The organism is Spiroplasma endosymbiont of Thecophora atra, assembly GCF_964019735.1.
Lineage (GTDB): Bacteria > Bacillota_I > Bacilli_A > Mycoplasmatales > VBWQ01 > Spiroplasma_E > Spiroplasma_E ixodetis_A.
In genome coordinates, this window is the sequence record NZ_OZ026464.1 from 1038088 (window position 1) to 1153430 (window position 115343).

The 115343-nt window shown below is 23.3% G+C and carries 134 protein-coding genes and 1 pseudogene (2 of these 135 only partly in view); 73 read left to right on the plus strand and 62 right to left on the minus strand.

Annotated elements, in window-relative coordinates:
- From AACL05_RS05850 to AACL05_RS05860, 3 genes are all read left to right on the plus strand, one after another.
- On the plus strand, window positions 1-537 hold the end of the coding sequence (locus AACL05_RS05850; protein WP_338960558.1) for a hypothetical protein. 1185 nt of this gene lie to the left of the window's left edge; the window shows 537 of its 1722 coding nt (coding positions 1186-1722); its start codon lies off the left edge, out of view; the stop codon is at window positions 535-537.
- 13 nt (window positions 538-550) lie between these two features.
- Window positions 551-1459: an ABC transporter ATP-binding protein gene (locus tag AACL05_RS05855; protein ID WP_338960561.1), complete on the plus strand. Its 909-nt coding sequence runs from the start codon at window positions 551-553 to the stop codon at window positions 1457-1459.
- A 128-nt stretch (window positions 1460-1587) separates the two neighbouring features.
- Window positions 1588-1791 (plus strand): hypothetical protein, encoded by a 204-nt coding sequence (locus AACL05_RS05860; RefSeq protein WP_338960562.1) that lies wholly within the window; start codon window positions 1588-1590, stop codon window positions 1789-1791.
- On the opposite strand, the gene AACL05_RS05865 is transcribed toward AACL05_RS05860, so the two are convergent.
- The 3 genes from AACL05_RS05865 to AACL05_RS05875 all read right to left on the minus strand — a co-directional run bounded on the left by AACL05_RS05865 (window position 1748) and on the right by AACL05_RS05875 (window position 5538).
- Entirely contained in the window at window positions 1748-3232 is a 1485-nt protein-coding gene (locus tag AACL05_RS05865) for an APC family permease (protein ID WP_338985863.1), read from the minus strand. The two genes, AACL05_RS05860 and AACL05_RS05865, sit on opposite strands and share 44 nt — an antisense overlap.
- Before the next feature lie 120 nt (window positions 3233-3352).
- Complete coding sequence (locus tag AACL05_RS05870) at window positions 3353-4114, minus strand: hypothetical protein (protein ID WP_338960568.1); 762 nt, start codon at window positions 4112-4114, stop codon at window positions 3353-3355.
- 2 nt (window positions 4115-4116) lie between these two features.
- Window positions 4117-5538 carry a hypothetical protein gene (locus AACL05_RS05875; protein ID WP_338985865.1) on the minus strand — a complete coding sequence of 474 codons (1422 nt, stop codon included), beginning with the start codon at window positions 5536-5538 and terminating at the stop codon, window positions 4117-4119.
- 334 nt (window positions 5539-5872) lie between these two features.
- Between AACL05_RS05875 and AACL05_RS05880 the strand changes: the two genes are divergently transcribed.
- The 14 genes from AACL05_RS05880 (at window position 5873) to AACL05_RS05945 (ending at window position 11963) form a co-directional block, all read left to right on the plus strand.
- The gene (locus AACL05_RS05880) at window positions 5873-6202 is read left to right on the plus strand and encodes an ATP-binding cassette domain-containing protein (protein WP_338960573.1); all 330 of its coding nucleotides are present in this window, start codon (window positions 5873-5875) and stop codon (window positions 6200-6202) included.
- Between the two features lie 626 nt (window positions 6203-6828).
- Window positions 6829-7107: a hypothetical protein gene (locus AACL05_RS05885; protein WP_338960574.1), complete on the plus strand. Its 279-nt coding sequence runs from the start codon at window positions 6829-6831 to the stop codon at window positions 7105-7107.
- Window positions 7108-7317: 210 nt separating this feature from the next.
- Window positions 7318-7488, plus strand: coding sequence for a hypothetical protein (locus tag AACL05_RS05890; RefSeq protein WP_338960576.1), 171 nt, complete (start codon window positions 7318-7320; stop codon window positions 7486-7488).
- Window positions 7481-7711, plus strand: coding sequence for a hypothetical protein (locus AACL05_RS05895; RefSeq protein ID WP_338960578.1), 231 nt, complete (start codon window positions 7481-7483; stop codon window positions 7709-7711). Before AACL05_RS05890 ends, AACL05_RS05895 begins: the two co-directional genes overlap by 8 nt.
- A 2-nt stretch (window positions 7712-7713) precedes the next feature.
- Window positions 7714-8187, plus strand: coding sequence for a hypothetical protein (locus AACL05_RS05900; protein WP_338960581.1), 474 nt, complete (start codon window positions 7714-7716; stop codon window positions 8185-8187).
- On the plus strand, window positions 8141-8434 hold the full coding sequence (locus AACL05_RS05905) for a hypothetical protein (protein ID WP_338960583.1): 294 nt from the start codon (window positions 8141-8143) through the stop codon (window positions 8432-8434). The genes AACL05_RS05900 and AACL05_RS05905 overlap by 47 nt, the downstream gene beginning before the upstream one ends.
- Before the next feature lie 3 nt (window positions 8435-8437).
- Window positions 8438-8599 (plus strand): hypothetical protein, encoded by a 162-nt coding sequence (locus tag AACL05_RS05910; RefSeq protein WP_338960586.1) that lies wholly within the window; start codon window positions 8438-8440, stop codon window positions 8597-8599.
- Entirely contained in the window at window positions 8599-8835 is a 237-nt protein-coding gene (locus tag AACL05_RS05915) for a hypothetical protein (RefSeq protein WP_338960588.1), read from the plus strand. Before AACL05_RS05910 ends, AACL05_RS05915 begins: the two co-directional genes overlap by 1 nt.
- Window positions 8836-8846: 11 nt before the next feature.
- On the plus strand, window positions 8847-9029 hold the full coding sequence (locus tag AACL05_RS05920; protein ID WP_338960591.1) for a hypothetical protein: 183 nt from the start codon (window positions 8847-8849) through the stop codon (window positions 9027-9029).
- Between the two features lie 119 nt (window positions 9030-9148).
- A complete protein-coding gene (locus tag AACL05_RS05925; RefSeq protein ID WP_338960594.1) occupies window positions 9149-9973 on the plus strand; it encodes a hypothetical protein in 825 nt (274 codons plus the stop codon).
- Between the two features lie 16 nt (window positions 9974-9989).
- Window positions 9990-10148: a hypothetical protein gene (locus AACL05_RS05930; protein WP_338960597.1), complete on the plus strand. Its 159-nt coding sequence runs from the start codon at window positions 9990-9992 to the stop codon at window positions 10146-10148.
- Between the two features lie 33 nt (window positions 10149-10181).
- A complete protein-coding gene (locus tag AACL05_RS05935; protein ID WP_338960599.1) occupies window positions 10182-10370 on the plus strand; it encodes a hypothetical protein in 189 nt (62 codons plus the stop codon).
- A gap of 15 nt (window positions 10371-10385) precedes the next feature.
- Window positions 10386-10760: a hypothetical protein gene (locus AACL05_RS05940; protein WP_338960602.1), complete on the plus strand. Its 375-nt coding sequence runs from the start codon at window positions 10386-10388 to the stop codon at window positions 10758-10760.
- An 18-nt stretch (window positions 10761-10778) separates the two neighbouring features.
- A complete protein-coding gene (locus AACL05_RS05945) occupies window positions 10779-11963 on the plus strand; it encodes a hypothetical protein (RefSeq protein WP_338985867.1) in 1185 nt (394 codons plus the stop codon).
- A 79-nt stretch (window positions 11964-12042) separates the two neighbouring features.
- Here AACL05_RS05945 and AACL05_RS05950 read toward each other — a convergent pair whose 3' ends face one another.
- Window positions 12043-12993 carry an IS30 family transposase gene (locus AACL05_RS05950; protein ID WP_338960236.1) on the minus strand — a complete coding sequence of 317 codons (951 nt, stop codon included), beginning with the start codon at window positions 12991-12993 and terminating at the stop codon, window positions 12043-12045.
- Window positions 12994-13033: 40 nt separating this feature from the next.
- On the opposite strand from AACL05_RS05950, the gene AACL05_RS05955 reads away from it, so the two are divergent.
- The 6 genes from AACL05_RS05955 to AACL05_RS05980 all read left to right on the plus strand — a co-directional run bounded on the left by AACL05_RS05955 (window position 13034) and on the right by AACL05_RS05980 (window position 20222).
- Window positions 13034-14779 (plus strand): hypothetical protein, encoded by a 1746-nt coding sequence (locus tag AACL05_RS05955; protein ID WP_338985868.1) that lies wholly within the window; start codon window positions 13034-13036, stop codon window positions 14777-14779.
- Between the two features lie 3 nt (window positions 14780-14782).
- The gene (locus tag AACL05_RS05960) at window positions 14783-16729 is read left to right on the plus strand and encodes a hypothetical protein (protein ID WP_338985869.1); all 1947 of its coding nucleotides are present in this window, start codon (window positions 14783-14785) and stop codon (window positions 16727-16729) included.
- 119 nt (window positions 16730-16848) lie between these two features.
- Window positions 16849-16971, plus strand: coding sequence for a hypothetical protein (locus AACL05_RS05965; protein WP_338960611.1), 123 nt, complete (start codon window positions 16849-16851; stop codon window positions 16969-16971).
- An 18-nt stretch (window positions 16972-16989) separates the two neighbouring features.
- The gene (locus tag AACL05_RS05970) at window positions 16990-18237 is read left to right on the plus strand and encodes a hypothetical protein (protein WP_338960612.1); all 1248 of its coding nucleotides are present in this window, start codon (window positions 16990-16992) and stop codon (window positions 18235-18237) included.
- The gene (locus AACL05_RS05975) at window positions 18182-18685 is read left to right on the plus strand and encodes a hypothetical protein (protein ID WP_338985871.1); all 504 of its coding nucleotides are present in this window, start codon (window positions 18182-18184) and stop codon (window positions 18683-18685) included. The genes AACL05_RS05970 and AACL05_RS05975 overlap by 56 nt, the downstream gene beginning before the upstream one ends.
- Window positions 18686-18857: 172 nt before the next feature.
- The gene (locus AACL05_RS05980; protein ID WP_338985873.1) at window positions 18858-20222 is read left to right on the plus strand and encodes a hypothetical protein; all 1365 of its coding nucleotides are present in this window, start codon (window positions 18858-18860) and stop codon (window positions 20220-20222) included.
- A gap of 121 nt (window positions 20223-20343) precedes the next feature.
- Here the strand turns inward: AACL05_RS05980 and AACL05_RS05985 are convergent, their stop codons facing one another.
- Entirely contained in the window at window positions 20344-20553 is a 210-nt protein-coding gene (locus AACL05_RS05985) for a hypothetical protein (RefSeq protein WP_338960617.1), read from the minus strand.
- On the opposite strand from AACL05_RS05985, the gene AACL05_RS05990 reads away from it, so the two are divergent.
- Entirely contained in the window at window positions 20552-20677 is a 126-nt protein-coding gene (locus AACL05_RS05990) for a hypothetical protein (RefSeq protein WP_338985875.1), read from the plus strand. The two genes, AACL05_RS05985 and AACL05_RS05990, sit on opposite strands and share 2 nt — an antisense overlap.
- Before the next feature lie 212 nt (window positions 20678-20889).
- Here AACL05_RS05990 and AACL05_RS05995 read toward each other — a convergent pair whose 3' ends face one another.
- The gene (locus AACL05_RS05995) at window positions 20890-22596 is read right to left on the minus strand and encodes a hypothetical protein (protein WP_338985877.1); all 1707 of its coding nucleotides are present in this window, start codon (window positions 22594-22596) and stop codon (window positions 20890-20892) included.
- 64 nt (window positions 22597-22660) lie between these two features.
- Between AACL05_RS05995 and AACL05_RS06000 the strand changes: the two genes are divergently transcribed.
- From AACL05_RS06000 to AACL05_RS06010, 3 genes are all read left to right on the plus strand, one after another.
- Window positions 22661-23143: a UPF0236 family transposase-like protein gene (locus AACL05_RS06000; RefSeq protein WP_338960625.1), complete on the plus strand. Its 483-nt coding sequence runs from the start codon at window positions 22661-22663 to the stop codon at window positions 23141-23143.
- Complete coding sequence (locus AACL05_RS06005) at window positions 23116-23820, plus strand: Mbov_0401 family ICE element transposase-like protein (RefSeq protein WP_338960627.1); 705 nt, start codon at window positions 23116-23118, stop codon at window positions 23818-23820. Before AACL05_RS06000 ends, AACL05_RS06005 begins: the two co-directional genes overlap by 28 nt.
- 328 nt (window positions 23821-24148) lie before the next feature.
- Window positions 24149-24568 (plus strand): hypothetical protein, encoded by a 420-nt coding sequence (locus AACL05_RS06010; RefSeq protein ID WP_338960629.1) that lies wholly within the window; start codon window positions 24149-24151, stop codon window positions 24566-24568.
- Window positions 24569-24720: 152 nt separating this feature from the next.
- On the opposite strand, the pseudogene AACL05_RS08745 reads toward AACL05_RS06010, so the two are convergent.
- Window positions 24721-25970: pseudogene (locus tag AACL05_RS08745) on the minus strand (ISNCY family transposase).
- Window positions 25971-26181: 211 nt separating this feature from the next.
- Between AACL05_RS08745 and AACL05_RS06025 the strand changes: the two are divergent.
- On the plus strand, window positions 26182-26568 hold the full coding sequence (locus tag AACL05_RS06025; protein ID WP_338960636.1) for an ATP-binding cassette domain-containing protein: 387 nt from the start codon (window positions 26182-26184) through the stop codon (window positions 26566-26568).
- Window positions 26569-26598: 30 nt separating this feature from the next.
- Window positions 26599-27570: an ABC transporter permease gene (locus AACL05_RS06030; RefSeq protein ID WP_338960639.1), complete on the plus strand. Its 972-nt coding sequence runs from the start codon at window positions 26599-26601 to the stop codon at window positions 27568-27570.
- A 53-nt stretch (window positions 27571-27623) separates the two neighbouring features.
- Here the strand turns inward: AACL05_RS06030 and AACL05_RS06035 are convergent, their stop codons facing one another.
- Window positions 27624-28673: a DUF3137 domain-containing protein gene (locus AACL05_RS06035; protein ID WP_338960641.1), complete on the minus strand. Its 1050-nt coding sequence runs from the start codon at window positions 28671-28673 to the stop codon at window positions 27624-27626.
- A gap of 132 nt (window positions 28674-28805) precedes the next feature.
- Here AACL05_RS06035 and AACL05_RS06040 point away from each other — a divergent pair, with 132 nt between their 5' ends.
- Window positions 28806-29084 (plus strand): SemiSWEET family sugar transporter, encoded by a 279-nt coding sequence (locus AACL05_RS06040; protein WP_338960644.1) that lies wholly within the window; start codon window positions 28806-28808, stop codon window positions 29082-29084.
- Window positions 29085-29090: 6 nt separating this feature from the next.
- On the opposite strand, the gene AACL05_RS06045 is transcribed toward AACL05_RS06040, so the two are convergent.
- From AACL05_RS06045 to parE, 15 genes are all read right to left on the minus strand, one after another.
- The gene (locus tag AACL05_RS06045; RefSeq protein WP_338960646.1) at window positions 29091-29870 is read right to left on the minus strand and encodes an alpha/beta hydrolase-fold protein; all 780 of its coding nucleotides are present in this window, start codon (window positions 29868-29870) and stop codon (window positions 29091-29093) included.
- Window positions 29871-29886: 16 nt separating this feature from the next.
- The gene (locus AACL05_RS06050) at window positions 29887-30630 is read right to left on the minus strand and encodes a hypothetical protein (RefSeq protein ID WP_252320766.1); all 744 of its coding nucleotides are present in this window, start codon (window positions 30628-30630) and stop codon (window positions 29887-29889) included.
- A gap of 206 nt (window positions 30631-30836) precedes the next feature.
- Window positions 30837-31907: a hypothetical protein gene (locus tag AACL05_RS06055; protein ID WP_338960649.1), complete on the minus strand. Its 1071-nt coding sequence runs from the start codon at window positions 31905-31907 to the stop codon at window positions 30837-30839.
- Between the two features lie 154 nt (window positions 31908-32061).
- Entirely contained in the window at window positions 32062-33060 is a 999-nt protein-coding gene (locus AACL05_RS06060; RefSeq protein WP_338960652.1) for a hypothetical protein, read from the minus strand.
- Between the two features lie 247 nt (window positions 33061-33307).
- Window positions 33308-33712, minus strand: coding sequence for a transcription antitermination factor NusB (gene nusB, locus AACL05_RS06065; RefSeq protein ID WP_338960654.1), 405 nt, complete (start codon window positions 33710-33712; stop codon window positions 33308-33310).
- Window positions 33678-34049 (minus strand): hypothetical protein, encoded by a 372-nt coding sequence (locus tag AACL05_RS06070; RefSeq protein ID WP_338960656.1) that lies wholly within the window; start codon window positions 34047-34049, stop codon window positions 33678-33680. The genes nusB and AACL05_RS06070 overlap by 35 nt, the downstream gene beginning before the upstream one ends.
- A gap of 14 nt (window positions 34050-34063) precedes the next feature.
- A complete protein-coding gene (gene efp / locus AACL05_RS06075; protein WP_174481165.1) occupies window positions 34064-34627 on the minus strand; it encodes an elongation factor P in 564 nt (187 codons plus the stop codon).
- 2 nt (window positions 34628-34629) lie between these two features.
- Window positions 34630-35706, minus strand: a complete 1077-nt coding sequence (locus AACL05_RS06080; RefSeq protein WP_338960658.1) for an aminopeptidase P family protein — start codon at window positions 35704-35706, stop codon at window positions 34630-34632.
- A gap of 83 nt (window positions 35707-35789) precedes the next feature.
- Window positions 35790-35939, minus strand: coding sequence for a 50S ribosomal protein L33 (gene rpmG / locus AACL05_RS06085; RefSeq protein WP_174481164.1), 150 nt, complete (start codon window positions 35937-35939; stop codon window positions 35790-35792).
- Between the two features lie 173 nt (window positions 35940-36112).
- Complete coding sequence (locus tag AACL05_RS06090) at window positions 36113-36493, minus strand: hypothetical protein (RefSeq protein ID WP_338960660.1); 381 nt, start codon at window positions 36491-36493, stop codon at window positions 36113-36115.
- A gap of 501 nt (window positions 36494-36994) precedes the next feature.
- Window positions 36995-37822, minus strand: coding sequence for a formate/nitrite transporter family protein (locus AACL05_RS06095; protein ID WP_338960663.1), 828 nt, complete (start codon window positions 37820-37822; stop codon window positions 36995-36997).
- A gap of 20 nt (window positions 37823-37842) precedes the next feature.
- Window positions 37843-38793: an L-lactate dehydrogenase gene (locus tag AACL05_RS06100; RefSeq protein ID WP_338960666.1), complete on the minus strand. Its 951-nt coding sequence runs from the start codon at window positions 38791-38793 to the stop codon at window positions 37843-37845.
- Window positions 38794-39039: 246 nt separating this feature from the next.
- Window positions 39040-40479 carry an NADP-dependent glyceraldehyde-3-phosphate dehydrogenase gene (locus AACL05_RS06105; RefSeq protein WP_338960667.1) on the minus strand — a complete coding sequence of 480 codons (1440 nt, stop codon included), beginning with the start codon at window positions 40477-40479 and terminating at the stop codon, window positions 39040-39042.
- Between the two features lie 158 nt (window positions 40480-40637).
- Window positions 40638-43151, minus strand: a complete 2514-nt coding sequence (gene parC / locus AACL05_RS06110; protein ID WP_338985878.1) for a DNA topoisomerase IV subunit A — start codon at window positions 43149-43151, stop codon at window positions 40638-40640.
- Between the two features lie 22 nt (window positions 43152-43173).
- Window positions 43174-45096, minus strand: a complete 1923-nt coding sequence (parE, locus tag AACL05_RS06115) for a DNA topoisomerase IV subunit B (RefSeq protein ID WP_338960672.1) — start codon at window positions 45094-45096, stop codon at window positions 43174-43176.
- A gap of 354 nt (window positions 45097-45450) precedes the next feature.
- Here parE and AACL05_RS06120 point away from each other — a divergent pair, with 354 nt between their 5' ends.
- Complete coding sequence (locus tag AACL05_RS06120; protein WP_338985880.1) at window positions 45451-47406, plus strand: ankyrin repeat domain-containing protein; 1956 nt, start codon at window positions 45451-45453, stop codon at window positions 47404-47406.
- A 113-nt stretch (window positions 47407-47519) separates the two neighbouring features.
- Here AACL05_RS06120 and uvrC read toward each other — a convergent pair whose 3' ends face one another.
- Both uvrC and AACL05_RS06130 read right to left on the minus strand, forming a co-directional pair.
- Entirely contained in the window at window positions 47520-49289 is a 1770-nt protein-coding gene (gene uvrC / locus AACL05_RS06125; RefSeq protein ID WP_338985881.1) for an excinuclease ABC subunit UvrC, read from the minus strand.
- 104 nt (window positions 49290-49393) lie between these two features.
- On the minus strand, window positions 49394-50518 hold the full coding sequence (locus tag AACL05_RS06130) for a hypothetical protein (protein WP_338985882.1): 1125 nt from the start codon (window positions 50516-50518) through the stop codon (window positions 49394-49396).
- Window positions 50519-50863: 345 nt separating this feature from the next.
- Here AACL05_RS06130 and AACL05_RS06135 point away from each other — a divergent pair, with 345 nt between their 5' ends.
- Window positions 50864-51394, plus strand: a complete 531-nt coding sequence (locus AACL05_RS06135) for a hypothetical protein (RefSeq protein ID WP_338985884.1) — start codon at window positions 50864-50866, stop codon at window positions 51392-51394.
- 312 nt (window positions 51395-51706) lie between these two features.
- Here the strand turns inward: AACL05_RS06135 and AACL05_RS06140 are convergent, their stop codons facing one another.
- Both AACL05_RS06140 and AACL05_RS06145 read right to left on the minus strand, forming a co-directional pair.
- A complete protein-coding gene (locus AACL05_RS06140; RefSeq protein ID WP_338960685.1) occupies window positions 51707-53476 on the minus strand; it encodes a ribonuclease J in 1770 nt (589 codons plus the stop codon).
- A 178-nt stretch (window positions 53477-53654) separates the two neighbouring features.
- Window positions 53655-55769, minus strand: coding sequence for a polyribonucleotide nucleotidyltransferase (locus AACL05_RS06145; protein WP_338960688.1), 2115 nt, complete (start codon window positions 55767-55769; stop codon window positions 53655-53657).
- A 106-nt stretch (window positions 55770-55875) separates the two neighbouring features.
- Here AACL05_RS06145 and AACL05_RS06150 point away from each other — a divergent pair, with 106 nt between their 5' ends.
- Window positions 55876-56211: a rhodanese-like domain-containing protein gene (locus AACL05_RS06150; RefSeq protein ID WP_338960691.1), complete on the plus strand. Its 336-nt coding sequence runs from the start codon at window positions 55876-55878 to the stop codon at window positions 56209-56211.
- A gap of 1 nt (window position 56212) precedes the next feature.
- Here the strand turns inward: AACL05_RS06150 and AACL05_RS06155 are convergent, their stop codons facing one another.
- From AACL05_RS06155 to AACL05_RS06165, 3 genes are read right to left on the minus strand one after another with little or no spacing between them, the layout of a single operon-like run.
- Complete coding sequence (locus AACL05_RS06155) at window positions 56213-56611, minus strand: hypothetical protein (RefSeq protein ID WP_281749171.1); 399 nt, start codon at window positions 56609-56611, stop codon at window positions 56213-56215.
- Between the two features lie 38 nt (window positions 56612-56649).
- The gene (locus AACL05_RS06160) at window positions 56650-57465 is read right to left on the minus strand and encodes an NAD(+)/NADH kinase (RefSeq protein ID WP_338960695.1); all 816 of its coding nucleotides are present in this window, start codon (window positions 57463-57465) and stop codon (window positions 56650-56652) included.
- Window positions 57466-57488: 23 nt separating this feature from the next.
- Window positions 57489-57884: a Spx/MgsR family RNA polymerase-binding regulatory protein gene (locus tag AACL05_RS06165; RefSeq protein ID WP_174481244.1), complete on the minus strand. Its 396-nt coding sequence runs from the start codon at window positions 57882-57884 to the stop codon at window positions 57489-57491.
- A 398-nt stretch (window positions 57885-58282) separates the two neighbouring features.
- Between AACL05_RS06165 and AACL05_RS06170 the strand changes: the two genes are divergently transcribed.
- From AACL05_RS06170 to AACL05_RS06255, 18 genes are all read left to right on the plus strand, one after another.
- Window positions 58283-58465 carry a hypothetical protein gene (locus AACL05_RS06170; protein WP_338960698.1) on the plus strand — a complete coding sequence of 61 codons (183 nt, stop codon included), beginning with the start codon at window positions 58283-58285 and terminating at the stop codon, window positions 58463-58465.
- Between the two features lie 758 nt (window positions 58466-59223).
- Complete coding sequence (locus AACL05_RS06175) at window positions 59224-59742, plus strand: hypothetical protein (protein WP_338960700.1); 519 nt, start codon at window positions 59224-59226, stop codon at window positions 59740-59742.
- The gene (locus AACL05_RS06180; protein ID WP_338960703.1) at window positions 59714-59884 is read left to right on the plus strand and encodes a hypothetical protein; all 171 of its coding nucleotides are present in this window, start codon (window positions 59714-59716) and stop codon (window positions 59882-59884) included. Before AACL05_RS06175 ends, AACL05_RS06180 begins: the two co-directional genes overlap by 29 nt.
- The gene (locus AACL05_RS06185) at window positions 59877-60080 is read left to right on the plus strand and encodes a hypothetical protein (protein WP_338960705.1); all 204 of its coding nucleotides are present in this window, start codon (window positions 59877-59879) and stop codon (window positions 60078-60080) included. Before AACL05_RS06180 ends, AACL05_RS06185 begins: the two co-directional genes overlap by 8 nt.
- A gap of 8 nt (window positions 60081-60088) precedes the next feature.
- Complete coding sequence (locus AACL05_RS06190) at window positions 60089-60280, plus strand: hypothetical protein (RefSeq protein WP_338960708.1); 192 nt, start codon at window positions 60089-60091, stop codon at window positions 60278-60280.
- Window positions 60281-60361: 81 nt separating this feature from the next.
- A complete protein-coding gene (locus tag AACL05_RS06195; protein WP_338960710.1) occupies window positions 60362-60565 on the plus strand; it encodes a hypothetical protein in 204 nt (67 codons plus the stop codon).
- Window positions 60555-60848 (plus strand): hypothetical protein, encoded by a 294-nt coding sequence (locus AACL05_RS06200; protein ID WP_338960712.1) that lies wholly within the window; start codon window positions 60555-60557, stop codon window positions 60846-60848. The genes AACL05_RS06195 and AACL05_RS06200 overlap by 11 nt, the downstream gene beginning before the upstream one ends.
- 3 nt (window positions 60849-60851) lie before the next feature.
- On the plus strand, window positions 60852-61013 hold the full coding sequence (locus tag AACL05_RS06205) for a hypothetical protein (protein WP_338960714.1): 162 nt from the start codon (window positions 60852-60854) through the stop codon (window positions 61011-61013).
- On the plus strand, window positions 61013-61366 hold the full coding sequence (locus tag AACL05_RS06210; RefSeq protein ID WP_338960716.1) for a hypothetical protein: 354 nt from the start codon (window positions 61013-61015) through the stop codon (window positions 61364-61366). Before AACL05_RS06205 ends, AACL05_RS06210 begins: the two co-directional genes overlap by 1 nt.
- A gap of 101 nt (window positions 61367-61467) precedes the next feature.
- Window positions 61468-61599, plus strand: coding sequence for a hypothetical protein (locus AACL05_RS06215; RefSeq protein ID WP_338960719.1), 132 nt, complete (start codon window positions 61468-61470; stop codon window positions 61597-61599).
- Window positions 61599-61835, plus strand: a complete 237-nt coding sequence (locus AACL05_RS06220; protein WP_338960722.1) for a hypothetical protein — start codon at window positions 61599-61601, stop codon at window positions 61833-61835. Before AACL05_RS06215 ends, AACL05_RS06220 begins: the two co-directional genes overlap by 1 nt.
- Window positions 61836-61940: 105 nt before the next feature.
- On the plus strand, window positions 61941-62702 hold the full coding sequence (locus AACL05_RS06225) for a hypothetical protein (protein WP_338960724.1): 762 nt from the start codon (window positions 61941-61943) through the stop codon (window positions 62700-62702).
- Window positions 62703-62718: 16 nt separating this feature from the next.
- Window positions 62719-62874 carry a hypothetical protein gene (locus AACL05_RS06230; RefSeq protein WP_338960727.1) on the plus strand — a complete coding sequence of 52 codons (156 nt, stop codon included), beginning with the start codon at window positions 62719-62721 and terminating at the stop codon, window positions 62872-62874.
- Window positions 62875-62910: 36 nt separating this feature from the next.
- Complete coding sequence (locus AACL05_RS06235) at window positions 62911-63099, plus strand: hypothetical protein (RefSeq protein ID WP_174481134.1); 189 nt, start codon at window positions 62911-62913, stop codon at window positions 63097-63099.
- A 1-nt stretch (window position 63100) separates the two neighbouring features.
- Window positions 63101-63286, plus strand: a complete 186-nt coding sequence (locus tag AACL05_RS06240; protein ID WP_338960729.1) for a hypothetical protein — start codon at window positions 63101-63103, stop codon at window positions 63284-63286.
- Window positions 63287-63303: 17 nt separating this feature from the next.
- Window positions 63304-63678, plus strand: a complete 375-nt coding sequence (locus AACL05_RS06245; RefSeq protein ID WP_338960732.1) for a hypothetical protein — start codon at window positions 63304-63306, stop codon at window positions 63676-63678.
- A gap of 18 nt (window positions 63679-63696) precedes the next feature.
- Window positions 63697-64878: a hypothetical protein gene (locus AACL05_RS06250; protein WP_338985886.1), complete on the plus strand. Its 1182-nt coding sequence runs from the start codon at window positions 63697-63699 to the stop codon at window positions 64876-64878.
- A gap of 15 nt (window positions 64879-64893) precedes the next feature.
- The gene (locus tag AACL05_RS06255) at window positions 64894-65688 is read left to right on the plus strand and encodes a hypothetical protein (protein ID WP_338985888.1); all 795 of its coding nucleotides are present in this window, start codon (window positions 64894-64896) and stop codon (window positions 65686-65688) included.
- A 12-nt stretch (window positions 65689-65700) separates the two neighbouring features.
- Here the strand turns inward: AACL05_RS06255 and AACL05_RS06260 are convergent, their stop codons facing one another.
- Entirely contained in the window at window positions 65701-66651 is a 951-nt protein-coding gene (locus AACL05_RS06260; RefSeq protein ID WP_338960236.1) for an IS30 family transposase, read from the minus strand.
- 480 nt (window positions 66652-67131) lie between these two features.
- Between AACL05_RS06260 and AACL05_RS06265 the strand changes: the two genes are divergently transcribed.
- The 4 genes from AACL05_RS06265 to AACL05_RS06280 all read left to right on the plus strand — a co-directional run bounded on the left by AACL05_RS06265 (window position 67132) and on the right by AACL05_RS06280 (window position 71282).
- Window positions 67132-67674, plus strand: a complete 543-nt coding sequence (locus tag AACL05_RS06265) for a hypothetical protein (protein ID WP_338985889.1) — start codon at window positions 67132-67134, stop codon at window positions 67672-67674.
- Window positions 67675-67677: 3 nt separating this feature from the next.
- Complete coding sequence (locus AACL05_RS06270) at window positions 67678-68154, plus strand: hypothetical protein (RefSeq protein WP_338985890.1); 477 nt, start codon at window positions 67678-67680, stop codon at window positions 68152-68154.
- 86 nt (window positions 68155-68240) lie between these two features.
- Window positions 68241-69191 carry an IS30 family transposase gene (locus AACL05_RS06275; protein WP_338960236.1) on the plus strand — a complete coding sequence of 317 codons (951 nt, stop codon included), beginning with the start codon at window positions 68241-68243 and terminating at the stop codon, window positions 69189-69191.
- A 57-nt stretch (window positions 69192-69248) separates the two neighbouring features.
- On the plus strand, window positions 69249-71282 hold the full coding sequence (locus AACL05_RS06280; RefSeq protein ID WP_338985891.1) for a hypothetical protein: 2034 nt from the start codon (window positions 69249-69251) through the stop codon (window positions 71280-71282).
- Window positions 71283-71286: 4 nt separating this feature from the next.
- Here the strand turns inward: AACL05_RS06280 and AACL05_RS06285 are convergent, their stop codons facing one another.
- Window positions 71287-71577 (minus strand): hypothetical protein, encoded by a 291-nt coding sequence (locus tag AACL05_RS06285; protein WP_338960750.1) that lies wholly within the window; start codon window positions 71575-71577, stop codon window positions 71287-71289.
- A 16-nt stretch (window positions 71578-71593) separates the two neighbouring features.
- Window positions 71594-71770 carry a hypothetical protein gene (locus tag AACL05_RS06290; RefSeq protein WP_338960753.1) on the minus strand — a complete coding sequence of 59 codons (177 nt, stop codon included), beginning with the start codon at window positions 71768-71770 and terminating at the stop codon, window positions 71594-71596.
- 299 nt (window positions 71771-72069) lie between these two features.
- On the opposite strand from AACL05_RS06290, the gene AACL05_RS06295 reads away from it, so the two are divergent.
- Both AACL05_RS06295 and AACL05_RS06300 read left to right on the plus strand, forming a co-directional pair.
- Complete coding sequence (locus AACL05_RS06295; protein ID WP_338985892.1) at window positions 72070-72819, plus strand: UPF0236 family transposase-like protein; 750 nt, start codon at window positions 72070-72072, stop codon at window positions 72817-72819.
- A gap of 146 nt (window positions 72820-72965) precedes the next feature.
- Window positions 72966-73187 (plus strand): hypothetical protein, encoded by a 222-nt coding sequence (locus AACL05_RS06300; RefSeq protein ID WP_338985894.1) that lies wholly within the window; start codon window positions 72966-72968, stop codon window positions 73185-73187.
- Window positions 73188-73918: 731 nt separating this feature from the next.
- Here the strand turns inward: AACL05_RS06300 and AACL05_RS06305 are convergent.
- Window positions 73919-74428 (minus strand): hypothetical protein, encoded by a 510-nt coding sequence (locus AACL05_RS06305; protein ID WP_338960755.1) that lies wholly within the window; start codon window positions 74426-74428, stop codon window positions 73919-73921.
- 190 nt (window positions 74429-74618) lie between these two features.
- Between AACL05_RS06305 and trpS the strand changes: the two genes are divergently transcribed.
- Window positions 74619-75644, plus strand: a complete 1026-nt coding sequence (gene trpS / locus AACL05_RS06310; RefSeq protein WP_338960758.1) for a tryptophan--tRNA ligase — start codon at window positions 74619-74621, stop codon at window positions 75642-75644.
- Window positions 75645-75656: 12 nt separating this feature from the next.
- Window positions 75657-76532, plus strand: coding sequence for a Cof-type HAD-IIB family hydrolase (locus AACL05_RS06315; protein WP_174481248.1), 876 nt, complete (start codon window positions 75657-75659; stop codon window positions 76530-76532).
- Between the two features lie 239 nt (window positions 76533-76771).
- Here the strand turns inward: AACL05_RS06315 and AACL05_RS06320 are convergent, their stop codons facing one another.
- The 3 genes from AACL05_RS06320 to AACL05_RS06330 form a co-directional block, all read right to left on the minus strand.
- On the minus strand, window positions 76772-77032 hold the full coding sequence (locus AACL05_RS06320; protein WP_338960761.1) for a hypothetical protein: 261 nt from the start codon (window positions 77030-77032) through the stop codon (window positions 76772-76774).
- A 92-nt stretch (window positions 77033-77124) separates the two neighbouring features.
- A complete protein-coding gene (locus tag AACL05_RS06325; protein ID WP_338960764.1) occupies window positions 77125-78195 on the minus strand; it encodes a hypothetical protein in 1071 nt (356 codons plus the stop codon).
- 75 nt (window positions 78196-78270) lie between these two features.
- Window positions 78271-79545: a hemolysin family protein gene (locus AACL05_RS06330; protein ID WP_252320658.1), complete on the minus strand. Its 1275-nt coding sequence runs from the start codon at window positions 79543-79545 to the stop codon at window positions 78271-78273.
- Window positions 79546-79680: 135 nt separating this feature from the next.
- Here AACL05_RS06330 and AACL05_RS06335 point away from each other — a divergent pair, with 135 nt between their 5' ends.
- Together AACL05_RS06335 and AACL05_RS06340 are read left to right on the plus strand one after the other, a co-directional pair.
- Window positions 79681-80328 carry a hypothetical protein gene (locus tag AACL05_RS06335; RefSeq protein ID WP_338960769.1) on the plus strand — a complete coding sequence of 216 codons (648 nt, stop codon included), beginning with the start codon at window positions 79681-79683 and terminating at the stop codon, window positions 80326-80328.
- Between the two features lie 241 nt (window positions 80329-80569).
- Window positions 80570-81259 (plus strand): hypothetical protein, encoded by a 690-nt coding sequence (locus tag AACL05_RS06340; RefSeq protein WP_338960772.1) that lies wholly within the window; start codon window positions 80570-80572, stop codon window positions 81257-81259.
- A 741-nt stretch (window positions 81260-82000) separates the two neighbouring features.
- Here the strand turns inward: AACL05_RS06340 and AACL05_RS06345 are convergent.
- The 3 genes from AACL05_RS06345 to AACL05_RS06355 are packed head-to-tail and all read right to left on the minus strand — an operon-like array spanning window position 82001 to window position 83129.
- Window positions 82001-82294, minus strand: a complete 294-nt coding sequence (locus AACL05_RS06345; protein ID WP_338960775.1) for a non-canonical purine NTP pyrophosphatase — start codon at window positions 82292-82294, stop codon at window positions 82001-82003.
- On the minus strand, window positions 82288-82596 hold the full coding sequence (locus AACL05_RS06350) for a non-canonical purine NTP pyrophosphatase (RefSeq protein WP_338960778.1): 309 nt from the start codon (window positions 82594-82596) through the stop codon (window positions 82288-82290). Before AACL05_RS06350 ends, AACL05_RS06345 begins: the two co-directional genes overlap by 7 nt.
- Window positions 82596-83129 carry a cob(I)yrinic acid a,c-diamide adenosyltransferase gene (locus tag AACL05_RS06355; RefSeq protein WP_338985895.1) on the minus strand — a complete coding sequence of 178 codons (534 nt, stop codon included), beginning with the start codon at window positions 83127-83129 and terminating at the stop codon, window positions 82596-82598. Before AACL05_RS06355 ends, AACL05_RS06350 begins: the two co-directional genes overlap by 1 nt.
- Before the next feature lie 83 nt (window positions 83130-83212).
- On the opposite strand from AACL05_RS06355, the gene AACL05_RS06360 reads away from it, so the two are divergent.
- Window positions 83213-84016 carry a phosphotransferase gene (locus AACL05_RS06360; protein ID WP_338960784.1) on the plus strand — a complete coding sequence of 268 codons (804 nt, stop codon included), beginning with the start codon at window positions 83213-83215 and terminating at the stop codon, window positions 84014-84016.
- A gap of 50 nt (window positions 84017-84066) precedes the next feature.
- On the opposite strand, the gene AACL05_RS06365 is transcribed toward AACL05_RS06360, so the two are convergent.
- The 4 genes from AACL05_RS06365 to topA all read right to left on the minus strand — a co-directional run bounded on the left by AACL05_RS06365 (window position 84067) and on the right by topA (window position 88278).
- The gene (locus AACL05_RS06365; protein WP_338960787.1) at window positions 84067-84369 is read right to left on the minus strand and encodes a hypothetical protein; all 303 of its coding nucleotides are present in this window, start codon (window positions 84367-84369) and stop codon (window positions 84067-84069) included.
- A gap of 137 nt (window positions 84370-84506) precedes the next feature.
- Window positions 84507-85439, minus strand: coding sequence for a riboflavin biosynthesis protein RibF (gene ribF / locus AACL05_RS06370; RefSeq protein ID WP_338985897.1), 933 nt, complete (start codon window positions 85437-85439; stop codon window positions 84507-84509).
- On the minus strand, window positions 85384-86307 hold the full coding sequence (gene truB / locus AACL05_RS06375; protein WP_252320746.1) for a tRNA pseudouridine(55) synthase TruB: 924 nt from the start codon (window positions 86305-86307) through the stop codon (window positions 85384-85386). Before truB ends, ribF begins: the two co-directional genes overlap by 56 nt.
- Before the next feature lie 9 nt (window positions 86308-86316).
- Complete coding sequence (gene topA, locus AACL05_RS06380) at window positions 86317-88278, minus strand: type I DNA topoisomerase (protein WP_338960793.1); 1962 nt, start codon at window positions 88276-88278, stop codon at window positions 86317-86319.
- 246 nt (window positions 88279-88524) lie between these two features.
- On the opposite strand from topA, the gene AACL05_RS06385 reads away from it, so the two are divergent.
- A complete protein-coding gene (locus AACL05_RS06385; protein WP_338960795.1) occupies window positions 88525-88953 on the plus strand; it encodes a hypothetical protein in 429 nt (142 codons plus the stop codon).
- 168 nt (window positions 88954-89121) lie between these two features.
- Here the strand turns inward: AACL05_RS06385 and AACL05_RS06390 are convergent, their stop codons facing one another.
- The 5 genes from AACL05_RS06390 to AACL05_RS06410 form a co-directional block, all read right to left on the minus strand.
- Window positions 89122-89646, minus strand: coding sequence for a hypothetical protein (locus AACL05_RS06390; protein WP_338960798.1), 525 nt, complete (start codon window positions 89644-89646; stop codon window positions 89122-89124).
- A gap of 27 nt (window positions 89647-89673) precedes the next feature.
- Window positions 89674-90084 carry a hypothetical protein gene (locus AACL05_RS06395; protein ID WP_338960801.1) on the minus strand — a complete coding sequence of 137 codons (411 nt, stop codon included), beginning with the start codon at window positions 90082-90084 and terminating at the stop codon, window positions 89674-89676.
- A 54-nt stretch (window positions 90085-90138) separates the two neighbouring features.
- Window positions 90139-91197 (minus strand): MSC_0882 family membrane protein, encoded by a 1059-nt coding sequence (locus tag AACL05_RS06400; protein WP_338973901.1) that lies wholly within the window; start codon window positions 91195-91197, stop codon window positions 90139-90141.
- 19 nt (window positions 91198-91216) lie between these two features.
- Window positions 91217-91543, minus strand: coding sequence for a hypothetical protein (locus AACL05_RS06405; RefSeq protein ID WP_252320774.1), 327 nt, complete (start codon window positions 91541-91543; stop codon window positions 91217-91219).
- A gap of 105 nt (window positions 91544-91648) precedes the next feature.
- Complete coding sequence (locus AACL05_RS06410; protein WP_338985899.1) at window positions 91649-92830, minus strand: prolipoprotein diacylglyceryl transferase; 1182 nt, start codon at window positions 92828-92830, stop codon at window positions 91649-91651.
- Between the two features lie 277 nt (window positions 92831-93107).
- On the opposite strand from AACL05_RS06410, the gene AACL05_RS06415 reads away from it, so the two are divergent.
- Window positions 93108-94076: a hypothetical protein gene (locus tag AACL05_RS06415; RefSeq protein ID WP_338960809.1), complete on the plus strand. Its 969-nt coding sequence runs from the start codon at window positions 93108-93110 to the stop codon at window positions 94074-94076.
- Window positions 94077-94256: 180 nt separating this feature from the next.
- Here the strand turns inward: AACL05_RS06415 and AACL05_RS06420 are convergent, their stop codons facing one another.
- On the minus strand, window positions 94257-94769 hold the full coding sequence (locus tag AACL05_RS06420) for a hypothetical protein (protein WP_338960812.1): 513 nt from the start codon (window positions 94767-94769) through the stop codon (window positions 94257-94259).
- 473 nt (window positions 94770-95242) lie between these two features.
- Here AACL05_RS06420 and AACL05_RS06425 point away from each other — a divergent pair, with 473 nt between their 5' ends.
- Both AACL05_RS06425 and AACL05_RS06430 read left to right on the plus strand, forming a co-directional pair.
- Window positions 95243-96193, plus strand: a complete 951-nt coding sequence (locus AACL05_RS06425; protein WP_338960236.1) for an IS30 family transposase — start codon at window positions 95243-95245, stop codon at window positions 96191-96193.
- Between the two features lie 221 nt (window positions 96194-96414).
- Window positions 96415-96585, plus strand: a complete 171-nt coding sequence (locus AACL05_RS06430) for a hypothetical protein (protein ID WP_338960816.1) — start codon at window positions 96415-96417, stop codon at window positions 96583-96585.
- 151 nt (window positions 96586-96736) lie between these two features.
- Here AACL05_RS06430 and lepA read toward each other — a convergent pair whose 3' ends face one another.
- Window positions 96737-98545, minus strand: coding sequence for a translation elongation factor 4 (lepA, locus tag AACL05_RS06435; protein ID WP_422397373.1), 1809 nt, complete (start codon window positions 98543-98545; stop codon window positions 96737-96739).
- Window positions 98546-98769: 224 nt separating this feature from the next.
- Here lepA and AACL05_RS06440 point away from each other — a divergent pair, with 224 nt between their 5' ends.
- From AACL05_RS06440 to AACL05_RS06460, 5 genes are all read left to right on the plus strand, one after another.
- Window positions 98770-99444 (plus strand): BspA family leucine-rich repeat surface protein, encoded by a 675-nt coding sequence (locus AACL05_RS06440; RefSeq protein ID WP_338985900.1) that lies wholly within the window; start codon window positions 98770-98772, stop codon window positions 99442-99444.
- A gap of 37 nt (window positions 99445-99481) precedes the next feature.
- A complete protein-coding gene (locus tag AACL05_RS06445) occupies window positions 99482-99817 on the plus strand; it encodes a hypothetical protein (RefSeq protein WP_338960825.1) in 336 nt (111 codons plus the stop codon).
- 312 nt (window positions 99818-100129) lie between these two features.
- On the plus strand, window positions 100130-100714 hold the full coding sequence (locus tag AACL05_RS06450) for an ETX/MTX2 family pore-forming toxin (protein ID WP_338985902.1): 585 nt from the start codon (window positions 100130-100132) through the stop codon (window positions 100712-100714).
- Window positions 100715-100965: 251 nt separating this feature from the next.
- The gene (locus AACL05_RS06455) at window positions 100966-101097 is read left to right on the plus strand and encodes a hypothetical protein (RefSeq protein WP_338985904.1); all 132 of its coding nucleotides are present in this window, start codon (window positions 100966-100968) and stop codon (window positions 101095-101097) included.
- Between the two features lie 253 nt (window positions 101098-101350).
- The gene (locus AACL05_RS06460; RefSeq protein WP_338960831.1) at window positions 101351-101818 is read left to right on the plus strand and encodes a hypothetical protein; all 468 of its coding nucleotides are present in this window, start codon (window positions 101351-101353) and stop codon (window positions 101816-101818) included.
- Between the two features lie 164 nt (window positions 101819-101982).
- Here AACL05_RS06460 and AACL05_RS06465 read toward each other — a convergent pair whose 3' ends face one another.
- The 6 genes from AACL05_RS06465 to AACL05_RS06490 all read right to left on the minus strand — a co-directional run bounded on the left by AACL05_RS06465 (window position 101983) and on the right by AACL05_RS06490 (window position 106608).
- A complete protein-coding gene (locus AACL05_RS06465) occupies window positions 101983-102210 on the minus strand; it encodes a hypothetical protein (protein ID WP_338985905.1) in 228 nt (75 codons plus the stop codon).
- A gap of 134 nt (window positions 102211-102344) precedes the next feature.
- On the minus strand, window positions 102345-102926 hold the full coding sequence (locus tag AACL05_RS06470) for a hypothetical protein (protein ID WP_338960836.1): 582 nt from the start codon (window positions 102924-102926) through the stop codon (window positions 102345-102347).
- Between the two features lie 45 nt (window positions 102927-102971).
- On the minus strand, window positions 102972-103919 hold the full coding sequence (gene fmt / locus AACL05_RS06475; protein WP_338960839.1) for a methionyl-tRNA formyltransferase: 948 nt from the start codon (window positions 103917-103919) through the stop codon (window positions 102972-102974).
- Window positions 103906-105660: a DUF2779 domain-containing protein gene (locus tag AACL05_RS06480; RefSeq protein WP_338960842.1), complete on the minus strand. Its 1755-nt coding sequence runs from the start codon at window positions 105658-105660 to the stop codon at window positions 103906-103908. The genes fmt and AACL05_RS06480 overlap by 14 nt, the downstream gene beginning before the upstream one ends.
- Before the next feature lie 36 nt (window positions 105661-105696).
- On the minus strand, window positions 105697-106305 hold the full coding sequence (locus AACL05_RS06485; RefSeq protein WP_281747823.1) for a hypothetical protein: 609 nt from the start codon (window positions 106303-106305) through the stop codon (window positions 105697-105699).
- Between the two features lie 21 nt (window positions 106306-106326).
- Complete coding sequence (locus AACL05_RS06490; protein ID WP_174480491.1) at window positions 106327-106608, minus strand: hypothetical protein; 282 nt, start codon at window positions 106606-106608, stop codon at window positions 106327-106329.
- A 212-nt stretch (window positions 106609-106820) separates the two neighbouring features.
- On the opposite strand from AACL05_RS06490, the gene rpsT reads away from it, so the two are divergent.
- Window positions 106821-107081, plus strand: a complete 261-nt coding sequence (gene rpsT, locus AACL05_RS06495) for a 30S ribosomal protein S20 (protein ID WP_338960848.1) — start codon at window positions 106821-106823, stop codon at window positions 107079-107081.
- A 106-nt stretch (window positions 107082-107187) separates the two neighbouring features.
- On the opposite strand, the gene AACL05_RS06500 is transcribed toward rpsT, so the two are convergent.
- Window positions 107188-108333 carry a threonine/serine dehydratase gene (locus AACL05_RS06500; protein WP_338960850.1) on the minus strand — a complete coding sequence of 382 codons (1146 nt, stop codon included), beginning with the start codon at window positions 108331-108333 and terminating at the stop codon, window positions 107188-107190.
- 339 nt (window positions 108334-108672) lie between these two features.
- On the opposite strand from AACL05_RS06500, the gene AACL05_RS06505 reads away from it, so the two are divergent.
- The gene (locus tag AACL05_RS06505) at window positions 108673-110274 is read left to right on the plus strand and encodes an ABC transporter ATP-binding protein/permease (protein WP_338985907.1); all 1602 of its coding nucleotides are present in this window, start codon (window positions 108673-108675) and stop codon (window positions 110272-110274) included.
- Between the two features lie 59 nt (window positions 110275-110333).
- Here AACL05_RS06505 and AACL05_RS06510 read toward each other — a convergent pair whose 3' ends face one another.
- The 4 genes from AACL05_RS06510 to AACL05_RS06525 all read right to left on the minus strand — a co-directional run.
- Window positions 110334-111785 (minus strand): hypothetical protein, encoded by a 1452-nt coding sequence (locus AACL05_RS06510; RefSeq protein WP_338960856.1) that lies wholly within the window; start codon window positions 111783-111785, stop codon window positions 110334-110336.
- A gap of 43 nt (window positions 111786-111828) precedes the next feature.
- Window positions 111829-112740, minus strand: a complete 912-nt coding sequence (gene holA / locus AACL05_RS06515) for a DNA polymerase III subunit delta (protein WP_281747832.1) — start codon at window positions 112738-112740, stop codon at window positions 111829-111831.
- A 215-nt stretch (window positions 112741-112955) separates the two neighbouring features.
- Entirely contained in the window at window positions 112956-113999 is a 1044-nt protein-coding gene (locus AACL05_RS06520) for an SGNH/GDSL hydrolase family protein (RefSeq protein WP_338960861.1), read from the minus strand.
- Between the two features lie 152 nt (window positions 114000-114151).
- A protein-coding gene (locus tag AACL05_RS06525) for a ComEC/Rec2 family competence protein (RefSeq protein ID WP_338985909.1) crosses the window boundary here: on the minus strand, window positions 114152-115343 show its 3' portion. The gene runs 809 nt beyond the window's last position; only the last 1192 of its 2001 coding nucleotides appear in the window; its start codon lies off the right edge, out of view — the gene reads right to left on this strand; the stop codon is at window positions 114152-114154.

Genomic DNA, 115343 nt, shown 5'->3' on the forward strand with positions numbered 1-115343 from the left:
GAAAAACCCGTTCCACTATCACCCAAGGAAATTAAAAATATTTTTATTGATACATATGCATATAAATTTGATTTTCGTAATGAATTTAATAAAATTTTTTATAATCCTGTTTATTTTTTAGTTAGAACAACCGAAGAATATATTTATAATCAAATTCATACTTATCGTCAGATTACTAATAATTCTGTTACTAATGATAAAAATTATAAAAATTACATTAGTATTGCAAATAGTTATCAATTTATCAATGCAATAAATTTTATTGAACATTGAAATCAAATTTGAACTTATTTTATGGACTACTATGGTGATTTTTGATTTGAACCTTATGCAACATCTAGTATCGATTTTGATACACAAAAAAATACTTTATTTAGTTATCCTGATTTTAAACTAACACTAAATAATAAAAAAATAAAAACTGATAACATTGATTATTTTCAAAATAATCAATCAGTTCTTGAAATATATTGTGGATTTTCTATCTTTTTATTCTTACTTTCTTATTTAATGTATAATCGAAAAATTGTTAGTTAGGAGAAAACTTATTATGGGAACTACAGAAGACATTATAATTAGTGTCAGAAACTATAACAAAAAATTTAAAAAGTTTAATATTAGTAATATTAATTTTACTGTATTTAAAGGAACTATTCATGCTTTGGTTGGTCAATCTGGTAGCGGAAAATCTGTTTTATTAAAGTCTATCATTGGTGCAATGCCTAGTAACAGATACAGTGGTACAATTAAGGTTAATGATTACAAAGCAGGAAGTGCAAAATCAAAATTAAGTTTAGGTTATTCCTTAAATTTAGAAAACTTTCCACAAGGTTTAACAGCTTATAATTTTCTAAAATATTTAGGACAAACAACCACTATTACCGATAGTGCTCTAGAAGTTAATTTACAAAAATTATTAAATAATTTTAATTTATGAGAACATCGTAATAAGGGTTTAAATTCTTTCTCTTCAGGAATGAAAAATAGAATTATGCTAATTCAAGCCTTAGCACATGATCCAGAACTAGTAATTCTTGATGAACCGGGTGCAAACTTAGATTCAGAGTCACGAAAATATTTTACAAATGTATTAAAAAGATTAAAAGCAGAAGGTAAAACTATTTTCTTAACAACTCATATGATTAACGAGGTTAAAGATATTATTGATGATTGTACTATTATTGATTTGGGAAAAATGCTTTATAGTGGACCAATAGCAAAATTTGATGTTGGCAAAATTTTTATTTTGACTACCAACAATTTACCATTAACAGCCACTATATTAACAAAATATCAATATCAATTTAAATATATTAAAGATTTAAATGAAATCTTAATTCGCTTAGATACACAAGAAAAAATTGATAATCTTAGTTCAATTTTAAATAAATATAAAATTGGTATTCAAAATCTTTATGAAAAAGAAATAGATTTATCACATTTAAAAAATTTTTTATAAAATAAAAAACAAAAATTTAACTATAAAATTTCTAATTTTTTTAATTTCTTATAGTATAATTATTTATAAACTTAATATAAGTTTAATTATTTTAAATAAATACCTTTTCATTTTAATAAGGAGAAAAAATGCAAAAAGTTAATGAATGAATAAATAAACATCAACATGAATTTAAGAAAACACTTGAAGAAAAAAATCAAATAAAAATAAATTGAGAACAAGAATACAAAATAATTAATAATTTAAAAGAAGAAATAAACAACAAATATAAAAAAACTTATTTTTTTATTAACTATTACATTTTGCTAATTTTGCTTGATGTTCTAAATTAAAAGTAAATTCACTATTCAATTCTACTTGTAAATTAGGATTTGTTTTTAAACAAATTTTATATTTTTTATAGTAATAAGCAAAGTATCAAGTTATTGCAAAAATCACATTACTTAAAATAAATACTAATTCAATAACCATAGCAACTATTGCACTTGAATCAGTTGCTGTAACTGCATCATAAATAATAGAATAATAATGTCAAACAAACATTAAACCTAAAGTTACTAAAATAAATGGAAAAGTAATTTTTTCATATCAATTTAGTTTTAATTTTTTATCTAATGCTAATTTTAATACTGTAATTAAAACCATGATATAAATAAACATTGTAATTACAGAAAAAGCTGATGATAAAATTAACATAACAGATGTTACTATTAAATTAATAACTGCTGCTTTAACAGGAATTCCATCTTTATTTAAATTAAATAACTTATTAGAAATATATCCTTCTTTAGAAAGCGGCTGTAATGTGGTACCACCATATAAAGCGTTTTGCATTGCGATATTAATTTTTAAAGCTAACCCACTAATAATCATTATAATTGGACCACCATAGATAATTATTTTGCTTGTAAAAGGACTTCACGCACCCATATTCATATTTTGAACAAAGACTCTATATCCTAAAAAGAAAATTAATGAAATAACAACATAGAAAATTGTCATAATTATCATAATTAAAGTAATACCTTTACCAATATTTTTTTCAGGGTTATTAACGTTTTTATCTGCTGTTGAAAAAATTTCAAAACCAGCAAAGAAAAAGAAACATGAAGTAAAAGTATTCATAAATCTAGCAAAAGAAAATGTACTCTCAGTAGTTCAGTAATTTCAATTTGATGAACCATTAGTTATTGCTAAACTAATTCCAGCAATAACTAAAAATCCGGCTGTTAATCACTTAATAATTGATGTTGTATGTGCCATTTTTTTATATATTTTAATCCCAGCAAAAATAACAGAAGCTGAAATCATATAAATAAAAATTCCAATGAAATCTAAATATAAATCAGAAAATGGTCCTCAATTAGCACTATACCATTGTGGTTGACCATTACTAATAAATTCTGGAGAAAAAGTTCCTCTAATTAACATCATTACTTGAATTGTTACAACAAATGGTAAACAAGCATATTGCATAAAACCTACTAATCAACCTCAGAATCTACCAAAAGTTGTCCTAACATAGATATATGCACCACCATTATTATCAGAATTATGAATTCTAGATAATTTTGCAAAAGCTCATGCACAATTACCCGCCACAAAACCAATTAATAAATACACTCATATTGCATTAATTCCAATTGAATTAGGTTTTCCAATATTAGATAATATTGCAAAATTACCAATAAAACCAATTCCTACTGCATAATTAAAACCTAATCAAACAAATTCTTTTAATGACAATCGTTTATGAGATTCATCACTCTTCATTATTTTTTCCTCCTTAATATTTTTAAAATTAATTGTAACATTTAAAAAGAAAAATATTTTGTTATTAATTAAATTAATGACATATATTCTAATTTTAATGATAATAATTATTAAAACCATTTAAGTAAATAACAATCTACTATGTTCACTTATTGAATGTTGATTTGCAAAATCAACATTATTTATTGAAATTATTTCATCTTGTAATAAAGGAATTATTTCTCCTTTATGATGCTTTATTTCTTGTTCAATTTCTTTTTGATGTTGATCTAAATCTTCATTACTTACATTATTAATTAGAGATACTGTTTTCATATTTAGTTCTGTTTGATGAAATTGTCGTTCAATAGTAACTAACTCTGTTAAATTCTCTAAATTATTTTCTGCTATTGTTTTATCGATTTGTGATTTTAAAGAAAATGGTTTATTATAAACAAAACCAAACCCCATTGAAACAAAAATAACACAGGCTAAAAATAATAATCATTCATTTCCAACAAAATTATCTTTGGCATTTACTAATACTTTTTTTATACTTTGTAAATCAAATGAATTTATTTCATTTCAATCAATATTATCTATACGTTGTTGAATTTGACTTTTTATATTTTCGACTATTACTGGCAAACTTTTATATTTAAAAATATATTCAATTTCTTCTTTAGTAACTTTACTGAAAATACTACATATTTCGATTATTTTACTAAATGCTATTTTATTATCTTCTATTACTTTTATTGAATCCTTTTTTAATTGTTCAATTAAAATTTGAAAATCTAAATTTGAAATTTGCCTTCTTTTTATTACTAACATTTCATGCACTATTTTTATATTTGGCGCTACTTCATGACCATTACGACGATAAGGGTACGGATATTTCATAACTATTTCAGCTGAAGCACCACCAAGTACAGATCTAAGTCAAGAATATATAATTGTATATTTTCAACATCTGTTATATTGCCAGTAATATTAAGTTTGGTTATTCCTGTAACGTGTTCTCTATTAAAAACTTCCATTGAAATAATAAAATCTTTAAAAAAATCAGAATTAAAATCATTCATAATATGTCCTGCTTCATGTATACAACTTTTAATTTTACCATCTCATGTTTTAATGTTAAAACTATTACCATTTATAATTAATGTAAAATATTGTTTTTTCAATGGTGATAGTTGCACTAATTGACTTGGTTTTAATTCTAAAATTTGTCATAAATAAAATGAACTTACTTGTTGTTTCGTCAATGATTTAACTTGTACTGGGGTCAATGATCTAATTTGTAGTGGTAAAAACTCTTGAATTTGTTTTTCCGTAAATTCTGAAATTTGTTCTTCTGTAAATTTTGAAATTTGTTTTGGTTTAAATCATGATATTTGTTCTGGTTTAAAAAATTTAATTTGTATTGGGGTCAATGCTTTAATTTGTTGTATTGTAAAAACTTCAATTTGTTCTCTTGTTAATGATTTAATTTGTTCTTCTGTAAATTCTGAAATTTGTCATGTTCATAATGATAAAATTTGTTCTAGTTTAAATCATGATATTTGTTTAGGCATCAATGATTTAATTTGTTCTTCTGTTAATGCTTTAATTTGTTGTATTGTAAAAATTTGAATTTGTTCTTTTGTTAATGCTTTAATTTGTATTGGGGTCAATGCTTTAATTTGAGAAATTGTTAATAATAAAAAATGTTCTAGAGAAATTTTTGAAATTTGCTCTGGTGCTATTTCTGAAAATTGTGTCGGTGTTAATCAAAAAACTTCTCATAAAAATAATTTAGTTTTTTCTGGTGTAAACTTGTTAATTTGTTCTTCTGTAAAGAATTGAATCTGTTTTTGTGTAAAATACTGGACTTGTTCTGAAGTAAATCATGGGATTTGTTCAAGTTTAAATCATGGAATTTGAATTGGTGTAAATGCTTGAATTTGAGATGATTCAAGCGATTTCATTTGTTTTTTGGTAAATGATTGTATTTGTTTTTCTGTAATTATTGTAATATCTCATACTTGAATGTTTTGAATTTGTTCTTTTGTTATTGCTTGAATTTTTAATAAATTTAATTCATAAATTTTCATTATATTTATATTATCAATTGAATTAGTTTCCCTTTTAATTCTATTTAAATTAAAATCTAATATCGTTGTAATATTTTTATTATCAATTAACAATTGATTTCTTGTTATCATTTCATTATTTGTCATAGGTATTGCTATTGATAGATCATGTGTTTTTTTATTTTGTTGGTCAAAACTAAAAACAGTTAACGTTCATACTTTAAATCAATAATTTGGATTAAAAATTTTCATAATTTATACTATCCTTTCTTTTTAGAAATAAAAAAACCACTTACTTTCAAAAATAAAGTAAATGGTTAAAAACTTATATTCTTTTAATATTATCGTAATAATACACTATTTTAAAATAGTGTTATAAATAATGCTATTAATTGAAATTTTTATAAAAAAGATAACTTTTAAAAACATATTTAAAAAGTATTAACAATATTACTTAACTAAAAATAAAAAATGATTTACTCATATTTTAATTGTTAACAGCAGCAAGATGATATATAATGATTTATTAGAACCAAATTTAGATAGTGAAAATAGTAGTTTAAATTGAAAAGAGAGCAAATAAAAAATGTTAGAAAAAGAAACCAAAACAAATTTAACAGAAACAACACATGAAAAAAGAATTAAAAATAGTGACTTTCTAATTAATGCTACTGACATTGTTAAAGTATACGGTGATAAAACGGTTTTAAATAAATTAAATATTCAAATTAAAGCTGGTGAGCGAATTGGAATCATTGTTGCAAATGGTAGTAGTAAGTCAACACTGACAGAAATTATTGCTGGTATTAGACATGCAACTTCAGGAGTTATTGAAAAAAAAGGGAGCGTGTCGAAGATGTCGATAACAACTCATTTTCCTGAAATAGCTCCTTTCTTTTTTAAACCCTTGAATTAAAAATAAATGACAAAAGACGAGAATAAAAATCTTGTCTTTTTTTTGTGTAATTGTAAAATTTTAAAATTTTTAATAACCGTCTTTAACGCTATTATCAACACGTGTTAGGGAACTAAAAAAGTGAACTACAACACAGTTGTTAAAAATAGTAGCTAGCATGTGGACTTGCATGGATAAATAAAAAGTGGAGTGATACCTAATAAAATATACTAACCAGAAATGGTAATTCTTGGGGTGGGAGCGAATTGGAAACTAGTATATATAGACCTGCTTAGGGAACCTACTATATTAATTCTATTCTTTATTTAACCAACCTTGCCACTCCCCAGTGAGCAAGTGTTGGTTTTATTTTTTATTTTTTTGAAAAAATTTTTGGGCGAGAAAATAAATTTCAAACTTATAAAAAAAATGAGCGGTGTCGGTTCAATTAAAATATTAATTTGTTTAACACAAATTAAATAAATATTGAATCGAATGCCTCAATGTTTTTTAAAATTTCACAATTTATTTTTGAGCCCAGAATTACTGGAATAAATAAAACGAATAGTAGTATTATTAATAATCTAAAAATCAAAATATATGTTCTTTATGCTAGAAGCAACAGAACATATTAGGAGAGGATTATTATGCAAATAGAATTTAAAAAAGAACAAATTGTTAAAGATAAACCACAATCTATTCTTATTGATTATGTTGAATATAAATTATCGCTTCCAAAATGAATGATTAAAAATAATTCTTTTATTGTTGATAACAGTTACACATATTGAGTTTTTAATTTAGAAAATATTAAAAGAGAATTAAGTGGTAATGAATTAATAAAATTATTAGAACCATATATTAAAGACCAAAAAAAACTGTTAATAAACCAATTGCTCCAAAAGAATATTATCTTAATGATATAAAACTTGAACCACTAATATTTTATGAACAGCATAATAGTTGATTTATAAGTGAAATAACAGATAACAAAACTAAAATTACTAATCCTTGTTTTAAATATAACATTACGTGAGAAGAAAACAGAAAAAGTTTTAAAATAAATAATCCATATAATAAAAATGATTTAGCAATTCATTATATAGTTACTTCTTATAAAGAAACTTCAACTCATAATGAAAAAGTATTTTTGTTGAACATGTAAACAAAATAAATTAGATTATTTATTCTTTAATACTAATGATATAAAAACAAGAAAATATTTTTTAAGAGATAAAAATAGTAAAGCAATTTGTTATGACTGTATTTTAAATATTAGGTTAAGTAGGAGGTATAAATATGAATAAAGACCAAGAAATTAATTCATTAAAATTAAAAATAGAACTACTTAAACAAAATAATGACATATTATATAACGGTTTATGAAAAAAAATTGATAACTTTATTGATAAAGCAAAGTTCATTACATATTTAGAAAATAAAATTGAAAATGATGGATATAGAAGTACAAATGTTGATGCAATATATCATTCGTTAATACAAAAAATCAATAATGGAGAATTTGATTAATAATGGAATATGACTTAATTATTGGAATTGACCCCGCTGGTATTGGTAATAATGGAATTGTTATATATTCAAATGAAACTAATAATATTGTTTTTAATGAAACACTTAATGTATTAAAAGTTTCATGAACTAAAAATATGTATAAAGAATATTTTCAATTAATTAAAAAACATTTTGATAATAAAAAAATATTAGTTATTGTAGAAAATTTCTTTTTAAGTTCAAAACAATTATTAACTAATCCATTAGCAACACCTAAAATTATTGGTGCATTAATGGTGTTAGTAGAAGATATTATGAATTGAGATTATTTAGAAAGTGAACCAAAAAATAAAAACAAAATAGAAAATTATAAAGGAAATATAAAATTAACAAAACATGAACAAGATGCTTATAAGCATATTCAATACTATTTAAGGAATTATAAAAATGAAAGAGAAAGCAAATTATGTCAAATTAACAGTAAAACTGAGTAACACTATTGAAGCAAAATATTACGAAAAAGGTAATAAAGAATTATATTATAGTGTTCGTGGTCAATGAAATGGTTTAAACTATGTTACTTTAATTTTTAATAACTCAAAATTTTATAAACGATGTATTTTATTAAACAAAAACGATGAAATTATAGTAACTGGTCAAATCTTTAATACTTTAAACATTCCTAAAAATCGTGCATTTTGTTCAATAAATGTTAAATGATTTAAAAAATGAAAAGAGTAAAAAATGATATTATGAAAAATTTTATTAATAGTACCAATATTAATAACAAGCATAACACTAATAATATTTTTAATATTTATTATTAAAGAATTAAAAAATGAATATAAAGTATTAAAAATATTAAATGAAATATCAAAAGAAATTAAACATAAGGAGAATAATTAATGATAATATTACCTACTTTGTTTGAAAATAAAGATGAAATTGAAATATTATCACCATTTCCAAAAGCAATTCATACAAATAATGATATTAGAGCAATTATTTTAAGACAATACCCAAATGTTAAATCAAAACACATAATTGTTTCTGACCCAGAAAGTAATGTTGCATTAATAGTTGGTGATAATGATGTTTATCAAGGTTGAATTAAGGTAACAATTAAAAAATTAGAAAATTAAAGGAAAATAAAATGATTAATGATTATGAATGACTATGATATTGTGATATTTATGGTTGTAAAAATAATAATAGTAAGCAAGAAATATATGTTTGTTCAATTAAAAAAGATAAAAAATTAGGATTATGTAAAACTCATTTAAATAATTACAAAAATATAACAATTGATTATGTTATTGAAATTAAAGGAGAATAAATAAATGCAGAAGGAAAAAATTAAAATTAGAAATTATGAATTTGAATTAAATTCTTATTTAGTAGATTCTTTATTAGATGTTATAAGAGAACTAATAAAAACAAATAAAGGAGAGTAAAATGCCAAACGAAAATACACAATCAAATTATACTTTAACTAAATTAATTAGAACTGGTATAAGTCCAATTTGTGCAATGATAGGAACAAGTGCTTATTATGGTCCAGTAATTGCAAATCCAGTATTAGGTTCAATTAATAGTTTATTATTTGGTAAAAAATTAGGTTTAGATATTTGAAATTTAAATCAAAGACCAAATACTAAAACTAAATTAATTAATAGTAGTAAAAAAATATTACTAGGTTTAGGAACAATTGGTTTAGCAAATTATAGTAAATGAACAGAAAATAATATTAATCCTATTATTCCAACAACACCAACTCCAATAACTACTACAACTACAACAGAAGGTCCTCCATGATTACTATTAAATAAACAAGAAAATCAGTCATTAATGGATTGAGATACATATATTAGTTTAAATGCTTATGGTATTTCAAATCTTATTAGTGGATTAACTGAATTAATACCTAATAAATTTGAAACAATAAGAAAGATTTGTAATATGGCTACTGATGGTTGTTTAATATCAAGTGGTGTTGCTATGGGTATTAATAATGATTTTAATAATGCTTATGCAGTTCCAACTATTGTTGCTGGTGCTTCTGAAATTATTCATAATTTATTACCTATGGAAACTACACATCATAATGAAGAAATGCAAGAAACATCATTTCATGATGAAACTGCAAGATTAATTAATGACAATAGATTTACTATTAATAGTGAAACAACTAGTCAATATGGTAGTGATAATATGAGCGAAGTACCATTAAATAATGATAATGCTTCATTAAATTGAGATTATAATCACATGAGTTTATAAAGGAGGTGAATAATTTATGAATAAAGAAAAAATAATTGAATATTATAATCAGGAAATAAAAAAATATAAAGAAAGAATAGAAGAATTCAATAAAGAAATATCTGTATTAGTAGAAATTATAAGTAATTCACAATCAATGATTGAAAGAATTAATGGTGGTCAATTTGATGAATAATTAAAAATAAACAATTGAAAGGAAAATATTCAGATGAAAGAATTTTTACATGAATTAATAATTATTGGAACAAGTGTTGGAACATTAATTTGCAGAGAAATTAATGTTTTATTAAAAAGATTTATCACAACTCCAAAACATGTTAGAGCAAATAACAAAATTATAAAACATCAAAAAAAATTAGCAAAATTAAATGAAAAAATTAATAAAGAAAATAAATAATAAAGGGTGATGTAAATGTTAGAAAATGAAGATAATGTTCAACAAACAACTGAACCTTTAACTGAAAATAATGCTCAACAAGAAATAGAAAATAAAGTTAATGAAGCAGAAAATAAGTTAAATAAACTTAATCAAGAAATTAAAGAAAAAGAAATAATTAATATATTTAAAAAATATCAAGTTAAAACTGAATTTTATGATTATTTAAAATTTAAAACTAATAATTTACAAAATTCAAAAATTGAAGAAACTATTAAAAAAATGATTAAAGAACAACCAGTATTTAAACAAACAATTAATACAGGTGGTAATAAACAAATAATTATTAATAATAAACCAAATGATAAAAAAATTTTTTTAATTAATTATAAAAAGAAAAATTATTTATAAACGAAAGGAAGAAATAAAATGTCAGTACCATTTAATCAAAATTTAGACAATACAGAGAGATTAGTAGAACCACCAGAATTTATAGAATTTTTTAAAATTTCAAATAGTCCATGGGCAAACTTTTTTCCTACTGAAATTGTTGATTCAGTAAATATTGAATTTATTGTTGAAAAACCAAAAAAACCAGAAGTTAAGATTATTGCTTGAGATGACAAAAGCAAAAGATATGAATTACCATATGTTGATACAGATAAAATTAGTAAAAAAATAACTAAAAAATATCTTGCAGGAAAAATTATTGCAGATGTAGATTTAAATGCAAATAATGCACAAAATTTATTAGATAGTATGCAATATGAAGTTGCAAATGATTTAGCAGATAAATTAGCAATTGATGATACACAAGCAATTGCAAAATCTGCTACTAAAATAGATATTGAAGATACAACGCCAATAGGATATTTAAAATCAATGTTATCTGCTTGAAATACTTTGTTTCAATTTAGAAACATTGCAAATAGTAAATTTTTTATTACTAATGGTCTTTATGATAGTTTAGTTTATTTAGCAGATAATAAAGGTTTAATCACCGATAATCAGTTAGCGCAACAATTACGTTTAAATGGAAATAATTTATATGTAAAAGGTGTATTATGTGAAATCGTTCTTGATGACTATATGATTTTTACTAATGATAAAAATGAACAACAACTAATGACTTTTGTTTTAGCAACACCAAGAGCAATGAAAAGATACATGTTAGAAAGAACAATTATTTATGTAGACTTTATTAAAGATGATAAAGCAGGAAGAGCATATAAAGTTGCTGGTGAAGTTGTTGGAGAATCAATACCTTATATTTCCAATAATGAAACAACATCAAGATGAATGTTATGCGGAATTATTAAAACAGAGAAAACTCATTTAAAAACTAAAATTACAAGTTTAACAACTGATATTACTGCAAATGTTAATAACAATAATAGTGAATTAAATACACAAATAAAAAGTACTAATGAACTTAAATCATTAAATCCTAATTTAACAAATCCAACTATTAAATATTTTAGTGATGCACAAGGAAAAACTAATGTAAGTAATCAAAAACAAAAAGCAGGTGACTTATATATAACCATTACTGCTAATGTTAATGACTTAAATTATAAAGGAACAACAAATCCAATTAAAATAACTCTTAAATAAAGGAAATTAATATTATGCCAATCGGTACAACTAGTACAGCAATACTTTTAAACATGCTAAATTGTAAAGGTAAGTGCAACTAAATTATTTTTCTATCCAAATATTCGATTGGTGAAAGATAATTTAGTATTTTTCTTGGTCTTTGGTTTAAAGACAATATAAATTTATGAACTTCATTTTTATTAGTTTTTGAAAAAATAAATTTTTTAGGAAATTTTTCTCTAATTAAACCATTAGTATTTTCATTAGTACCTCTTTGTCAAGGTGAATATGGATTGGCAAAATAAATTTTTATATCTAAATTTTTTTCAAGTTGTTGTCAATTTGAAAATTCTTTGCCACGATCAAAAGTAATAGTTTTAACAATGTTTTTAGGAAGAATTGATAAATAATAACTAACATTTTTATTAATAACTTTAGTAGTTCTGTTTTTAACTAATATTGCTAAAGTAAATCGTGATACTCTTTCAACTAAAGTTATTAAACATGATTTGCTTTTACCTCGTGATGATACTATAGTATCTCCTTCTCAATGACCAAGTGTTATACGATCATTAACATTTATATCTCGTTCTTTAATTGATTTACCATTAAACTTGCCACGATTTTCTTTAGATTTTCGTTTTTTACCTTTTCTTCTTAAATTTTTACTAGTAACTTTATCAAGCATTCCAAAATAAATTCAAGTATAAATTGTTTTAAAACTAATAACTCACTCTTTATGAAAATTTTTAATTCTGCCATAAATTTGTTCAGGTGATCAACCTAATAGTAATTTTTGTTGTACATATTTTACTAAATTCTTATTTTTAAACTTATGAAAACTAATATGTGATTGTTTTCGATTTTCAGCTTTATTTTGTGCAATTAATGAAAAATAATGATTATTATCTTTATTTCTATTAATTTCTCGAATAATAGTACTAATACTTCGATTAAGATTTTTAGCTATTTCACTAATTTTAAATTTAAATTTCAATTGATTCTCAATATAAATCCTTTCATCTATGCCAAGATGTTTATAACTCATATAAAAACTCCTTACTTTTTTCTAAACTAAATTTAGCATTATGAAATTTTTATATGAGAATTTTTTGCAATTTTATTTACTTGCACTTACAAGTATAACTCAGCACATAAATAAACCAAAACATACTAGAACAAGTAACCAACAAGAAAACAAAAGTTTTTGATGAGAAATTTTAGAAATGATTGGTGTACAAGTTATAGCAGTAGCACTTGCTCCTTTTACTGGTGGATTAAGTGAAAGTGTAGCCCTTGGATTAGGTGCAAGTGATTTAATTGCTAGTATTAGTGCTGTTGGTGTAGAATTTTTAACTGATTTTACTATTAATCAAGTTTATGATTATTTAAAAGGAAATGTAACACCATTAAATACTTTTTTTAATATATTACCAGCATTTGCTGGACTTAATAAAATTAGTCGTGGTTATCGTACGACTAATTTTATTAAGTTAGCACAAAAAAATAAAACATTAGAACAAGTTGGTATTAAAGAAGCAAAAAACTTACAAGAAATTATTAGTCAAGTAAGTGGAAAAGAAATTTTAACAGATAAAATTATTGGTAATAAACGTTATTTAATTAATTATAGTTTTACTCCTAATCGTGAAACAGTATTACGAGATTTAGGATATTTTGCTGAAAGACAATATAAGAATAATTTTCAAAAACTAGAAACAGAAAAATTAATGGAACACTTATTATTACAAAATACATTAATAAAATTAAGTCCACAATTAACTCCTAAATTTAAAATTAAAGATATTGAAAAAGCAAATAACTTTTTAAAAAAATTTAATACTGATTTAAAAGAAGTATTAAAAATGAATCAACATGATTGATTAAATTTAGTTCATACAATACATACAGAAAATAGATATGGAAAAACTTTAATTTTAGATTTACAAAAAATTCGTGCTAATGCTATTAAATTTAATTTTAAAAATAATGTTATTCATCAACTTGTTTTAAAAGCAAATCAAACTTTTAAATATTTTGATATTAGATTTTATTTAAAAAAAGGTTTAAATAAATTTTGAAAAGATACACCATATTTTGAAAAAATAAGAGAAAGTATATATAAATTACAAGAAAAATTTGAAAAGTTAGAAAAACAAGCATTTGAAAAAATTAATAAATTAAAAGAAAAAGCAACTGATTTATTTACTAGTACAGAAAAAAGAGCAATTAAACATGCACAATTAATTCCATTAAATTCACCAGTATTTATGGGTTGTAAAATTCAACCTTTGTCATTAGATAAATGTGCAATTACTATTTATCATCGTAATCCTAAATATAAACCAATTACAGTTGTTGATAGTATTCTTAAAGCAAAAACTTTTGTTACTCAAATACATCCATTTCATTGATATCGTTGATATAGTGGTTGATACATTGGTTATGGTGTTAATCATAATAAATGATTAAAAGCAATAGCATTTGCTCCACCAGTGGTACAACAAGTAATTAGAGATAGTTTTAAAGTATATAGAGAAATATTTAGAACTATTAGAACTTATCATAAAGTAGTTAATGTTATTAATAATCCTATTGAAAATATTAATAAATCATTTAAAAATGTTGGTTTAAAGTTATCAGTTAATACTTTATTTGGTACTGGATTATTACATCATTTAGAAAAATTTGCATATAGTCAAGTTATAGCAAAAAGTAAGAAAAAATTAAAAAAAAGCAAAAATAAAATACAAAAAGAAATTGAGCATATAACACATAAAAAAACAAAAAAACATACTCATCATTATAAACAAGCATTTTTTAAGGAATGATAAATTATGATTAATAAACTTTGAACTGGTGTCAGTCTTGAAAATTATAATAACTGATATCCATTAACTGGAAAAATTACAGAAACGCCACAGCAATATATACAAACATGACCAATTGTTAATGATTGATTTAAAACTTTTGCTATTCGTGCTCAAAATGATATTAATGCTTATCTTGGTTTTATTTTATCTAAATTTCCTTTTGATAGTTTCAAAGATGAATTAATTAAAGAAACATTAAGAGATATGGTATATGTAACCACTGAACATTGAGTTTTCAATCGTACACCAATTGAATTTAATGTTGATGCTACTATTCAATTTAATAATGGTAGTCAATTTAGTGCAAGTAGTCTTCCAACAATTAATGTATGAGATTTAGCACCTAGTAGAATGAAAATATTAGCAAGACTAACAGAATTAAAACAAATATTATCAAGTTATAATGATGATGAAATAGATATTGAAAAAATTGACTTAAAATCATTTTATACTAGAAATCAAGTTGATGAATTAATTGAACAACAAAAAGAATTTACATTATCAAAACAAATTAAATTATATGATGATTTAGTTGATGATAATGAAAATGAAATATATAGAGGTCCTGTTAGTAAATTTATTAATAAAGGTTATGTTGCAACTGATTATGATAAAGAAACTGAAACAATGATTTTAGATTGACCTGATGAAATTGGTACATTACCACCAGAAGCATTACAAAATAATCCACAAATTGGTGATTATACACATGCACCAACTTGTGATTTTTCTGCTAAACAACAAAAACGAATTACTACTAATGAAAATGAAATTACCAAATTAAATACTGAATTAATTAAAGCAAATAAAAATATTAATGATGTTAAAAATAATTGATTTAATATTGAAACTAGTCCTTTATGAAAAAAAGTTGAAAATAATAATATAGAAATATTTAAATGATATTTTATTAAAATCAGTTATCAATATTCAACAGAAAATAACTTTATGAAATTTTATAAAGTAATTAAAATTTATTTAAATAATGTTTTTAATGAATTTGAATTGCTAAATGTTGATTCCATGACGTATAGTGAACAAATCCAAAATAAAAGAATTTTAAATACCGGAACGATTTACTATAACAATAAAAAGAAAGAATTTAGTGGTGGCGGTAATTCTTATCCTGAACGTGGAAAAATTAATTTAATTGGTGATATAGAAGAAATATATCAATATCAAGGAATAGATACACCAACTGAATTTATAGCAGAAGAAAATACTGAACGTGATTATTATACAAAACCAGAAACTAATAATTTATTAGATAAAAAACAAGATAAATTAACTGCTGGTACTAATATAACTATTGATCAAAATAATAAAATTAGTGCTAGTGGTGGTAAAACTGATTTATCTGATTATTATAAAAAAGAAGAAATAGATAAAAAATTAGAAGATAAAATGGATAAAGACCATTTTAAATATGCTTTTTCTATTAATACTATTGGTACTGAAATTCCTAATTTAGAAACTACTGATAAAACTATTGCCGGTGCTATTAATGAATTAAAAGAAAAAATAAAAGATAAAAAATTTTCAAATGATTATTTTAAATATAATACTGAAACAAATGAAATTGCATTAAATGATGAAGAAAATTCATTACTTTGTAGGGATTTATTAGAAAATAATGAATATAAATTATTAAAAACTCAAAATAAAAAATTATTACAAGCAATTAATGAAATATTAGAAAAACAACCACAACCAAGTCCAAGTGGTTCAAATTGAAAAGAAGTAGGAACAAGAGAAAAAAATAAATGAGATAATTGACAAATTACTTATGATTTTCAAGAGAATAAACATTATAGAGTTTATTATTCTTGAAGTATATATAATCCAGTTTATACTATTCAAGAATTTATTATAACTGATAAAAATTGCTGGTGTACAAATACAAACCTTTAATGATAGTGTTAATATAGTAATTTTATCAGTTCAACATGCAAAATTGATTACTATTTATACTGGAAAAGGTAATTTAAAAGGTAATGTATGAAAATTAGAAGAATTACAGGAATAAAATTATGTTTTTTAAAATTATAAAAATTATTTTAAGTTTAATTGGAGTTTTATTATCTTCTGCTGTTGCTGGTTTAATTATATTTATTATTGTAAAAATTGTATTAAAAATTAATCAAATATTTTAAAAAAAGGTGGTGAATATTATGTTAGGTAGATTTTTTAGAAAAGATAAAAGCAATATTAATGATAATCAAAATGAAAAATTAAAATTTTTAAGTAATAAAAATAAAAGTACACATGCTTCAATTTTAAGTTATTTTGGTTTTAATGATTTTAATCATGAAACTTATTTCACTGATTTTGTAGCAGAAAATAATGCTAATTTATATAATGCTCCATTAGATATTAATAATGAAACTATTAAAAAATACTTAATTCAGCAAGAATTTTATAGAAAAAATTGAAATTCTATTTTTAAATTAAGCAAATTAGGAATTGGTGGTTATTTAATTTTTATTGCTAATGATGATTTATATTTTCAAGTAGTAGATATCCAACAAAGAGTTTATGATATTACTGGTAAATTAATTCAATGTACTATTTTTTATGATAGTTATCAACAAAATGCACAAACTGTAAGATTATTTGAAATTTATACATTAAATAATGAACAAGTAACTATTAATCGTGCAATTTATAGTATTAGTGATAATAAAAAACAATTTCCCTTAAATTTTAAATCATTTATTAATAATCCTAATTTAGAACAAGAACAAATATTAAATATTAACTATATACCAATAGCAATTATGAGAAATAAAGCAAATGAATTAGCAGATTGTAATAAAGTAATGGATAAAATTAAAGCATTAGATGTTATTTATGAACAAATTGTTTTAGATACCATTTTAAATTCACCTAAATTTATTTTTAATCAAACTTATGGTAATGTTCAATCAACATTAGAACAAGCATTAAGAGAATTAGTTACTAAAAATTATTTATTTAAAAGTGGCGGAGATAATAACGAAAAAAATGAAAATATTAATATGACAAGTAGTAATTTTAAAGGTAAAAATTTAACTGATATATATGATTGAAATGTTAATGAAATATTTAAACGTTGTGGTATTCATATACCAAGTCAAAAAAAATCTGCACAACAATCAGTTCCAGAAAGTACAGCAGTAAATATTTCAACTATTAATTACATTGAACAAAAATTATGACAATTTAATATTGATATCCTTAAATTTATTCAAATATTAGTACGTATGGATAAAGATTTATTAACTAGTAAAACATTTAATATTAATGATGAACAAGAAATTAATAACTTAACAGTTAAATTAAAATTATTTAATCCTGAAAATAACCAATTAATAGGAGAGAACAATGGAAAACAACAACAAACCACAAACGAAGTTTCCACAGAAACAGAAGCAAATTAAACTTAATCAAGCAGAAGTAGAAAATGATTATTTAATTGATAATATTCCTTATGAATTTACTAATCTTATGAATAGCAAAGGTGACCCTGAGCTTAAAAGAGCATATGATGAATTTAAACTAAGAACTTTATATATTTATGAAATTGAAAGTTTATTTAAAAATAATGAAAATAATAGTTTAAGATTTTCAGCAAATACTATTAAAGTTGGTTTTATTGATATTGATAAAGTATTAAAAACTACTGCTGCTGAAACATCAGATTTTACTATGCAATTAAATCAAAGAGCAAGCACTAATATTAATGATAATACAATTGAATATAGTATGACCGATATTAAAAATTTAATATTCCAAGAAAAAAATTTATTAAATCAATTTAAGTTATATGCAGTTAGTATAAATGAACCATTAACTGAAAATAATATTGATAATTTAGCATATCATTAATAATTATTCACAACCTTATCAAAATCCAAAAACAAGAAGTACTAAAAGCATAACTATTATTAAAATTAAAGATTTTAAAACAAGAGATGGTTATCCAATTATTATTAAATTACAAAAACCATTAGATAAAGATATAAAAGTAACTGGTCTAAAAATTAAAGCCCCTAGAAGCATGATTTTTGGCAATATAAAGGTACTTGGTGAAGTTGATAATATGGAAGTATACCCAAAGTTATTTGTTAAAGATAAGATAGCATTTCCACTATTATCAATACCTATTGAAACTCAACCAAAAGTTAGAATATTACAACAATGATTTAGTGAACAAATACTACCTTGAAATTTAGCAAAACAATTTATAGAACAAGAAAAATCAGTTTTAGATTTAATTGCTATTGGTGGGGGTAAAGAAACAAGAAAAGAAATAATTAAAAACGCAAGAGTTACACATGCTTGATTAGGATATTTTTTAAGTTCTTATTCTTTTGGAGAATGACCATTAAAAGAAAAGAAAGAACTTAAAGATAAAGAAGTATGAAAAATTCAGAGTGGTCCAATTGGTAAAGAATATACAAGTATTGCTACATATGATAAATTTGATGATATTGAAGTTGAAATAAGTGACAAACCACCAATTGATAGTTTACAGAAACTATTATTAGATATGTTAAGTTATACATATAACTACAATAGAAATTTTGAAGGTGCAGATTATGATGAAAAAGGTAAACCAAAAAATAAAATTGCAGAATTACGTGATACATTTTCAGGACAAAAACCAGATGAAATAATTACTAATTTATTTAAACAATGAGAATTTGAATATCCAAATTATATTAACTTAGAGCAAGTGAAAATATTTAAACAAATATTTATTATGTTATCAAAAAATATTTATTCATCATTATCAATTAATAAAGGTTTAAATGATGATAATAAGATTTTATTACCTTATTATTTTGAATTAAAATCAAGTCCAATAAAACCAAATGATAAAGAAATATGAAAATTCAAAGACATAAAAGTTATATTAAAATCTGTATATTTTGATTTTACAGATACCAATAATATTAAATTAAAAAATAATGATATCAGTCAAAATGAATTATTCAAACTAGATGATAACCAATTTAATTGATTATCTATTACAAATGAATTAGAAAGTAACAATATACCATCATTAATTCCAGCTGATTGAACATTAGGTAATGGTGAATATGGAAAATACTTTACAAAAGCAATTATTAGTAATAATAAAATTGAAAATGCATTAAATTTATATGGTTCAAATAAATCTCAATTATTTTCTAAATTAGAATTTTATAAAGAAATATCACAAATTGATAATAATAGTGAATTTGAATTACAAATTGAAAATCCGATTAATAACTTAAATCGGATTGAAATTAGTGGCATATTTGGTGCTGGAAATTATGATTTAATTTTAATAACCAATAAACAAGAAATAAATTTAAAAAATATTAATTTATTTGATAAATATAGTGAAAATATTTCATATATAAATATTCAAATTTAATTATCAAAATATCCATCAGGATAAATGCCATCTCATTTTATATCATTTTTATAATCTGGTTTAATTCCAAAATATAAATCTATTTTATTCTCATCATGTAAATTTTTAGTTTCTCATATAGTTATGCCACCCCCCAGTACGCTGTATAATCATGACCTAAATAAAAACTTAATTTTTGTCTTCCATCTTTACATGCAAGTCCTAATGCTGTTGCTGAAATAATAAATAATATTGTCATAAATGAAAATAATCCAATAAATATATTTCTTTGTGTTTTTCTTTGTTTTGCTATATTTTTAGCATAATGTAATTCTGTATTTTGTTCACTCATGTTTAATTACTCCTTATCTTATTTTTTTATTCCGCCATGGCATGAACATGCACCTTTACCATGAATATTAGTTCAAGTACCATCATTACATTGAATAGTATGTCCTGTTAATGAACATCGATAAGTGCTTATAGAAAATGATGGTATTGATGCAAGATATAAAATCGTTGTCATAATTTTTTTCATATCAAATTACTCCTTTTTTCCTTGATTTTACTTATAAATTGTACTATTTTTGATTATTTTTACAAGAATGCTTTTAAATGGAAAATAACGCCTAAATACAAGGCGTTTATTTTGTGTGACCTATAATATTAATTATAGGTCACTTGTTTATTATATTGCAAATGTGAAGATACTTTTTTTCACAGTAGCATTATTTTTACCCCTAATTACATTTTTGTATGGATAAAGTGCATAAAACAAAGCATCATATGGGTCTTGATACATATTTTTGTCAGGAATGTTAGTTTTTGCTTCATCATAACGTAATTCTTCTAAACATTGAGTTGTTTTTGGTAAATCATCTTTATTTGCATAAAAATTTCCATAACTCATAATATTTCTCATTCAAATTACTCTATTAGTTAATCCGGCTTCTTGATTTAAATTTGAAGCATGTTTAATAGCAGTTTGTGTTATTAAAATAGTATTATGTTCATCTATTAATTTTTGATTTAATCAATCCATGGCAGTTCTTGCTTTATCATCATAAAAATAAATTGCTTGTTCAAAATTCTCAAAATTATCCATTAATCCTAAAATTTCATTAACATAAGCATTAATTTTTTCATTTTCATTTATAAAATCATTTGGAGTAACTACTAATTCACAAATAATATATGCATCATAATAACCAGTATTATTATATTCTTTAAAACCAACTACCATAAATACAGTATGGTCTTTTGGTCCCGTAGCTCAATCAATACCAACACTATAAAAATCAAATTTATACATATCTTTTTCTTGATTATAAAATTGTTTTAAATCATATGATTGTCAATATTTTACTGTTTTTTGAAATGGAAAAATTGTTGCATCACTATCTAAAAATTCAAAACCATAAAAAACAGTATTAAATTCATCAGGATTACTTTTTTTCATTTCTAATAATGTTCTTTTTTGAATATCTGGTAATTTATTTCAAAATGGTTGAATAGTAAATCTTAAAACAAATAAACCTAAACCACTAAACATATCTTGATTTTCATAATAAATTTTGCCAACTTTTTTAAGATTTTCCATCACTTTATCATTTAATGGTAAAAATGGCGTACAGTATTTTAAATAAAATGGATGGTATTTATCATAAGGATTACATGTAAAAGTAATAAAGAAACTTTTATAAAAATAACGAGTAATCAATTTTCCAAAAGTAGGACTATATATATTTTTATCAATAAACGTTCAACTTCATTCTTTAATAGGTTCTTTTGATACTTTAATACGATTACTTCTAAACATAGAGTTTTGTAAACGTTCATATCGATATGTTAATTGTTTTTCTGTTAATGTTTCTTTTTCTTCTGCCATTATTATTTCATCTGTTCTTGAACCTAAAAAACTTGACCCACCTGCTTCTTTTCCAAAAATCTTATTACCATTAGCATAACCAATAAAATCAATTTGTTGATTATTAGGAAAGATAATACACCCAGCGTCCTTAGTAATTTTTCATTTAATACCATGGGGATTATTAGGTAATAAATTAATATCATATTTATCTAATAATACTTGAGAAACATTCATTAAAGCACCAATTGTAGTTTCACTATGAGTATTTTCATATCTTCTTACTTCTTGAACACTACTATCACTAAAATTACAACATATAAATAAATCAAATGCTAAACAGTTTCAAGTTTTTCTTGTTCCACGTGCTGTTGGAACAAAACGATAAAAACAATTAGTAGTAAAATATTCGGCTCATTCATCACCAATAAATTTTTTAAAAATATCTCAACTAAAACCATAATTATTATCACTAAAATTAAGATTATATTTTTTATTCAGTTGTGCATAACTACTAATAAAAGCCATATTTTACTCCTTATTAACATATATAAGTTAAAATTAAATTATTTTAAAGAAAGGAACATTAAAAATGTTTATATTACCATTTCCTAATCTTTTTGATTGAGACAAACACGATTTTAATCAAGATGAATTAAGTTTAAAACAAACAGAAGAATTATTTAAAACAATAGATGATTATTTATGAAGTACATGTGATAAATCTAAATATAAATCATATAGATTTAGAAAGAGAAAATTAAAAACAAAAAAAGGTTTATTAAATTATAAACGACGTATTTGTACTTATTATAACATAGAAAAACAAAAAACTGAATACGTATCCCTATTAGATAACTATCTCGGTGTTAAAAAATATAGTAAACTTGCACCTAATGTTATTAAACAAATTTTAAAATATTTTGCTGATGGTAAAAAGTATCGTGATGTTTGTGATACTTTTATTGAAGATTTAATAAGTACTAGTACAGTTTGTAGAACATATAAAAGTTTGAATTACCAAAAGCCAATATCCTCAAAATACCATTGCAACCATATCAAAATTTATATGTAAATATTGATAATGGACATAGAAAATTTAAGTTTAATGAAAAACACAATACTAAGAATTGTAAAAAATGTTCTATGAGATTATTAGTATTTTGTACTGGTAAAAAGAAAAATGGAAAATTAATTAATAAAAGAGCAGTATGCAAAATAAGAATATCAAAAACAGAAATTGGTGCAGAAAAAACAGCACAATTAATTAAAAAATATGGTAATTTATTTTTTGAAAATTTTGACAAAGCAAATTTAATAGTTTGTGGAGATAGTGCAAAATGAATTAGAAAAACTGCTACAATTTTAAATGCTAAATTTATTTTAGATAAATTCCATGCTTTTCATGTTTTATTTCTTGGGATAATGGCAGGAAGAAAAAAAGATAAAATTGCTAAATTACACTATCAAAATGCAATAAATTTATTTGCAAAAGGTCAATATTATGAATTAATTGATTTTTTACAGTTATTAACTTTACAATATAAAAAATTAAAAGTTGGTTATTTTATTAATGCAAAAGATGGTGTATTAAACCAAGCATTAGTTGAGAATATTGGTTGCTTTACTGAAACTAATATTAAACAAATTTTAAAACATATGATTGGTGATAGAACTTATAACATTGATATGTATACAAAAATGGTTAATTTTAAATGCTATCAAATAAATACAGCCATACAGTTATTATAAATTAAAACTAAAATTTAAAAATAACTAAAAATAAAATAAAACTTATTAAAATTTACTTTAATAAGAATTTTTGAGTTATATAAGTAAGTATTATTGTGTCAATATCGAGTGAAAATTTCCCAAAAATATTTATAAAAAAATAAATTATTTTGGAAAGTTACAGTGTTAAATAAATATAAACACGAATTCCAAATAAACGTTAAAAATTTAGCTTTAAATTTTGATTTGCGAACTTTTTTTTGTATAATTTAATTAAGTTTAATATAAGTTTTTAACTCATTGCTTTAATTTCAAAGTAAATGAGTTTTTATTTTGAAAGGATGAAAAAATGAATAAAAATTTACAAGAAGAATATGAATGAATTAATAGAGAATTGAAAAAAATAATTATTAATAAAAATCAATTTACTCCAGAAATTATTAGTAATAGAGTTAATTTAGTTCAAACTACTATTGTTGATATTAATGAAAATTTAAAAAAACAAAAGATTAGCAAATTTAAAAAAATTAGTTATTCAATATTGAAAATATTTACTTTTGGAAAAATTGATAAAAATAAAATAATTAAAGAAAAAAATGATTTTTTTATAAAAATATCAAAAGAACTTTTTGGAAATATTAAAAAAGTAAAAGAATTATATATAAGAAAATCAAATAGTGAAATAAATATAGATGTTAATAAAATTAATAATGTAACTTTAAATAATTTATTAATAAATCCGACTAAATCAAACTTACCACAAATGTAAAAACGAGAGATTGCAATTACAATTTCTTTTATATTTAAAATCAATTTTAGAACACCAAATTTGCTCATACGCAAACGTTTTAAAATTTTATATGGTTTAGTATTTATAAAATTAAATATCTTATAAAATAGATTTTTAATTTTAATTAAGAATTATTGATATCCATATCTTCAAGGATGATTTTTATTGGGTATATAAACTTTTTTAATTTTTATTAAATTTTCTTTTATAATTGGTTTTTGTGCTATTTCTTTTAGTTCATACATTTGATTATTGTAACTAAGATATAATTCATTAATAAATGATTTAAGTACAATTACATCAGTTCTAGGTTGTATGTATTGAACTTTGTTATTTTTATAAGGAAAATACTTTTTACCATAATATGTTATGGTTGAACCACTATCTGTTTTTCTTTTAGAAAATCTTGAAAGATAAATATTGATTTCTTCCTGTGTAGGAGCTTTAACCATAGCAGATTTAGTATCATCAATAGGAAAGGCAAATTGTTTATTAAAAGTACTTATGTATGTTTTAAGAAATTTGTTAGCTTCTTCTAAATTTCTAATTTTATTAAGTCGTAATTCACTAATTAAACGACTTTGAAGTGTTCCAAATAAGCGTTCAACGCGACCTTTAGCTTGCGGAATTGAAGTTCTGATTATTTCACAACACCTAAATCATTACAGGACTTTTGAAATTGAGTATAAGTGTCATTTTCTGTATTTATTTTTCCTGCATCAACTTTTTTCTTATATCCAAAAACTGTTCTATTATCGGTATAAAATGTTTTTGGTATTCCATAATTAGTTAAAATTTGATAAAAAATATTATAATAACCATCTAATGTTTCTTGATGATCAAATCATAGTCCAACAATATTTCCTGTAGCATCATCAATTGCAGCATGTAAAAATGATTTTGGTTTATCGTTACCAAATCAATGATGATTACTGGCGTCCATTTGAATTAATTCACCAAAATTTGTTCTTCGATTTCTTGTTGGATGTAAGTTATTTTTTTTATTTTTATGTCTTTTTGGTGAAGTAATTTTTTCTTTAATTAATATAGTATAAAGTGTGCTATATGAAATCTTAATTTTTTCTTCATTAATTAATTTCTCATGAAAATGTTGAAAATTAAAATTATAATATTTTGTTTTATACAAGTTTATAATCTTAATTTTGATTTCAAAATTTGTTGCCTTATTAGAAATTTTATTACGAGATTTATGAATAAAATCAACTTTACCTTCTCTATTAAAAATTTGAATTAATTGGTTAATTCTTCTAATAGTTAGATTAAGTTTATTCTTGGCTTGATGTTTAGATAATTTATTAATAATAATATCATTTATAATTTTGTATTTATATTTTTCTTTCATAGTCATACTTCTTTCCATATTTATCACCAAGTATATTTAACTTCACTTTTGGGAAATTTTTACTCGATAACTAATAGGAAATTATCACTAAATAATGACAATAAGTAAGTATTATTGTTGACTAATATTTTTCAAGTGTTAAGATTAACATACAATTGCATATTGAAGTCTAAATTATTCTCGTCTAATCTTATAATTTAAAGACAATAAATGAATGTTATAGACAACATTGATATGTTCCCAAAAAAAAGAAGGTATTGTTATTGGTTTCCAATTTCAAGAATCAAAATATCCACCAGGGATTACTGTTATGGATATGCTTACTTATTATTTAGAAACATTTAATATCGAAATCAATGTTGGTCAATTAAATGAATTATTAAATACCTATCAATTATCAGCTGCTAAAAATAAAAATATTATGTTTCTATCTGGTGGTCAACAACAACGACTTAATATATTATTAAGCGTTATTCATAAACCTGACTTGGTTATTTTAGATGAAGTATCAACTGGTTTAGATATTGAAGTTAAGGAAGAAATATTTGATTTTTTACAAAAAAATATTGTTGAAAAAAATGTAGCAATGATTTTAGTTACTCATAACATGAGTTAAATTGAAAATTTCTGTACACGTATCATTTATATGCACGATGGTGACATTATTGAAAAACGGACTGTTAAAGAGGTTGTTAAAGAATATGGTTCAGTTCATAACTATACATCTCAACAATTTCAAAAATATAAAAAACCTACTATTGCTGCAGAAAAAGAAGCATTATCTAAGAAAAAAGGTCAGCAAGATCCAAACAAAATTGTAAATGCCGCAAAAACACGCCCTTCTAAACAAATACCGTTATTGAATTTAATGTTTAAATATTATCTAAAAGGCTTCTTTGTCCCATTTTTTCTAATTGTTTATCCAATTCTAATCTTGGGAATTCAAGGAGAATCAATACGGCATACTGGTGCTGATGTTGCTGGCACCATTACTGCCGTTAAACAAATGATTGCTGGTATTGCGATTATTAATATTATTTCAGTTGGAATATTTATTATTCCTCAAACAATTATTGAATTTAAATTATCTGTATTACTAAAAAGAATTGGTGCAACTAATATTCATCCCTTATTTTTTGTTACTGCTGTAATTATCATCGGTGTATTTGCTTCAATAATTTCTTTCTTATGAACATTATTATGAGGTGGCATTTACTTTGGTGGTACGTATGGCTGAAGTGTTATTGCTCTTCCTACTCAAATTGGTGCTTCGATTCCATGAATTATTATTATTTTTATTACTACTATTGGTTTGGGAATAATGTTAGCATCATTATTTAAGACTATTACTTCATTTATTGCTGTTGCCAACGTATTATATTTACCTGTTGCTTACTTAAGTGGCTCAATTATGCCTATTGATTGAATTACAAGTAGTAAAGTATTAAATATTATTAGTTATTTCTCACCATTTAAATACTCTACTTTGCCTTACTTTGAATGTTGAAATGGAACATTTAAAATGACATGAGAAATGTATTTATATGGAGGTATTAGTTTAATAATACTAGCAATTTTTATGGGAATTGCTGCTCACAAATTAAAATGACAAGATTAATAATCTAAATTTAAAAGTGATTGGAATTCCCAATCACTTTTAATATTTTTTAATTATTTAAATAATAATTCCTTACTTAAATCTAAACTTACTACTCATTGATAAGAGTTTATTATAATATCTAATGTAAAATTTAACATTTCAACAATATTTTCTAATAATTTTTCTTCACTATTAGCAATAACTAAATTTAATAAATTAGCAGTAGAACTATTATCAGAACCAATATTCATATAAGGAAACATTAGAGTAACTTGATTTTTATTAACATAAATACGTGGTATTTTTTCTTGTATATTTGCTAAATCAATCATTTTGCTCATTACTTTTGGCACTAATAACTTTCTTAACTTAATTGGATCACTATAATCAAGAGCAAATAACTTCTCAAATGCTGCTGATTCAAGTTGATCACCACGATTTGAACCCATAATTCTTGAACCTAATGTTTCAGGAACAATCGTTGTTATTACATCTTGCATATCAATTAAACACGTAAAATAAAGATATCGATTATATGTAGTACTAGTAGTTGTAGTTTTTCCTGTCTTGTAAGTTCTAGTAATCTTTTCTAACGTTGTTCCACAATTAAAATTTTTATCATTAATACTACCAATAATAACTTTTTCAGTTCAAACACGATGATTAAAATCACTACCAATAACTAAGAATTTTTGTGGTACAATGGTAAAATTCTTAGTAACATTAGTAATTTCAACTGCTTTAAAAGTAGAATTAACTGCCATTTTTAAATAATTAATATTATATTCTAAAAATTCTCGTTTTATTTTTTTGGAAAAAGTTTGTCCAACTGTTACTAACAATGTTCCAACTAAAATAAAAATAATACCAATAATAACTATTACTAAATAAAATGTGCTAGACACTTTTTCAGGTAATAAACTACTCAGAAAAATTATCCCTAACATAATAGTAAAAAAACCTAATGCCAAAATAATATAAGCAATAATTTTATATACATTGCTTATAAACATTCGCTTAAAGGAAGTATTTAAAATCTTGTTATAAATTGAATGTATATTTTCTTTAATAATTTTTAATTCATTCTCATTAAACTTTATAATACTATTATTTCTGCTCACTTTTCCTCCCATATATTAATTTATTAAAATAATTATACTTAAAATTATTATTTTTACTATCAACTTAACCATTAATATCTTATAATAAAATTTAGAATACTAAAATATAGTAAGAATTTAGGAGAGAAAGATATGGAACTTACAATTAATATTTTATCTTGAATTGGAGCAATTTTAACTAGTATTGTTTTAATTCCCCAAAGTTTTAAAATAATTCGCACCAGAGATACAAAATCATTATCATTATATATGTATATTATTTTTGTACTATCAGCAATAACATGAATTATTTTTGCAATATTGTCTAATCAACCTGCTATTATTACAAATAATACTATTGTATTATTTTTTGCAAGTATTATTTTAATTCTAAAAATTAATAATATTTTTAGAAAAAAAGAAAAACCATAGTTTCAATTAGCTAATAAGAATTAAAGGATTTTCATTAATATATTTAATTCATCATTTAAAACCATGAGCACCATTTTCATCAATTACTAGATTAGTAGTAATTTTTCTATTAGTTAATATTTTTTTTAATTCAATAGTATTACTTTCATAATTTGTTACTAATTTGCCTTCAAAAAACTTTGGTTCTTTTTTTCCTACCCATAGTTCAACTATTAAAGGTTGATTATTATTTAAAACTTTAGTTTTTAAATCTTCAATAATTTGTGAATTAAATCAAATTGCTGGCGAAAATAATAATAATTTTGTAAATGGTAATTTTGATAAATATAACATTTGTAAACAAAAATATGCCCCCAAAGAACAACCAATGGCATTTAAATTTTTAATTTTTAAATTAAACTTTTTAATAACAAATGGTATAACCTCATTAATAATAAATTCTAAGTAATTTTTACCATTACCACCAAGAAAATCAATGTTACTTTTTTTTAATTCAGGAAAATATTTTGTCATTAATATTTTTACATCATCATTGGTATAAGTTGCTAAATCATTAAAACGAGTCATATTATTGGTACTACCAATACCAATAAAAATACAATTACTATTATTTTCAAATAAAATATTACTATTACTATTAAGTAACATATCTTTACCATCAAAAACTAAATAAACTTCATAAGCAATATTTTGATCATAAATAGAAGACAAAGCAATAATAATATCTTTATTAATATTTAAAAATTTACTTTTAATATTATCAACTTTTACATCATAATTATTCATATTTTTTCTCCTTAATTTATTGATAATTTCCTAACAAAGAATAATTCATTATTCTAATATAAAAATTAAAATTAGTTTGTTCTAAGCGCATAGCGCATTTAACCAATTCATCTAAAATTATCAACTTATTAGTAAATAAAGTTTCATATGAAAAAAAAGCTTTTAAATTTAAATCAGTACTATCTTTTGTCAGCAATGTTTTTCTAGTTTCTAAATCCAACAAATAAAATAACATTAATAAACTTCCAAACTCATAATTATTTTTTATGTTTGTTTCATTCTTAGTTAAATTAATAAAAATATTACCACTAATATTTACCAATCTTTTAATTATTAGCAAACTTTCTTTTTTCAAATTAGAATTATTTATCAAAAAATCAGGTAATACTACTTTTGAAGTATCATCAAACCAAACTTTTATTTGATCTTTACATCCAAGTAATAATAAAAGTTCCTTGGCATTTTGATAATCATCTAACTGTTTTTCTTGACGCTTAAAAGTAGGAATTAAAGCAGAAATAGTTAATATAAAATTTGCAACTAATCTTAAATATTCTTTATAAGAAATTTTATTGAAATATAAATAAACACTTATTATTTTCATAAACATTAAATTTTGATTACTATTAAATATTAAGTTATAAGTATTACGATAATCTTTTGCTTTTAAATGACCTAATTTTTTTTTAATTTCGCGCTTAAAAAAATAATTACTTTTTAAAAGCAAAAGATGGTTAAATAATCGATATTCGGGAATCATTTTTTACTTCCAATCTAATTATATATTTTTAAATTTAATCTTAAAATAATTATAACATTGAAATAAATAAGTAACATTATGTACTTATTTATTATATTTAATTGCCAATAATATCATTGATAATTAATTATATTTAATATATAAATTTAAAAAGTTATTTTAAATAATAACTTTTTAAATCCATTCTTAACTAAAATCTTTTTTTCTTATAAATAATTTATTAATCTCAAAGAAGAACTTAATTTTTCTTCTGCTTTATCTTCATTTGGCAAACTAAAACAAGATTGATTTTTTTCAATATCTGTTTCAAAACCAAGATCACTATATTGACTATTAACTCTTGAAATTAATTCTTTTTTACTAGAAAAAGGATTATTTTCATCAAATTGCTTTGATATTTCATTTTCTGAAATTAAATTTAATTTATCAAAAATTTCTTCATTTTTTTCATTTGTAATTTTATTAATCAAACTGACTTGTAAATTAATAATATTTTCAAAAATATTTAATTTTAAAACTTTAAGTGGTTTAATATTTTTTTCATTTTCATTTATTTCTTCTCTTAAATTTCTTGTTTTCAATTTTATTTCTTTAATTTCTTTATTAACTTTTTTGTTTCTAACATATTTAAAAATACCAAAACTAATAGTATTTACAAAAGTTATTTGTCAATTTTTTTCTGCTTTTTTTTCTCTTAAATCTTGAATATCACGTTCAAGTAAATCAATTTTATCTAATATTTCTTTATTTTTTTCTTCAAAATCAAATATTTTTTGTTCTAAATCCTTAATTTGAATTGCTGAGAAACTAATACTATCAAATAATTCTGTATCACCATCTTCTTCAAAAGGATTTTTCTTAGATGGATATATAGAATGTTCTAATTCTTCAAAGTTTTTATTTTTTAAAATAAAATCTAATTGTTCAAATATTTCTTTATATCTCTTAACTTTATTTTCATATAACTGACCTTGTAAATCAATAATTTCTTTTAAAATATTTAATTTTGAATTTTTAAATGGTTGTGCATTTTTTTCATTTTCATCAATTTCTTCTATTAAAGTTTTTATATTTAATTCTGTTTTTTTAATTTGTTTATTAATATTTGAAAATAGTTGTATTTTTTTTGATTTTTTTAATTTTTTTAAACGTTTAATTTTATTTTCTAAAGATTCAATTTGCTCAACTATTTCTTCACTTTTTTTCTCAATAAAAAATATTTCTTTATCCAATTCTTCTTTTGCTTTTTTTAATATATTAATTTTTTCGATTAACATTTTTTTCTCCTTTAAAAATTAAAAAAACCCATTTACTTATAAATAAAGCAATAGGTTAAAAACTATATTTAGTTTATAAATTAAATTATACTTACTTTTTTATTTTTAATTATTATTTTTATTTTTTTCACTAATATGTTTTAAAAAAAGTATTTTAACTAGTTAAAATACTTTTTTGTAAAATAGGAGGTACTGTAGAAAAACTTTTCGCGAAATTGTTTATTAAATTTTGACTAAAACAACAACTTCCAAATATTTTAGCATCTTCTTCTTCCACTGATTTAGAAAGTACTTCAATATCACTGCCGTCATCATCTTCATTAAAACCACTATCTTTACTTAAAAATATATCATCTTCTTGCTCGGATTCAGAAAGTACTTCAATATCACTATCATCATCATTAAAATTTAATTTATTAACAGTAACATCTACTTCTATTTCTTCACTAAAGATACTTTTTTTATTTAAAGATATTTTTAAAATATCATCTTTTTTCTCAGATTCAGAAAGTACTTCAATATGACTATCATCATCACTATTATATCCAGAAGAATTTTGTTCTAATGAAGAATCATTATTAATAGGATCTACTATTTTTGCTATTTGATTTTTTAAATTATCTAACTGTTGAAAAAATTCTTTATTAATTTTAATTAATCGATTGTTAACAAAAAATAAGTTTTTTAAAAGAATATTAGTTTTTTTAATAATTTTTAATTTTTGAATTTTTAACAATTTAATAATATTTTTATTATTATTTATCGTTTGTTTCAAACATTCTCTCTTAATTTTTATTTCTTTAATTTGCTTATCAATATTTTTGTTTTTATAATATTTAAAAATACCAAAAGTAAATACATTTAAAAAAGTTAGTTTTCAATTTTTTTGGTTTTTTTGTTTTTCTAAAACTTTAATATTTTTTTCTAATACTTTAATTTCTCCTATTAATTTTATATTTTTATCTTCTTCATCAAATATTTGTCCAGTTAATTCATTGATTTCTTCATCTAATGTAAAAAATTCCTCCTCTTCGATTAATGAAATATTTAATTTTAATTCTGTATTTTTTTTATCAATATAAGATATTTTTTCATCTAATTTATTAATTTCTTTATCTAATAGTAAAAAAGATTCTTCTTTAGTTAATGGCATATATACTTCTCCTTTTTAAAAACAAAAGAACCCATTTGCTTTAAAAAAACAATGGATAAAAACTTATATTAAGTTTATTAAAGTATATTATACTTTATTTTTTTATTTTTTAACTATTAATTTTTAAAAAATAGTTACATTGAACAAAAATATTACATTATAACATAAAAAATATCTTTAAAATAAGATAATATATTTATATTAGAAATATAGTTATTAACTAAATTCAATCATATACTAGTTATAATTACTTATTTATTTTATCTAAAACACCATTAATGTATTTATAAGCATCATTTGGACAATAAACTTTAGTTATAATAATAGCTTCATTAATAATAATTTTTTTATCTGTTTTAGTATGGACAATTTCATACACTGCTAAAATTAAAATTGCTTGTTCAATTGGTTTTAAATTTTCAAAATCTCATCCTTGTTTTAAATTTTTATTAATTAAATCTATTAAATCATATTCATAATCAATTATTTTATTTAATATCTCACATTGTTCAGTAATTAAACTCTTACCTTCTTCTTCAAAAAGAAATTGTTTAAATGCTTGTTGTGATTGACCTTCAAGGAAATATTGATATAATACTTCCATCATGCCAATTCTTTTATGATGCTGGGTTATCTTCTTTTGTTCTTGCATTGTTGATTTCTACTTCCTTAGTTTTAGCAATAAATATTATATGAATATTTAATAAAAATAAATTTAAAGCTGATTCAGTACGTCTTAAAATTAAATTATTAATTTTATTTTTTAAATTTACTAAATCTTCATTTGGATTAACAATTAATTTTATTCGCACAACAATATTATTATTAATAGCAGTAATATCATTTGTTTCTAACATTAGAACTTCAACATCTTCTAATGTTAATTGATAGTAGTTATCATTAATTAATAACATATAAATAAATTTTTTAATAACTAACGAAGATAATTTTAATGTTCCAACTTTACTTTCTTCAATAAGTATTTCCATAATATTCACCTTTCTTAAGCGCGAGTTTTGTATTTCCCTTCATCTGTACTTACTACAATTTTATCACCATTATTAATAAACATTGGTACTTGTAATTGTAAACCAGTTTCTAAAATAGCTGTTTTTGTCGTATTAGAAACACTATTTCCCTTGACTCCTGGTGGAGCATCAACAACCGCTAATACTACCGAAGGAGGTAAATCAATACCTAATATTTCTAAATTTTTATAAACCCTTAATGATACTTCATTACCAGGAACTAAAAATTTTTTTTCTCATGATAAGCGTGATTGATCAATCCTAATTTCATTATAATCTTCATTATCCATAAAAACTGAATACATACCATCATCATAACTATAAATTGCTGGTCGTTTATCAATAATAGCTGGATAAACTGTATCACCACCGGTAAAAGTAATACTAATAATAGCTTGTGTCCTTAAATTTTTTGCTTTTACCTTCACATGCGCTTGTCCACGTCCACTTTTAGAATGTGCTGATTCAATAACTATTAAAATATCAGTTTTATTATGTAAAAAAGTAATTCCTGGTTTAAAATCATTAACGTTAATCATTTTTATTTTTTTTCCTTTCAAATGTCAATTTCACGAGATGATTTTGTTAAAATTTGATAACCATCTTTGGTAACTAAAATATCATCTTCAATTCTAACACCACCTAAATTAGGAATATAAATACCTGGTTCAACAGTAATAACCATTCCCGGAACTAAAATAGTAGATTCATTTTTAATAACTCAAGGCGATTCATGAATTTCAATACCAAGTCCATGACCAGTACCATGAGTAAAATATTGTTCATAACCCTTTTCTTTAATATATTCTCTACAAATCTTATCAATTTCACCAATAGCTATACCTGATTTTACAGCCTTAATTCCTGCCATTTGTGCTGATTTAACTATTTCATGAATTTCAATTAATTTTGGATTAACTTTACCAATCGCAAAAGTTCTAGTCATATCTGAACAAAAACCTTCATATACACAACCAAAATCACAAGTAATTAACTCATTATTGCCAATTTTTTTATTACTAGCTTTACCATGAGGCATTGCTCCTCTTTCTCCAGAAGCAACAATAGTATCAAATGATGCTTTTGTTGCACCATTTTTAACAAATGAACGTAATATTATATCTTCAACATCTTTTTCACTAACACCAGGTCGGATAAAGCTTAAAACTTCATTAAAAGCCAAATCACCAATAGCACAAGCTTTTGCAATTCGTGCAATTTCGATTTCATCTTTAATCATTCTTAATGAACTAACATAAATTGGAACAAATTCAATATCTTTAATTTCTTGCTTTCAACTTTCTAATTGAGCAATAGTAATATATTCTGCTTCAAAACCAATTTTTTTAATTTTTTGTGATTTTAATAAATCTTTCAACGAAGAAAAAATATTACTAAATTGAATGCATTTAACATTTTTGGCATTTTCTTTTCCCTCAGTAATATATCTTCCATCTAATAATAAATTTGCATCATTTTTGCTAATCAATAAATAACCTAACGTTGAAATAAAATCACTATATCAAAAGCGATTTTCGGAAGAGTAAAATAACATAGCATCTATTTTATTTTTGGTTAATATTGTTTCAATAATTTCTTTTTTATTTAAATTTTTCATTTTAAATTCAATCCTTTTAATAAATCATTAATTAATAACTAAGTATATTGTACTGCAAATTAAAGAAAAGAAATAAGTAAAACTTATTTCTTTTCTTTATGTAGTGTATGTTGATTACAACGAGAACAATGTTTTTTTGTTTCTAATTTTTCAGGCTTAGTTTTTTTATTACGATCAGCAATATAATTTTCTTCTTTGCAAACTTCACATCTTAAAGTTAATCCATCACGCATTGTGCGCCTCCTTAATAATAATTGAGTTATATACAATACAATATTATTGCATAATTAAATAGTTAGTTCAATTAAATAAAAGAATTATTTTTAAACTTCCTTATATGAAAAAATGTTACTAATATTAAAAATACAAAATATCAGTAACTAGGTAATTATTTAAATAATATTATTTAAAATACTTGATATCAATATAAGTCATCAGTTTTATACTGTGTAAAAATACTAACTGTTTTATTATATCTATTAATTTCGCCATTCATTCCATCAGGAATACTTTTAGTATTAACTTCTAAATTCTCAATTTTGTTTATATTTGAATCAATATTAAGAACATAATTTGGATTATTTAATGTTTTAACGAAAAAATTAGTTGAAGATTTACCCTTATTTTCTTGATTATTTAATAATTTTATTTCACTTATTTCATTAGTTAAATTTATTGTTTTTAATACAACTAATTCATTTTCAGAATTAAGATTTCTCTCAATTATTCTAACTGTCATTTTTTGTTGTCGATCAAATAAAAGTAATAATTGACTATTAATATTCAATAAATCATAATCATCAGAAATTTCAAAATTATATTTTCCTTTAATAACTTGACCTGATGAATCAATAATTTGAATATTTTTACTATCTTCTTTTAAAATATATGTTTTACTATTTAATCTAATAATATCAATTCCATAAAGATCTAATTCAGAATATGTATTACTTACATAATCATAAATTAATACTTGATTATTATCATCTTTAATTACTCAAACTTCTCTATTAGTTTTAAAAAAATATTTTGCTGTTCACGATAATTTATTAATAGTAAAATCGGAATTACTTACTAAAAGACTATAGTCTCCATTATCTGAGTTAATAATAACTTCATCATCACGAATATAGTTAATTTCTTTTATTGTATGAAATAAAGAAACAAATTTTAAAATATACTTATCAAATAACTTCTATTTACAATTAATTTATTTTCATAAAATTAATAAATCCATTACTTAAAACTAAAGTAATGGATTAATTTTTATATTAAACTAATAATATATTTATAATGTTATTTTTGGTAATTCTTTTCTAAAGATTAAATAATACATACCAGGTAATAAAATACCACCACCAATAAAATTACCAAATAAGGTTGGAAGTTGTACTTGATAACCAAATTGTAAAAAGTCATTAAATCCACTATGAATTCCATAAATATTAAATAAAGGCCCTAATCCTCAAACATAAGAATTTGCTACAACGTGAGAAAAACCAGATAAGGCAAAAACCATAATTACTAATCCTATTAATAAAAATTTAGCAGTAGATAAACGAGTGGCATGAGAAATATAAACACTTCCTGCTACTAAAAAATTACATAATATACCACTAAAAAAGGCTTTTCATCAAGACATTACTAATTTATGATTAAAAATACTAACAGCATTATCCAAAAAAGCTTGATTATCAAAAAAGCCTGCTCATCATGTAAATAATGAAAGAATAAAACAACCTATAAAATTACCAATTAATACTACTAGTAAGTTAATTAACATTCTTGTTAACTTAACTTGTTTTTTTATTAATGGCATAAATATCATGGAATTAGAAGTAAAAAGTTCACCACCCATAAAGACAATCATAGTAATTGCTAAAGTAAAAATAAAACCAAATGTTAAATTTTTAATACCATTATCACTTAATCCTCTACTACCAAAAATAGCCGCAATATAAGCAATACCAACAAAAAATCCAGCCGCAATACCCATTAAAAAAGTTTTTAATAACGGACTTTCTGCTTTCTTTAATGCATACTTATAAACAGCAATATAAGTTTCAATACTTGTTAATGTTTCTTCATTATTGATATTTTCTACACTTGTATTCACGAATAAACTACTCCTATCTTTTATTTAATAGCAGCAAAAACTGTTTCTAAAGTTTCTTTAATAATTGCACAAGATTTATCAAATGCCGTTTGCTCTTCTTTCGTTAATGGTAACTGAACTACTCTTTTTCAACCTTTTTCGTAAAGTATTGTTGGTACACCAATATAAAAACCTTGCTGTCCATATTCTCCCTGTAAATAAGCACCTGCTACTAAAACGTGATTTTGTCCTTCAAGGATATTTCTTACTAATAATGCCAATGCTGCACCAATACCATAAAAAGTTGCACGCTTTAATTTAATAATTTTATAAGCTCTTTGTGCTACTTCTTTTCTTAATTCTTCTAAATCTTTTTCTTTAATTCTACCTTCAGTAATTTGTTGATAAATAGTTTTATTACCTACCGAAACCGAACTTCAAGGAATCATTGAAGAATCACCATGTTCACCAATTACATAAGCAGCAACTGACTTTGGATTAACTGCAATTTTTTCTCCAATTAAATATTGTAAACGTAAGGTATCTAAAATTGTACCAGAACCTAATACTTGATGATAATCAAATTGTGTAATTTTTTGATAAACAGTTGTCATAATATCAACAGGATTAGATGCAATAATAGTAACACCTTTAAATCCTGATTTTTTAATTTCTAAAGCAATGCTCTTCATAATTTTGGCATTATCTGCTACCATATTTAATCTTGTTTCACCATCTTTTTGTGGTCTTCCGGCAGTAATAACAATAATATCAGCATCTTTACAATCGCTGTAATTTCCCGCCTTAATTGAAATAAAAGGATGATCTAAAGCTGCTTGACAATCAGCAAAATCAATCGCATTACCTTCAGCTATACCTTCAAAAGCATCAATTAATACATATTCTTGGGCTAAACCTTGATTAATGGCACTGTAAATAAAACTACTACCAACAGCTCCACATCCAACAAGGACAATTTTTCGTTTTGCCATATTTACCTCCATATTTTTTGCATTTCATGTAACAGTACTTTATCCTCGGCACTATTTTAATAACTTACTTTTTAAAATAAAAGTTACAATGATATGTAATATTTTTATTATGCTTTTTATATAAGAATGTTAAAAAAATAAAAATCTAATTAACAAGGACAAAAATTTATTATATTTTTATCTTACCACTATTTTAATAAAAAAATAAAACTTATTTTTTTATTAAAATAAGTTTTATTTTTTCTTTTAAATTTTTGTTTTTCAATTAATAACAATCCCTTTTGGTCTAGTAAAAGCAAGTAACGAAGGACGAATACCTTGTACGCCAAGACCCGAATCCTTAACACCAACAAAAGAAAAGTGATCGGGACCACGTTGTGACTGATCGTTAATATTAACACTTCCAACTTCTAATAATTTAGCAATACTCATTGCACTATTAATATTAGTAGTAAAAACAGAAGCTTGTAAACCATATTGTGAATCATTTGCAATATTAATTGCTTCTTTTACTTCATCAAAAATAATAATCGGCAACAATGGTGCAAAAGGTTCTTCTCATGCTAAATTCATTTTTGTTGTTACGTCAGTAATAATAGTTGGTCACATTAAATTTTCTTTAAATTTATTACCAACTAAACAATTGGCTCCTTTATCTAAAGCATCTTTAATTAATTTTTTAGCATTATCAACTGTTGGTTGATCAATAACAGGAGTAATATCACAATCATCTGTGGGCAAACCAACAGTTAACTTTTCAACTTTTTCTTTTAAAATTGGAATTAATTTGCTACTAATTTTTCTTTGTACTAACACTCTTTTAATAGCAGTACAGCGTTGTCCTGAATAACTAAATGCACCTTTAATGATTTTGGTTGCTGTATCTTCAAGATCAGCATCATTAAGCACTATTGCTGGATCTTTACCTCCTAATTCTAAAATCAAATCAGCTTTTAAAGATTTCTGTGAAATACGATTACCAACAACAGCACTACCAGTAAAAGAAATAACATTAATTGCTTCATTTTCAACTAAACTATCACCAATTTCACTACCTTTACCACTTATAGCATTAAAAACACCATTAGGAATGTTAGCTTCTTTAGCTAATTTAGCTAAGTGTAATCCCACCAATGATCCTTGTGTTGCGGGTTTAAAAACAACACTATTACCAGTCACAAGTGCTGGAAATATTTTAGAGACTGATAAATTTATCGGATAATTAAAAGGGGAAATAGCAAGAACAATTCCTTTTGGTACGTATTCAAAAACAGCTAATTTGTTCATACTTCCTCAACTATCACCTGTATAAGATTCAGGATGAAGACGTAATGCTTCTTGTAAAGTATATTCAATATATTCAACTGTTCTATCAATTTCACTGCAAGCTGCTTTTGTGCCTTTAGCAATTTCATTAGTCATTAATTCAGCAAGTATTAATTTATCGTGAATAATTAATTGTTTTCAAGAATTTAAAAAAGAAATTCTTTTTAAAATAGGCATTTGTTCTCAATTTTTTTGAGCAAATTTTGCAGATTCATATACTTTTTTAATTTCAACTTTAGTTAAGGCAGGAACTTGGCCTGCTATTTTATTAGTGGTGGGATTGATAACTGATATTCAATTACCATTTTCATACAAGTCACCATTAATTAGAGATTGATATTTAATAATATTATTTGTCATCTATACTTCCTCCTTAAATCACTACCATAATAATTATAGCATTGATATAAGTCATATCCTATTCACTCTTAACTAAAATTATTATTTAAATTTATATTATGAAAATCAAAAAAACTAATTCTTTAAAAAGTCCATAATTTTCAATAAAAAAGTTTATTTTAAATACCATTGTTGCTTTCTTTTCCATCAAAATTTTCTGATATTGATGATATATCAGCATCAATAACATCAGTTTTTAAATCAATCACTAAATTACTACCGCCAGCAATAATATCATCAACAACTACTTTGCCAGTTCCTTCATTTACCTTGCTAAGATTAATGTCACTTGCTTTAATCACTAATCATTTTTCTTTTTTCGTTAATATATTAATAAAAGATGTTGCTGGTGATAAGAAAGTTTTAATAATACTAATACTTTTACTTTTAGGAACTTTTATTACTTTATTACCTTTTGTTGTTCGTGAAGTTTGTTCAATAGTATTGAATAACATTCGTTTAATTGTTCCAACTGATGTTAACATTGCATAAATATCATTACTATTACCACAAGCCATTCCTACCACTTCATCTTCTTCAGAATTAATTTTCAAAGCTTTAACACCTGTTGCAGTTTTAGTTAATAATGGAACTTTCGTTTCTAAATATTTTAAAGTCATACCCTTGCGAGTACTAATAACAATAAAATCATGACCGGTAGTACTATTAACACTAATAACACTATCGTTCTCTTTTAATTTAACATATTTGGCGGTTTTATTAAATCTGGTAGTTGCTAACTCTAAAAGTGGCATTCTTTTAATTAAACCATATCTAGTAGCGACTACTATATTTACATTTGGCTGTTCAAAACTATTAACTTGCGCAACACTAATAATTTTTTCATTTCCTTCAAGTTTACATAACGTATTAACATGAATACCATTATCTTTCCATTTATTTTCTTCTAATTTAAAAATTGGTATTAAAAAATAATTACCTTTATTTGTAAAAAATAATAAATTATTAAAATTATTGAACATTGCTCCACCAATAATAACATCATTTGGCTTACGCCCAAAATCTTGATAATCAAGATTTTGTAAAAATACTTTACTACTTATTACCTTAATTCAACCATCATAACTAATACTAACAAATACATTTTCTTGTCGCAATGTTGCTTTTTCATCAATTGTAATTTCAGAAATTTCACCTTGAATTTGTGATTTTCTTAATCCAGAAAAATGAGAATTAATTTGTTCTAACTCAGTAATAATAACTTGACGTAGTGAATTTTCATTATTAAGAATTTCTTGTAAAACAATAATTTTACTTTCAATATCTGCTTTTTCTAAAACTAATGATTGAATATCAGTAGCAGTTAAACGATATAAACGCAATTGTACAATTGCTTCTGCTTGAATATCAGTAAAATTAAAAGCTGATATTAAATTTAATTTTGCTTGCATACGGTCAGTTGATGTTCTAATAATTTTAATTACTTTATCAACTTCACTTAATGCAATAACTAAACCATTAACAATCTCTAATCTTCGTTCTAATTGTGCTAAGTCATATTGTGAACGCTTAGTAACAACATCAATTTGATGATTAATATAAAAATCTAACATATTAATTAAACTCATTTGTACTGGTTTTTTGTTAGCAATTGCTACTAAATTAAAGTTATAATAAATTTGTAAATTGGTATTTTTAAATAAATAATTTAAAATTTCTTGTGGTTTACTATCTTCTACTAAATCAATAACTATTCGTAAACCAAAACGATCCGTTTCATCACGTACTTCTTTAATACCATGAATTTTTGCTAATGTTTTAACATCATCAATTTTTTTAATTAAATCTTGTTTAATAACTTCAAATGGAATTTCGGTAATAATTATTTGTGGAATTTCACCTTCATTATTAATATGAGTTTTGGCACGAATTGCAATTCGCCCCTTACCAGAACGATAAGCTTCTTTAATACCTTTAATCCCTTGAATAATTCCTCCGGTTGGAAAGTCAGGACCCTTAATAACACGCATTAATTCGTTTAAATTACATTGTGGATTATTAATTCTCATGACAATTGCATTAATTACTTCTTGTAAATTATGAGGTGGAATATTAGTTGCCATTCCAACGGCAATTCCAGAAGCACCATTTACTAATAAATTTGGAAAATAGGCAGGTAAAACTGTTGGTTCTGTTTCTGATTCATCAAAATTTTTAATTAAACTAATAGTATTTTTCTTAATATCCTTCAGTAATAATTCTGAAATTAATGATAAACGTGCTTCTGTATATCGCATCGCAGCAGGATTATCACCATCAATTGAACCTTTATTACCGTGCATTTGTACTAATGGTCATGCTACCTTTCACTCTTGTGCCATTCTACACATCGCAGCATAAACCGCTGTATCACCATGAGGATGATATTTACCAATTACTTCTCCAACAACACGAGCTGCTTTTTTATATGCTTTATCATTGGTTAAACCCAAATCATTCATAGCATGCAAAATTCGACGTTGAACTGGCTTCAAACCATCACGGACATCGGGCAATGCTCGTTCTAAAATAATATATTTGGCATATCGACCAAAACGTTCTGCAACAATATCATCAATAGGATAAGATAAAATTTGTTCATTATTTTTTTGAATCTCTTCTTTACTATTCATAACTTATAAACTCCTTTTTTTCTTAATAATCACTAGCTTCAAAAGAAATATTTTCTTCAATTCATTTTCGTCTTTTTTCTGGTTTATCACCCATTAATATTTGAATTTCTGTTTCTGCTGATAGAGCATCCTCAATAGTAATTTTAATTAATTGACGGACGTTTGGGTCCATAGTTGTTTCTCATAATTGTTCAGCATTCATTTCTCCTAAACCTTTATAACGTTGCAGGTCATATTTACCTTTAATTGTTTCAACTTTATCTTTTAATTCTAACTCATTTCAAACATATACATGTTTCTCTTGCTCTTCTTCTTTAAAAGAAATTTTAAATAAAGGCGGTAATGCAATATAAATATTACCCGAAGTAATTAAATCTCGCATATAACGATAGAAAAAAGTTAGTAATAAAATTTGAATATGGGCACCATCAGTATCGGCATCAGTCATAATAATGACTTTATTATAATTACAATTTTCAATACTAAATTCGTTACCAACACCAGCACCAATCGCATTAATAATCATACTAATTTCCTCATTATTAAAAAGATCAATTACTTTAGTTTTTTCGGCATTAATTACTTTTCCTTTTAACGGTAATATCGCTTGGAACTTACGATCACGACCTGACTTGGCACTGCCACCAGCGGAATCTCCTTCCACTAAAAATAATTCATTAATATTAGGATTTTTACTTTGTGCAGGCACCAATTTACCTACTAAAAATTTTTGCGTATCTTTACTTTTATTACGCAATGATTCACGTTCTTTTCTTAAAGCATTACGAATATCACGAGCCTTAATGGCTTTATCAATAATTTTTTTAGCAGCATCACTATTTTCGTGAAGTCAAAATGAAAATCTTTCATTAACAATATTATCAACAACAATTCTTGCTTCGGGCGTTCCTAATTTACCTTTTGTTTGACCTTCGTATTGAATTAAATTTTCAGGAATACGCAACGAAACAATAGCAACCAAACCTTCTCGCAAATCATTACCTTCTAAATTTTTATCTTTTGCTTTTAATAATTCTTGTTTTCTTGCATATTCATTAATAGCTTTTGTTAAACCACTTTTAAAACCAACTAAATGACTTCCACCATCAACAGTTTTAACGTTATTGGCAAACCCTACTAACGTTTCGCTATAATCTTCCGTATATTGTAATACAATTTCAACGTCAATATTATTTTGTTTACCTTTTAAACTAACAATTGGTGATAAATTTTTTTTATCTTTATTTAAATATTGCATAAAAGCAACTAAGCCATTTTCATAATGAAAAGTTTCTTCAGTACCTGTCCTCTTATCAATTAATTGAATACTTAAATCATTAATTAAAAAAGCACTTTCACGTAAATGTTGTTCAAATAAATGAACATTTCAATCACAACCTAGAAAAACACGATGAAAATCAGGTAAAAATTGTACCCTAGTTCCTGTTTTATAAGTGTTACCAATCATTTTTAAACTTTGATCAATCTTACCACCATTTTTAAATTTAATTTCATGAATTTTTTTATCACGATGAATAGTAACAATCATTCAATTACTTAAAGCATTTACTACTGAAGCACCAACGCCATGTAAACCACCCGAGGTTTTATAACTATTAGTGTCAAATTTTCCACCAGCATGTAAAACCGTATAAATAACTTCGGGAGTACTTTTTTTTGAAGCATGCATACCAGTTGGAACACCACGACCATTGTCTTCAACAGTAACTGACTTATCAACATTAATAGTAACAACAATACTAGTACAAAAACCAGCTAATGCTTCATCAATACCATTATCAACAATTTCTCAAACTAGATGATGAAGACCACGATTATCAGTAGAACCAATATACATTCCAGGTCTTTTTCTAACTGCTTCTAGACCTTCTAAAATTTGAATTGATGATTCATTATAAACACTGTTTTTTGGTTTATTTGCCATGAAAAAAAACTCCTTACTACAATTTACTTCATTTTCATTTTATCATATATTTATTTAAAGATAATGTCAATAAAAGAACTAAATCAATTTTATAATTTAAAGTTAAAGGTTTCTATACAAAATTTAAGATAATACATTTAAAATAAATATTTAACTAATAATTTTTAATTATTAATAAAACAGCTATAAAAATAAATATAAAAAAACTATTAACTTTTAAATTAATTAAAAGTTAATATTTGAATCATAAAAAAAATAAATATAATAATCTTATAAAGATTATAGAATTTTATCGCTTACTTATTTTAATGTTTACAAAATAAATGGGTTTTTTATTGTTAAAGGAGTAAAAAAATGAATGACGATTTAAATGAAAAATTAATAAATAGTGCTTGAAATGGCGATTTAGATACAATTAATATTTTACTGATAAATAATTGTGCTGATGTTAATTATTTAACTATAAATAATTTTAGTGCTTTAACACTAGCCGCCTGAAATGGACACTTAAATATCGTTAAAACTTTACTAGAAAATGATGCTAATATTAATCATGCTAATATATTTGGTAATACTGCTTTATTATTAGCTGCTGAAAATAATCATATTGAAATAGTTAATACACTAATAGAAAATAACGCTAATATTAATCATGAAAATAATGGTAATGAAACTGCTTTAATCTTAGCTGCTAAAAACGGACACTTAAATATCGTTAATATCTTAATAATGCAACATAATATTAATATTGATCATCCTAATAATTTTAATAATACTGCTTTAACACTAACTGCTAAAAACGGACACTTAAATATCGTTAATGTATTAATAACACATAATGCCAATGTTAATCATATAAATGAAGATAATGATGAAACCGCTTTAATCTTAGCTGCCAGAAACGGACACCATGAAATCATTAATCTCTTAATCGATAATTTTGCTAATATTAATCATGAAAATCGTTATGGTGATACAGCTTTAATATGAGCCGCCAGAAACGGACACTTAAATATTGTTAATAGCTTAATAATGCAACATAATATTAATATTAATCATGAAAATATAGAAGGTTACACTGCTTTCAAGTGAGCCGCTACAAACGGATATTTAGATATAACTAATGTTATAATAGCGCATAATGCTAATACCGATCATACAAATCAAATAAATAATAATGCTTTAATATGAAGCGCGCGAAATGGTTATCTAAATATAGTTAATAGTTTAATAATACATAATACCAATATTAATTATGTAAATGAAAAAGGTGATACAGCTTTAATATGAAGTACTTGAAAAGGTTATTTGGAAATAGTTAACACTTTACTAGCAAAAAATGTTAATGTTAATTATTCAGATCAATCTGGTTACAGTCCTTTAATGATAGCTGCTAAAAATGGTTTTTTAGAAATTACTAATGCTTTAATAAAAAATGGCGCCAATGTTAATCATACAAATCAAGTTGGTGATACCGCTTTAATCTTAGCTGCTAAAAATGGTTTTTTAAAAATTGTTAATAGTTTAATAGAAAATAACGCTAATCTTAATTATGCAAATCAAAATGGTAATACAGCTTTAATGATGGCCAATAAAAATAACCATATAAAAATAGCAAGAATAATCGAACAAATAAATCAAATAAATCAACTAAAGGCAGAAAATTTAATAAATGCTAAAGAAATGATACTAAACATTAATAATGTTTTAAATGAACAACTAAAAAAAACTAATAAAATAAAAGATAATCAAAATGATAATGAAATTTGAAAAAATAATCAAGAAGAAATTATTGAAATCATTGATAACTATAAACATAATTTAAATCAAAAACTTAAAAATATTAATTCAGAACTTAATAATCATTCTCTAAAAAAAGATTTTATTAATATTCTAAAGTTTGGAAAAGAAAATTATTCATTATTACATATAGCAGTATTAAATGATTGACAAAAATTAGTAACTTATTTAATAAATGAATGACCAGTTGATATTGATTATCAAAATAACTCAGGAAATTCAGCATGAAATCACGCTTGTATGTTATTACAACCAAAAAATACTTTGACTATTAAAAAAGAACATCAATTAACTTATAAAAATAAAGTATTTATAAAACAATTAATTCCTTCATCTCCAAATTGAAATCCAATTGAAAAAAAGAAATTAATAAAAATGCTAGTGAAAATAGAAAAAAAATTATTGACTATTATATGCCAAAAGATAAAAATAGTATTGAGAGTTGAGAACATATTAGTAGTATCGATTTACAAATGCAAAATTCTTTCACAAACGAAAGCAATACGTTAAAATTTTCAATATCTTAAAACATTAAGATATTTTTTATCTAACTTTTGATATTTTTACATTAGTAACTTAGATAAATATCTTATTTACGTTATTATTTATTTCTTAATAACATATTATTCAAAACTATGTAATTCTTTTCATAGTTTTTCTAAAATTACTTTTGATTTAACTAATGATGAAAGTTCTGTTTTTGTAGCATTTTGCAATAATTGTCAAGTTGGAAATTGCTGTAATATTTTATTTTGTAATTGTAAACCAATTCCTGGTACTGATGATAAAACACTACTTATCATTGATTGACTTCGCTTTGCTTTATGATATTTAATTGCATAATTATGAACTTGATCTTGTAATTTACTCAAAAATAAAAAACAAGCATCAGTCTTAGGAATATTAATAATTTGCATTTTATCATTTATAATTTTATCAGTTTGATGTTTTTTATTTTTAACTAATCCAATAATAGGAATTGTTAAGTTTAATAATGTTAGTTGTTCTAATGTAGCACTAATTTGTGGTTTTCCACCATCAACAATAATTAAATCAGGAAGTGGCAATTTATTAATAACTAAGTGATGATATCTACGATAAATCATTTCACAAAAACGATGATAATCATCAACAATTTTTGGATCTAATAAAAATTTGCGATAATCATTAAAACTAGGATTACCATTCTTATAAACAATCATACCACCAACACTAGCACTTTGTTGAAGATTAGAAACATCAAAAACCTCTAAATGATTTAAATTAGGAATTTTTAATCATTGTGATAATACTTTCATCATATTTAACGGCGCATTAAACTGATTAGTCTGTAAATAATTATTTCATGCATAAATGGCATTGGTTTTTGCCAATGTTAAAATATGTTCTTTTGTTCCTTTAATTGGATTAATAAATTTTATTTGTGGAAATAATAATTTTAATTGTTTTAAATCAATATTTGATGGTAAATATATTTCATTTGGCAATGTATTTTTACTATATAGTTGTTGACAATAATTACGAATTAAATCTTGAATTTCTAAGTAATTATTTTGAACTATTTGTTCATCTTTAGCTTGCAATTTACCATTACGATAAAATAAAGTAATTAAAACAACCATTTCATCTTCAATTAAAAAATTAATAAAATCGCGATTTCCATAATCTTGAAACTCAACAACTTGTTGTGATAAAAATAGATCTATTTTTGATAACAAAATTTTAATACGATTAGCATTTTCAAATTGTAAGTTTTCAACACTAATATTCATATTATTAATTAATATTTTTTTAACAGCAGTAACATTCCCTTTGAAAAATTGATCAATTTTACTAATCATATCTTCATAATAAGTAATAGGTACTGATTTAAAACAAGCGCCAGAACATTGCTGTAAATGATAATATAAACAAGGTTTACCAAGATTACCAGCACATTTTCGTAATGGAAAAATTCGTTCCAATAACTTTAAAATTTCACGCGCACCAGTACCATCGGGAAATGGTCCATAATAATGTCCCTCTTTTTTAGTAGCACTACGTACATAACGATATTGTGGATCACGATTATTAGTGATTTGAATATAAGGATATTTTTTATCATCTGTTAACAAAATATTATATTTAGGATGATGTTTTTTAATCAATGTTTGTTCTAAAATTAAAGCCTCTTTTTCATTAGATGTCGTAATGTATTCAACATCATGAATATCATTAACTAATAACATTGTTTTAAAATTACTGGCTTTATTTAAATATGAAGTTACTCGTTTTTTTAATGAATTAGCTTTACCAACATAAATTAAATTATTATGTATATCTTTAAATAAATAGCATCCAGCAATATTAGGTAAAAGTTTAATTTTCATTTGTAGTAAAGATTTTTCTGCCATTAGTTCACCTAAATTTATTAACAAATTAAAAGATACTTTGATTTTAACATTAATATAATGTTTTATCCTAAAGTAAACTCTTAATTTTATTCATTATTAATTACTTATGATTCGTTATTAATAATAGTATCGTTATCATTAATAATTTCACGATTTAAAATACTATCTTCTAAACTTTTTTTAACTACCAGAGTACCTTTGCTATTACTCATTACATCTTTTTGTTTTTCAGGGTCAATTTTACCAAAAGGAGTTAAATAACTATTTTCATTAAAATAAACAATAGGTGAAGAAGATTTATTGATAATGTCACTATTATCATTTTGTTTTATTTCATTTTGTTTTATTTCATTTTGTTTTATTTCTACTTTTTTTACTGGTGATATAGGTGGTTCCTTCTTTGATTCCTTATTAAAATTATTTTCTTTTCTAAAAGATTTTTTAACTTGTTTATCAATTAATAATTTTTCTTTTTTTAACTTAATATGTTTTTGTTTTAAATCAGCATTTATTTTATTTTTTTGCTTTTTATTTTTATTATTAATAATAATTTGTTTAATAATTTGTTTAATAATTTGTTTAATAATTTGTTTCATTTTGCTAAAGAAAATAAAAGGTTTATTAAAAATAAATAAACAAGTTAAAGAAAAAATACTAATAAAGTTTGCAATTAAATTAGTAACAAAAAAACCATAATTAAAAATACCTATTAAAACATTACTAATAATGCCACCAGTAGCATATGCTGGAAAAAAGGTTTCAACACTAAAGTCTTTAAAAGAAATTGGTGAAGCAAAAAAACCTAGATAATTATTTATAGCATTTGTATTTCATCATGTTTTAACGTATATTTCACTAATATTTAATAGGTTTAAATTATAATAACTAGTTCATAAATTATTCTTTCCTAAAATTATTAAAGTTAAAGTTTGTGTTGTCCAACAACTAATCACTAAAAATAAAAAAGTAACAAAAATATACTTCAATTTAAATTGCATGCTATAACCAAAAGCTAAAGGAATAATCATTAAAAAAAGAAAGAAATAAACAGCATATTTCACTCATCCAAATAAAAAAGAAAAAAGAAAATCATCAAGTACTTTACCAATTATTGAAAATCTAGTTAAACTAACTATTAGGAAAAAGAAGATTACTAATAAGAAAAAAAGTAACCCAACTTCATCACCACGAGATTGAGATTTTGATATTTTAATGCCATTTTTAATCATAAGAATATCACCTCTTAACAGTCTCCACAAAATAACTTATAAAAATAGTATAACATAATTGATATATGTAATATCTTTCTATAATCGATTTTTGATTTATTATTGCAAAAGAACAATAATATTTTTTTAATACTTTTATCATAAAAAATGTATTATTTAAATTTCATATTCATTATTTTCTAGATTTTAAAAATTTAAAATAAATCATTTTTCTTATTTATATTTATTTAACAATTAATTTATATAATATTATATAATCATTGTAAACTTAATATAAGTTTTACCCGTTGCTTCATTTAAAGTAAAATGGGTTTTTATTTTCTAATTTTAAAGCGGACATAAACAATGTGAGGTTTTAATAAAAATAAAAAAGAAGAACAAGAAAGACAAAAAGAAGCCGAAAAACAAGCAGAACAACTACGAAAAATTGAAAGAGACCAAACTAAATTAAAAGCCGAAAGAGAAGAAAGAAAAAGACAAAAAGAAGAACAAGAAAAAAAAGAAAGACAAAGAGAAGCCGAAAAACAAGCAGAACAACTACGAAAAATTGAAAGAGACCAAGCTAGATTAAAAGCCGAAAGAGAAGAAAGACAAAAACAAAAAGAAAAAAGAGAAAGAGAAGAAAAAAATAGAAAAGCCGAAGAAGAAAGCCAACCTGTAAAAGAAGCAAATGAATATATGGAAAAACAAAGAATAGAAAGAGAAGCAAAACGAGAAAAAATTTTTCAAGAAAAATTAAAAGAAGATAGAACTAAAGAATTAAGAGAACGTGCCAGAGCAGCTGAAGAAGATGAAAGACAAAAAAGAGAACGTGCAGAAGCAGAAAATGCAGCAAAAATAAAAGGTAAAGGACATTATAATCCATGAAATTTTTAAATTTTAAATTTTTCTATTAATTTATATAATGTAGTTTACAAAGTTATTGGATTTTTAATTAATAAAATAAAAAATTTCTTCAACCGAAACTAATATACAAGTTGAAGAAATTTTTTTATTACTTTCAAATTTTCCAGCAATAATTTTCATGTTTTTTTACTAAATGCACTATAAATTATTTTAAATTGATTTTCAATAGTCTTTAGTATTTTTCTAAACTGGTTCTAATTTAGTAAACATTATATAAATTTTAAAATTAGTTTAAATATGAAAAAATTATATAATTTAAGGTTAATGATATTATCATTAACCTTAAATTTCATTAACAACTGTTAAAATCATAGGTAACTTACCAGTTTCTTTTTTAATATAATCTTGTAAATCATTTTTCATTTTAGTCTTAACTTCACTAAGACTAAAAGCAGTATTAGTTTTATATTTTTCAATAACATTAATAATAATGTTTTGCAATTTTTTCAACATTTCTTCATTATTAGTTAAATAAACAACACCACGCATTTGTGCATCAATTAAAGAAACAATTTCCTTAGTTTTACAATTTATTGTCACTCCTGTAATTAAAATACCATCACGTTGTAATTGTTTTCTTTCACTAATAACAATTGAACCAATATCACCAACACCAATACCATCTACATATACATCACCAGTTTTTATTAAGTTATCTGTTGTTTTATTAGTAGCATTTTTATCATTAAAACGAGAAGGACGTGCAACATACTGTTTAACAAAATTATCAATTAATTTACCATTTTCAAAAGTAATAACTTCACCATTATCATGAATTAAAGCATTGTTATGTAACACACCAGCATCAATGGCTGCTGCTTGTGCTGCTACAAAATCTTTATATAAACCTTTAACTGGTAAAAAATATTTTGGTTCAATAATATTAACCATTAACTTAATATCTTCATAAGAAGCATTTAAACTTCAAGCTTGTTTTTCTGATATATTAATAACTTTAACATCAGTACGTGCTAAGTCATCTAATAAGGCTGCATGAGCCAATTCATTTCCTGGAATTGGTGGAGTTGCTAAAATTATTGTATCTTGCGATTCAAGTTTTAAATAATCATCATTACCAATAGCAATTTTATTCATTCTAGTAAATAAACGTTCACCACTACCAGTAACAATAATTACTGTATCTTTAGTACCAATTGTTTGTGCTAAATTAATAATTTGTGATTTATCAATATTGAAAGCGTTTAAATCATTAACTTTTAATAAAATATCATATAAAGTTGCACCATAAACTGCAATTTTACGTTTAGAGTCAGTTTCTTTAATAGCATTAAGAATTTCACTAACACGATATAAATCTTGATCATAACATGCAAGAATAACCCTTCCTGGTGCTTCTTTTAATACTGGTTCAATAATAGTTTGAATTTTATGCTTAGGAGCTGTAAAAGCTTTTCTATTGGCACATGTTGCTTCACTAATTAATAATAAAACATCATTTTTAGAAACACTAGCTAAATGTTGAATATCAGTAGTAAAATCACTACGATGTTCACCATCAAAAATATAATCACCCGTATAAACAATTGTTTCATTTAATTTAATATTTTCACCATTATTTACAGTTAAAACAAAACCTAAACTACCTGGAATTGAAGTAGTTGTTTTAAATGTTTTAACAACAACATTACCAAACGATACTTTTTGTTCAGGCTCAATAGTTTTAATTATAATTTCATTTTGATTAATAAAACGAAAACGTTCTAATTTCTGCTTAATCATAAAATCAGTTAATTTACTAGTAAAGATTGGAACTTTATACTCGGGTTTTATTTTATTAAAATCTTTTAAAATATAAGGTAGTGCTCCAAAAGCATCATCAGATGGTTTTGAAATAAATATACCTTGAATACGATGTTTATTTTCTTTTAAATATGTATAATCTGGAATAATAATATCAATTCCTAAAATTTCTCTTTCTGGGAGTCTAATGCCGGCATCAAATACAAATATCTTATCATTTACTTCAACAACATATAAGTTTTTACCACGTTCATCTAATCCACCCAGAGCAAATACTTTTATCTTTGCCATGTTTTCACCAGTTTTCAACTTTCTTTATTTTTATTTTATAAAATTTAATATCTTAGAAGAACATAAAAATTAAAATTTTAACTTAAATTCCCAAGATGCTGCTATATTATGTTATTAGTATTTTAACACTAATTTAATAATAAAACTGTAATTAATTTTCATTAAAAATAGTTTCAAATTATTTATCAATAATTTCTAAACTAAGCTTACTATTATCTTCAACTTTAATTACTCGAACTTTAATTATATCATTAATTTTAACGACATTATTTAAATTATCAATACGTTTATTAAATTTTTTTGAAAATTCTGAAATATGAATTAAACCATCAATCTTATCTTGTAAATTAACAAAAACACCAAAATTAACAATTTTTACAACTTTACTATCAAATTCAGAACCGATTTTAATTTGAACAGGATTAACAATACTTTCAATAATTTGTCAAGCTTTATCAATGGCTGATTGTTCATTATGATAAATCATCAATCGTCCATCATCTTCAATATCAATTTTAACATTATCACAGTCGGTAATAATTTTATTAATAACTTTCCCACCAACACCAATAATATCACGAATTTTATCAATTGGAATTAACTTTTGAATAATTTTTGGAGCATTAGGTGCCAATGTAGTTCTAGGCTTTTTAATTACTTCATTCATGTTTGCTAATACTTGTAATCTCGCAACTCTGGCTTTTTCCAAAGCTTGTGTAATAATATTAAAATCAATACCAGTAATTTTAATATCCATTTGTAAAGCACAAATACCATTGGCTGTTCCTGCCACTTTAAAATCCATATCACCTAAGTGATCTTCTAATCCTTGAATGTCAGTTAAAATTGTAAAATCTTTTTCTTCTTTAATTAAACCCATGGCAATACCAGCAATTGCAGCTCTAATTGGTACACCACCAGCCATTAATGCCATTGATGAAGCACAAATTGCTGCTTGTGAAGTTGAACCATTTGATGCTAATACTTCTGATACTAATCTAATTGTATAAGGGAAATCTTTTTCAAGAGGAATAATTTGTAATAATGCTTTTTCACCAAGGGCGCCATGACCAATCTCACGTCGTGAAGGAACACCCATTCTTCCGGTTTCACCAACAGAAAATGGAGAAAAATTATAATGATGAATAAAACGTTTATACTCTTCTTTACCTAATCCATCAATAATTTGATGTTCAGCAAGTGCACCCAACGTTAAAACTGATAAAACTTGTGTTTCACCACGAGTAAACATTGCACTACCATGAACAATAGGTAAAACATCAATCATACTTGTTAATTTTCTAATATCATCAGCTTTTCGTCCATCAACTCGTACATTATTTTTTAAAATCATAGTACGCATTGCTTTTTGTAATAATTGATCAATACTTTTGCATAAATTATGAATAGTTGTTTCTTCACCAATATTTAAAACTTCTTGATTAAATTCATTTTTAAAACTTTGAAATGTTTCTTCAACTAAATTTTTAATCAAGTTGCTTCGACTTTTTTTATCAACAGTAGTACTAATTTTACTAATTTGTGATTGACAATTTGTTTCTACAAATTGTTCAATATTAACAGGAATTAATGCTAACTGTGGCTCAAATTTATTTGGTTTTAATTTTTCAATGATACTTTCTTGAAAAATTATTAATTTAATAATATGTTCATGTGCAAATTTTAATGCTTTAATCATATCTTTTTCTAAAATATCATGACATCCTGCTTCAACCATATTGATGGCATCTTTTGTTCCACCAACAATTAATTCCATTTTTGAATTTAATAATTGCTCTTGTGTTGGATTAAGGACAAGTTCATCATTTATTTTACCAACAACAACAGTAGCACTAGGACCCTGAAATGGCAAACTACTTAATCCTAAAGCAAGTGAAGTCCCAAAAGCTGCATTTACTCTAACATCACAAGCATCATCTAACGCAAAAACATTATTTACAACTTGCACTTCATTAACAAAACCTTTTGGAAATAATGGACGAATTGAACGATCAATTAATCTAGCACATAGTGTTGCATATTCACTAGGTCGACCTTCACGCTTTAAAAAACCACCCGGAATCTTACCAACTGAATATAACTTTTCTTGAAAAACTATTTGTAATGGAAAAAAATCTTGATTATTAATAACTTCATTATAAGATACAGTTGTTAATACAACTGTATTTCCATAAGTAATTTTTACTGATTTTTCTGCTAAATTAGCCATTGTACCTAATTCAACAATTAATTCATATTTTCCTTCTTTAAAAAGGAATTTTTCTTTTAACATTATTTTACTCCTTAACTTCCATTTTTTGTCGCAACTATGAGCATTATAGCATAATAAAATGTTAAAATAAGTTATAGAACAATTTTATTTTAGGAGGTCATAACTTATGTTTAAATATAAAATACAAAATGAAATTTCAATTTCAAATAAAGACTTTGATAAAATTAAAAATAAAGCTTTAATTATTGATGTTCGTGATGTTGCTGAATATCAAATTTTAAAAAAAATAACAAATGATAATGGTGAACTTAATATTGTTAATATTCCTTACTATGATTTGATTAAAAATCCTAGTAAATATATTGAAAACAAAAATCAAGTGATTATAACTATTTGTAATGCAGGAAATCGTTCAACTGCTGCTGCACTAACACTCAGAGAATTGGGCTATACTAACACTTATGTTTTAATTAATGGTATTTATGGATATTACAAAAAATAACTTATTTCTCATTATTTAATTTAATAAGATCATTAATAGCAATACTTAAATTATTACAATAAGTTCCTAGGACTAAACTAACACTATCGTCTTGGTCTAAAATACCACGATTTTTAATTTTTTTAAGATTATTAAAATTAATTTTTGAATGATCAATAATCTCTACCTTAATTTTATTTGCTGTTGCTGTTGTCCCTTTAATATTATCAATTCCTCCTAAATCAACAATAAAATTTTGTAATTTAAATGGGAATTTTTGTGGTTTATTAATGGGTTTTAAACTACTTTCTTGTTGATTGCGTAATTTTTTAGCTGTACTAACATTTCATATTCAAATCCCAATACTAGCCACAGCAAATAACAATGCAATAACTAATAATACTATTTGTCAAATTGGCATGATTACCTTCCTTAATTAATATATTTTTAAATATTTTCTTAATCTTCTTGAATAAAAGCTTTTTTTACTTTAGCAAGTAAAGAATAATGATTAAGTCGATATTCTAAAACTTGTAACGTTAATTTTGATAATTTAATTGTTACCTTATCATTTAGTTTATCATTAAAATCAAAAGTATCAACAATTAATTTTCCAAAATCGCTCAATTTACTATCTTTTTGAATATTTTTCAAAGTAATTTCATGATTTTCATCCAAAATTAGTGGTGAATTTAAACTGCGATAACTATTATTAGCTACTGGAGCAATTTCATGAAATTGCATTAAGTTATGATTTGAAATTAAAACAGCACCACCAAGTGATTTCATTAAACCCGTCGAACCAGTTCTTGTTGCAATAACTAAACCAGAACCACGAAAGTTTTCAAATAATTGATTATTAATTAACACTTGACATGAAAGAGTTGTTGTTAAATTAACAAATTTAACTTCATTAATAGCATATAAAATCTTATTATTAATATTTACTTCTAATAATGAAAATTTATTTACTATTAAATTATTATCATTTTTATCAATTCACATTAATACTTTGTCAACTTCTGTGTTTAAAAAGTTTTCATAAAAACCAAGATTACCACATTTAAAACTAACAAACTTAACAGTATTGAGTATATTATTATAATCATGAACAGCTTTTAAAAATGTTCCATCACCACCAATAATAAAAACAATATCTGGAAAAGAAGTATCTTCAAGTGCTTTAAGGGCCAATAACTTGGCCCTTAATTCCTTAGCTAATGATTGAGAATTCTCATATTTATTAGCAATAATTGTAAATTTATAATTTTTCATCATGTATTCCAATCATATTTCAATTAAAATATTTCACAAGAATCTTCAAATTCGTTTTCAATAGAACCACGTAAAAATAATTCAATCTCATCTTCATTATAACCAATTTGAATACGTTGTTTATTTTCTTGAACAATAATTGGACGTTTTAAAACAGTTGGTGAAGTTTTAATTAAATCAAAAACTTGTAACATTGTTAACTTTTCAATATTAATAGCATGTGTTTTAATAAACTTTGCTCTTGTTGAAATAATATCACCAACACCATTTGGTACAAATCTTAATAATAATTTAATTTCAGTATCGGTCAATGGATTATGGATAATATTACGTTTAATATATGGAATTTTATGTTTATCAAAAAATTGAATAACTTTTTTTGAAGACAAACAACTTGGCGAAACATATATTTTAATCATGACAATACCCCTCTTTGCTTTTAGACTACATTTGATTTAAATACTCTTTTTTAAAATTAATATTTTTTTATCTTTAAAAGATAAAAGTTAATAAACTCTACATTACTATAATAATATATATTTCCACACTATCTTTGACCAAACTTAGAAAATAAGTACATGAAAGACCTTTTCCGCTATATCCTTCACCCACATATTATATCATATTATTTTTTGAAAAATAGATACTTTTATTCCTTAAATTTTATAAAAAAATTTAACATATATTTTACTGTCAAATTTTATTTATAATTTGAATTATAATATAATCAAATTATAAAATTAAATTTTCTTTATTTTAAAGTAAATAATTAAAAATAAATAATTTTTATGCATAAAAAACAAGGAGTTAACTAAACATGCCTATTCAAAATAATAACAGTAAATATTTTAAAGAATTCATAACTGGAACTATAATTAGTTCCACCGGAATATTATTAACTAGTCTTAGTTTATCAACTATTTTATTTTTTATGATAATACAAGAAATGGAAAAATCAAGGGAGGTTCCCAAAAAAGTAGGAAGATTAATTACTAGATAAATAAATTCTTTTGAATATTACCATTTAAAAATGATGATAGATAAATTAAATTCTCTTTTACCCTTAAATTTATATTCGACGTATTTTAAAAAATATATATTTAAATAAAATAAAAATTATTCTCAAAGTTATTATTAAGGAAAAAGACAAGAAATAATCTTGTCTTTTTTTGTAATTGTAAAATTTTAAAATTTTTAATAAACCTCTTTAACGCTATTATCAACACGTGTTAGGGAACTAAAAAAGTGAACTACAACACAGTTGTTAAAAATAGTAGCTAGAACATGTGGACTTGCATGGATAAATAAAAAGTGGAGTGATACCTAATAAAATATACTAACCATTTAATGGTAATTCTTGGGGTGGGAGCGAATTGGAAACTAGTATATATAGACCTGTTTTAGGGACCTATTGTATTAATTCTATTCTTTATTTAACCAACCTTGCCACCCCCCAGTGAGCAAGTGTTGGTTTTATTTTTTATTTTTTTTTGAAAAATTTTTTGAGCGAGAAAATAAATTTCAAACTTGTAAAAAAAATTGAGCGGTGCCGGTTCAATTAAAGTATTAATTTGTTTAACACAAATTAAATAAATATTGAATCGAATGCCTCGATTTCTTTTTAAAATTTCACAATTTATTTTTGAGCCCAGAATTTCTGAAATTAATAAAACTAATAGTAGTATTATTAATAATCTAAAAATCAAAATATATGTTCTTTATGCTAGAAGCAACAGAACATATTAGGAAAGGATTATTATGCAAATAGAATTTAAAAAAGAACAAATTGTTAAAGATAAACCACAATCTATTATTATTGATTATGGTGAATATAAATTACAATGTCCAAAATGAATGGTTAAAAATAATAGTTTTATTGCTGATGATAAATATACATATTGAGTTTTTAATTTAGAAAATATTAAAAAAGAATTAAGTGGTAATGAATTAATAAAATTATTAGAACCATATATTAAAAACCAAAAAATAACTGTTAATAAACCAACTGCTCCAAAAGAATATTATCTTAATGATATAAAACTTGAACCATTAAAATTTTATGAACAGCATAATAGTTGATTTATGGGTGAAATAACAGATAACAAAACTAAAATTACTAATCCTTGTTTTAAATATAACATTACGTGAGAAGAAAACAGAAAATGTTTTAAAATAAATAATCCATATAAACATGATGATTTACCAATTAATTATATAGTTACTTCTTATAAGGAAATTTCAACTCATAATGAAAAAGTATTTTTGTTGAACATGTAAACAAAATAAATTAGATTATTTATTCTTTAATACTAATGATATAAAAACAAGAAAATATTTTTTAAGAGATAAAAATAGTAAAGCAATTTGTTATGACTGTATTTTAAATATTAAGTTAAGTAGGAGGTATAAATATGGATAAAGAATATTTAACTAAAAGAGGAACGATTTGCATACCAGACAGTGATGATATTGAATTTAAAATAGGGCTAATTAAACTGATTGATGATTTAAAAAAAGATAATTTAGTTTGTGGTCATAAAGAATTTATTGAAGAATATAAATATTGTTGATGTAATTGTGATTTAGAAATTATTAAAACGGTTATTAGAGCTTAACTTAATTAATGCAATATGACTTAATTATTGGAATTGACCCTGCTGGAATTGGTAATAATGGAATGGTTATATATTCAAGTGAAACTAATAATATTGTTTTTAATGAAACATTTAATACATTAACTGTTTTATGAACTAAAAATATGTATAAAGAAAAATTGCAATTAATTAAAGAAAAATTTATTGATAAAAAAATATAAGTTATTGTAGAAAATTTCTTTTTAAGTTCAAAACAATTATTAACTAATCCATTAGCAACACCTAAAATTATTGGTGCATTAATGGTATTAGTTCAAGATGTTTTTAACTGAGATTATCTAGAAAACCACCCAAAAAATAAAAATAAAATAACAAATTATAAAGGAAATATAAAATTAACAAAACATGAACAAGATGCTTATAAGCATATTCAATATTATTTAAAAAATCATAAGAAAATATTGATTTTTGATAATTATTTAAGGAATTCTAAAAATGAAAGATAAAGAAAATTATGTCAAATTAAAAGTAAAACTGAGTAACACTATTGAAGCAAAATATTACGAAAAAGGTAATAAGGAATTATATTATAGTGTTCATGGTCAATGAAATGGATTAAATTATGTTACTTTAATTTTTAATAACCCAAAACTTTATAGACGCTGTATTTTATTAAACAAAAATGATGAAATTATTGTAACTGGTCAAATCTTTAACACTTTAAATATTCTTAAAAATCGTGTATTTTGTTCAATTAATGTTAAATGATTTAAAAAATGAAAAGAGTAAAAAATGATATTATGAAAAATTTTATTAATAGTACCAATATTAATAACAAGTATAACACTAATAATATTTTTAATATTTATTATTAAAAAATTAAAAAATGAATATAAAGTATTGAAAATATTAAGTGAAATTGCTAATCAAATTAAAAATAAGGAGAATAAATAATGAATAGATGTACATGAACTGAAACAATAACATTTGAAAAATTTATTCATGAACCACATTATGATGAAATTAAAAATGAACAAAGACAAAGACAATGTGAAAATATGACAGAAGAGCAATTTGATGAATATTGTAGAGCATATTGTAAAGAACATAGAATTAAAGTTGATGAAATTAATAAATCAAGACATAAAAATTGTATTAATAAAGAAAAATTAGTATCTTTTTTATCTGAATTTTATAATAATTTTAATCAAGTTGAAGACAAATGATTTCAATCAAAAGCAGATACTTATGCAAATATATTAGAATATTTAGAAAGTAATGAATTTTATAATGATAATAAAAATTAAAAAAAATAATAAATGTGGTTATGGTAGAGTTTTTGCTCATAAATGTAATAACTTATGTAAACAAAAACAAAATAAAAGAGTTAGGAAAGAAAGGTTAAATTATGAATAAAGAAAAATTACTTGAATATATTAAAAATATAATAATTTTTGACAGACTTAAATTAACTAAAAAAATCGATTATAGTTTTTTAAATTTATTAATTGAAAAAATAAAAAACGGAGACTTTGACTAATGATAATATTACCTACTTTGTTTGAAAATAAAGATGAAATTGAAATATTGTCACCATTTCCAAAAGCAATTCATACAAGTAATGATATTAGAGCAATTATTTTAAAACAATACCCAAATGTTAAATCCAAACACATAATTGTTTCTGACCCAGAAAGTAATGTTGCATTAATAGTTGGTGATAATGATGTTTATCAAGGTTGAATTAAAGTAACAATTAAAAAATTAGAAAATTAAAAAAATTAAAATTAGAATTCATGAATTTGAATTATATGATTATCAAGTAAATACTTTATTAGATATTGTAAGAGAAATGTTAAAAGCAAATAAAGGAGAATAGAAATGGAAACAAATAATTATACATTAACAAAAATAATACGCTCTTCAATAAGTCCTTTAAGTGCAATGATTGGTACAAGTGCTTATTATGGTCAAGTAATAAGTAATCCAGTATTAGGTTCAATTAATAGTTTATTATTTGGTAAAAAATTAGGTTTAGATATATGAAATTTAAATCAAAGACCAAATACTAAAACTAAATTAATTAATAGTTCTAAAAAAATCTTATTAGGTTTAGGAACAATTGGTTTAGCAAATTATAGTAAATGAACAGAAAATAATATTAATCCTATTATTCCAACAACACCAATGCCAATAACTACTACAACTACAACTGAGGGTCCTCCATGATTACTATTAAATAAACAAGAAAATCAGTCATTAATGGATTGAGATACATATATTAGTTTAAATGCTTATGGTATATCAAATCTTATTAGTGGATTAACTGAGTTAATACCTAATAAATTTGAAACAATAAGAAAGATTTGTAATATGGCTACTGGTGGATGTTTAATTTCAAGTGGAGTTGCTATGGGTATTAATAATGATTTTAATAATGCTTATGCAGTACCTACCATAATTGCTGGTGCTTCTGAAATTATCAATAATTTATTACCTATGGAAACCACACATCATAATGAAGAAATGCAAGAAACAGCATTTAATCATGAAACTACAAGATTAATTAATGATAGTGTAAGTGAATATGGTACTACTAATCAATCAAATTTAAGATGAGATTATAGTCATATGAGTTTATAAAGGAGGTGAATAATTTATGAATAAAGAAAAATTACTTGAATATTACACTGAAATAATAAAAGATGCAAATAAAGAGGCAGAACATTTACAAAAAAAATTAGATGAATTAATAGTATCTGTACTTTGTTACCATAGAATGGTAGAAAAAATTAAAAATGGAGACTTTGATTAATAATTAAAAATAAATAGTTGAAAGGAAAATATTCTAATGAAAGAATTTTTACATGAATTAATAATTATTGGAACAAGTGTTGGAACATTAATTTGCAGAGAAATTATTGTTTTATTAAAAAGATTTATCACAACTCCAAAACATGTTAGAGCAAATAACAAAATTATAAAACATCAAAAAAAATTAGCAAAATTAAATGAAAAGATTAATAAAGGAGAAAAATAATATGAAAAAAATTGAATTTAATGAAAAATATAGAAAACAAGATATTAGTATTGATAGAGATTTTGATTTACATATTGATAATTGTTTTAAATTTTCTGATATCAATACATTAGAAAATGCTGTTAATGATTATAAAAAACTAATAAGTGAAATGCCACAATTAGTTAAAGATTGATTATTGGGATAAGATTAGGAGAATGTTAAATGTTAGAAAATGAAAATAATGTTCAACAAACAACTGAACCTTTAACTGAAAATAATGCTCAACAAGAAATAGAAAATAAAGTTAATGAAGCAGAAAATAAGTTAAATAAACTTAATCAAGAAATTAAAGAAAAAGAAATGATTAATATATTTAAAAAATATCAAGTTAAAACTGAATTTTATGATTTTTTAAAATTTAAAACAAGTAATCTAGAAAATTCAAAAATTGAAGAAACTATTAAAAAAATGATTAAAGAACAACCAGTATTTAAACAAACAATTAATACAGGTGGCAAACCACAAACAATAATAACAAATCAACAAAATTCAATAAAAAGTACATTATTGGATTATAAAAAAAATAATAATTTATAACAAAAAGGAAATCAAAAAATGGCAATACAATTCAATAAAAATTTAGATAATACCGAAAAATTAGTAGAAGCACCAGAGTTTATAGAATTTTATAAACAATCAAATTCACCATGAGCAAGTTTTTTTCCTATCGAAATGGTTAATTCAACAAAAATTGAATTTATAGTTAAAAAACCAAAAAATTCAGAAATTAAAGTATTAAAATGAAATGATAAAAGCAAAGGATTAGATGTTAGTTATGCTGAAACTATTAAAATTTTAAAAAAAATTAAAGAAGAAGCAGTTGCGGGTGAAATAATTGCTAATGTTGATTTAAATGCTGAAAATGGACAAAATTTATTAAATACAATGCAATATGAAGTTGCTAATGATTTAGCAGATTATTTAGCAAATAATGATACAAATGTAATTGCAAAATATGCAACTAAAATAGAAATTACTGATAAAGCATCAGTAGAATATTTAAAATCAATGTTAGATGCTTGAAATACTTTATTTCAATTAAGAAATAGTAATAATTGTCGTTTTTTTATTACTAATAATCTTTATGATAGTATTGTTTATTTAGCTAATAATAAAGGATTAATTACTGATAATCAGATTGCTCAACAATTAAGATTAAATGGAAATGATTTATATATTAAAGGTGTACTATGTCAAATTGTAATGGATGATTATATGACATTTACTGATAATAATGAAACTAAAATTATGTCTTTTGTTTTAGCAACACCAAGAGCAATGAAAAGATATATGTTACAAAATACAGTTGTATATGTTCAAGATATTGCTGATGGTAAAGTTGGAAGAAGATATTTAGTTGGTGGAGAAGTAACTGGTGAATCAATACCCTATATAACAGATGAAGAAACAACTTCACGCTGAATGTTATGTGCAATTGTTAATAATGATAAAACTGATTTAAAAACTAAGATTACAACTTTAACAATTGATATTACTGCAAATGTTAATAACAATAATAGTGAATTAAATACACAAATAAAAAGTACTAATGAACTTAAATCATTAAATCCATATTTAACAAATCCAACTATTAAATATTTTAGTGATGCACAAGGGAAAACTAATGTAAGTAATCAAAAACAAAAAGCAGGTGACTTATATATAACTATTACTGCAAATGTTAATGACTTAAATTATAAAGGAACAACTAATCCTATTAAAATAACTCTTAAATAAAGGAAATTAAATGCCATGCCAATTGGTACAACTAGTACAGCAATACTTTTAAACATAAATAAACCAAAACATACTAGAATAAGTAAACAACAAGAAAATAAAAGTTTTTGATGAGAAATTTTAGAAATGATTGGTGTACTAGTTATAGCAGTAGCACTTGCTCCTTTTACTGGTGGATTAAGTGAAAGTTTTGCACTTGGATTAGGTGCTAGTGATTTAGTTGCTAGTATTAGTGCTGTTGGTGTAGAGTTTTTAACTAATTTTACTATTAATCAAGTTTATGATTATTTAAAAGGAAATGTAACAAAATTAAATACTTTCTTTAATATACTTCCTGCATTTACTGGACTTAATAAAATTAGTCGTGGTTATCGTACAACTAAATTTATTAAATTAGCACAAAAAACTAAAACATTAGAACAAGTTGGAATTAAAGAAGTAAAAAACTTACAAGAAATTATTAGTCAAGTAAGTGGAAAAGAAATTTTAACAGATAAAATTATTGGTAATAAACGTTATTTAATGAATTATAGTTTTACTCCTAATCGTGAAACAGTATTACGAGATTTAGGTTATGTTGCTGAAAGACAATATAAGAATAATTTTCAAAAATTAGAAACAGAAAAATTAATGGAACACTTATTATTACAAAATACATTAATAAAATTAAGTCCCCAATTAACTCCTAAATTTAAAATTAAAGATATTGAAAAAGCAAATAACTTTTTAAAAAAATTTAATACTGATTTAAAAAAAGTACTATCTATGAATCCACATGATTGATTAAATTTAGTTCATGCTAAATTGTAAAGGTAAGTGCAACTAAATTATTTTTCTATCCAAATATTCGATTGGTGAAAGATAATTTAGTATTTTTCTTGGTCTTTGGTTTAAAGACAATATAAATTTATGAACTTCATTTTTATTAGTTTTTGAAAAAATAAATTTTTTAGGAAATTTTTCTCTAATTAAACCATTAGTATTTTCATTAGTACCTCTTTGTCAAGGTGAATATGGATTGGCAAAATAAATTTTTATATCTAAATTTTTTTCAAGTTGTTGTCAATTTGAAAATTCTTTGCCACGATCAAAAGTAATAGTTTTAACAATGTTTTTAGGAAGAATTGATAAATAATAACTAACATTTTTATTAATAACTTTAGTAGTTCTGTTTTTAACTAATATTGCTAAAGTAAATCGTGATACTCTTTCAACTAAAGTTATTAAACATGATTTGCTTTTACCTCGTGATGATACTATAGTATCTCCTTCTCAATGACCAAGTGTTATACGATCATTAACATTTATATCTCGTTCTTTAATTGATTTACCATTAAACTTGCCACGATTTTCTTTAGATTTTCGTTTTTTACCTTTTCTTCTTAAATTTTTACTAGTAACTTTATCAAGCATTCCAAAATAAATTCAAGTATAAATTGTTTTAAAACTAATAACTCACTCTTTATGAAAATTTTTAATTCTGCCATAAATTTGTTCAGGTGATCAACCTAATAGTAATTTTTGTTGTACATATTTTACTAAATTCTTATTTTTAAACTTATGAAAACTAATATGTGATTGTTTTCGATTTTCAGCTTTATTTTGTGCAATTAATGAAAAATAATGATTATTATCTTTATTTCTATTAATTTCTCGAATAATAGTACTAATACTTCGATTAAGATTTTTAGCTATTTCACTAATTTTAAATTTAAATTTCAATTGATTCTCAATATAAATCCTTTCATCTATGCCAAGATGTTTATAACTCATATAAAAACTCCTTACTTTTTTCTAAACTAAATTTAGCATTATGAAATTTTTATATGAGAATTTTTTGCAATTTTATTTACTTGCACTTACAAGTATAACTCAGCTCATACAATACATTCAGAAAATAGATATGGAAAAACTTTAATTTTAGATTTACAAAAAATTCGTGCTAATGCTATTAAATTTAATTTTAAAAATAATGTTATTAATCAACTTGTTTTAAAAGCAAATCAAACTTTTAAATATTTTGATATTAGATTTTATTTAAAAAAAGGTTTAAATAAATTTTGAAAAGATACACCATATTTTGAAAAAATACGAGAAAGTATATATAAATTACAAGAAAAATTTGAAAAATTAGAAAAACAAGTATTTGAAAAAATTCAGAAATTAAAAGAAAAAGCAACTGATTTATTTACTAGTGCAGAAAAAAGAACAATTAAACATGCACAATTAATTCCATTAAATTCCCCAGTATTTATGGGTTGTAAAATTCAACCTTTGTCATTAGATAAATGTGCAATTACTATTTATCATCGCAATCCTAAATATAAACCAATTACAGTTGTTGATAGTATTCTTAAAGCAAAAACTTTTGTTACTCAAATACATCCATTCCATTGATATCGTTGATATAGTGGTTGATACATTGGTTATGGCGTTAATCGTAATAAATGATTAAAAGCAATAGCATTTGCTCCACCAGTTTTACAACAAGTAATTAGAGATAGTTTTAAAGTATATAGAGAAATATTTAGAATAATAAGAACTTATTATAAAGTAGTAAATGTTATTAATAATCCTATTGAAAATATTAACAAATCATTTAAAAATGTTGGTTTAAAGTTTTCAGTTAATACTTTATTTGGTACTGGATTATTACATCATTTAGAAAAATTTGCATATAGTCAAGTTGCAGAAAAAGGTAAGAAAAAATTACAAAAAGAAATTATCCATATATCACATAGAAAAACTAAAACAAAAACTAAACATTATAAAAAAGCATTTTTTAAGGAATGATAAATTATGATTAATAAACTTTGAACTGGTGTCAGTCTAGAAAATTATAATAACTGATATCCATTAACTGGAAAAATTACAGAAACACCACAGCAATATATACAAACATGACCAAATGTTAATGATTGATTTAAAACTTTTGCTATTCGTGCTCAAAATGATATTAATGCTTATCTTGGTTTTATTTTATCTAAATTTCCTTTTGATAGTTTTAAAGATGAATTAATTAAAGAAACATTAAGAGATATGGTTTATGTAACCGCTGAACATTGAGTATTTAATCGTACACCAATTGAATTTAATGTTGATACTACTATTCAGTTTAATAATGGTAGTCAATTTAGTGCAAATAGTATTCCTACAATTAATGTTTGAGATTTAGTACCAAGTAGAATGAAAATATGGGCAAGACTAACAGAATTAAAACAAATATTATCAAATTATAATGATGATGAAATAGATGTTGCTGAGTTATACTTGTAAGTGCAAGTAAATAAAATTGCAAAAAATTCTCATATAAAAATTTCATAATGCTAAATTTAGTTTAGAAAAAAGTAAGGAGTTTTTATATGAGTTATAAACATCTTGGCATAGATGAAAGGATTTATATTGAGAATCAATTGAAATTTAAATTTAAAATTAGTGAAATAGCTAAAAATCTTAATCGAAGTATTAGTACTATTATTCGAGAAATTAATAGAAATAAAGATAATAATCATTATTTTTCATTAATTGCACAAAATAAAGCTGAAAATCGAAAACAATCACATATTAGTTTTCATAAGTTTAAAAATAAGAATTTAGTAAAATATGTACAACAAAAATTACTATTAGGTTGATCACCTGAACAAATTTATGGCAGAATTAAAAATTTTCATAAAGAGTGAGTTATTAGTTTTAAAACAATTTATACTTGAATTTATTTTGGAATGCTTGATAAAGTTACTAGTAAAAATTTAAGAAGAAAAGGTAAAAAACGAAAATCTAAAGAAAATCGTGGCAAGTTTAATGGTAAATCAATTAAAGAACGAGATATAAATGTTAATGATCGTATAACACTTGGTCATTGAGAAGGAGATACTATAGTATCATCACGAGGTAAAAGCAAATCATGTTTAATAACTTTAGTTGAAAGAGTATCACGATTTACTTTAGCAATATTAGTTAAAAACAGAACTACTAAAGTTATTAATAAAAATGTTAGTTATTATTTATCAATTCTTCCTAAAAACATTGTTAAAACTATTACTTTTGATCGTGGCAAAGAATTTTCAAATTGACAACAACTTGAAAAAAATTTAGATATAAAAATTTATTTTGCCAATCCATATTCACCTTGACAAAGAGGTACTAATGAAAATACTAATGGTTTAATTAGAGAAAAATTTCCTAAAAAATTTATTTTTTCAAAAACTAATAAAAATGAAGTTCATAAATTTATATTGTCTTTAAACCAAAGACCAAGAAAAATACTAAATTATCTTTCACCAATCGAATATTTGGATAGAAAAATAATTTAGTTGCACTTACCTTTACAATTTAGCATCCCGAAAATAACCAATTAATAGGAGAGAACAATGGAAAACAACAACAAACCACAAACGAAGTTTCCACAGAAACAGACTAAACTTAATCAAGCAGAAGTAGAAAATGATTATTTAATTGATAATATTCCTTATGATTTTACAAATATGATGGGTGCTACTAGTGACCCAGATATTAATAGAGCATACGATGAATTTAAAAAAAGAACAATATATATTTATGAAATTGAACGTTTATTTAAAAATAATGAAAATAATAGTTTAAAATTTTCAGCAAATACTATTAAAATAGGTTTTATTGATATTGATAAAGTATTAAAAACTACTGCTGTTGAAACATCTGATTTTACTATGCAATTAAATCAAAGAGCAAGTACTAATATTAATGATAATACAATTGAATATAGTATGACTGATATTAAAAATTTAATATTTCAAGAAATAAATTTATTAAATCAATTTAAATTATATGCAGTTAGTATAAATGAACCATTAAATGAAAATAATATTGATAATTTATATATCATTAATAACTATTCACAACCTTATCAAAATCCAAAAACAAGAAGTACTAAAAGTATTACTATTATTAAAATTAAAGATTTTAAAACAAGAGATGGTTATCCAATTATTATTAAATTACAAAAACCATTAGATAAAGATACAAAAGTTACTGATTTAAAAATTAAAGCCCCTAGAAGCATGATTTTTGACAATATAAAGGTACTTGGTGAAGTTGATAATATGAAAGTATACCCAAAATTATTTGTTAAAGACAAGATAGCATTTCCACTATTATCAATGCCTATTGAAACTCAACCAAAAGTTAGAATATTACAACAATGATTTAGTGAACAAATATTACCATGAAATTTAGCAAAACAATTTATCGGGCAAGAAAAATCAGTTTTAGATTTAATTGCTATTGGTGGTGGTAGAGAAACAAGAAAAGAAATAATTAAAAACGCAAGAGTTACACATGCTTGATTAGGATATTTTTTAAGTTCTTATTCTTTTGGAGAATGACCATTAAAAGAAAAGAAAGAACTTAAAGATAAAGAAGTATGAAAAATTCAGAGTGGTCCAATTGGAAAAGAATATACAAGTATTGCAACATATGATAAATTTGATGATGTTGAACTTGAAATAAGTGACAAACCACCAATTGATAGTTTACAACAACTGTTATTAGATATGCTAAGTTATACCTATAATTATAATAGAAATTTTGATGGTGCAGAATATGATGAAAAAGGTAAACCTAAAAATGATATTGCAAAATTACGTGCAAAATTTGAAGGACAAAAACCTGATGAAGTTATTACAAATTTATTTAAAAAATGAGAATTAGATTATCCAAATTATATAAATTTACCACAAATGAAAATATTTAAGCAAATATTTATTATGTTATCGAAATATATTTATTCATCATTATCAATTAATAACGGTTTAAATGATGATAATAAAATTTTATTGCCATATTATTTTGAATTAAAATCAAATCCTATACATTCTACTAAGGATGATAGTTGAAAATATAAAGATATAAAAGTTATATTAAAATCGATGTATTTTGATTTTACAGATATTAGTAATATTAAATTAAAAAATAATGATATTAGTCAAAATGAATTATTTAAACTAGATGATAACCAATTTAATTGATTATCTATAACTAATGAATTAGAGACAAATAATATTCCATCATTAATTCCTGCTGATTGAACATTAAGTAATGGTGAATATGGAAAATATTTTACAAGAGTAATCATTAATAATAATAAAATTGAAAATATTTTAAACTTATATGGTTCAAATAAATCTCAATTATTTTCAAAATTAGAATTTTATAAAGAAATTTCAAAAATTGATAATGATAGTGAATTTGAATTACAAATTGAAAATCCGATTAATAACTTAAATCGGATTGAAATTAGTGGGATATTTGGTTCCGAAAATTATAACTTAATTTTAATAACTAATAACAAAGAAATTAATTTAAAAACAATTAATTTATTTGATAAATATAATGAAAATATTTCTTATATAAATATTGAAATTTAAATTATTAATTAAAATATCAATTTGGATATTTACCATTTCATTTTATATCATCTGTATGTTCTGGATTATTAGCAAAATATAATATAAAAATGTCTTTACTTGTATGTGTATCAACTCAAATAGTAGTTGTTCCATATACTATTTCTCCATTTCGTTTGAAATAGTGTTTAACATGAGTGCCTATATTATGTGTAATTACCCCACTCATAATTAGTCCTATGGTTCCAGTTGTTGCTCCAATTAGAGCTAATGCTAATGTTATTTTATTTAAATTTGTTTTTATTCATGTTTTCATATAAATTTCTCCTTTATTATTTATTAAATATTATCAATATTGGTAAAAATATACATATTATAATAATATGAGTAATAATTGAAATTTTTAATCTTTGTTTATACTTTTGAAAATAAGATATTTTTCTCTTTTCTGTTTCTATTTCTTTCTTTAAATCTTCTATAATTTTTTCATAATCTTTTGCTTCCATCATTTATTTAAATCTTCCTTTTTTTTAATTTACTTATAAATTGTACTATTTTTGATTATTTTTACAAGTATGCTTTTAAATGCAAAATAACACCTAAATTAAAGGCGTTTATTTTGTGAGACCTTATACTATTAATTATATGTAACTTGTTTATTATATTTTAAATATGAAAGTGGTTTTTTAAATAATTTTTATTTTATTTAAAATGACACTTATATATTTATATAATAATTAAGTAAATTAATTTTTTAAATATATTTAGAATAAATTTAGAATTTTTTAAAATAGTTAGGAGAAAAAATATGAGTTTTAATTACTTATGAACTTTAAATGAAGCAACTAAAAGAATGTATCAATCATTTAGAGAAGATGTAAAAAATCAATGAGAAAAAACAGATTGAAGAATCTTAAAAGAAAGAGATAGAAAATATATTCCAGTTAAAATTAAAACAAGAACTAGAAATACTATCAATGGTCTTGTTACTTATAAATGTCGTGATTATAAATATTATGATGAACAATTAAAAAAATGAGTTCCTATTTGTTTATTAGATGAAAAATTGCAATTACCTAAATACAAAAGGACTTGTCAAGATATCAAAAATAATGTTATTGAACATTTTGCAGATGGAAAAAAATATCGTGATATTTTACATACTATGAAACAAACAAAATTTAGTACAACAAGTATTGGAAGAGTATTTCAAGAATATCAAGTCAATAAATTAAATGTTCCTAAAATAAAATTAGAACCAAATCAATTTATTTATATTAGTATTGATGATGGACATCGAAAATTTTGAAAATTTAAACGTAATTCTGGTAAATATTCAATGCGCTTAGTATTATTTTGTACAGATAATATTAATCATAAATTAGTTAATAAAAGAGTAGATGTAATAATAAGACCAATAAAAACAGCAATTGGTGTTAAAAAAACTGCTGAATTTATTTTACAACAAGGAAATAGATTTTTTGAAAATTTTGACCAAGCAAAATTATTATTTGTGGTGATAGTGCAGAATGAATTAAAGATGTTGCTGATTATTTAGGTGCACAATTTGTTTTAGATAAATTCCATTTAGTTAAAAAGTTATATGTAGGAATAATTGCTGGAAATAAAGGAAAATATTGAAATGAATATAATACTTGTAGAAATTTTATTGAAAATGGTAAATATGATGAGTTAATAAAATATATGAATGAAATATTAAAAAATCATAAAAAATTAAAGAAACAGTATTTTAAAAATAATAAACAAGGTATTCAAAATCAAGGTGCTAAATGAAATATAGGTACTTTTGCTGAAAGTAATATTTGATATATTTTAAAAGAAATGCTTGGTAATAGAACATATAGTATAAATATTTATATTAAAATGGTTATTTTTAAGTGTAATCTTATAAATTCCAAAACATAACAAAAATTATTATTTTTTATTAAAATATTAAAAACTTATTAAATTAAAAGTTAATAAGAATTTTTGTTGTGTATAAATATTAATTTTATTATTGATTTTTTCAATATTTGTATTTTAATTGAAATTAATTTAATTTAGTAGTAAAATTTATCTACAATTGCATATAATTACAATTATTTTTTGTCTATAACTTGAAAGAAATGTTTAAAAGTAATTATATCCTCCGTTTTTGTTACCGTCCCAAGTTAATATTGCAATAACACGACGTCAATTACTATCTCTTCAATCTTGTAAAAGTAAAAGATTCAGAAAATATTTTTCAGAATCTTTTACTTTTAAATTAATATCTTTATCATTACTTTCAATTTCTTCTTCTAAACGAGAAATTGAATTAGTTTTTGCATCTATCTTGTCATTTAATGTTTTAATATTTAAATTTATTTCATCTATTTTTGTGATTAATTGTTCTTTAGAAGTTTCATTATCATTAAAAATAGATTGTATTTGACCGTTATTTACATCAATCTCTGTTGTTAATTGTTCCTTGTTTTTTTCTAATCTTTCAATTTGTAATTCAAAATCACTATTATTATCAATTTGTAAAATTTCTTTATAAAATTGTAATTTAGAAAATAATTGAGATTTATTAGAACCATATAAATTTAAAGCATTATTAATTTTATTTTTATCAATAATAGTTCTTGTAAAATATTTTCCATATTCACCATTACCTAGTGTTCAATTTGATATGGCATTAATGCGGGTATATTATTACTTTCTAATTCATTTGTAATAGATAATCAGTTAAATTGATTATCATCTAATTTCAATAATTCATTTCTAATTCTTTCTAAGGTTCTTCTGTTATCTACTCTGTCTAGATTTCTGTTTTTTATATCTTTACTAGTTTCTTTACTTTCAACTTCTAAAGTATATATATTTTCATTAACTGCTTTTAATTTATCAGTCATCTGATTAACATATTGTTCAATAAATATTTTTTTATCTTCACTATCTTTGATATTTCTTAATTGACTTTCAGCTTTCTTCAATATATCTTCTAGTTGTTTTCTTTCAGATTCAAAACTTGCTTGTTTTTCGGCAATATTTTGTTTCTTGATTTCTAATTCCTCAAGTTTTAACCCAAGAGTTTGAAGATATTCTTTCACATTGTTTCGATCTTTTATTTTCTTTAAATATTTTTGTAAATCATCCTTATATTTTTCTTCTCCAAATAACATAAAAAAACTCCTTTATAAAGTAAAAAACCCATTACTCTTAAAAAATAAAAGCTATGGGTCAAAAACTATTTTTAATTTATGTTTTTATTATATCAAAATCAAACAAATTTTAATATAATTAATTGAATTATTTAACTTTATCATTGATAATTAATTATATTAAAAAAATAATTTGGAGGAAGCAAAATATATGGCTCGTATTATATCCGGAATAACTAGCACTGGAAAATTAACTCTTGGTAACTACTTGGGAGCAATTAATAATTTTTTAAAATTGCAAGAAGAACATGAACTCTTAATATTTGTTGCAAATTTACATGGATTAACACTACCAATAAAAGCACAAGAATTAAGAGATAATATTAAAGATATTGCCGCTTGATATTTTGCTGCTGGTATTATACCAAATAAATCTCATATTTTTATTCAATCTGATGTTTTAGCCCATAGTCAATTAGGATATATATTATTATGTAATAGTTATGTCGGTGAATTAGAACGAATGACACAATTTAAAGATAAAAGTCAAAAAATGACAAATCAACAAAATAAAACGATTAGTATTCCAACAGGTATTCTTACATATCCAGCATTAATGGCTGCTGATATTTTACTATATGACGCTGATTTTGTGCCAGTTGGTGTTGATCAAACTCAACATTTAGAATTGACAAAAACTTTAGCAACAAGAATGAATAACAATTATAAAACTGATTTATTCAAAATTCCTAAAATCATTATTGATAAACAAGCACAGAAAATTATGAGTTTACAAGAACCTGAAAAAAAAATGTCAAAATCTGATACTAATCTAAAAAATACTATTTTTTTAAGCGATAGCAAACAAGAAGTTACCAATAAAATTAAAAAAGCAGTTACTGATTCAGAAAATATTATTAAATTTGATCCAGAACATAAGCCTGGAGTTAGTAATTTATTAACTATTTATGCTAGCATTACTAAAAAAGATATCAAAACTTGTGAACAATACTTCAGCAATCACAATTATGGTTTTTTAAAAGAAGAAGTAATTAAAGTAATAAATGATTTATTAGAACCAATGCAAAAAAAACACCAAGAATTTATTAACGAAAAATCATCACAATTAGCAAAATATTTAGAAGAAGGTGCAAATTTTGCTAATAATATTGCTACTAAAAAATTAAACTTTGTTCAAAACACAATGGGTATTAATTTTATCGAGAAAGAAAGATAGGAGGAAGAGATAATGTCTTTATACAATAAAAAACAAAAACATTTAATCCTAGTTGATTTAGATGGTACTCTATTAAAAAGTGGTGGTCGAGAAATTCATATTAATACTAAAAAAGCACTAATTGATGCTCAAAAACAAGGTCATATTGTTTGTATTGTCACTGGTCGACCTTATCGTGGATCAATTAAATTTTATCGTGAATTAGGTCTTAATACATTACTATGCAATTTTAATGGTGGGCATATTCATGATCCAAAAATCAAAAAATTCAAACGATTAGTTTTTCCAATTTCTGAAACAATTGTTAAACATATTTTAAATGAAGACTATATTTTTCAACAAATTGAAAACGCGGTTATTGAATATTACAACAAAGCAGTATGTTGAAAAAAAGATGATTTCTTTGAAACTTATTTTCATTTAGATACTATTGAGAATGATACTTTTACAATTAGTAAATTAATTCGTGATTGAAAAGGGAGCGCTAATGCCATTTTAATTGAATTTAAAGAAAATACTAATCTTGATCAAGTATATCGTGACTTAGAAAAATATTCAAACTCAATTAAGGTAAATACTTGAAATCGCTATGATAATAATAAACTAATCTTTGAAATTTCAAGTAAATTTATTGATAAAGGAATGACAGCTCGCATTTTGGCTCAATATTATAATGTTGATATTAGAGATGTTATTGCTTATGGTGATGAAATTAATGATAAAGAAATGTTGATGGAAGTTGGCTATGGTGTAGCAATGAAAAATGGTAATATTGTTATTAAAAGTATTGCCAATGATATTACTACTAAAACTAATGATGAGGGTGGAGTTGGTGATCATTTATCAAAATTATTAAATCTTTATGAAGAAAGTGAAATTTATATTTAATAGGAATGAAAATATATTAACTATTATTTCTATATTTGTAATATGATATAGTTTTTAAAAATTAATATAAGTTTTTAACCTATTTACTTTATTTTTAAAGTAAATAGGTTTTTATTTAAAAAAGTTTTTTTATAAATTTAATATACTAAAATAAAAAAACCTATTGTTTTATTTTTTAAAACAATAGGGCATTAATTTCTACTAAATATAAATATTTTAATACTATTAATACAAAAAAACTATAAAACTTCTAAAGGCAAGAAGTCAAAAATTTCTGGGTGATTGGCACAAAACTTTAATTCCGAATCATTTTTTTGTTCTTCAATTTTAATTTTTAATTCATTTAATTGCTTTTTTATTTTAAGTAATTGAGCAGGTGCTGGTGGTTGTTTATCTCATTCATCAAATAATATTTTACCTGTTTTAAAAAGTTTTTCATACTGACATTTTAAACAACTTTTTTGCTGTGATTCATGATCATGGATATTTTTGCCAAACATAAAATTACCTACTTTCCTCAATTCTTTTATTAAATTTATTATACCAAATAATAAAAAAGGAAAAATAATTCTCCTTTTTAACTAGTAAAATGCTATAAAACCGTTGGTAAATAATGTAAGAAAAAACTATTTTCTAATTCTCATCCTCAATCACGCTGATTCTGGGGCGTTAAAATTCACCTAGCAAAACTTTCGGCAAAAAATTCATCATCAAGATTTATATTATATTTACCATTAAATCAGGCACTACGACCATAATTACTATTAACTGTTATTAAACCAAATAATAATTTTTGCTTAATATTAGTTAATTTTGCTTGTTGACCTAAATAATCAATTAAATATCAAGTACGATCATAAATTTGTTTGTTATCATTGTTAACGGTTAGTTTATGAGAAACTGATGTCATATTAGTATTAATATCACTATAACTGCTATCTGGTCACTTTCAATTAGCATTAAATGAATTTCTTTCATCAGCACTTAAACCAATAAAATTACTTAAAACATGACCATATTCGTGAGTTGTAACACTAATTATTTGATCTGAAGATCAAAATCCCTCTTGAAATTGTTGATCAATTAAATTAATATTTGCAAATTCAGGACCATAACCCATACGTTGATTATCAGCTTCTGAATTAAAAGCAGTTCATGCTACTGTGCTATCACTTACAGCAACTGGTGCTACTTTTTGAATTAGTTTAATAACAGTGTTTTTATGAAAAACTTTAGCAAAAATATTATAAAAACGTAATTGTTGTTGCTCTGCTAATTGTAATTGTTCATTATTTAAACCAGCTTTTTTATACATTTCAACTCAATTAACATCAATGGTTTTACCACCAATTTTAGTATGAGTTAAATCATATTGTAAACTATCATAATTACTTCAAATTACATCACTTTTATTATTATCATACAAGTTATTAAATTCATCAATACTTTCTTTACTTGCCATTTGATGGATTTTATATTCATATTTTTTTACCATCTTTGCATCTTCTGGTGAAAGTTTTCATTTTAATAAACTAGCATTAGCATCATGCTTATTTAAATAGACATAATGATCACTGTCTGGAGAAAACGTTAACATTAAACCATTAACTGTTACAAGATTTAATGTTGTAATCATAGTTACTAATTTAATACCTTTTTTCATAATTAACCTCCCCTTCATATCATAATTATAATTATGATTTTACATTGTAGCATTTAAATAAAAATACTGCACTAACTACTCTCATTTATTTTTAATTTTTTTATTAGTAAAAATTTCAACTTCAAAAACAGCAAATTCTTTGCGAACCTTTATAACTTTAAATGAAAAATTTCGAAATTTTAAAAGTGGGCTATTTTTCCTTACTTTCTTTACTTTTGTTTTAAACATATATCATTCTTGGACAGTTTGTTTATTATAATTTGGAGGTTTTCTTTTTAAATAACGTTTAAATAATACTTCAAGTTTTGAAGAACCATCAACACGAAACTTATGTGTTCCTATTTCTTGTATCAATCCAATTTCATCAGTTTCATCATAAATTTCACCAACTAATTCTTCAAGAATATCTTCAAGTGTAATAATACCATTAAAATCTTTTTTATCTTTATTATTGCAGACAATAGCCATATGCATTCTTTCGGTTTGTAAAATTTCCAATGCTTCATTTAACTTAGTACGCTTAGAAATAAAAATTGCTGGTAACATTAATTGTAATAAATCTGGATTTTCATTTTCTAACATATTAATAATAAATTCTTTAATATTTAAAATACCAATTACATTTTGATTAACATGATCTAAAACAGGAATTCTACTATATTTTTCTTCTAAATATAGATGTTTAATAACTTTAGGTGGCGTATCATCATAAATATATTTAATTTTACTTTTGGGATGCATAGCTTGAAAAACTGATTTTTCATCAAATTTAATTGCAGATTCAATTAAATCACGTTCTGCTTTTTCAAGAACTCCTTCTCTTTCAATTATTGAAATCAGTTCAATAAGTTCTTGTTCAGAACTTGTTGGTTTTTTACTTTTAAATTGAAATAAAGTAACAATAAAAGTTATTGGATAAAAAATAATATTAAGAATATACAAAATATATGCATAATTTAAAGCTATTGTCTCAGGATGTAATTTTGCAACACTTTTAGGTATAATTTCACCAATAATTAAAACAACAATTGCCGAAACTAAAGTTGATATTAAAGGACCATAAGTAGGAGAAACATGAAAAGAATCAATAAATAATATGGTACTTAAAGTACCAATTCCAACATTAATTACTGTGTTACCAAGTAAAATTGTTGTTAAAGTTACATTATAATTTTTAACTAACTTAAATACAATATTAGCACGACGACTTTTCTTACTACGTAATTTACCAATAGATTTAATTCTTATAACATTTAAAGAAGTTAATGATGTTTCAGCAGATGAATAAAAACCACTTAAAAATAATAAAACTAGCAATATTATTAAATAAATATACCAATTACTGTCCATATAAAAAAAAACTACTCCTTTTGATTTTTATATTGTTATTAAGATTATAACATAGTATACTTAGTACGTTATATTTAATTATTAATTTATTACTCATATAACTTTATGATATTATATTGAAGGTGATGAAAATAAATGCGTAAAAAATTTGGACTAATAGCAGCCTTAATAATAGGCACAACAACCAGTTTACAAGTTAGTGCTTGTACAGATGATTCAAAATATCAAGAATTTATTAGTGATGTTAATAGTGGGTATGCTTTTTTTGGTATCCTTGGTGCTGCTGATAATCCACTTTCTAAGCAAATTATTGACGGTTTACACACAATGCAAATCAAAAATAATAATGTACCAAGTAAATGAGATAACTGATTAACAGAAAAGAAAACTGAAATAAACAGTGTTACTACTAATGGGACTATTGATATTAAAATTTATGAAAAATCTCCTTATGCCAACCCTAGTAGTGATATTGTTAACCAATTTTGAAATGATAAAAAAATTAGTTGACAACAACAAATTTATCATTGACTACTTGACCATAAAATTTCTGATAATAGTTCAGCACCTGTTGCTGATTCAGGTGTCAAGGAAATTCAAAATCCTGTTGATAAAGAAAGAGCATTTAAAACTTTACCAATTGTTTTTATTGTTAATAAAGGTAAACTAATAACTGTTGGTCAAGAATGAGGAACTATTGATGGTCCAAATCAGTTTTTTGATCAACTAACAGCTTTAATCACAGGTAATCTATTAAAAACTGCTGCTAAAAAAACTATATAATTTTTAAAAGAAGATAATTATATATCTTCTTTTACTTTTTTATTTCTTAATATTTTTTATTCCATTTTTTATAAATTGATATAACTAAAATACGTGTTTATTTTTTATTGTATTTTATTTATAAGGTGCTAAAATTTTAGTAGATAAGCAGATTTAGTAAAAATATCAATAATTCTAAACATTTCTAACTCATTACTTTTTTTAAAGTAATGAGTTTTATAGTTAAAAAGAGGTATCTAAAATGAATGATTTACTTATTAATAATACCAGTGAATTGGTAACTTTTAATACTAACAGTACAGATCCTACTAATATAAAAAATATTACTTGAAAAAATTCTATTCAAGAATACAAAAATAAAGTTGAACAAACATATCAAAATTTTTTAAAATCACAAGAATGAGGAAAAAAGTTAAGACAACAAATAACAACGCCATTAACAACAACTAAAAACAAAAATAGACATAAAAAAAGAAGCACAAATATATTGGTATCAACACTCACAACTGAACAAATACAAAGATTATCAACAAAACAAATAAAATGATTAACAAATTGACAAATTAAAACATTTACAGCAGAACAAATAAAAAGTTTTACACTTCAACAAATACAAGCACTCACAAGTGAACAAATACCCGCATTAATGCCACATCAAATTGAACAATTTACATTTTGACAAATCTCTGCTTTTACAACAGAACAAATACAAGTACTAACAGAAAATCAAATACAAGCATTATTACCTGAACAAATACCAAGTTTTACAAGTGAACAAATACCCGCATTCACCAAAGAACAAATTGAACTCTTTACAAAAGAACAAAAAGAAGTATTTTGACCAAAACAAGTAATCACAAAAATTAACACCATGGATTCGCAAAATCAATCAACAACAACTGAATTTAAGCCAAATTTACCAAAAATGTAAAAAAAGATTGTAACTTTTAAGTTACAATCTTTTTAAAAATCAATTTAAAATAACTTATATTGAAATAAAATTAAATTTTTGACTACTATTAATAGTAGCCTCTCGTTCAGCATTTTCTATTATTTCTTGAATATTAAAAAAACTATCATAACTAATACTATGTTTTAATATTAAAGTTCAGCACTACCAAAAGTATTATATGTTCTAGTAAATCCAATAACAACTACTTCTTATAAATGAATCAACTTCATTTTGCGTTATTTTTTTATATAAAACCATTCTTTCATTTTTTAAAAATATCACTAAAAAATAAGCAAGTAAACTATTACTAAAATGATATAACTAACATAGTATCTTTACTAAATTTTTTTAATTTATCTATTTTACTTAAACTATTATTTAAAATAGTTTCTAAACAAAAATTAATCTTTAAAAAAGAAAAACTATAAAAAAGAATTAATTAATTCACTACTAATAAAAGTAGTGGGTCTCATAATAAAGTCATTTCATCCATTTACAAATTCAAATTTGGTAGTATTTTTTCAATAGTTAGTTATTGCCACAATTGGTGACATAATTATTGAAACTGTTCATGATAAACTAATTAAACTAAATGGTTTTATTCCTGATTTTCAAATAGGAGTTTAATATTATTGTTATTACCAGTTAATAATGGTAATTATGAATCTGTTAATGATTATGACAAAATTAAATCATCCTTTTTATTTTCATTTTAACTATCTAATTTTCTTCTTGTAAAAATGTTAATAATTGCTCAATTGCTGAATTACGATGAGAAATTTTATTTTTATTTGCTAATGACAATTCACCTAAAGTAGCATGTACTACTGGAACATAAAATATTTGATCGTAACCAAAACCATCATTACCTTTTATCTCAGTAGTGATTTCACCTTCAAGTTTACCAATAAATGCTTTAGTAATCTTATGATCAAAATCAACATAAGCAATAGCAGAAATAAATACTGCTGCACGATTAGTTTCACCTTCCATTTGTTCTAAAATGTCTAACATTGCACATCATGATAGGACATTTCTCCCTTTCATCGTGCTGAGTTAATACCAGGAAAATTATTTAAAGCCAATATTTCTAATCCTGAATCATCAGCAATAACAGGACCATTCACTAATTTTGCAAGTGTTGTTGCTTTTAAAATTGCATTTTCAATAAATGATGTACCTGTTTCATTAATTTCAAGAGGAGAATTAAGATCTAACATTGATTTGACATTATATCCCTTTGTTTGTAATATACTCTTTAATTCATTAATTTTACCGATATTATTAGATGCAAACCATAAGGTTTTAGCAGTCATTAATAATCAATCCCTTCACGAGCAATTTGACCTTGTTCAAAATAATGTTTAATTGATTTAACTTCACTAATTAAATTAGCACATTGCTCTAAGGCAAAAGATGCATATCTACCAGATAATGCAATTTCAATATATCTTTTTTTATTTTTTAAAATTTCAATTAAGTCTTGTTCTTTAATCAAATTATTTTGAATACACCCTAAAATCTCATCAACAACAATAAGATCAGTATTATCACTTTGACTTAACAGTTTTAATCTAGTAAGACCATAATTAGTTTCTTGTTTTAATTTATTTTTTTCTTCTTCATCCATTTCTCAAAAAAATTTTTGCGAAGATTCATAAAAACTTTCAATTTTAAGTTTAGTATTTTGTTTTAAAAAATTAATTTCACCAGAAGGACGATTTTTTAAAAAACGTAAGTAACTAACATTAAGATTATTACCCAATGCTCTAATTACCATACCATTAAGAATTGAGGTTTTACCTCTTCCTTCACCTTTATAAATATGAATATAACCTTTTTTTAACATACTATCACTTACTTTCAATAATTTTTATTTAATAAATTGTATAATTTTATTACGGACAATACAAGCAAAATAGAGGTGTCATTTTGAAATTTAAAACTATTAAACCACCATATCAATTAGAACTATTAAAAACAAAGGGTTTAACCAATGACTTATTTTTAGTAAATAAACATTTTTTTTTAAAACAATCTAAAGATATTTTGCAACCTTTTTTGAATTTTACAAATCAAATTAATGTTATTAAATTAATTAAATCAAAAAAAATTACATTACCTATTAATGAAGTCAATATTAATAATAATAAACTATTAACCTTAATGCCATATTATCATAATTTAATTAATTTAAGCGAACAAATAATTAATAAACAAATATTAGAACAAATTTCATCATTGGTAAAACAACTACATAATATTAAATTTGATAATAAATCATTAATTAAAACTTGAAAAGGCTTAGAACAACTTAATTTATACTGTAATTTAACTACTAGTAATCCTTGCTTAGAAAAAATAACCAGTGAGGTAATCAAATGAATTGCTACTTATCAACCAACAACAATTGTTTTATCTCATAATGATTTAACATTAAATAATTTTGTTAAAAAAAATAATTGCTGATATTTAATTGATTGAGATTTTGCCTGTTGAAATGATGAATTATTTGATATTGCCTCTTTTGCTTCTGAAAGTTTAACTTCTGAAACCGAAATTAATACTTGATTTAATTGTTTTAATTTAAATAATGAACAAACAATTATTGTCAAAAAATGAATGAATTATCAAAATTTAATTTGATATTATTGAGCTTGTTATTTATACGAACAAACTAATTTAAATATATATAAAGAAATTAGTGAAAGTAAATTAACTAATCTATTAAAATAAGTTATTTAAATAATTCATCATTTTAAGTCTGATTATGTAGTTTTAACTTCTTAACAAATTGAACCATAATTAGGTAATTTATTAGTAGTCTGTTTTTTTTGTTCAATTTGTTTTCCTTGTAAATTTATTTCTACTATATTATTAACAGCTGAAATGTTTGATTCTATTTCAATAACTATACATTTATTATTTGAAGTGTGTTCTTGTAACAATGGCATTGTTTCATCATTTACAATTTGACAATTATCATTTGAAGTAATATTTTTATGTAAATTTTCTTTATAATCACAGTTTGCACAAATTTCATTATTATCTTTTATTTGATTTATAAATTCTTTTACTCAATATTTCATTATTTATTTACTCCCTTTTTTCTTTTTTATTTTTCATTAGCATATACAATAAAATTTAATTTTACTGGAAATAGTTTTTAATAAATAGTATTTATAATGTTTAATAATTATTGTAAATATAAAGAATATCACAATTATTATGGCTTTAATAATTTACTACTAGAATTAGCAAAATATTTAATTGTTTCTATTAAATCTTTATCCACTTGTTTTTTTAAATCATCTAAATTAGTAAATTTTAAATTATCACGAAGAAAATCTAAAAATCTAACTTTAATGATTTTTCCATATAAATCTTGATTAAAGTTTAATAAGTAAGTTTCAACTAACGGCTTATTATTACGTAACATAATTACTGTCATACTTTGATATCATTTATTATCTACTTCAGTAAGCGTAATATAAGTAGCAAGACCTGGTAGTGCATAGTTTGTTAATAACGATAAATTAGCAGTTGGAAAATTAATCGTTCTAGCCTCTTTAATACCATGAACTACTTTACCACTAATTGTATATGACTCTTGTTGTAAACAAAGATTAGCACTACTAATATCTTTATTTTGTAAAAGTTGTTTAATATAAGTTGAAGAAACTTTGTTATTATTAACAATAATATCATTACAAAGATAAACTTGTAATGAAGATTGTTGTAATGTTTTAATATTACCTTGCCCTTGATAACCAAACCTAATATTTGGATTAACAACTACTGCTTTAACATTATTTGCCAATAATCACGAAATAAATTGCTCTGGTGAAAGTGTTGCTATTTCTTTACTAAACTTAATTTCCCAATAATAATCAAAATTATATTTAGCAATTGTTTTAATTTTATCTTCATTACTTAATAAAACCTCATTATTTTTATTACTAATTACACTTTGTGGTTTTCTATCAAAACTAATAATACATGTTTGATAATTATTTATTGTTGAATTAACTAATAATTGTTTAAATAAGGCTTGATGACCTTGATGAATACCATCAAAAAATCCTCAACAAGCAATAATTGGTTTAGACATCAATTTTTGATTTTGAATATTTAGATTTTTCAATTTTAATATCTTCATTACATTTAAAACCTCGTTGGCTTACGTATAAATTATTTTTTTGATTACGATAAATAGCTAATGGCAAATGTTCAGAATTAACAACTAAAACATATGGCTCATTAGTACTATCAATAACTAAAGGTTTACCATCAATAACACTTTTACTATTATCAACAACAATCGCTGGCATAATATTTTTAACACCATCATAAATACTAATATGATTTTTACTAACTGTTTCTTCATTGATAACATCTAAATTTAAGGCATTACTTAAATCAAAACCCGATTGATGAATTCTTCTCAAATAAGTTAAAGTTGCTGATGTATGTAAAATTCTAGCAATGTCAGTAACCAAAGCTCGAACATAAGTTCCTTTTGAACATACTACTTCAAAAGTAACTAAATCATTATTAAAACTAATTAATTTTAAAGATTTAATATAAACCTTACGTTTTGGTAATTCAACAGGAATATTCTCGCGAGCATATTCATAAAGTTTTTTACCATTAATTTTAACTGCTGCATAAGCAGGAATTATTTGCTCATATTGACGATTATTATAAAATTCAAGTGCTTTAACAATTTCTGATTCTTTTAAATCAAGATGTGGTTTTGATTCAATAATTTTACCAGTAATATCGCCGGTGTCGGTTTTTAAAAATAGTTGCATTTTTGCAATGTAAACTTTATCACTTTTTAAAATAAAATCACTAATTTTGGTTGCTTCATTCACAAGTACTACCATTAGTCCTGTTGCTAAAGGATCTAACGTACCTGTATGACCAATTTTATTTAATTTCAAACGTTTTTTAATAACAACAAGACAATCTTGTGATGTCATAAATGAAGGTTTATCTATTAATAATATATAATCTTTTAACATGCGTTTCACCTACTTTACTTCTTTATCAGAAGCTATTTCTTGATACTTTTCAACATGTTTACAATTTGGATAATTAGTACATGCTAAAAATTTTCGATTTTGTTTTGAAGATTTAACAACCATTCAACCATCTGTACATACTAAACAAGGTTTAATTTTTTCTAATTGTTTTTGAATATATCGACATTTTGGAAATGCTGAACAACCGTTAAATTTACCATATCTTCCTGTTCTTTGCACAAGTGGGGCACCACAAAGTGGACAATCTTGATCTAATAAAACTGGTTTAATTTTAAACTCAGTCATTTTATCAAAAGCATCATCAATCCTTGGTTCAAACTTAACTCAAAAGTCTTTTACTACTTGATGCATATCAAAATTACCATGAGCAATTTGATCTAATTGAGTTTCAACTTGTGAAGTATATGTCTCATTAATAATATCATAAAAAAACTCTTGAAGTTTATCATTAGTTAAAAGACCTTTCTCAGTAGCTTTAAAAGACTTATTTTCAATAATAACATAACCGCGTTCTTTAATAGTGTTCATAATTGGATTATAAGTTGATGGTCGACCAATTCCTAGTTCTTCTAATGTTTTAATTAATTTAGCTTCTGTGTATCTTGGTTTTGGTTTAGTAAAGTGTTGCTGTAAATTTACTGACTCAACTTTAATAATTTGATTTTTTTCAAATTTTGGTAAAACTAAAAGTTCTTCATTTTCAAGACTTTCTATATCAAGCGTTAAAAATCCTTTAAACTTGATTTGTTGTCCTATTAAACGAAATTGATAATCATTATTTTTAAATAAAACAGTAGTACTAATTAATTGTGCTGGTGCCATTAATGAACTAAAGGCACGAAAATAAATTAAATTATAAAGTTTTAATTGATCTTTATTTAAAAAATCAATAGCACGTTTATTATTCATTGTTAAATCAGTTGGTCTGATTGCTTCATGAGCATCTTGCACATTTTTTTTATTAGTCTGTTCTTTCTTCTGCCCAAGATATTGTTCACCATATTCATTAACAATTAATGTTTTGGCATTTTCAATAAATTTATCATTTAAACGTATTGAATCAGTACGAGGATAACTAATAAATCCGATAAGTGTTCCATTAACATCAATTCCTTCATACAATTGCTGAGCAATAAGCGTTGTTTTAGCAGTACTAAAATTTAATTGCGTTGATGCTGCTTGTAATAAACTACTAGTAGTAAATGGATTTAATGAATTACGCTTACGATTTTGTTCAGTAACAGAAATTACTTGATAACTATCACTTAATGCATTTTTAATAGCAACTGCTTCTTGTTCATTATTAATAACTAACAGTTCTTCTTTATATTTTTCACAATTTAATATTATTTTTTTTTGATAAGTACTATTAATTGTTCAAAATTCTTTACTAATAAAATTAGTAATTTCACGTTCTCTTGTTGCTATTAATTTTAATGCTACTGATTGCACTCTCCCTGCACTACGTGAACCGATCTTTTTTTGTAATAGATTACTTAAGCGAAAACCAATGATACGATCAACCATTCTTCTTGCTTCTTGACTACGAACTAATGATAAATCAATACTATGTGGAGATTTAAATGCTGTTAAAATTGCATCTTTAGTAATTTCATTAAAAGTTATTCGTGATGATATATTACTTGTTGCTAATACTTGATCTAAATGATAAGCAATTGCTTCTCCTTCGCGATCATGATCGGTTGCTAGATAAACATGAGTAATACTTTTTAATTTACTTTTTAATTCTTTTACCTTTGGCATTTTTTTGCGATCAATTTTGTAAATTGGTTCAAAAGTTTCTAAATCAATTCCCAAACCATATTGACCTTTAATTGCTAAATTACGAATGTGTCCATCCGAAGATAACACTAAATAATCATTACCTAAATATGATTGTACTGCTTTACTTTTAACTGGAGATTCCATGATTACTAATTTTGATGGCATCTTATATCTTCCTCTATATATAATTTATTAACTTTATTCAAATACTATTTTGTAATATATATAACTTTAACGCGAAAGTCAATATTTTTTTGGATATATGCTTTTTTATAAAAATTTTAAATAACTTATTAACAATTAATATATAAATTATGCTATATTTATTTAGTAAAAATTTAATATAAGTTTTTATCCTATTTATTTTTGTAAATAAATAGGTTTTTATTTTGATTTGAAAGGAACATAAAAATGAAATTTTTAAACACAAATGAGAGCGAAATTAATTCTGAAATACTTTCTAATTTATTAAAATCAATACTTCCAAATAATCCTCTTACAGTGGGATTAGTGTGTCTTGCTGGTGGAATTGGTTACTATTCATGAAATTTTTACAAAAATAAAAAACAAGAATTAAATATAAAAGTAATAGAAAAAAATGAAAATGAAAAAAAATATTTAGATGAATATAAAGAAAAAACTACATTAGACTCAAACAATCTAGTAAATAATGAAGCAAGTAATATAAGTAAATATGAATGTAATATAACATTAGATAATAACAATAACAAAAATGTTGAAGAAGAATATGATATGTTAGATGATGCAAAAGAAGCAATAAATGATGAAGATGAATGAGCAATAATTGATTTACCTTCTTATGGAAGTAATCATATTTAAAAATTTAATTATAATAAAAGTTACCATTAGGTAACTTTTATTATAATATGTCAATCTATAATCATTAATTTCATCTACTAATAATTGTTTTCTAAAATTCTTTTATTGCTTTCATAAAAAATAAATTTACTAAAATAATCATTTCAAAATAAAAAAAATAATTTTGTTTTAAAGAATAAAAAAATAATCAATTTCATTATTAAATTTGGAAAATTTTAAAGATATTTCAAAAATATAATATCAAATATCGGGAACTGAATTATTTAATATTATTCCAATTACCTTTTCATCAGTTTTTTGAAATTTTTTTCACTTATTAATTTTATCTTCAACTATTTTAATTAAATTAATTCAATTTCTATAAAAATTTCCACCTTTTTGTTCATTAATTTGTTTATCTAACTTTTTACCAACTTTTTCAAAATCTCTTACTCCATTAGGAAAAACAAACAACACAGGATTTAATTCAACAATTTCAAGTCCTAATGTTTTTTTATTATTTATATTTTCTAAAATAAAATCTGGGCCATTTAATCTACCTTGTTCTTTTGTAGTACCTATATATTCTTTTAAAATATAATTCTTTCTTATAATTATAGGAATAGATAAATAATGTGTAGATTCATTAAATCATCTAATTTCACTATCAATATTATGCACTTTTGAAAATTTTTCGGTAATTGGTTGTTTCAAAAATGTATTAGGAATTATTTTTTTAAACTAGGTTTTTAAAATGTCAATACCTTTATTATCATGGTAACATCTTAATCATTCATCATTAGTTTGATTATATATTAAAAAATCAAAAAATCATGACTCTATTATTTTATTTGAACAAGGAATTAAAAAATCAATAATCTTAAGTTTAGTTAAATAAGAAAAATATATTTCAAATAAATGATTTTTGCAAAAATCAGATGCATATATAGAGTTACTAAATTTAAATAACTCTTGTTCTTGTTCTAATTTATTTAAATTTGTTAAATGTTCAGAAATCATTTTTTTAAAATAATTTAAATCTAAACTATGACTAAAAATATTTTCTTCACAACTTTTAAATTGACATTTTTTATTTTGGAATTCATTGAAAGTAATTGTTTCTCTTCCTCATTTATTTAAATTTTTTGACATAATTAACACCTTATAAAAATGATTATTACTATATATATATATTATAAATAATAACTACTTTTTCTTTCTTCTTTTTAATACAAATATTGGAATAACAATTGCAAAAAATATTAAAGCAGTAAAACCAATAGTAATAATCATACATATTCTATTTATCTTTTTTTTGTACTGATTTAACTCTTGTGGATTAATAATTTCATAGCCATAATAACTTATAATATTACGTTTACGAAATTTAAAAATAACAATATTAATCATATGAATAAAGAAAATAACACCTAAAATAATTGTTAATGTTATTGCATCTTTAATAATATCAGGAACATTAACTGTTCATTTTTGAATAATAAAAGTTAATTTCTGACCACTAATCAAAAACATAATGCCAATAATAATACCAAGAACAATATAACTACTAATACTTATTCAATTAATAATTATCAAGTTAGCATGAATTTTACGATAATTTCTAATTATAAAATTAGGAGGTAATAGCGATCCTTTTAGTGTTCTTTCAATATATAAATCCACTTCTCTTCTTAATGTCACAAATTCAATAATATTAATCAAAATAATAGTAAGAGCAATAATTGCTAATGGAATAGTAATTACAGGATGAGGAATAATTTTTATGTTAATCATACCAAAATATAAACCAATAAAAGTTGAAGCAATAATTAATGTCATAACACCAATAAATAATAAAATCAATTGTTTTAGCTTCTCTGATTTAATTTCTCTGCTAATTGGTTTTGGAATTTTAAAACTATTTTTATAACTAACTATTTCCATAGTATTAAATGTTTGTGGTTGATCATAATACATATCTTTTTCTTTAGTAAAGTTTTCATTGATCGGCACTGTCTTTTTTTCTTGTAAAGGTATTATATAAGAACTAGTAACTTGTATATTTTTACCATCATATTTTTTTTCATTATAATCGTTTTCATTAAAATCAGAATTATGAATATTTTCTTTATTTTTATTAATTGGTGGTACAACATTGCTAAAATAAGTGTTATTATTAGTTGATTTTTGATAATCTTCTTTATCTGATAACCTATTTTTTTGTGAAAAAAATTTATCAAATAATTTAAATTTTATTTTAGACATATACATCACCTACATTTAATTAGTTAAAATATTTTTTTGTCTTTTTAGAAATATGTTTACTTGAATAAAATTTTCTTTGTAATTTGGCAATTTCATGTTCAATTTCCAAAATTTTATCTTCAAATTGATAATCTTTTTCTTCTAAACTTAAGTATCCTTTAATAGAAATCCTTTTGCGTAAATACATTATTAATAAAATTGATAATAATAACAGAAAAATCAAAAGTGCTAACCCACCCATTGAATATAAAAAAGTAGTAATTGGAATCTCAAAACCTAAAAACTTAATGGTATTAGTACTACTATCATCACTTACTACTGCTAACACTAATTTCACCTCATACATTAGTATATAAATATTATAACAAAAACACCAAATCTAATTAATATTATCTATTTAATAGCTTATTTTCTGTTATAATAATTATTTTAATAATAAAAAAGAATATTATTAATATTCTTTTTCATATGTTCATCCTTCGCTACGTAAATATTTTGCTGCAACAAATTGTGCAAATATTGCTAGAAACAGACCAAAGAAAGTAATCAATAATAAAATTGTATAATTAAGGATTGGACGATTAATTAAAAATAAATCTTCTGGTGGGCGCTGTAACTCTAAAATAAATCTAATTAAATTTCATCCAAAAAAATAAAGTCCCATTTGAACACCTGCATGCATCATTCGATAATGATGTGGATTATTTATTTCATAAAGTTTTTTGCTTTTATTTATATAATCATTAATTTTCTTACCAGAAGGTTTGACTTCTGCTAATGCTTTATTTACTACATTTTTTGGTACTTGATTATAATAGTAAACTTCATTTCACATTTTAATTCAAGTCAAATGCTTTGGGTCACGATTTACTTTATTTCAATATTTTGGATTAAAAGTTATTTTTCCTCAGTATTTAAAATTATCTTTAAAATCAAATTGAAACTTATCTGGTTCCACTTTTCATGGCTTTTTACCAAATCGTTTACCAAGATTTGGAACAATAAATGTAATCGCTAATCATAAACCTAAATTAGCAATTGATTCATAAAGAAATATTGGTGCACGATAAACAATTTCACCATTAATCGTTTCGGGATTACCACTTGGTCCACCAATTAATTTAAAACAATTATCACGAATAAAAGCAGGTAATCATGATAATGAATCATAACTTACAACGTTACCAAGTAATTCATGATTAAAGAAATTACCTCAACGTCCTAATATCTGCCCTAATAAAATATTAGGAATAATTAAATCGCCATATATTCATAATGATATTTTATACTTACGACCAACAAAGTAAAAAATAATTGCACCAGCAATAATGCCAAATAAAACACCACCATGAATAGACATCCCTGGTTTTCAAAATGCAAATTTTTCAAAAAAACTAATTGACTTATCAGGATCATCCTTACCAAGAAAACTAGCACCAAATAATGAAGCAGGAATAATAAATATTATTGATCATGCTAAAGAATCAGTAGGAACACGATAACGTTTAAATTTTACTCAAGAAGCAATAATTGAAGCAAAAATACCTGACATAATAGCAAATGCATAAACATGAAATCATCCACCATAAGTATCAGTAATGCCGTGAGGTCCAACAAAATCTAAATTTAACATAACAAACACCTCACTTACAAAACCATCTTTTAATATAGAATACCATAATAGAATACCATAACTAACTAAGAATCACAATATAAATAAAGACAAACAATACATATTGCATATATAATTTTGATAAAGTGTAATTGTAATTCACATTTTTTTAGATTTTTTATTGTATATTATTTTTTGCAAATATAAACTTAAATTAAGATTTACCAAAAAACAAATACAAAAAATAATGTATTTTTGATAAATCTTAATTTATTTTTTAAAAAAAGGGGGAATGAAAATGAAATTTAAACAATTGTTATTATTAATTACCAGTGTTACAAGTTTAGGGATGATATTATCAAATAATAAAATAATTAATAGCAATCAAAATACTACTTTTTTAAATAAAAACAATGTTTCTAAAATTAGTTTTAACAAAATGACAGGCACTACTGGTGAAATTAATAGTTTAACTTTTAACGGTGAGCAAACTTATGCTGTTAATAATAAAGGTATTGTTTATAAAAGTGACAATGGTCAATCTTTTGAAGAAATAAATTTACTTAATTATGATTATAAAATAAAATCACTAATTATAACACCTAATGGAACAATTTACGTTGGAACTTATAATGAAAAAAATAATGAATTAAAAGTTTATATTCTTAAAAATGATCAACTTGCTGAAAAATATACTTTAAGTTCACATCAATTATTAGCAATGACTTTTGACAAAGAAAATAATATTTATATAGGAACAAATGAAGGGGTATATACTAATTCAAGTCCAACAACTGAATTAGAAAAAATAGATGGGGCAACAGGTAACATTACAGTTTTAAAAACAACTAAAAATGGCTTAATTTATGCCGGTAATACAGAAGGAATGATTTTTAAAAGTATTGGGGGTAATCCTTTTAATTTAGTTGAGCAACTAGAAGATAGTGGTATTACAAGCATTGCTGTTGATAATAAAGAAACAGTCTTTGTTACTAACAAGAGTAAAAAAGTTTATTATAAACCTGTTACTAGTCGTAAATTTTTACAATATAAGCAAACTTTAAAAACAATAAATACAACAGTAATAACTTTTGGAACAGGAGTTTTAGTTGGTGATAAAGATGGTAATATATGAAAAAGTTATAAAGAAAACAACTTTAATTTAATGAATGAAAATAAACTTAATTCAATTAACGAATTAATTTATAATTCTAATAATTTTACTATTTATGCAACAACTACTGATGGAATATATAAAAATAAATAATCTAATTTAAAATAACTAATTTTAAGTTAGTTCTTTTTTTAAAAAAAATTGTAATACTTATTGAAAAATTTAATAGTAAAATTATAAATCATTTTAATTTTTATAATTTTGTTTATTCATAAAACATCTCTAATATTTTATTAGAGATGTTTTTAAAGATACTTTATAAATATATTAAACTTATATATTTGCTTGTAAATTTGATTTATATAAAAAACTATTACTATTTTTTAACTTTAATTTTATTTCTTTAAAAAAATCAAATTTTTCTTTTTCTTTATAATCATTAGAAAATATTTCTAAAGTTTTAGCATCAGATTTTTCATAAAAATGATATATATTATTGAATACTTGTTCTTGTGTTTCTTCTTCTTTTATTACTCGATATATAAAATTAAGAACTGAACACATTTTTCGATATTTATTATCTTTTCTTAAAGCATTATTAAATTTTTCTTTTTGTTTAATATTCATTTTGGATATTTTAGAACTATTTTTAACGTTTGTTATATCAATTTCTTCATCCACTAAATAAACTACTTGATCTAAAAAATTTAATACTAATTCATCTACATCTTTTGATTTATATTTTTTTAAGGTTTCTAAATAAGTATCTGCTAAATTAATTGCTAATAAATTTAAAAAATTATTTAAAACTTTTGTTTTTAAATTTTTATTGATATTTAAATCCATTATCAAAACTCCTTAAAATCACCTTCAATAGAGTGATTATATCAATTTTAACCTCATATTTTTGTAAATACAATATTACTTTATTTTTTTACCTTTAATTCGTTTTCTTTTAAGTTCTAATTCTAATTTAGGATTATTATCATGTTTTAAATAATAATTTTGTCTATTTATAATTAATTTATTTTCTAATATTAACCCTAATCTTTTAGTTTTTTCTTCAGCTAATTCTTTTTGTAATTTTCTGTCTTTTTCATTTTCAAGTGATTCATGTTTAAATCTAGAATCTTATAAATCTTTTTCATGTTGTCTTTGCTTTTCTTTATCAATTAATTTTGCTTCAATCTTAGCTCTATTTTCTATATACTTTTTGCTGAGTTATACTTGTAAGTGCAAGTAAATAAAATTGCAAAAAATTCTCATATAAAAATTTCATAATGCTAAATTTAGTTTAGAAAAAAGTAAGGAGTTTTTATATGAGTTATAAACATCTTGGCATAGATGAAAGGATTTATATTGAGAATCAATTGAAATTTAAATTTAAAATTAGTGAAATAGCTAAAAATCTTAATCGAAGTATTAGTACTATTATTCGAGAAATTAATAGAAATAAAGATAATAATCATTATTTTTCATTAATTGCACAAAATAAAGCTGAAAATCGAAAACAATCACATATTAGTTTTCATAAGTTTAAAAATAAGAATTTAGTAAAATATGTACAACAAAAATTACTATTAGGTTGATCACCTGAACAAATTTATGGCAGAATTAAAAATTTTCATAAAGAGTGAGTTATTAGTTTTAAAACAATTTATACTTGAATTTATTTTGGAATGCTTGATAAAGTTACTAGTAAAAATTTAAGAAGAAAAGGTAAAAAACGAAAATCTAAAGAAAATCGTGGCAAGTTTAATGGTAAATCAATTAAAGAACGAGATATAAATGTTAATGATCGTATAACACTTGGTCATTGAGAAGGAGATACTATAGTATCATCACGAGGTAAAAGCAAATCATGTTTAATAACTTTAGTTGAAAGAGTATCACGATTTACTTTAGCAATATTAGTTAAAAACAGAACTACTAAAGTTATTAATAAAAATGTTAGTTATTATTTATCAATTCTTCCTAAAAACATTGTTAAAACTATTACTTTTGATCGTGGCAAAGAATTTTCAAATTGACAACAACTTGAAAAAAATTTAGATATAAAAATTTATTTTGCCAATCCATATTCACCTTGACAAAGAGGTACTAATGAAAATACTAATGGTTTAATTAGAGAAAAATTTCCTAAAAAATTTATTTTTTCAAAAACTAATAAAAATGAAGTTCATAAATTTATATTGTCTTTAAACCAAAGACCAAGAAAAATACTAAATTATCTTTCACCAATCGAATATTTGGATAGAAAAATAATTTAGTTGCACTTACCTTTACAATTTAGCTTTAATACTTTTAAAAATAGAAATTGGGTTCAAACAATCAATTATTTTTAATAAAATTTTCACATAACCCTCTACTCCCCATTTAAGTAATTATTATTAATATACTTATTATAAATTAAAATTTTATCAATTTCTTAGGGAATTATTTATAAAACTTTGAAATGGGGAATATAAAATGATTAATAACATAAAAAAATATGATTAAAAATTACTCTAGAGAAATTGAGTGTCACGCAATAATTAAAAATAATTTAGAAAATAATCAGTCAAAAACTCAAGAAAATTTAATTAATATTGAAATGCAAAAAAAATACATCAAAATTAAAATGGAAATAATTGCAGAATTAAAAAAAATACTATATATTTAACATAAAATTGTGAGAAATCTGATTTTAATCTAAAAATATGATTTATAAAAATAAAAAAAATAATTGTTCTATTTAAGTCAATTATTTTTTTATTTTCAAATAATTCAATTTAGAAAAATACAAATCATATATATATATATATACATTTTTATTAATTTTCTTCATCTATTTTTAAAACAGCACGAAATGCTTCTGGTGGTAATTCAACATTACCAATCGATTTCATTTTTTTCTTTCCTTCTTTTTGTTTTTCTAAAAGTTTTCTTTTTCTTGTAATATCACCACCATAACATTTAGCAATAACATCTTTTCTAACTGCTTGCACAGTTTGACGAGCAATAATTTTATTATTAATAGCAGCCTGAATAGCAACTTCAAAATTTTGTTTCGGAATTAATTTTTTTAATTTTTCACATAAAACACGCCCACGATCATAAGCAAAATCCTTATGAACAATAACAGATAATGTATCAACAATATTACCTGCTAATAAAATATCCATTTTCACTAATTTACTTTCCTGATAACCAATTAACTCATAATCTAATGAAGCATAACCTTTTGATATTGATTTTAATTTATCAAAAAAATCAATGACAATTTCATTCAGTGGCATATTATAAATAAGAGTTCTTCGTAAATTATCAGCATATTTTAGATCTAAATAAGTTCCGCGTTTATCCTGACATAATTGCATCAATGCACCAACATATTGTTCTGGTGTCATTATTGTTACTTGTACAAATGGTTCTTCTACACTTTTAATTGTTTGCACAGTTGGTCATTTTGCTGGATTATCAATTATTAACTTTTCACCATTAGTTAAATTTACTTCATAAATTACAGAAGGAGCTGTTGAAATTAAAACTAAATTATATTCACGCTCTAAACGCTCTTGAATAACATCCATATGTAATAACCCTAAAAAACCACAACGAAAACCAAAACCTAATGCTTGTGATGTTTCAGCAGTAAAAATTAATGAGGCATCCGATAATTGAATTTTATATAATGCATCCTTTAATTCTTGATATTTATTAGTATCAATTGGATATAAACCACAATAAACCATTGGTTTTAAAGTTTTATAACCTGGTAATGGTGCATCAGCAGGATTAATAACACTAGTAATCGTATCACCAACATGAATATCACTAATTATTTTAATTGCACCACTAATTCAACCAACTTCACCAGCTGTTAACATTTCTCTCTTTTCTTCTTTTGGTGTGCGTACTCCTAATTCAGTAATTTCATATTCAGCACCAGTTGACATCATTCTTACTTTATCACCAACTTTAATTACACCAGTTTTGATTCTAATAAATGCCATCACTCCACGATATTTATCATATAATGAATCAAAAATTAAAGCACGTAATGGTTCATTATCATCAGCATCAATTGGATAAGGAATATATTTAATAACTGCTTCTAAAACATCGCGAATATTAATACCTGTTTTTGCAGAAATTAAAGGCGCATAATCAGCAGGTAAACCCAATACTTTTTCAATTTCTTCTTTAACTTTTTCTGGTTCAGCACTTGGTAAATCTATTTTATTAATAACAGGAATAATTGCTAAGTCATTATCTAATGCTAAATATACATTTGCTAAAGTTTGTGCTTCAATACCCTGAGCAGCATCAACTACTAAAATGGCACCCTCACATGCTGCTAAACTACGCGATACTTCATAAGTAAAGTCAACATGACCTGGAGTATCAATTAAGTGAAGCAAATAAGTATGACCATCTAATGATTGATATTTAAGCTGTACACTATTTAGTTTAATTGTAATGCCACGTTCACGTTCTAAATCCAGTGAATCTAACAATTGATTTTTCATTTCCCTTTTTGAAACGGCATTAGTTAATTCTAAAATACGATCAGCCAAAGTTGATTTACCATGATCAATATGGGCAATAATTGAAAAATTTCTAATGTATTTTTTATCGATACTCATAATATTATTTATTCACCTATCTTTTGCTTATAAACTATTTACTATGTTTTAGTATATCAAAGTTTAAATAAAATTAAATCGAAAGTTGCAGATAATCTTATAAATATAATTAAACTATCACTTAACAATATATGAAAAGATATATACATAAATAACTAGTTTTTAAAATCATGTAAAATTATAATAACAAAAAATAAAGGAGGGAGGGTGTTAGTAATATGAAAAAAATATTAACAACATTAAGTATTTTAGCAATTACAATTACTGTTGGAAATGTAAATAATGTTAATTTAAATAGTAGTTCGCAACAAAATGCACATATAATTAATAAAACTCAACAAGACACAATTTACATTGACAAAGATGGAGAACAAATAACAACTAATGAAACAGATTTATCAAATATAAATAGCAAAGAAATTGTTCAAATTGGATTTTATAAAAACATCATTAATCAAATTCAAGTGGTTAAAATGCCAAAAACAATTCAAAAAGTGCCAGATCAATTACCACCAGAAATAACTTCTTTAAAACACATGTTTTGAGATGCTATTGTCTTCAATCAAGATATTTCAAAGTGAGACATTTCAAAAGTAACAGATTTAAATCTTATCTTTCAAAATGCTATTGCATTTAATCAAAGTCTTGCAGATTGAAATACATCAAATGTAATAAATATGAATTCAATGTTTGCTGATGCTTTAACATTTAATCAAAATATTTCAAATTGAAATACTTCTAATGCAACAAATATGAATAAAATGTTTTTTAATGCAAGATCATTCAATCAAAACCTTTCAAAATGAAATGTAAAAAAAATAATAGAACACAGTAATTTTGCTACTGGCTCAAAAATTGATAATCCCAATAAATTACCAAAATTTAAACAATAAAAAAAATAATAAGAAAAAAATAAGGTGGTAAATAATTATGAGAAAACTGCTAAGATTTATATTATCTTTAATGGTTGCAACACCAACAAGTATTAGTTTAGTTGCTTGTGGAGGAACAGTATATCCTGTACATAAAAAAGATTTAAAAGGTTTATCTGATAACTTAGACATTACAACACTTGATAATAATGTAAAAGTTTTTAAAGTTGAATTAATTAATAAATTAAGAAAAAAAATATTTTCAAATTTACAACTAAGCGATGTAAAAATTAGTAAAAATAATAATACACCTCTACAAGATGCTGATATTAAAAATAGAAAATTAATTATAAAAATAATTGCATTACGTACTTCTATAAACTTTACGGGTTAAAAAACGATAAATATAAATATTACAACCACACAAGAGAAAAAAGACTTAAATTTACTTATAGCAAATCAAAACCTAGGATTTATTAAAATTTTAGCAAAAAATTTAATTCCAACCAAAGAGGAACTTTTAATTGGTATCAAAAGCATAAATTATGATGCTAGTATTTTAACTATTAATGATTTTAATATTAAAGGATCTATTAATAGTACAAGTGCTATAATTGAAGGAACTGGTGACTATAAAGGTGAAATTACTTTAAGTTATAGACAAGAATTTGATTTTAATATATGAAATTTTCTAGACATTCTTGTAATGGGTCATATGAAAAATAAAGGTTATTGATTAGAAAATATGAAACTTAATATTAAAAATAATACAAACATTGAACAACCACTTAGTACACAAGAATACGATAAAGAAGTAACAAATACTTATTCTGTTACTAATACATATGATGTTGGTATAAGTGAAAAAATATCAATACCTTTTGAAGAAACAACCTTTAATTTTAACTTTGGTCATAGTACCACAAATACAAATTCTGAATCAGTAACATTAAAATATCCATCTCAAAAAATAAATGTATTACCTCATAAAAAGGTAAACATAGATTATGATATATTTTTAAATAATACTAAATCTGACTATATTCTAACTTTAAAATTAGATAAGAGTTCAACTTTTTCTGGAAATTTATATTATTGAGAAGATAATGTTAATAAAGGTTGACAAACATATAATTTCTATGAGCTTCTAACAGAATTAAATAAAAATCAATTTGCTAATAATTGTTTAATGTATGCTAACAATAACGAACTATATTATTCTATTCCATTAACCTTATATGGTAAATCTAATGAATTAGATGTTACAGTCAATCCAGAACAACCAATTTAAAGTTTATATAAAATATTTAATTCAAAAATAACATTTTTTAAAATAAAACTGCTCAATTGAGCAGTTTTATTAAATATTTTTTTATTCAACTTTAAAATTATTAAAACAACACTAACAAAAGAAAATTATTATGAAAATCATTAATAAGTGCTAAAAATATATAATTTATATCAGAAAATTATTTTTAATTAATTACCAAATTATTAAAAATAACTAAAATTTTTCTAGATTTAAAAGGAGAAAGAAAAAATATGAAAAATATGAAAACTTTATTTAAATCAATGACAGCAGTTATTTTAACAACAGTTAGTACAAGTTCACTTATTGCATGTCAATCAGATGATAATTTAAAAATGAATATACAAGTACAAAAAAGATTTTAATTTTTTAGATTCAAATAATAATTCAACAATCAAATTAGATATCTATCAAAATAATATAACTAAATTAACAAAATGAAACTCTATTCAACTAAACAATATTACTGCCAGCAATTTATTAGAAAATGATAGCGAAACTGCTAAAGCTAAATCTGCTGATGGTGCTAACTTTTTAGTTGATATTTTAAAATTAAAAGCAGTTAGTGGTCAAGGAAAATATAGACTTTTTAAACATAGTGATACACAATTCATTAAGATGAAAGTTAAATCTTACTCACCAATAATTAATAAAAAAATAGATCATACAGATTATATAATTACAGGTGCTACAGTAACTATATTTTTTGAAAAAAATAATAAACAATTATCTGACAATTATTTATTAAATATTTTATCCAAACCAAATGATGGTCTTGTATTACCTAAATTACCAACCACATCTAACATATCATTAAATAACTTTAATGATATTCCAGAATTTAAAATTGGACAACCTAAATCAAAATTATTAGTTGATACAGATTTAACAAACTATCTAAAAAGTCCAATTTATTCTTTAGGAGAAAGAATTGCTGATCTTATGAAACAAGGTGACCACTTTAAAGTTAAAGTAAGTAAATCTGTAAATGATGGAACTTATTTTTCAAAAGGTGATGTTATTAAAGTAAAATTTTCAATTCGTGAAATTCAATTTAATAATGAATATACGCTAACTATTATTTAAAATAAAAAATGAATATAATAATTATTCATTTTTTTATTATTAATTAAATATTAAAAGTAACATTTCATGATATTAATTTATCTATATTACTGATGTTAATCTCTTTGTTTGAGATTTACTACCTTCAATAACACTATTATTTTCTGATTCATTTATTTTTTCTACTATATATGTCATAGCAGAAACCGTTCCCACCGCAATAATACTACCAGCAAGCACAGGAGCAATAACGGGTGCACCACCAGCTCTCCAATTATAATACCACTAATAGCAGCAGAAAGAACAGTAGTTGCAATAACTGTTTCAGATGGTGTTGGATCGATTATATGATTTTTAATTACTTTTTTTAACTTAGATATTTTTTTAAAACTTTTTTTAATTTTTTTATTCATAAAACCTTTTTCTCCTTATTTTAATTAAAAACCCTTTACCTTAAAACTTAAGTAAATGGGTATAAACTTATATTAAGTTTATAAAATTATACCATATTGTCTATATTAGATATCAATAATTGATAATAAGTAAACTATTCTAAAACAGTTATTTTTTTATTTTTTAAATAATCAAATTCTTGATCATTTCAAAAACTATAATTTGATCTAATCTTATTTTTACTAAGAGCATAATAAAGTGGAATAGCAACAAAATAAGCAAAGATAGCTTGAATACTATCAGTAATTAATTCATTAACTGTAATAGCATAATCTTGATAAATTACTAAATAAGACAATGGATAAATAAGTAATAAAATACCAGCAAAAAAGAAAGTATAAATAGTACTTCATCAAGATTTATTAATTAATAACTTAATAACAAAAAACATTAAAATTCTAATAAAAATTGTAATAGGAATAACCACAATTTTAACACCACTAATTAAATCAAAAATGCCACCGGCAATTGGTCCTGCAAATAACAGCATTGGCCCTTCAAAAAAAGCACAAAACGGAATAAAAACAGCATCAAATAATTGCAAAGTAGAATTTCCACCAAATAAACTAGTAATTGCTCAACCAAAAAGAAAAGTTGAACAATAACCAATTGTTACTAATAAACCAGTAATAATACCAGTCATTGCTAGATATTTAATTGAGCGAAAACGATACATCTTTTCCTCCTAGATTACCAAAAAATATTAGTTATTTTTTTATTACTATTTAAAGATAAAACCAATTGCAATTGAATTAATTTTAGAACCATAGTAACAAGCTGCTATAATTTCTTTTTTACCTGCTGGTTGAATAACCTTAATTACTATGTTATTAGTTTTAGTGGCAACAATAATACCTAATTTATTTATTGCAACAATTGTTCCTGGCAGAGCATTTGATAATTCATTAGTTACTGCTACTTGATGAATTTTGTATATATTATCATTCAATGTAGTATAAGCGATTGGTGTATTATACAATCCACGAACATGACATGAAATTAATTGTGCTGAAAGATTTCAATTAATTTTTTCATCACTTCTTTTAATATTTAAACCAAAAGTTACTTTATTTTCATCTTGTTCTTGCTCTTGTATTTCATTATTAATGATTTTTAATAAATATTTTATTAACATATTTTGTGCTAAAGTTATCAACTTATTAACTAAAGAAGTATATGTATCCTCAATACCAATTGAAACTTGTTCTTGAACATAAATTGCTCCTGCATCCATTTTACTTACCATTTTCATTAATGTAATACCAGTAGTTTGTAATCCATTAATAATTGCTCATTGAATAGGGGCACCACCACGCAATGATGGTAATAATGAAGCATGAATATTTAAACATTTATATTTTGGTAAATTTAAAATTGCTTTTGGTAAAAATTGACCATAAGCACAAGTAAGAATAACATCAATATTTAATAATTGTAAACTTTTTAAACTTTCAATAATATTTTCTGGTTGGAAAACAGGGATTTGATATTCTTCTGCCAATTGTTTAATTGCTAAAGGAACAACTTCTTGTTTACGACCAATTTTACGATCTGGCTGACAAACAACACCAACTATCTCAACTTCATTTTTCATTGTTATTAACAATGTTTTTAAAATATTTTCAGAAAAAAAAGAAGAACCCATAAATAAAATTTTAAATTTTTTCATAATTTTCGCCCTCAATTTTTGCTTTGTACATTTCAATAATATTTTTTACATGTCAGAATAATACTACCATACCTAAAGTATCTTGAGCACAATATTTTAACATATTTTCACGAAAATTATGAATTCAATTAGTTAAACTAATGTTATTTTCAACTCTTCTACGAAAAACTTCTGATGCCATATCTCCTTTTTTAATAACTAATCCTTCATAAGAAAAGGAAGGTTCAAATGCTGGTAAAGTTTTTTTAATTGAAAGAGAACCATAAAACTGTTCTTTATAAATTTTAAATTCTTTAAAAAAATCTTGTAAATCAATAGTACCATCATGGATTAATGATAATTTATTTTTATATTGAGGATAATAATAAGCTAATTTTTTAAGAACAGATTTCTCAAATGATTGATTATAAGCAACATACGTACCCTTACCATGAATATTAATTAAATCATGACATAATTTTTTTGTTAACATTTCTCTTGGATCATCATTTCCATCTGCTAAAAATTCATAATGTTTAATTGATTTATAAGTTTTAAAATCAAAATCTGGTGCCAATAATACATGGACAGAATATTGAAAAGGAATTTGTTGATATGGTTTACTATTTTTAAACTTAGGTATTGCAGATTTCATAGTCTCAAAATCATACATATAAATTGGATATTGGTACTTTTTGTATTCAATTTTTAAATCAACAAATTTATTGCCATCAATTAATTTTTCACCATTTTTAATTACATCATATTGTCTTAAATGTAAATTAGACTTTGTTAAAAATGGTAATAATCTTTCATCATTAATTTCTAACAAATCTTCTTCATAATATCACAATGCTTTCTTAGTTTTTCTTAAACGATATAATTCAAAAATAGTATTATGAATAGAAAAATATTTAAAAATATGAGGACAAAATTGATTACTATTTTCATGACAATAAGATAAAGTTAATAATTTAACTATTTCATCAATATCACTAATTTTAATAATATTCTTAATATTTTCATATTGTAATTTCAAATTATTATTTAAAATTTCATCTTGAATTGATTCAAAAAGACTAAAACTTTTTTTAGTATTAGGACTTTTTTGCCAAGTTGATCCATTAACAATAAATAATTCATTTAAATCTATTTTTTCTTTCTTAACATAATTATTATTTAAATACATAATATAAGTATTAACTACTTTAATTCCACATTTGGTTAAAATATCATACTGATAAAGTAAATCTCACATATGTTCTTCTTTAACTCAAGTTACTGCTTTTACTTCAATTAAATCCCAACCATCATTATTTCGTTTTAAAATATCACACTTAGTAACACAGCCCTGATATTCAAATCTTGGTTCAAATAAAACATCATACTCTTTATTATTAATAATTTCTATGACATTATTACCCGGTTCAGACTCAAAATTAAAATAAGAATATTTTACTTTAAAATATTCTTGAGCATAGTACCCAGTTTCAATACCATCTGCAATTGTTTCACCAAGATAAAATTCAGAATCATCTTCTTCATTATAATTATTTTCAAATGTATCATCATCTAAATCAGAAATAGTAATTAAATTAGATTTAAATTTACTACTTGTTTTAGTATGCGTTAGTTCAACAAAATTTATTATCTTTTTCTCTTCAATTAAATGCTTAGCTAAAGCATAATTTTTTGTATTTAAAAATCATGAAAGTTTTCGACAAATACGGAAATGCTTATAATCATCTTTATAAATTTTCATTACGTATCACCCAATTGCCTACTTAAAAATAAAGATTTATTTATCTTTTCATCCAGAAAATTTATCATGAATTGCAATTTTAGGTTTTTCTAAATTTTTAGCACGTTTTTTATTTTCTTTATTTTGTAAACGTTCTTCTTCAATTGCAAGTTTAACGGCTTCATTTTCTTTTTTAATTGCTGTTTTTTCTTCTGCTGTCTTTCTTTTTATTTTAATTTTACCACTACGTTTTTTTGACATTTCAATTTTCTTAAGTGTTTCTTCTAAATCCAATTCACAATTTACTTTTCAAATTGTTTCAAATTCTTTCTTTGATAATTGCTTAGTAAATCCTTCTACCTCAAATGCTTTAGTTGCAAATAAATCATTTTTCTTAGAATCATATAATTTTACAATTACATCAAAAACATCACGATAGCGATATTCTTTACTACTACGTGAAACTACTTGTTCAAATTCTACTGTTTTATGTTGCAATTTTAATTCATCACGCATAAAGGATTTAATAATATTTTTTACTTCTTTTTGACGTTGTTTTTTCTCTTCTTTTTTCTTCTTTTTTGCTGAAATGGTTGTAAAAATAAAAATTATTAAAACTACTCCTATAAGCGCTAACATTCATCATTGACTAGATAAATTTCCCATTTTTTATTCCTCTTTTTTGATTTATAAATTTTCCTCGATTACTGCTAATAGTTTAGTTGGACTCATCGGTGAAATTGTTAAAATTAAATTAACATCTTTTTTAATTACAAAATAAAGATGTGTTTTATTTACTCTAATATATTTAAAACTTTTTGTCTCTTCAATATCATAAGACTCATTAATCAATTTTAAACAATATTCACGTAATTGGATATCATTTAAGTCTTGCAATTTTAATCTTGTTCTAATCCTACCAATACTATGATAAGAAAATTGATAAGGGTTACGAAAATAGTAACTCATTTATTTACCACACCTACATTTATTATTAAATTTTTTAAACAAATAATTTACATTAAAAGTGTAAAAAAATTAAAATATACTATTAACAAAAAGCTAACACATTAATTATACTGAAAAAATAAAAAATATTATACAACATTTATGATTTTTGTTATAATTATTTTTGTTGTAATTAATCTATAAAACATGTTCAAAACAAAAAAGGAGAAAAAATGGCTAACATTGCATCACAAATTAAAAGAATTAAAACAAACCAAAAAAGAAATGAAATTAATAAAAGTTATAAATCTAAAGTTAAAACTGCTTTAAAAAAAGCTGAAATATCAATAAAAAACAAAGCAGAAAATGCTACAGTACTTGTTAATGAAGTATGTAGTTTAATTGATAAAGCTGTTGTTAAAGGCATTTATCACATTAATAAAGCTGCTCGTCAAAAATCTAAAATTATGACTAAATTAGCAAAAGCAAAATAACTATAATTTATTTTAAAAAGAGACACTATTAATAGTGTCTCTTTTTAAAATATAATTGATATTTTTAAACTAAATTTTTGTTTTAATAAAATACCAAATTCAAAAATTATTTAGCTAATAATGTAAAGTTAGAACTTGATGCTCTAATCTCAGCAAAAATTTTATTTTTTTGAAATTCATCTGATGTATCCATAACTATAAAAATACTAAAATTACTAATATCTAATTTATTACAATCAAATGTACTGTGAATTTTATAAATAGAAGCACCATTTTTAGTAATAATATTAATAATTTCGCTAATAGTACTATTATTAATTTTACCGTTAACTGAAAAAGGAACTCGTCGATGTGAACTAATTAAGGCACTATTAATAATTGTTCCTAATGTAGTAATATCAACATTGCCACCACTAATTACACAAACAACATTTTTATCTTTACCAATGATTTTATCTAATTTACCAGAAAGAATAGCAGCAACACTAACAGCACCACTACCTTCAGTTACAATTTTACATTTTTCTAATAAAAATAACATTGCTTGTGCAATTTCTTCTTCGCTAACAGTAATAACTTTATCAACATTTTTCTTTAAAATATTAAATGTTAATTCCCCTGTTTGTTTAACAGCAATTCCATCAGCAATTGAACTTTTACCTTGAATTTTAAATGGTTTTCCTTGTTTTAAAGCTTGATTATAAGAATCAACATTTTGTGCTTCAATACCAATAAATTTAATATTTGGATTTTTACTTTTTAAATAAATTGAAATACCACTTAAAAGTCCTCCTCCACCAATTGGAACTAAACAATAATCAATTTCTTTACCCATTGCATTCATTTGTTCATATATTTCCAAACCAATTGTACCTTGACCAGCAATAACAAAATTATCATCATATGGATGAACTAACGTTAACCCTTCTTCTTTTTCAAGTCTTAATGCTTCAGACATTGCATCATCAAACATATTACCACAAAGTTTAACAGTACATTTAGCACCACCAAATTCTTTAGTAGCAGCAATTAAACCCTTTGCTTGCTGTTCCTTTGATAAATTAAGAATTTTATTTAAAGCGCCTCTAATTTTAAAACTACCTGTTTTTTGTAAATTTTCTAACTTTAAAAATATATTATTACCAGAAAATGAAGAAAGTTTATCTGCTTTTATCAAACTTGTCTTACTAATTTTATCTTTAATTTTTGAATACGTTTCTTCAATTATTTCTTCACTTACTAAATTTTCCACAATGGTTCCTCCTGAGTTTCTATCTAATTTCTCAAATATAATTAATTATACAATATAATAACTTTTATTTATAAAACAACAAAAGTAATCATTAATAGTATATGATTTTATAATTAAATGGGATTTAAATTCATAAATGTTGATTTAAAGCAAGTGTTAAATTACTATACTAGATAATCACTATTCTCAAATCTATATTATATATACATGAAAAACAAAAATTAAAAAATATTTTTCCAAAATATTTAGAATTAATACTGTTTATTTTATTGTTACAAATTTCAATAATTGCTTTTTAACACTTAATTATAGTACAATCTAATGCAGGAGGTCTTATATATGGAAAATAATGAACAAAATAAGAAAAAAATAGATAAGTCTCGGCCACTAGTAGAAATTTTGAATCTAACAAAGGAATATAAAAATAAAGTAGCATTAAATAAAGTTAATTTAACTATTAATCCTGGCGATCGAATTGGAATCATTGGTGCAAATGGTAGTGGTAAATCAACTTTAAGTGAAATTATTGGTGGTATTCGTAAACCAACATCTGGTGAAATAATTCGTCAAGAACATCTGGTAAATGGTTTACAATTTCAAGAATCTAGATATCCGGCCGGAATATCTCTTATGGATATGATTAAATATTATTTACATACTTTTAATATTTCAATGAAAGAAGATGAACTATTAGAGTTACTGAAGACATATCAATTACTTGGAATTGAAAATAAGTTTATTCAAACACTTTCAGGTGGACAACAACAACGTTTAAATATTTTACTAGCTGTTATTCATGATCCTGATCTAGTTATTTTAGATGAAGTTTCCACGGGATTAGATATTGAAGTTCGTTCAGAAATTTTTGAATTCTTTAGAAAAAATATTATTGACAAAAATAAGACAATGATCTTAGTTACTCACAATATGAGCGAAGTTGAAGAATTTTATGAAAAGTATATTTACATTCATAATGGAGTTATAAAAGAAGCAGGAAATGTTAAAGATATTGTTAAAAAATATGGCTCAGTTCATAACTTTACATGAAAAATGTTTGATAAAAATAAAAAAGCTGATTTAAAAAAACAATATGAAGAAATAAAAAAAGAAAATGCTGAAATCAAAAAAAATAAGAAAAAAAATAAATGAATTCATAAAGCCAAAATGCCCGAAAAAAGTCGACCATTAATAAACTTAATGTTTAAATATTATTATCGAGGATTTTTTGTACCCTTCTTTCTAGTTTTATTTCCAATTCTAATGTTGTTCTTAGAAGGTTTTGCTTTTAAACAAATGGAAGGTGATACTGTAAAAAGTTTACATACTTTAGTTGGTTCAATTTCAATGTTACAACCAATGGCAGTAGGAATTTTCATTATTCCACAAACAATTGTTGAATTTAAAAATAGTGTTTTAATGAAGCGAATTGGAGCAACAAATATTAAACCAATTTTCTTTGTTTTTTCAGTTATGATAATTGGATTTTTCTTTATGATAGCAACATTCTTATGATCTTTATTATGAGTTGGAATTATGTTTGGTGGTACTTATGGGTGAAGTAATATAGTAACAGCAAATTTTATTGGAGAATCTATCCCATTTATTATCTTAATTTTCTTTTCATCAATGGGTTTAGGAATGTTATTAGCCTCAATTTTCAAATCAGTAACTGCTTTAGTTGCAGCATCAAATGTAATTTATTTTCCAGTTACACTTTTAAGTGGGGTATTTTTCCCGGCTGAGTTAATTAATAGTAGTCCTGTTTTAAAATACGCAACTTACTTTAATCCATTCAAATACGCTATGGATCCATTTATTCAAGCTTGAAGTGGAACAAGTTTTACTTTTACAACAACTTATGGAATATATCTAGGAGTTGCACTTGGATTGATTGGTATTTACACAATAGTTGCAAGTTCAAAATTACGTTGACAAGCATAATAAAACTAATAATTAAAAATAATAAAATTAAAAAGGACTTTTAGTCCTTTTTAATTTTATTATTTAAATAAATCACTATTACATCAAAATTTATGATCTTTTGTATCTTTTTTATTATCATTATCTAAACTATCATCAAAAAGTGATGGATCGATTTCATAGGGTTTACCACTTAAAGCATTATTAATAGCATTTTGATATTCCGAATTGGCTCTCATAATTTTATTACGATCAATTTTTGGATTAAGAATAGCAATAACTAGTATAATAGCAATTAGTAAAATTGCTGATGCTGCTGTAATATATGTTAATATTTGAAAAGCTTTAAAAGTTGCTAATCCTTTTAATCAGGATAAAGCATTAGGATTAATTTTGTCACCTTTATCTAAAAAAGAAGTAAATGTTCTTAATAATGAATCATCTGTTGTCATATAAAATAAATTTGAAATTGTATAAATTATTCAAAAAATTAAAATAACTATTAAAAAATATGATGTTCGATATAAATCACGACCTAATTTTGGTGGTTTTAAAATTGAATATAAAAAGCCTCCATTTAAAACTATTGTTGTAACAATAGTGAAAACTATAGTTTTTGATTGTTGTGCAAAATTATAATAAACGGGTGATGTACTATTATCTTTAATTTGAAAAGTACCTGCTATAAAATAAGTTAGTATATAAGTAGCTATTGCTAGCACTGTTGTTAATAAGAAAAAAGCTGATAATATTTTCTTTAAAAGTGGAATATATTTTGGTTTATTCATATAAGGGTAAAATTTAGGATTTGTGGCGGGATGTTGCGGTAATACACCTAACTTCGCTAAATTTGCTAAACTATTATTATCAAGATTATTAATATTTAAATTATTACCTAGATTCCCAATGCCACCAATATTAGGATTTGTATCAACATTATTATCAACATTCTGATTATTTGGAGTAACACTTGGCTTAACCTCAGTAGCATCATCACTAAAATTATTTAATGCAGTAATTTGATCATTTAATTCATTAAAAGTATTATTATCAAACTGTCTTATTCGTTCAAGACTTTCTTTTTCCACAGTCTTACAAATATTAGTAATTGTAACTATTAATAAGTTACGCTCTTCAAGAATTTCAATACGATTTTTAGGAGAACTTTTAGTAATACTCAAACTACGATTTACCAAATTAGAAATTAACTGCAAAAATTCTATTGCATACTTTTTATCTTTTAATTCTTTTAGTTCTTTTTCAAGAAAAAATAAATTAGAAATTTGTAATTCTAAAATTTTTAAAAGTTCTTCATTAGCAAAAATAGATTTTCTAACAATTAAATTATTTAAACTGTTATATATAGTACTTGATATTTCATAGTATAATGCAACATTTAAATCTTCTTCTGAGTACACTTTTTCGGTTTTTTTCTTTGTAACTCTTTTTACTTTTGGTTTAACCAATGTAATGTCACTATTTTCTTCTACTAACTTTTTTTCTGTAACATCAATATTTTTATTACTTTTCATTATATGTATCACCTCTTGAGTTTAAAACATCTATAATTATATACTAAATATTCAAAAAAAATAAATCAATTGCAATATTTTTATTAAACTTTCCTTTTTTGATATTGTAATCTAATTCATATAATTTTAACAAAATATTATTAATATTTAAATTAATATTTAAATATTGTTCTAATATTTTTACTTGAAACTTGGAAATATTTAATATATTGGAAATATCTTCATTACTTTTTTTTTGTTTAACTAAAATTTTGATATCTCTAATTAATTCTAATTGATATACAAGAATATTAATCAATTTAATTTTATCATAATTAATAACATTATAATAGTTATATTGTGTTCAAAAATTGTTATAATCTTTTTTTAATATATATTCAACAGTTTTAAAAATATTTGTTTCAAAATATTTAGGAACCACCTCAATAATAATATCTGAAGTTATTTTTTTTCCAATTAACCTTAATTTTGATAACTCATTTAAAATAATACTGACATCATTTGGCAAGTATTCTAAAAGAAAATTAGTTACTTCTTGAGTAATGTTAACTTTAAAACTATTGCAAACTTTATTAATTAATAATAATAATTGTGATTTTGTATAATTTTTAATTTTGATAATATTAAATTGTTGAAATTCTCTACTAATTTTAAAATCAACATTTAAACTTTTAATAATTATCATTGTTTTTTGATTATGATTAAGCAAAGCATTAACAAATTTTTTTTCTTTAATATATTTTTGCCATAAATTACTGCTATCATTAATTACGATTACTTTATTTTCTTCAAATATACTCATAATTTGAATTTCATTAATAATATTAACAATTGTATCCTCTTGTAATTCATATAGATTATAATCATAATTTTCTTTTTTATGATTTTTTTTAATTAATTGTTCAATATTTTTTCTTACTAAATACTCATCTTGACCATGAACAATATAAACCATGTTTCCAACCTCACAAAATTATTAATATATTTTATGTTAATGTTATAATATCATAATGTTTCATATATAATCACACTTTTATTTTTTCCTCAATAATAAACTTTTTTAAGATTATTCAATGTTTCAATATTCGGAAAACACTTTCGTTTTTGATAATATTCCAAATTTGAACTTTTATCTTATATACTAATTGTTATATCTAATGTTTTAAAACATTATCACTTTTCAACTAAATTATAAAGATCTTCAGCAACTGCTTGATGCACTAATGTTGTTAGATGAACTTCATCAAAGAAGAAATAATTATTTAATGTTTCTTTTGTTGAACCATTAACATATGTTGCTGTAACAGCACCATCTAATGCCATATGAGCATAATCAGATTCAATTGCATTTTGAGTAATATTTTTTCCTTCTTGTTGAAATATCAACTCATATTTACTTAATTTTTCTCTTAAACTAAATCTTCTAATAAAATTAGGATAATTAGTTGTATATAAAGATATCTCATGATTTCAAAGTGTTTTATAAGCATCAGATAATTGTTTTGCTAAAACTTGCGATTTAGTTCCATAATATTTTGGGACAAGACTAAAATCTGGAACATCAGTAGCAACAATATGTTGAATGCCTTTATTAATTAATTCTTGAATTATATCTCCTTCTTTTATAATTGCATTATAAATAATATCAAGTCCTTTATAATAGTTACCACTATCAATAGCAGCCAACATATCATTATTTCCTGATTCAAGAAAGACTAAATCATCACTTTGTAAATTTTGATGTTGAGATAATAAAGCAGCCATTTGATGTTGAAGGCTAAAACGATTTGAATAAAATTCTCCTGTTCATGAATCATTTTCAGCTGCAACAGCGCCTCCAACCGCATAGTTATTACCAAATTGTTCATAAGTTGCTGCATCATTTAAAATCGTATATTTTCATCCTGCTTGTAAGTTTAAATGTAATTTATTAGCTAAAATTTCAGCTGCAACCTTACCATTGCTGAAAGAGCGATTTAAATAATATGGATCTCCTAATTCTACTTGAGCGACTCATAAAGGTGCTAATGGTGATTTTTGGACAAAGTCACTCCCAGCTCCAACAAAACTACCAGTATCAGAAAGACTATCACCAAGAACGTATAATTGATGATAATCAGTAACTGTTTTTTCTGCCTTGCTATTGGATGTAATAGTAGTTATTAACATTGAAGGTAACAACAAAATTTTTAATAAATGATTTATTTTTTTCATATTTTTTCCCCTTTTGTTTTAATTATATATTTTTTAGCTTTCTTTTCTAAAAAGTAATTTTCTTTTAATTATTCAATACTTTTACTAAATACTCATATTGAACATGAATAATATAAATACTATTTCTAATCTCACAATATTATTATATCAGTTTATATTAACGTTATAATATCATAATGTTTCATATATATTCTTATAATCACAGTTTTATTTTTTCCCGAATAATAAACTTGAGCATTAATTTTTTTAAGATTATTCAATGTTTCAATATTGGGAAACTGTCTTCGTTTTTGATAATGTCCGGAAATTAATGCTAGTTCTGAATTAAGAGTTTTTAAAAAACTAATAGTTGATGAAGTTTTTGAACCATGGTGAGGAACTTGTAAAATATTAATTTTACTTAATACATGGGTGTTAACTAATAAATTTTCGGTTTGTTCTTCAATATCACCAGTAAATAAAATTTTATAATTATAAACTTTTAATAACAAAACTAAACTTTTATTATTTTCAGAAACATATTGCAAATTAAAACCATAAACTAAATTATGAATTGGATTAAAACCATCAATAACATATTGCGATAATTGATTGATATTTTCATAAATTTTATCTATTTTTAAGTTCATTTTCAAAAATCCAATATTACTAATATGATCTAAATCATGATGAGTTAAAAATACTGCTTTTAAACTATAAATTCCTTTTGCTGAAAGATAATTATAAATAGTTGGATTATTTGGTTTTAAATCTTCTGTGCCCGAATCAATTAAAATAGCAGATTTATTATAAGGACTAGTTATTAAAAAACTCATAGCACTACCAACATTAATCATTGTTAATTCATAATAAGGTTTAATAATACTATTCATTCATAATGTTGAAAGTAAAACAAAATTAATAATAATAACTGTTAACATTCTTCAATTAAAATATCGTCAACAGTTATAAATAACTATTAAAATTAAAAAATAAAGTTGTAAAATTCAAATTTCAATTTTAAAAGTCGGAATTCAAATATTACTCATATTTATTAACTTAATAATAATAATTAAAAAATTTAAAATTGGAGAAACAAAAAAACTTAAAATTGAATTTAAAAATAAATTTAAAAATAAAATAACATCACAAAAAATAATGATTGGTGTAAAAAATAATAAATATGCAACAGTTAATAAACTAAAACCATGATTTATTTGTCACTGAATAAGAATAGTGAATAAAAATAAAACAAAATTAATCAATAACATTCTAATCCAATAACTATATTTTTTAAATTTATTATTAATAAATAAAATCAAAAAAGTAATACCAAAAGAAAGTTGAAATCCTAAAAGATAGAAT